The organism is Ktedonobacteraceae bacterium, from assembly GCA_035653615.1.
Taxonomy (GTDB): Bacteria; Chloroflexota; Ktedonobacteria; order Ktedonobacterales; family Ktedonobacteraceae; genus DASRBN01.
This window is the reverse complement of sequence record DASRBN010000037.1, coordinates 173,015-288,357: the sequence shown is the minus strand read 5'-3', so window position 1 is coordinate 288,357 and position 115,343 is coordinate 173,015. Positions and strand designations below refer to the sequence as shown.

General features: G+C 53.2%; 94 protein-coding genes and 1 riboswitch (2 of these 95 running past the window's edge). Of the genes, 46 read left to right on the top strand and 48 right to left on the bottom strand.

Annotated elements, in window-relative coordinates:
• From VFA09_22355 to VFA09_22310, 10 genes are all read right to left on the bottom strand, one after another.
• Positions 1-717, bottom strand: partial view of a response regulator transcription factor gene (locus tag VFA09_22355; GenBank protein ID HZU70030.1) — the 5' portion only. The gene continues 183 nt to the left of window position 1, outside the view; the window shows 717 of its 900 coding nt (coding positions 1-717); its start codon is at positions 715-717; its stop codon lies beyond the left edge, outside the window.
• A 100-nt stretch (positions 718-817) separates the two neighbouring features.
• Positions 818-3,547 (bottom strand): GAF domain-containing protein, encoded by a 2,730-nt coding sequence (locus VFA09_22350; protein ID HZU70029.1) that lies wholly within the window; start codon positions 3,545-3,547, stop codon positions 818-820.
• A 473-nt stretch (positions 3,548-4,020) separates the two neighbouring features.
• Positions 4,021-6,273: an alkaline phosphatase family protein gene (locus VFA09_22345; protein ID HZU70028.1), complete on the bottom strand. Its 2,253-nt coding sequence runs from the start codon at positions 6,271-6,273 to the stop codon at positions 4,021-4,023.
• Between the two features lie 322 nt (positions 6,274-6,595).
• Complete coding sequence (locus VFA09_22340) at positions 6,596-7,372, bottom strand: Mrp/NBP35 family ATP-binding protein (protein ID HZU70027.1); 777 nt, start codon at positions 7,370-7,372, stop codon at positions 6,596-6,598.
• Between the two features lie 41 nt (positions 7,373-7,413).
• Positions 7,414-8,487: a glycosyltransferase gene (locus VFA09_22335; protein ID HZU70026.1), complete on the bottom strand. Its 1,074-nt coding sequence runs from the start codon at positions 8,485-8,487 to the stop codon at positions 7,414-7,416.
• 100 nt (positions 8,488-8,587) lie between these two features.
• Positions 8,588-10,504 (bottom strand): flippase, encoded by a 1,917-nt coding sequence (locus tag VFA09_22330; GenBank protein ID HZU70025.1) that lies wholly within the window; start codon positions 10,502-10,504, stop codon positions 8,588-8,590.
• Between the two features lie 345 nt (positions 10,505-10,849).
• Positions 10,850-12,394, bottom strand: a complete 1,545-nt coding sequence (locus tag VFA09_22325) for an alkaline phosphatase family protein (protein HZU70024.1) — start codon at positions 12,392-12,394, stop codon at positions 10,850-10,852.
• A gap of 62 nt (positions 12,395-12,456) precedes the next feature.
• Positions 12,457-13,458: a glycosyltransferase gene (locus VFA09_22320; GenBank protein HZU70023.1), complete on the bottom strand. Its 1,002-nt coding sequence runs from the start codon at positions 13,456-13,458 to the stop codon at positions 12,457-12,459.
• A 72-nt stretch (positions 13,459-13,530) separates the two neighbouring features.
• Positions 13,531-14,724: a hypothetical protein gene (locus tag VFA09_22315; protein HZU70022.1), complete on the bottom strand. Its 1,194-nt coding sequence runs from the start codon at positions 14,722-14,724 to the stop codon at positions 13,531-13,533.
• A 206-nt stretch (positions 14,725-14,930) separates the two neighbouring features.
• The gene (locus VFA09_22310) at positions 14,931-15,719 is read right to left on the bottom strand and encodes a hypothetical protein (GenBank protein ID HZU70021.1); all 789 of its coding nucleotides are present in this window, start codon (positions 15,717-15,719) and stop codon (positions 14,931-14,933) included.
• A 598-nt stretch (positions 15,720-16,317) separates the two neighbouring features.
• On the opposite strand from VFA09_22310, the gene VFA09_22305 reads away from it, so the two are divergent.
• The 3 genes from VFA09_22305 to VFA09_22295 are packed head-to-tail and all read left to right on the top strand — an operon-like array spanning position 16,318 to position 20,032.
• Positions 16,318-17,223 (top strand): sulfotransferase domain-containing protein, encoded by a 906-nt coding sequence (locus VFA09_22305; protein HZU70020.1) that lies wholly within the window; start codon positions 16,318-16,320, stop codon positions 17,221-17,223.
• Positions 17,224-17,261: 38 nt separating this feature from the next.
• Complete coding sequence (locus tag VFA09_22300; protein HZU70019.1) at positions 17,262-18,533, top strand: glycosyltransferase family 4 protein; 1,272 nt, start codon at positions 17,262-17,264, stop codon at positions 18,531-18,533.
• Positions 18,533-20,032 carry a hypothetical protein gene (locus VFA09_22295; protein HZU70018.1) on the top strand — a complete coding sequence of 500 codons (1,500 nt, stop codon included), beginning with the start codon at positions 18,533-18,535 and terminating at the stop codon, positions 20,030-20,032. Before VFA09_22300 ends, VFA09_22295 begins: the two co-directional genes overlap by 1 nt.
• Here the strand turns inward: VFA09_22295 and VFA09_22290 are convergent.
• Positions 20,018-21,190: a glycosyltransferase family 1 protein gene (locus tag VFA09_22290; GenBank protein ID HZU70017.1), complete on the bottom strand. Its 1,173-nt coding sequence runs from the start codon at positions 21,188-21,190 to the stop codon at positions 20,018-20,020. The two genes, VFA09_22295 and VFA09_22290, sit on opposite strands and share 15 nt — an antisense overlap.
• A 271-nt stretch (positions 21,191-21,461) precedes the next feature.
• Between VFA09_22290 and VFA09_22285 the strand changes: the two genes are divergently transcribed.
• The 4 genes from VFA09_22285 (at position 21,462) to VFA09_22270 (ending at position 26,813) form a co-directional block, all read left to right on the top strand.
• On the top strand, positions 21,462-23,219 hold the full coding sequence (locus VFA09_22285; GenBank protein ID HZU70016.1) for a CpsD/CapB family tyrosine-protein kinase: 1,758 nt from the start codon (positions 21,462-21,464) through the stop codon (positions 23,217-23,219).
• 148 nt (positions 23,220-23,367) lie between these two features.
• Positions 23,368-24,894 carry an O-antigen ligase family protein gene (locus tag VFA09_22280; protein HZU70015.1) on the top strand — a complete coding sequence of 509 codons (1,527 nt, stop codon included), beginning with the start codon at positions 23,368-23,370 and terminating at the stop codon, positions 24,892-24,894.
• Positions 24,895-25,058: 164 nt separating this feature from the next.
• On the top strand, positions 25,059-25,922 hold the full coding sequence (locus VFA09_22275) for a sulfotransferase domain-containing protein (GenBank protein HZU70014.1): 864 nt from the start codon (positions 25,059-25,061) through the stop codon (positions 25,920-25,922).
• Positions 25,923-25,946: 24 nt separating this feature from the next.
• Positions 25,947-26,813, top strand: a complete 867-nt coding sequence (locus tag VFA09_22270) for a sulfotransferase domain-containing protein (GenBank protein ID HZU70013.1) — start codon at positions 25,947-25,949, stop codon at positions 26,811-26,813.
• 293 nt (positions 26,814-27,106) lie between these two features.
• Here the strand turns inward: VFA09_22270 and VFA09_22265 are convergent, their stop codons facing one another.
• The 3 genes from VFA09_22265 to VFA09_22255 form a co-directional block, all read right to left on the bottom strand.
• The gene (locus tag VFA09_22265; protein ID HZU70012.1) at positions 27,107-28,324 is read right to left on the bottom strand and encodes a nucleotidyltransferase family protein; all 1,218 of its coding nucleotides are present in this window, start codon (positions 28,322-28,324) and stop codon (positions 27,107-27,109) included.
• Positions 28,315-30,027 carry a Wzz/FepE/Etk N-terminal domain-containing protein gene (locus VFA09_22260; protein HZU70011.1) on the bottom strand — a complete coding sequence of 571 codons (1,713 nt, stop codon included), beginning with the start codon at positions 30,025-30,027 and terminating at the stop codon, positions 28,315-28,317. Before VFA09_22260 ends, VFA09_22265 begins: the two co-directional genes overlap by 10 nt.
• A 315-nt stretch (positions 30,028-30,342) precedes the next feature.
• Positions 30,343-31,602 (bottom strand): glycosyltransferase, encoded by a 1,260-nt coding sequence (locus VFA09_22255; protein HZU70010.1) that lies wholly within the window; start codon positions 31,600-31,602, stop codon positions 30,343-30,345.
• Positions 31,603-31,892: 290 nt separating this feature from the next.
• Here VFA09_22255 and VFA09_22250 point away from each other — a divergent pair, with 290 nt between their 5' ends.
• The 13 genes from VFA09_22250 to VFA09_22190 all read left to right on the top strand — a co-directional run bounded on the left by VFA09_22250 (position 31,893) and on the right by VFA09_22190 (position 47,118).
• A complete protein-coding gene (locus VFA09_22250) occupies positions 31,893-32,618 on the top strand; it encodes a sugar transferase (GenBank protein HZU70009.1) in 726 nt (241 codons plus the stop codon).
• Between the two features lie 25 nt (positions 32,619-32,643).
• Entirely contained in the window at positions 32,644-32,805 is a 162-nt protein-coding gene (locus VFA09_22245; GenBank protein ID HZU70008.1) for a hypothetical protein, read from the top strand.
• A 208-nt stretch (positions 32,806-33,013) separates the two neighbouring features.
• Entirely contained in the window at positions 33,014-33,610 is a 597-nt protein-coding gene (locus tag VFA09_22240) for a hypothetical protein (GenBank protein ID HZU70007.1), read from the top strand.
• Positions 33,594-33,875: a PqqD family protein gene (locus VFA09_22235; protein HZU70006.1), complete on the top strand. Its 282-nt coding sequence runs from the start codon at positions 33,594-33,596 to the stop codon at positions 33,873-33,875. The genes VFA09_22240 and VFA09_22235 overlap by 17 nt, the downstream gene beginning before the upstream one ends.
• A gap of 4 nt (positions 33,876-33,879) precedes the next feature.
• Complete coding sequence (locus VFA09_22230; protein HZU70005.1) at positions 33,880-34,983, top strand: hypothetical protein; 1,104 nt, start codon at positions 33,880-33,882, stop codon at positions 34,981-34,983.
• Positions 34,976-37,093 carry a peptidase domain-containing ABC transporter gene (locus VFA09_22225; protein ID HZU70004.1) on the top strand — a complete coding sequence of 706 codons (2,118 nt, stop codon included), beginning with the start codon at positions 34,976-34,978 and terminating at the stop codon, positions 37,091-37,093. Before VFA09_22230 ends, VFA09_22225 begins: the two co-directional genes overlap by 8 nt.
• 307 nt (positions 37,094-37,400) lie before the next feature.
• Complete coding sequence (locus VFA09_22220; protein HZU70003.1) at positions 37,401-38,024, top strand: LuxR C-terminal-related transcriptional regulator; 624 nt, start codon at positions 37,401-37,403, stop codon at positions 38,022-38,024.
• A gap of 193 nt (positions 38,025-38,217) precedes the next feature.
• On the top strand, positions 38,218-38,793 hold the full coding sequence (locus tag VFA09_22215; protein HZU70002.1) for a MauE/DoxX family redox-associated membrane protein: 576 nt from the start codon (positions 38,218-38,220) through the stop codon (positions 38,791-38,793).
• Between the two features lie 64 nt (positions 38,794-38,857).
• Positions 38,858-39,193, top strand: a complete 336-nt coding sequence (locus VFA09_22210) for a twin-arginine translocation signal domain-containing protein (protein HZU70001.1) — start codon at positions 38,858-38,860, stop codon at positions 39,191-39,193.
• A gap of 150 nt (positions 39,194-39,343) precedes the next feature.
• Positions 39,344-42,001, top strand: a complete 2,658-nt coding sequence (locus VFA09_22205) for an FtsX-like permease family protein (protein HZU70000.1) — start codon at positions 39,344-39,346, stop codon at positions 41,999-42,001.
• Between the two features lie 380 nt (positions 42,002-42,381).
• Positions 42,382-42,858, top strand: a complete 477-nt coding sequence (locus VFA09_22200) for a redoxin domain-containing protein (protein ID HZU69999.1) — start codon at positions 42,382-42,384, stop codon at positions 42,856-42,858.
• 634 nt (positions 42,859-43,492) lie between these two features.
• Positions 43,493-46,240, top strand: coding sequence for an ABC transporter permease (locus VFA09_22195; protein HZU69998.1), 2,748 nt, complete (start codon positions 43,493-43,495; stop codon positions 46,238-46,240).
• Positions 46,241-46,398: 158 nt separating this feature from the next.
• Positions 46,399-47,118: an ABC transporter ATP-binding protein gene (locus VFA09_22190; protein HZU69997.1), complete on the top strand. Its 720-nt coding sequence runs from the start codon at positions 46,399-46,401 to the stop codon at positions 47,116-47,118.
• Between the two features lie 129 nt (positions 47,119-47,247).
• Here VFA09_22190 and VFA09_22185 read toward each other — a convergent pair whose 3' ends face one another.
• A complete protein-coding gene (locus tag VFA09_22185; GenBank protein ID HZU69996.1) occupies positions 47,248-48,414 on the bottom strand; it encodes a hypothetical protein in 1,167 nt (388 codons plus the stop codon).
• A gap of 210 nt (positions 48,415-48,624) precedes the next feature.
• Here VFA09_22185 and VFA09_22180 point away from each other — a divergent pair, with 210 nt between their 5' ends.
• Positions 48,625-50,340 (top strand): phospholipase D family protein, encoded by a 1,716-nt coding sequence (locus VFA09_22180; protein ID HZU69995.1) that lies wholly within the window; start codon positions 48,625-48,627, stop codon positions 50,338-50,340.
• On the opposite strand, the gene VFA09_22175 is transcribed toward VFA09_22180, so the two are convergent.
• A complete protein-coding gene (locus VFA09_22175) occupies positions 50,322-51,707 on the bottom strand; it encodes a glutamine synthetase family protein (GenBank protein HZU69994.1) in 1,386 nt (461 codons plus the stop codon). The two genes, VFA09_22180 and VFA09_22175, sit on opposite strands and share 19 nt — an antisense overlap.
• Positions 51,708-51,840: 133 nt before the next feature.
• A complete protein-coding gene (locus VFA09_22170; GenBank protein HZU69993.1) occupies positions 51,841-52,662 on the bottom strand; it encodes a carbon-nitrogen hydrolase family protein in 822 nt (273 codons plus the stop codon).
• Positions 52,663-52,964: 302 nt separating this feature from the next.
• Between VFA09_22170 and VFA09_22165 the strand changes: the two genes are divergently transcribed.
• Entirely contained in the window at positions 52,965-53,459 is a 495-nt protein-coding gene (locus VFA09_22165) for a hypothetical protein (protein ID HZU69992.1), read from the top strand.
• Between the two features lie 154 nt (positions 53,460-53,613).
• On the top strand, positions 53,614-55,308 hold the full coding sequence (locus tag VFA09_22160; GenBank protein HZU69991.1) for a D-alanyl-D-alanine carboxypeptidase family protein: 1,695 nt from the start codon (positions 53,614-53,616) through the stop codon (positions 55,306-55,308).
• A 147-nt stretch (positions 55,309-55,455) separates the two neighbouring features.
• On the opposite strand, the gene VFA09_22155 is transcribed toward VFA09_22160, so the two are convergent.
• Positions 55,456-56,040 carry a LysM peptidoglycan-binding domain-containing protein gene (locus VFA09_22155; GenBank protein ID HZU69990.1) on the bottom strand — a complete coding sequence of 195 codons (585 nt, stop codon included), beginning with the start codon at positions 56,038-56,040 and terminating at the stop codon, positions 55,456-55,458.
• A gap of 374 nt (positions 56,041-56,414) precedes the next feature.
• Between VFA09_22155 and VFA09_22150 the strand changes: the two genes are divergently transcribed.
• The 3 genes from VFA09_22150 (at position 56,415) to VFA09_22140 (ending at position 59,854) form a co-directional block, all read left to right on the top strand.
• A complete protein-coding gene (locus VFA09_22150) occupies positions 56,415-57,923 on the top strand; it encodes a MurT ligase domain-containing protein (GenBank protein HZU69989.1) in 1,509 nt (502 codons plus the stop codon).
• Positions 57,924-58,220: 297 nt separating this feature from the next.
• On the top strand, positions 58,221-59,024 hold the full coding sequence (locus VFA09_22145) for a hypothetical protein (GenBank protein ID HZU69988.1): 804 nt from the start codon (positions 58,221-58,223) through the stop codon (positions 59,022-59,024).
• Positions 59,024-59,854, top strand: coding sequence for a phosphodiester glycosidase family protein (locus tag VFA09_22140; GenBank protein ID HZU69987.1), 831 nt, complete (start codon positions 59,024-59,026; stop codon positions 59,852-59,854). Before VFA09_22145 ends, VFA09_22140 begins: the two co-directional genes overlap by 1 nt.
• Here VFA09_22140 and VFA09_22135 read toward each other — a convergent pair.
• Both VFA09_22135 and VFA09_22130 read right to left on the bottom strand, forming a co-directional pair.
• Complete coding sequence (locus VFA09_22135; protein ID HZU69986.1) at positions 59,835-60,569, bottom strand: SDR family oxidoreductase; 735 nt, start codon at positions 60,567-60,569, stop codon at positions 59,835-59,837. The genes VFA09_22140 and VFA09_22135 overlap by 20 nt on opposite strands.
• A 1-nt stretch (position 60,570) precedes the next feature.
• Positions 60,571-61,926 (bottom strand): FAD-binding oxidoreductase, encoded by a 1,356-nt coding sequence (locus tag VFA09_22130; GenBank protein HZU69985.1) that lies wholly within the window; start codon positions 61,924-61,926, stop codon positions 60,571-60,573.
• A gap of 117 nt (positions 61,927-62,043) precedes the next feature.
• Here VFA09_22130 and VFA09_22125 point away from each other — a divergent pair, with 117 nt between their 5' ends.
• Positions 62,044-62,697 (top strand): thiamine diphosphokinase, encoded by a 654-nt coding sequence (locus VFA09_22125; GenBank protein ID HZU69984.1) that lies wholly within the window; start codon positions 62,044-62,046, stop codon positions 62,695-62,697.
• Positions 62,698-62,760: 63 nt separating this feature from the next.
• A complete protein-coding gene (locus tag VFA09_22120; protein HZU69983.1) occupies positions 62,761-63,033 on the top strand; it encodes a hypothetical protein in 273 nt (90 codons plus the stop codon).
• 9 nt (positions 63,034-63,042) lie between these two features.
• Here VFA09_22120 and VFA09_22115 read toward each other — a convergent pair whose 3' ends face one another.
• The 5 genes from VFA09_22115 to holB form a co-directional block, all read right to left on the bottom strand.
• Positions 63,043-64,872 carry an alanine--tRNA ligase gene (locus tag VFA09_22115; protein ID HZU69982.1) on the bottom strand — a complete coding sequence of 610 codons (1,830 nt, stop codon included), beginning with the start codon at positions 64,870-64,872 and terminating at the stop codon, positions 63,043-63,045.
• A gap of 667 nt (positions 64,873-65,539) precedes the next feature.
• Positions 65,540-66,448, bottom strand: a complete 909-nt coding sequence (locus VFA09_22110; GenBank protein ID HZU69981.1) for a hypothetical protein — start codon at positions 66,446-66,448, stop codon at positions 65,540-65,542.
• Between the two features lie 5 nt (positions 66,449-66,453).
• A complete protein-coding gene (locus VFA09_22105; protein HZU69980.1) occupies positions 66,454-67,251 on the bottom strand; it encodes an enoyl-CoA hydratase in 798 nt (265 codons plus the stop codon).
• A gap of 94 nt (positions 67,252-67,345) precedes the next feature.
• Positions 67,346-67,558, bottom strand: coding sequence for a type II toxin-antitoxin system HicB family antitoxin (locus tag VFA09_22100; protein HZU69979.1), 213 nt, complete (start codon positions 67,556-67,558; stop codon positions 67,346-67,348).
• A 21-nt stretch (positions 67,559-67,579) separates the two neighbouring features.
• Positions 67,580-68,695: a DNA polymerase III subunit delta' gene (gene holB, locus VFA09_22095; GenBank protein ID HZU69978.1), complete on the bottom strand. Its 1,116-nt coding sequence runs from the start codon at positions 68,693-68,695 to the stop codon at positions 67,580-67,582.
• A 56-nt stretch (positions 68,696-68,751) separates the two neighbouring features.
• On the opposite strand from holB, the gene VFA09_22090 reads away from it, so the two are divergent.
• From VFA09_22090 to VFA09_22080, 3 genes are all read left to right on the top strand, one after another.
• A complete protein-coding gene (locus VFA09_22090) occupies positions 68,752-69,945 on the top strand; it encodes a threonine synthase (GenBank protein HZU69977.1) in 1,194 nt (397 codons plus the stop codon).
• Between the two features lie 137 nt (positions 69,946-70,082).
• Complete coding sequence (locus VFA09_22085) at positions 70,083-70,913, top strand: RNA polymerase sigma factor (protein ID HZU69976.1); 831 nt, start codon at positions 70,083-70,085, stop codon at positions 70,911-70,913.
• Positions 70,910-72,745 (top strand): hypothetical protein, encoded by a 1,836-nt coding sequence (locus VFA09_22080; GenBank protein HZU69975.1) that lies wholly within the window; start codon positions 70,910-70,912, stop codon positions 72,743-72,745. Before VFA09_22085 ends, VFA09_22080 begins: the two co-directional genes overlap by 4 nt.
• Positions 72,746-72,777: 32 nt before the next feature.
• Here the strand turns inward: VFA09_22080 and VFA09_22075 are convergent, their stop codons facing one another.
• From VFA09_22075 to VFA09_21995, 17 genes are all read right to left on the bottom strand, one after another.
• Positions 72,778-73,380 carry a DUF1003 domain-containing protein gene (locus VFA09_22075; protein ID HZU69974.1) on the bottom strand — a complete coding sequence of 201 codons (603 nt, stop codon included), beginning with the start codon at positions 73,378-73,380 and terminating at the stop codon, positions 72,778-72,780.
• Between the two features lie 94 nt (positions 73,381-73,474).
• Complete coding sequence (locus VFA09_22070; protein ID HZU69973.1) at positions 73,475-74,623, bottom strand: acyl-CoA dehydrogenase; 1,149 nt, start codon at positions 74,621-74,623, stop codon at positions 73,475-73,477.
• A gap of 185 nt (positions 74,624-74,808) precedes the next feature.
• A complete protein-coding gene (map, locus tag VFA09_22065; protein ID HZU69972.1) occupies positions 74,809-75,555 on the bottom strand; it encodes a type I methionyl aminopeptidase in 747 nt (248 codons plus the stop codon).
• The gene (gene metK / locus VFA09_22060; GenBank protein ID HZU69971.1) at positions 75,545-76,831 is read right to left on the bottom strand and encodes a methionine adenosyltransferase; all 1,287 of its coding nucleotides are present in this window, start codon (positions 76,829-76,831) and stop codon (positions 75,545-75,547) included. The genes map and metK overlap by 11 nt, the downstream gene beginning before the upstream one ends.
• Positions 76,832-77,002: 171 nt before the next feature.
• Positions 77,003-77,111: riboswitch (SAM riboswitch) on the bottom strand.
• A 183-nt stretch (positions 77,112-77,294) separates the two neighbouring features.
• Positions 77,295-78,563 carry an adenosylhomocysteinase gene (ahcY, locus tag VFA09_22055; GenBank protein ID HZU69970.1) on the bottom strand — a complete coding sequence of 423 codons (1,269 nt, stop codon included), beginning with the start codon at positions 78,561-78,563 and terminating at the stop codon, positions 77,295-77,297.
• 208 nt (positions 78,564-78,771) lie between these two features.
• Positions 78,772-79,707, bottom strand: coding sequence for a PfkB family carbohydrate kinase (locus tag VFA09_22050; protein ID HZU69969.1), 936 nt, complete (start codon positions 79,705-79,707; stop codon positions 78,772-78,774).
• A 60-nt stretch (positions 79,708-79,767) separates the two neighbouring features.
• Positions 79,768-80,904, bottom strand: a complete 1,137-nt coding sequence (gene mtnA / locus VFA09_22045) for an S-methyl-5-thioribose-1-phosphate isomerase (GenBank protein HZU69968.1) — start codon at positions 80,902-80,904, stop codon at positions 79,768-79,770.
• A gap of 170 nt (positions 80,905-81,074) precedes the next feature.
• Complete coding sequence (locus tag VFA09_22040; protein HZU69967.1) at positions 81,075-82,388, bottom strand: hypothetical protein; 1,314 nt, start codon at positions 82,386-82,388, stop codon at positions 81,075-81,077.
• A gap of 89 nt (positions 82,389-82,477) precedes the next feature.
• Positions 82,478-83,263 (bottom strand): hypothetical protein, encoded by a 786-nt coding sequence (locus VFA09_22035; protein ID HZU69966.1) that lies wholly within the window; start codon positions 83,261-83,263, stop codon positions 82,478-82,480.
• A 201-nt stretch (positions 83,264-83,464) separates the two neighbouring features.
• Positions 83,465-83,905 carry a hypothetical protein gene (locus VFA09_22030; GenBank protein ID HZU69965.1) on the bottom strand — a complete coding sequence of 147 codons (441 nt, stop codon included), beginning with the start codon at positions 83,903-83,905 and terminating at the stop codon, positions 83,465-83,467.
• Between the two features lie 4 nt (positions 83,906-83,909).
• A complete protein-coding gene (locus tag VFA09_22025) occupies positions 83,910-84,272 on the bottom strand; it encodes a hypothetical protein (GenBank protein ID HZU69964.1) in 363 nt (120 codons plus the stop codon).
• Between the two features lie 56 nt (positions 84,273-84,328).
• Complete coding sequence (locus tag VFA09_22020) at positions 84,329-85,501, bottom strand: hypothetical protein (protein HZU69963.1); 1,173 nt, start codon at positions 85,499-85,501, stop codon at positions 84,329-84,331.
• Between the two features lie 265 nt (positions 85,502-85,766).
• Positions 85,767-86,360, bottom strand: coding sequence for a hypothetical protein (locus VFA09_22015; protein ID HZU69962.1), 594 nt, complete (start codon positions 86,358-86,360; stop codon positions 85,767-85,769).
• A gap of 23 nt (positions 86,361-86,383) precedes the next feature.
• A complete protein-coding gene (locus tag VFA09_22010) occupies positions 86,384-86,674 on the bottom strand; it encodes a hypothetical protein (GenBank protein HZU69961.1) in 291 nt (96 codons plus the stop codon).
• Positions 86,675-86,703: 29 nt separating this feature from the next.
• Positions 86,704-87,555 (bottom strand): hypothetical protein, encoded by an 852-nt coding sequence (locus VFA09_22005; protein ID HZU69960.1) that lies wholly within the window; start codon positions 87,553-87,555, stop codon positions 86,704-86,706.
• A gap of 314 nt (positions 87,556-87,869) precedes the next feature.
• Positions 87,870-89,975: a hypothetical protein gene (locus tag VFA09_22000; protein ID HZU69959.1), complete on the bottom strand. Its 2,106-nt coding sequence runs from the start codon at positions 89,973-89,975 to the stop codon at positions 87,870-87,872.
• Positions 89,972-90,499: a hypothetical protein gene (locus tag VFA09_21995; GenBank protein HZU69958.1), complete on the bottom strand. Its 528-nt coding sequence runs from the start codon at positions 90,497-90,499 to the stop codon at positions 89,972-89,974. Before VFA09_21995 ends, VFA09_22000 begins: the two co-directional genes overlap by 4 nt.
• Before the next feature lie 535 nt (positions 90,500-91,034).
• Here VFA09_21995 and VFA09_21990 point away from each other — a divergent pair.
• Positions 91,035-91,190: a hypothetical protein gene (locus VFA09_21990; GenBank protein HZU69957.1), complete on the top strand. Its 156-nt coding sequence runs from the start codon at positions 91,035-91,037 to the stop codon at positions 91,188-91,190.
• Here VFA09_21990 and VFA09_21985 read toward each other — a convergent pair.
• On the bottom strand, positions 91,171-92,310 hold the full coding sequence (locus tag VFA09_21985) for a hypothetical protein (GenBank protein HZU69956.1): 1,140 nt from the start codon (positions 92,308-92,310) through the stop codon (positions 91,171-91,173). The genes VFA09_21990 and VFA09_21985 overlap by 20 nt on opposite strands.
• A 397-nt stretch (positions 92,311-92,707) precedes the next feature.
• On the opposite strand from VFA09_21985, the gene VFA09_21980 reads away from it, so the two are divergent.
• The 3 genes from VFA09_21980 (at position 92,708) to VFA09_21970 (ending at position 97,904) form a co-directional block, all read left to right on the top strand.
• Complete coding sequence (locus VFA09_21980) at positions 92,708-96,097, top strand: helix-turn-helix domain-containing protein (GenBank protein HZU69955.1); 3,390 nt, start codon at positions 92,708-92,710, stop codon at positions 96,095-96,097.
• A gap of 140 nt (positions 96,098-96,237) precedes the next feature.
• Complete coding sequence (locus tag VFA09_21975; GenBank protein ID HZU69954.1) at positions 96,238-96,939, top strand: hypothetical protein; 702 nt, start codon at positions 96,238-96,240, stop codon at positions 96,937-96,939.
• A gap of 191 nt (positions 96,940-97,130) precedes the next feature.
• The gene (locus VFA09_21970; protein ID HZU69953.1) at positions 97,131-97,904 is read left to right on the top strand and encodes a CAP domain-containing protein; all 774 of its coding nucleotides are present in this window, start codon (positions 97,131-97,133) and stop codon (positions 97,902-97,904) included.
• A 10-nt stretch (positions 97,905-97,914) separates the two neighbouring features.
• Here the strand turns inward: VFA09_21970 and VFA09_21965 are convergent, their stop codons facing one another.
• The 3 genes from VFA09_21965 to VFA09_21955 all read right to left on the bottom strand — a co-directional run bounded on the left by VFA09_21965 (position 97,915) and on the right by VFA09_21955 (position 102,259).
• Positions 97,915-99,114 carry a Gmad2 immunoglobulin-like domain-containing protein gene (locus tag VFA09_21965; protein ID HZU69952.1) on the bottom strand — a complete coding sequence of 400 codons (1,200 nt, stop codon included), beginning with the start codon at positions 99,112-99,114 and terminating at the stop codon, positions 97,915-97,917.
• Positions 99,115-99,314: 200 nt separating this feature from the next.
• Entirely contained in the window at positions 99,315-101,453 is a 2,139-nt protein-coding gene (locus tag VFA09_21960; GenBank protein HZU69951.1) for an acetate--CoA ligase family protein, read from the bottom strand.
• Positions 101,454-101,587: 134 nt separating this feature from the next.
• Positions 101,588-102,259: a class II aldolase/adducin family protein gene (locus VFA09_21955; protein ID HZU69950.1), complete on the bottom strand. Its 672-nt coding sequence runs from the start codon at positions 102,257-102,259 to the stop codon at positions 101,588-101,590.
• 294 nt (positions 102,260-102,553) lie between these two features.
• Here VFA09_21955 and VFA09_21950 point away from each other — a divergent pair, with 294 nt between their 5' ends.
• From VFA09_21950 to VFA09_21925, 6 genes are all read left to right on the top strand, one after another.
• On the top strand, positions 102,554-103,654 hold the full coding sequence (locus VFA09_21950) for a serine protease (protein ID HZU69949.1): 1,101 nt from the start codon (positions 102,554-102,556) through the stop codon (positions 103,652-103,654).
• Between the two features lie 3 nt (positions 103,655-103,657).
• A complete protein-coding gene (locus VFA09_21945) occupies positions 103,658-104,458 on the top strand; it encodes a hypothetical protein (protein ID HZU69948.1) in 801 nt (266 codons plus the stop codon).
• Between the two features lie 75 nt (positions 104,459-104,533).
• Positions 104,534-104,740, top strand: coding sequence for a hypothetical protein (locus VFA09_21940; protein ID HZU69947.1), 207 nt, complete (start codon positions 104,534-104,536; stop codon positions 104,738-104,740).
• 2 nt (positions 104,741-104,742) lie between these two features.
• Positions 104,743-105,729 carry a hypothetical protein gene (locus VFA09_21935; protein ID HZU69946.1) on the top strand — a complete coding sequence of 329 codons (987 nt, stop codon included), beginning with the start codon at positions 104,743-104,745 and terminating at the stop codon, positions 105,727-105,729.
• Positions 105,730-105,854: 125 nt separating this feature from the next.
• On the top strand, positions 105,855-106,286 hold the full coding sequence (locus VFA09_21930; GenBank protein HZU69945.1) for a hypothetical protein: 432 nt from the start codon (positions 105,855-105,857) through the stop codon (positions 106,284-106,286).
• A gap of 74 nt (positions 106,287-106,360) precedes the next feature.
• Positions 106,361-106,939, top strand: a complete 579-nt coding sequence (locus VFA09_21925) for a hypothetical protein (protein ID HZU69944.1) — start codon at positions 106,361-106,363, stop codon at positions 106,937-106,939.
• 23 nt (positions 106,940-106,962) lie between these two features.
• Here VFA09_21925 and VFA09_21920 read toward each other — a convergent pair whose 3' ends face one another.
• Positions 106,963-107,919 carry an amidohydrolase family protein gene (locus tag VFA09_21920; GenBank protein HZU69943.1) on the bottom strand — a complete coding sequence of 319 codons (957 nt, stop codon included), beginning with the start codon at positions 107,917-107,919 and terminating at the stop codon, positions 106,963-106,965.
• 330 nt (positions 107,920-108,249) lie between these two features.
• Between VFA09_21920 and VFA09_21915 the strand changes: the two genes are divergently transcribed.
• Entirely contained in the window at positions 108,250-108,909 is a 660-nt protein-coding gene (locus tag VFA09_21915; GenBank protein ID HZU69942.1) for a DedA family protein, read from the top strand.
• A gap of 185 nt (positions 108,910-109,094) precedes the next feature.
• A complete protein-coding gene (locus tag VFA09_21910; GenBank protein ID HZU69941.1) occupies positions 109,095-109,955 on the top strand; it encodes a PrsW family glutamic-type intramembrane protease in 861 nt (286 codons plus the stop codon).
• 41 nt (positions 109,956-109,996) lie between these two features.
• On the opposite strand, the gene VFA09_21905 is transcribed toward VFA09_21910, so the two are convergent.
• On the bottom strand, positions 109,997-111,529 hold the full coding sequence (locus VFA09_21905; GenBank protein HZU69940.1) for a trehalose-6-phosphate synthase: 1,533 nt from the start codon (positions 111,527-111,529) through the stop codon (positions 109,997-109,999).
• Positions 111,530-111,794: 265 nt separating this feature from the next.
• Here VFA09_21905 and VFA09_21900 point away from each other — a divergent pair, with 265 nt between their 5' ends.
• From VFA09_21900 to nagA, 3 genes are all read left to right on the top strand, one after another.
• Positions 111,795-113,192, top strand: a complete 1,398-nt coding sequence (locus tag VFA09_21900; GenBank protein HZU69939.1) for a sugar porter family MFS transporter — start codon at positions 111,795-111,797, stop codon at positions 113,190-113,192.
• Positions 113,193-113,374: 182 nt separating this feature from the next.
• A complete protein-coding gene (locus VFA09_21895) occupies positions 113,375-114,370 on the top strand; it encodes an ROK family protein (GenBank protein ID HZU69938.1) in 996 nt (331 codons plus the stop codon).
• A gap of 50 nt (positions 114,371-114,420) precedes the next feature.
• Positions 114,421-115,343, top strand: partial view of an N-acetylglucosamine-6-phosphate deacetylase gene (nagA, locus tag VFA09_21890; protein HZU69937.1) — the 5' portion only. Its footprint extends 385 nt past the window's final position; the window shows 923 of its 1,308 coding nt (coding positions 1-923); it begins with the start codon at positions 114,421-114,423; its stop codon lies off the right edge, out of view.

The window sequence follows — 115,343 nt, the reverse complement described above, 5'->3', positions numbered from 1 at the left end:
TACCTGAGCTTGAAAGACATACCCAACTCCCGGCTCGGTAATGATATAGCGCGGGTCCGAGGGCGTTTCCTCGACCTTCACCCGTAGCTGTCGCACATAGACGCGCAGATAATCAGCTTCCTCACCGTACTCGGGCCCCCAGACGGAGCGCAGCAGCACACGATGGGTTAGAACCTTACCCGCGTGCAGCATGAGCTGTCGTAATAACTCGAACTCGGTCGGCGTCAGTTTGACCTCGTGACTGCCAACCAGTACCTGACGGCGTGCCGTATTCATACTTAAATAACCGTCTTCAGTCTGTAAAATATCGGGTTGTTGCTGGTTCCCTGGTTCCGCAGTTCCCGCGGCTCGCCTGAGGCAGGCGCGCACGCGCGCCTGTAGCTCATCATTGCTGAAAGGCTTGGTTAAATAATCATCAGCACCCAGGTCGAGAGCCTCTACTTTCTGCTTTTCCTCTTTGCGAGCAGACAGGATGATTATAGGCGTCTGCGTCCATTGACGAACTCGCCTGCATACACCCAGTCCATCTATTTCACCCGGCAACCAGAGGTCGAGTAGAATAAGGTCTGGTTGATGCATGCGCACAATTTCTACTGCTTCTTTGCCATCCTCTGCAATCAAGACATCATAACCGCTCATCATGAGATTTCGGCGCAAAATGCGCTGTATAGGCGGATCATCATCGACGACGAGTATGCATTTTCTCCTGGTTTTCATGCAGATAGTACTCCGTTACGTGTAGAGGCAACCACGTGCGGGATAAATCCGCACTCTACACTGGTAGTCAACCATGACGGGCAACCACAAGCTTGGGCCCCTACGATGAGATATTTGGCAGCACAAAGACGAAACATGAACCTCCACCTGGCATTTGCTCTACCCAGATGCTACCCTGGTGAGCTTCAATGATGCCACGACAGATAGCTAACCCAAGTCCACTATTCTTGGGATCGAAACTATAAAAAGGCTTGAAAATGCGCTCGCGCTCGCACTCCGGCACACCGCTTCCATGATCGATTACTTGAGCGCGTAAAAAGGCTCCGTCCCTGGAGGGCATGCTTCCCTGAGATAGCTTCGGATTCTTCGTTTCACTCAGAATGGCATGGCTGGGCATGTCATTCTGAGTGAAACGAAGAATCCCTAATGTGTTCCCTGCGCCTGATTCGTCGAGCGGAACAGCGGCATCTCGTAGATCATGATACGTAACCATGTCAAGTGAGATGACTATCTCTGAGCCGGGTGGACTATAGCGAGCCGCATTTTCGATCAGGTTACTGAAGACGCGCCCCAGTTGTACGTAGTCAGCTTGAATGAGCGGTAATTGCGGTTGGAAGAGCGTGCGCACGGCCCGGCCATCCAGTACATGCCGCATGCGAGAAAGTGTGACATGCACTATCTCCCGCACATCGCACCATTCTTTATCCAGGATCAGCGCTCCCATCCGGATGCGCGACATGTCTATCAGCGCGTTGACAAGCGTATCAAGCTGATCGGTCTGGGAATCAATTTCTTCAAGTATCTCATGCAGCATGGTTTCATCAAATTCGATACCTGGCTGCATAAGCCCGGTGACGGCCGCTTTGATGGTTGTAAGCGGGGTGCGCAACTCGTGTGAAACGGCGGAAAGTAGCGCCGAGCGATTTTTTTCGTCGCGTACCTGCTCGGTGATATCTTGCGCTTGCAGGGCATTCGCTATCAACCGGCCGTGTGCATTATAGAGCGGATAGCGCTTCAACCGGTAGTGACGATCCGAAGGAGCATCATTTTGCGCTGGCCTACCCGATGCTCGCTCCAGATCACCGGGTTCATCAAGCCAGGACAGATCATCCGCGGGCGCTGTTTGATCGTCAAGGGTTCCGAAATCAGCAGAAGTTGCTTGCCGGATTGGTTCCGCGGCGATGACGCAGCGTAATATATGCGACGCCCAGGCATCCGGCACAAGATGCCTGTTCTGGTGATTTCCCTCGCTTTGCATGCTTATCAGGTCATTATCGGCGCCGGGACCCTCAACCGCAAATGCCTGGAGATATTCTCGCACCTCACCGGCATTGCGTATACGGGGCAATAAGATGGTGAATGCCTCTTCTAAGGAGATGTAAGAGGCAGGACGCAACACTCCCGCCACGCTCTCTATTAATGGACTGGTAGGCGCCAACAATCGCCTGTGACAAAACGCTTCCGCAGTCGGTGTCACATACAGACAACGCCCGGTGAGATCAACGATGAAGAGGGGTTCAATTAGATAGCCTGTGGCCGGCCCGTTGAATTGAGAAAAAGATGGATCTTTCGCTGGCGATTGATTGAAATCGAGCGTATCGCCAGCATTGCCAGAGTCTGCGCTGCTATCCCCCAAAATTCCTATTCTGACAAGAGCGGCTTCGATCTCTGTAAGGATAGCCGCTCGCTCTAGCTGGAGTCGCCTGTCTTCATTACCCACATCCTGGTAATAGTATTGCAGGAGGATGTCATGATGGATGGCAATGCTGGCCTGACTTGCGAAGAGTGAGAGAATATCGGCTTTGAGAGGTGTGAATCCACCCGGTTCGGGCGAGCAGAGCAAGAGCACACCATAGACGGTCGAGCCAATCACAAGCGGATAGGCGAACATCGAGTGAACCTGGAGCTTCGATGCGAAACCAGAACTGAGCGGAAAGCGTTCATCCTCAGCGATATTCTGTGAGACGGTGGGCGAGCCCTTGAGTAGCGCATAACCAAGAATAGATTGCTCGCTAGAAGCTACTTCTTGTTCAATGACCGCTTCCAGGAGAGTTGTATTCAGCCCCGACTGGGCCTGGAGGCGCAAACGTCCGGTCTGCCGCTCATATATGATAATTGCTGAAGCACCATGCAAGGCTTTGGCGATACCGGCGACGATACGATTGAGGATGGCGGAAAGGTCCATATCGGAAGTAAGCGCGCTCGAAACGTCTTTAAGTTCCTGGCGCTGCCGGTCTTGAATCTCTACGCTGCCACCAACCTGGGCGCTTTCTATGGCTGCGGCCAGTACGCGGGCCACGGCGCTAATGAGACGGCGCAAGGTTTCATCGTCATACGCATTGATGCGGGTACTGCCGAGTTCAAACGTGCCGAGGATGCGATCTGCTACCACAAGAGGAGCGATGAGAGTTGCGCGCAGGTGAGGATTACCGCTCAAGGCATCACCACACTGTGCCGGCGAACCATCCAGGCCGGCCGGATACTGCTGGATAATCAGCCCGGCCACGCTCTTGCCTGCCTGGTCGAGGTCTGCTGGAGAAGAGGGCCGTTGCATGTTTAGAATACGCTCAACCATCGAATCCGCGAGTGGATGCTGGTGATAGTGAGCAACCCAGCTATTCCCCTTGCGCTGACAGACGGTGACGCGCACAGCCTGACGATCATGACGCAGCAGTGCGATCCCAAGGATATCAAAAGGGATAGCGGGCTCTAATTCTGAGGCCAGATGGGCATAATTTGCCTTCGCCCCGCGTACACTGGAGACGATGCGAGCAACACGCTCGACGATAGTAGATTGCTCCAATGTAGGCGATTGTATTTTCGCCTCCATCTATGCTCCCTAAACCTCTTTCAGCAATGAGGACAGACATCGGGCGCTGTCCCTACAAGGGCTACAATCAGACTGCTCTCTCAACGTCTGTAGCGCCGTAGAAGAATAAGCCGGACAACATAGTTATCTATTGTAGCACACTAAACGCCACAATACCAACTTTATGCGGCAAAATAGAAATATCACACCCCGCAGAGTATATCACATACAACCAGGCTTAAGTCAAACAATCAGCTGAGACGAGCGGCCACAATTGAGCTGAGACAGAGACGGGCTATCGGGTTCAGGTACCTGATAGTACTATATTGCAGCAAGCTTTGTCATGGCTCACCTGCGGATCGCATCCTGAACCATGTTATCTTGTATAAGATAATGGTCTGCCCAGGAAAGTCACTTTTGTCGCAGGAAACAGGTGAGGATGGTCGGCATGTCGAAGGATAATGCCGGCCATCCTCGCTTTGACTTACCCTTGCCTAACTATCATCCTCACCATCGCCTGTTGTTGGATCGGTGTTGATCTGCGTTCCAGGAGCAATGGCATGAGCATTTGGTCCTACGTCGGGGCCGGAATAGAGGTTCGTGATGGGATCGGCCCATTGACTCTGAGCGTCCGCAAAGTAGAAGAAGAAGGTGTGTTTCCCGTCCGAGAGGCCACTTACAGTCGCCTGGTAGATTGCGCCTGTGTTATATGAACCGGAGACATAGGTCATGGGATAGGCATGGGTTTTGTCTACGAACAGGATCGCCTGCGTTGGAGGTTCGTTCGACGTATCCAGGTAGGTTGTCTGGTAGGTAAAGACGGTTGAACCGGTACCGGAGGTCGGGCTGACCGAAGACTTTGACAACCAGATCGGAGTTATATCAGGGGTTGAGTTGCCCTCCTGAATGACAAGGTCGGAGCCATTGTTACTATCGTCGAACCGCACGCGATAGTAATGCTCACCGACGGAAAGACTCTTCGTGCTATAGGTGTATTTGACACCGGCTTTATAGTTGGTTGACCCATCAGAGGTCATCTGGTAGGGAATGCCATCAATGTCGATTTCCTCAAGGGTGGGCGGAGTATTCGTCGGTGAAACATATTTGGTGGTATAGGTGACTGTGGAACCAAATGTGGCGATATTCGTGGATATACTGGTGGTGAGATCGAACGTTTCCACGTATGGGCCTGTGAACTGGGTATTATTGTCAGGAATGGTGGCGGTCGTTTTGCCATCCGAAAAAGTAAAGCTAAATTGATGGGTACCGAGCGCTAACTTTGTGGCGTAATCGTAGAGCTCTCCCCCGTTGCTCGGCAGTTTTCCGAGGTCGTTCATCTGGTAGTTGACGCCGTCAATTGTGACGACCGATTCGGTGGGAGAAGAATTGGACGTGTAGGCAATATCAAAATGGTAGACGGTGTTGACATCGCCCTGCGTGGGAGTAATACAACCGGCGATATAGGGTAGATGTGTGTGACCTCCACCTGCTGTGGCAATCACGTGGATCATTCTGGAATAGGGAAGCATATTGAGGATCAGCGGAGGCTGTGGTGGGCTTTGGAAGTCAAAGTAATCCATCAGGTTGCTTATCTGCGGAAGTGAATCGCGCTGGCCCAGGCTGGGCAGGTTATAATCTGCCTCGATGAACTTATCGAAAGAGGAGAACTCTCCCAGTTGATGCGAGATATAGCCGGGCTTCGCATAGGGCGAGATGACGAGCAGCGGGGTGCGCGGGCCTAAACCCAGCCCATCTATCGTAGGCGGTACGACATGGTCATAAAAGCCGCCCCAATCATCCCAGGTGACGAAGATGGCGGTATTGGCCCAGTATTGGCTCTGCATGACAGTATTGACTACACTCGTCACATAATCCTGACCCGCCAACAACGAGTGGGGCGGATGATCGCTCTGGTCACTGGTGGGCGGGATAAGCCAGTTCACAGCGGCCATTTTTCCATGCTTCACATCGCTAAGAAACTGGTTTGAATTGCTCACCAGGTTCTTCGAGTATGCGACATCCTGGATGTAGCCGGGGCCATCCCAGGTGGGATTGCCATTATAATAGCGCCAGCTGATTCCTGCTGCGTCCAGTTCCTGCGGTATGCTGTTGATGTTGTAACAGCCATAGCCAAAATAGCCGGTATTGGTATCGGGATGCCGGGAGTATGCAATGTTGTTTTGCGTCGTCTTACATCCACCTTTGACGAAGGTGCCACCCTTGACGGTCACCGATGTATCAAGCCCCCCGCTCTGTGCGGCGACCATCGCTATGTGGTTTGGCGTACTGCTGGAGGCCACAGAAGTAAAGAAATTATCGCCAAGCCCATAATGCTGGGCATAACTCCAATAATTGGGGATATCCGCCTGGGTATATTGGACCTGGCCGCGCGCGGGGAATTCATCCATTTTGCCACCATCAATAGCGGCGAGTACAGGAGGCCCCTGGTGGTCAAAATCTCTGTAGACCGGGTCGGTGGCCTGAGGCAGGGTAACGCCATTGGCCCCGGGAAAGCGCCCAAACAGATTATCGAAGGTGCGGTTTTCCATCATCAGGACCACGATGTACTTGATCGGTGTTGTAGGTACTGGCGTTGCGGTCGCAGTCGGGGTCGCAGTTGGCGTTCCGGCCAGTGGGCCAGATGCACGCGCATTACGGAAAATAGTAGAGGGAAGCAGGTACCAGCTGCTTAACCCTAAAAGCGCAACGATAGATACGATGATACAAATTCGTTTTACTGTCCGCATTGATTACTTACTCCATCAATTTGATTCAGGATAATGGGAGGTCATTATGGGAACCACTCCCAATATCCACTTAGAGATTATTACCCCTAAGTCCCCTCGTTTCAAATTCCATCTTTCTGGAAGGATGGAAAACGGGCGAGAACGAAAATCCTCCTGATTTCCTATTCCAACCCGATTCGGAGGTTCATGCTGGCAGATTCTGCCCCGTTCGCTTCGCTCAGGGCTTCGACTCACTCGCTCAGAATGACATGCCCTGCCATGTCATTCTGAGCGAAGCGAAGAATCTCTGCCTCTATCAAGAAATTCTGGCGCCCTGTTCGAACTACTGCTCGATCTTGAGCGCCTTGAGCCAGTTTGCCGTTAAAGCTTCATAGGCCTGCGAATGATACTCTTCAATGTGGCCGGTGTCGGCGAGCACGCCCAGTTTGGGATCAAGGGGCAATTGCCCTAATAGAGAAGCGTTGGCTAATGAGACCAGTTCGGATGCATGGCCGGAGCCAAAGATCTCGCAATACTCTTCTCCTGGTGCCATAAAATAGGCCATGTTTTCTACGATGCCAAGCATCGGGACATGGAATTGATGAACCATATTGATCGTCTTCTTCGCCACAGTCGTGGCCAGCACCTGTGGAGATGAGACGATAACGACACCATCTAATGGAAGTGATCGCAAAATAGTCATGGGCACATCAGATGTGCCGGATTGCACATCGACCAGCAAGTAATCAAGCTCGCCCCAGGCTACTTCGCTATAGAATTGTTTAAAAGCGCTGGCAAGCATTGATCCCTGCCATACAGTCGGGTCTGCTTCATTCTCCAGGAACAGGCTCATGGACATAATTTTCAGCCCTTCCTCGCTTACTAGTGGTTCAATGCTACCATCACCGGTCACAGAAAGTTGGATTTCGGGACCAAACATGCTCACAATGCTCGGACCGGTGAGGTCGCCATCCAGAATGCCGACCTGTAGCCCCTGCCGTCTCAGCGCAATGGCCAGCAGAGCGGTAATCAGAGATTTCCCGACGCCCCCTTTGCCGCTCATGACAGCGATCACATGTTGTATTTTTGCATGCTCCTGGGGAATAATAGCTTCACTCATATGCTCTATCCTTCTCTTTTCTATTTTTCTAAACAGCGAGATCAAAAAAGAGTTTTTATTTCGTCAACGATGCTTGCGGCAGCCGCCGTTGCCCTGCGAGCAAATTCCTGCGTGACGGAGAGGTCACGCTCTCGTCCCAGGGCACTTATGACCTGCTGCGCGAGATCCCCGGTAGCAGTGGAGCCTATACGAATATTGGGGAAACGCAGAGCGTATTCTTCCATATTCCCTGCTCCGACCTGGTCATCGGCTTCGGCAGCGGGCACGCAAACCGCGGGTACACCGGAGGCCGCTATCTCATTGACAGTACTATAACCGGCCATGCACACGACCGCCGAGGCAATATTGAGATAATCGGTCAGAAATGGCTCAAAGCGGCTGGCATAGCAGACAAAATCATCCTCCGCAGGCAATTCGCCGCTAAAATATGGCCCTGTAATGACGATAAGTTTTGCTCGCGGATACTGCTCCAGGATAGCCGATCTTGCTGCCAGCGTATTGGCGAGCAATTCTCCCGTGAGATTGTATCCGCCACCTCCAAAGGTCAGCAAAATGGCCTGGTCTGCCTCCGCGAGGTGGAGCTTTTTGCGCAGGGCATCTCCGGCAAAGCGATCTTTCTGCCGCACCAGCGGGCCGGCGAACAAGGTTTTACCGGTAAATTGATCGATGAGCGCCTGATCTTCAGGCGCTACTTCCTGTCTTTGCTGCAAGACGATCAACAGGTCCAGTTCATTCATCCTGTCTAAGGAATGGGTAAGTTCATCACGTAATAGACCACCGACGTTGGCCATCAGGGCTTCCTTGACACCCGCATCGCGCACCGCTCGATGGATCGGCTCATGTAACACCGTTTCATGCATCATGACATCGGGTTGGAACACGTTGAGAATGTTGCGTGTAATCTGTTCGCAATTCTCATTTTCGCTGGCCTGATTATGGCCGGGTACCATAATCCACGGAAGGCCGGTAGGAGTAATGAAATTCTCACCGCCTTCGATGAGGAATAGCACCTGCAAATTCGGAATACCAGCTTTTAGCCATTGCGCCACCGCTATCGAGCGATTAAGATGACCAAGACCTGAATGATTGATAGCATGGAAAAGCATACGTTGCATACCGGGTTTCTTGGGCAGAAACCAGATGTTGTTCCTCACGGAGCTTGAACCTTTCTACGGGCGACCACCGGGGTACGCCTGCTCAAATTGGAGGGCGACCTCAAGGGAACGCCCTTACAAGTCCTTGTTTTCCGCCACGTCCGCCTTTTTTCTTACCTTTGCCGCGCCCAAAACGCTTGCGCAATCGATCCACGACGATTTTATCTTCAGGACTGATCTTAAACAGTCCGATCAACCGGAAATAACAGAGCAGGAATACTGGAATTAAGGCAAGTTGCACTGAAAGCGTATATTTGCCGACGTGCAGAGCAAAATGAGTGAGGCCGAGCAAGTAGAGCAATATACCTACGAGCGCGGCGCTGATTGCCCCCGCGGCTAAAGGTTTGAACATGCGCCAGCGATAGGGATGCATTTTGAGTAAGAAGCGCACCTCAACCAGGCGAATGATATTTACTACGGCAATAGCCAGCCCGGTGCTGATGGCAGTTCCCATCGCGCCATATCTCGACGTCAGGATGATACCCAGTACAACATTCAGAGCAACTACCGCGAGCGAGTTGAAGAGCGAGTATCTTTGATGACCGGTCATCAATAAGACATTGCCGACTGCCCCGGCTGCGGCGCTGACCATGTAGCCGGTGGATAACGCGATCAGCAATGGCCAGGCCGGCACAAAGCTGGGACCGGAAAGGCCGAGCAATGGGACAGAGAAGATGATGGCTATGATAAAGACCGGCAGGGAGAGCGTAATCGTCCAGTGCGTCACCACTTTGAACATGGCCGCCAGTTTTTTATTTTCACCCCTGGCATGCAGTTCGGCGATGGTTGGTGAGAACATCACGTTCAAGGAAACCATCGGCAAGAGGATAAAGCCACTAATCTTGATGGCCGCGGCATATTGTCCAATGGCAAGGGCCGGCACAAAGAAAGCGAGCAAGAGCGTGTCTACCGAATCCAGGACGGTATTGATGACCTGGGTCAGGAAATTGGGAATAGCAAAGCCCAGCCAGGTGCGTATTTCATAGTACCTGTGCTGCTCCTGGAGTGCTTTTTGCTTATCGGCACGATTGACGGCGCGAAAAAGGAAGTACAGATTGATGACCGCGCTGAGCATCACACTGATGAACGTGATAACGGCAACCCAGGTGATATTGGGGAAGAAGGCGGCAACGACGAGCATCAACAGGAATACGACGAGGGGCACTAAAAAGCGCTGCACAAAGACACGCCGCTTGAACTCTTTGAGGCCCTGCAACCCACCGATCCAGACGTTTTGCAAACAGGTAACGGGAACGATTGGCGCCATAATCAACAGGATAGGAGCTGTGGTGGGCTTATGAAAGAGAGCGCTTAACCAGGGTCCAAAAAACAGGACGAAGAATGCTCCTAGCATGCCCGTTATACTGACCATAACTGAGCAAAACAGGGACAGGTTGCGCATCAGATGCGACTGCTGTTTGCCTTTATAGATAGCGATGTAGCGGATCATGGCATTATCGAGGCCGAGGTCTACGATGGAGGCAACCAGTGTGACGATAGAGAGGCTGACCGAATAGAGGCCGAAATTGACGGCTCCCAGCGAACGCTGTATCAGCAGGTTGTTACCGTACTTGAAGATGAAGCCGACGACATTGCCCAGGCCGACAACGGCAGCATTGCTGGCCGCTCCCGAAATCTCCGATTGCATCTCAGGCGATGATTGCCCCTGCTTCTTCGCGATATCTTTCAGCACCATCATGGGAATGGTGCTGAGCTTCTCAAAATCAGGGTCATCGCTTATTTTGTCCGGCGACTTCACTTGCGCCGGGCGGCGAGGCGCTAATAGCTGCTCAGCCTCCCATTGTTCCAGACCCATGAGAGGGGTGGGCATCATGTCCACGTGCTGGTGCAATCCATTGAACGCAGGCATCTTCAACGTAACCTCATCATCAAGAAACTCTACAATCGGAAGCAGCCGCAGCCGGTGCAGTTGCTTCTGTGGCAGGGTTCCAGGTTTTTGTTCAAGCTGGTTACTCATGCGCAAATATTCCGCCTTATGCTTCTATCGCCTTCTCTAATTGCGTCAACCGGATTGTTTCAGCCCAACCAACACAATCGCCATTCCGCGCTTCAATTGTTGGCAATTCTTTCCACACGAGAGAATTGGAATGTTCTCCCCGACGAATTTACAGGTCTTCCATTCCTTACTGTATCATCCGCGCCGTAATTGGCTTACGGATTTGCTGTTGCACTCTGGTAATAATCGGCAGCTTCAGGTTAAGGTTTCATAACTGATGGGTAGTAGAGTGTAGAGCAAATTACTCCGGCACTCCCGAGTGGGAGTGCCGGAGTAATTTGCTCTACACTCTACTAGAAAAGCATTCTATGAGGATCGCGCCGCCAACTTCTTCAGCTTCTGCTTCACCAGTTCGCTGCCGCCAGTTCCTGCACCGGCGGTGAGTTGCTTCTCGAACGGTTCCTCCATGGGTTTGCCATCCAGATCTTCTGGAAGCGGTACGCCCATGGCGGTCAAGATGGTCGGAACGACCTGGTAGATATGGGTCGGAGCTATCGTCGTGCCCTTTTTGACGCCCGCGCCATACAGGTAGACGATGCCATCGGGATGGTGAATGCCGGTTGATACATCATGCCCATTACCACGCGTTTCCCAGAGGGATATGCGCCCCAATTGTGTGTAGATGGAGGTGTTCTCGCCGGATAGGATGACGAGGTGGCGCTGAGCGGGCGCAAAAGGACCGTTGCCAAAGGCGTCTTCACGATGCGCTTCTATCACCAGCGGTTGGTCATTCAGAGGGTCGCGCAGGTCTTTCAAGGCTTTCGTCAGTTCCTCAATCTCTTCCTCGGTGACAGAGTCGTGGAAGAAGATATCGGCATAGCCGGCAAGCTCACCCGATGTGGATTGAACCCAGGCGCGCGATTTTGCCCAGTCTATCTTGGGCAAGATGGCCGGATGATTCTCGTTTGCCAGGGCTTCGATCTGCTTATGACGCAGGCGGCGGTATATCTGGCGGGCAGGTTTTTGTATGTTCAAGGATCGTGCTATCGCTCTGACCATGCCGAAGAGCTGCGCGCGCGTGCGGTTGCTGCCCTGCATTTGCAGCCAGCCGTTACGATAGAGATATTCCTGCAGGTAAAACTTGCGGGAGGCTCCCTGGAAGCCATGATCTGAGACAACCATGAGCATGTCTTCAGGCCCTAATTCATCCAGCACCATGCCCAACCCCTCATCAACCATCTGGTAATACTCTACGGCCATGGGATGGAACGCCATAATCTCATCCCAGCGCAAGTGCTGGATGCGATCAGCGCCGGTATAGACGAAGAAAAAGAAATCCCATGGCTTCTTGAGCAGCAGGCGCAACATGGCATTGCGATGGCGTGTCATCTCCAATACGTCGACGAAGACATCGCCTCTCTGCCCGCAGGAGACGGCTGGGTTGATGTCGATATGGTACTTCGGCACTTCTGCCAGCAATTCTTCTTTCAAAGCGGTGGGATAGGTTACGTTGGCCTGCATCTCAGGGGCCATCAGGCCGCTCAGCATAATTCCATTGACTGGCTCAGGCGGATAGGTCATGGGGACATTCGCGATGACGACCCGCTTGCCCCAGTCGCTCAAGACATTCCAGATGGCTTTGCCACCTTTGCGATGCGTCATAACATGAGGGATGGGTCCATTTTCTGACTGCTCATATTCCCAGAAATCATAGATTCCATGTTTGGAGGGTGAGAGACCGGTAGCAATCGATGTCCACGCGGGAGGGGTGACGGGGGGCGTCGTTGATTTCAAGATGCCTTCAACCCCTTCGTCGCGCAGGCGTTGAAAATTGGGCAACAGGCCGCGCTCCATCATTGGATGCAGGACACGGTACGTGAGGCCATCAACACCAAATAAAAATACACGCATGTGTTTTACTCCCTTTCAAGAGAGCGATTTGTTCGTCTCAAATGTATACAATACTGTCGATGTTAAACGAGTGATTTATCTTCATCAGCTATCGATTCATGAGTATCTTCGCTTACGGGCCGGGTGCGCATCTGAATTTTGGGATCGGCGTTTTCGCGCATCTTCTGGCTCATCATCCACTTTAAACCTACCCCAAGGCCCACAGCTCGACCGACTATTTGAGCCGAGGCGCCCACCATGAACATCGCCGCCAGCGAACTCGCTTTTGCCAGGTTCTTGCCCGGCTCTACAACCAACTGGTCAACAAGCACCTGCGGCGTGAGGCCACATTGTTTAATGGCGAAGTAGACGCCGTTGCGACCGCTCGAGAATTGGGCGACCGGCTGGCGCATGAAGTAGCCCTGACTGCGCGCCGAGTAATGGGTTACCTCCATCTTCGGCTCATAGACCAGCCGCCAGCCAGCCTTTTTGACACGAATACACAGGTCAGTCTCTTCACGCAGACTGGTTATGGTATAGTTGGGGTCAAAGCCTCCTACCTGCTCCAGGGCATCACGGCGGAACGAGACATTACAGGAGATCAGGTGATCGACATCAACGCGCTCGGTGCTGACGAGATCTGCGCCTTCCCAGATAACGCGCCCTGATTTCGTGACAGTCATGCGTGGCGGACCGCTTTGCTGGTCGGCGTAGGGCCTGGGCGCACGCACGACACGACCGCCAGCCGCGCCGATGGTATCATCCTGATGTATTTCGAGTACTGTATCGAGCCAGGTTGGACAGACCATGGCATCGTCATCCAGGAAACAGATAAGGTCGCCAGAGGCATAGGTCATGCCGGTATTCTTTGCTGTGGGCCGGTTATCGTGCTGCCCGCGTATACGCACGCTGATTACTTCTGGATAGCGGGCAACGACACTCTCGCTTTCATCGTTGGATGAACTATCGACCACGATGATTTCCTTGCGCGGGTATGGCTGCGCAAGAACATGCTCGATACAGTGCCCTAAGAGAAAGGGACGATTGCAGGTAGGTATAATAATGGTGACGAAAGGGTCTTGCATGCTTGCTATGTTCCTCACTATCTATAATTACCTCTATAGGGACAGCGGCCTGTCCCTATAGAGGCCGTTGGTTTATCCCAGGTAGCCCAGGTCGCGCAGCCGGTCCACAATCATGCCCTCTTCCTCATCGGAAAGCAGATCATCATCACTATCCAGTTGCCGGATGGGAGTCTGTTCGCGATACGATGGGGTGAACATGGACGAAATGACGTTTCCATCAACATACGTGGGCACAGGACAATCTAACAGATAGAGCAGGCTGGGCACCAGGTCAACCAGTTTGCCGTTCGCTACGAAACCACGAGCCAGGCAAGGACCGCTACCGGTGAGGCGAGCGAAAGGAGCAGTTGAGGAAGCATCAAGGGTCTGGCCACCGGCGCGCACGCTTTGACCATCGAAATCCAGCGCTACTGCCTTTGGAGAGGCTGCATAGCCGGGACGGTAGACGACGACCAGGTCAGGCGCCTTAAAAAGGTAATCGCCGCTATAGGCCTCTTCTCTGCGCAGCACCTGCTCAACGACGAGTTCATTGGTCTCAGGATCGCGCCAGTTGGTACGCAGTTCATTGATCAAGGCATCACACACATCCTGGTACTCACGCCCAGACCCGACGATTCCCTGTGGCTCCCGACCGCGCAAATTGATCCAGACCTGGCCGGTTCCTAAGCCATATGCCAGGGTTTCCGACCACACGATGTGCGCCTGGTCGCGATCCGCACCTGCTTCCAGCAGCCCCACATCTGCTAGAAAATCATTGATGTTCACCAGTTTTGGGGCCGGTCTATCCCATGCATCCGCTAGTACCAGCAGGTGCGTTTGAGGAGCGAGTTGCCCGGCACAGCGGCGCAGCATAGCATCCAGCTCATCATCACCGGCACCGCCCATATCCAGCAAACGTACAATGGCACAATCAAAGGATTGATCGGCCAGCGTATGCAATATTTCTCTGTTCTTCGTCTCGAAGAACGTCACTTCCAGTTTCTTCGAGCGAAGAAGGTCGGGTAAGAGGCGCCCGTAGGCGCCATCGGGAACACCTGTATCCTCTTGTGCCTTATACCCCGCAGGATATACAGCATCGAATCGACCCAACTTGCCCGAGCCCGTGCCGGTAAGTGTTTGATAGTAACAAACACTTTTCTCACCGAGTGGTAATGGGGCCAGTTGAAGATCAACACCATTTTTAATCTGCTCCGTGAGGAAAGGAATCGCCGAAAGGCGCTCCGGCCTCACCCCTTCAAGCCACAAAAGGCACACCGAATTCTTCATAATCCTGGAAATTCTCCTTCTTAGGGCGACCATAAGGGTACGGCGGGCGATCACAAAGGTTCGCCCCTACTGCATGTTGCAGATAGGTACAGGCATTTCGATTTCTATGCTGATTGTATCGAAATGCATCACGAAGTCCCATGGCAATAAAGTCAAGATTTGGTTAATGATACTTGTGATGCGTTAAGGTTTCTCCATGATGCCGGTCACGATTGAATGGTTTCGTTGACCTGGATCGCGGTGCTTTCTCCATCCTGCAAGGTCACAGTGACGGTCAAGGGCCACACGCCCGGACTGGCATCCTTCGGAATATTCCAGGTCCAGTTTGCCAGACCCTGCGATCCTGTTCTTGCCTTTAAGGTCTTGCTGCTGGACCCTGGCCCGAAATTCAAGAGGAGGGAGCAATTTACATTGGGCGCGGTTTGAATCATTAGCTTTAACTGGCTCTTTGGAGCGCCGGTCAAAATTGACTGGCTACTGACGACACTGATAGGCGGTAATGTCACGGTAACATCTATCGTTTGCGTCGATTGCTGACCATTAGGCAGTGTCGCTGTGATCTTCAAAGGCCAGTTGCCGGTATGAGCTGCCGGGTCTACCTGCCATTTCCAGCTGGCCAGCCCATCAGCGTTAGCGGTGACGGGAACAATGCCATATGTTTTGCTCGGCGTACTCAGCCCATAATAGACAAGAAAATTACAGACGGCAAAAGGGGCAGTGGTAACGGTCATATTCATAAACCCACCAGGATAAGTGGAAAGGGTTGATTGATCCTGCACTACCACGATAGGTATACCGGAACTGGGAGTACCTGCATCCTCCGTAGCACTTCCTCCCTGGTCGCCCGGCGTACCCAACGCAAACGGATGATCGTTCGATTTAGCGGATCCACTACAACCAGATAAGAGAAAGAGGCAGATGATCAGGAACAAAGCCAATCCGCTCATCGCCACTTTGCCTGTATTGCGCTGCTTTCGCTTTGTACCTATTCTCATAAGAACCTCCATGAACTTAGCCATTGAATATGTAAACACCCGTATCTTCATTGGCAAGGATAGACTAACGTTTTCCTTCAGAGCAAGCATACCTGGACCGATTAGTACTTTCCGCTCATACTGAGAGGATGAGAAGGAAATCACATAATCTATAACAGATATCGGCCAAATTCTTAACTCCCAACAGATGAAAAGCACAATCAAATAGGAGGGACAGCGCCTGGTGCCTGTCCTCATTGCGATCCTACCAGGACGGGCACCAGGCGCTGTCCCTCCAGCATTTCGCTGAAAGACGACGACTACATCTAGACTTTTGTACTGACTCTGGTTATCTTTCCTTAACCGCAAGGCAATGATAACAACCAATCCGTTACCATTTGCTCATCCCTTCTTTACACATGCCGATTATGCTAAGCAGGGTATACGAGGGAAGCAAGACGAACCGGTGCTAGTAGTTGAGGCTATAGGGTGCAAGTCGGTGAAGGTAGCCCAATATCCCTACTTTTGGCTCGCATGTTACGCTCAATAGTTATACATGTTGGACAGAACTGAACCAGAAAAAAATACATCGTGGTAGACGTTAAGGAGTTTGGACCCAATGAAGATTTCTTCTAATGCGAGATCTGGTACCAGAAATTTCTTGCATTATTCCTCTCAAACATACAGGGTAATCACCGGCAATTTGCGGCTGCTGCCCGATTTTCTGATTATCGGTGGACAACGATGCGGCACGTCATCCCTTTATTTTTATCTCATAGATCATCCATTTATTGCGCCCGCGTATACTAAAGAACTGCACTTTTTTGACGCGAACTACCGCAAGGGTTTTCGTTGGTACCGCGCGCAATTTCCTACGACCCTGGAAAAGTACTACACCGAGCATGTACGCAAGCAGGGATTCATTACAGGTGAGGCAAGTCCATCCTATCTGTTTCACCCACTTGCCCCAAGAAGAATTGCGCAGTCGATGCCCAATGTGAAATTGATCGTCTTGCTGCGCAACCCTATCGACCGCGCCTACTCACAACACTGGCTCAATGTCAAGGCTAACGGCACCGAGCCGCTTTCTTTCAAAGAGGCTATCGAGGCCGAACCTGAAAGAATTGCCGGTGAACGCGAGAAAATGTTGGCCGATGAACATTACATTAGCCGCACCTACCGGCCTTACTCTTATCTCACACGCGGCATTTACGTGGACCAGTTGAAGTATTGGATGGAGTTTTACCCCAAGGAACAATTTTTGATTCTGCGGAGCGAAGACCTGTATAGCAAACCGGCGGAGACGGTGAAAACGACGCTGGAATTCCTCGGCGTGCCTTCGAGCATGATCGATACCAATAAAGAATATAAAAAATACAAAGTGCCCACAAAAACGGGGTATAAGGTCAAGGATAGCTATCCCAAGATGGATCCCGAGCTGCGTAAATACCTGGTCGAGTATTTCAGGCCACATAACGCACGCCTAAAAGAATTGCTCGGTAGGGATTTCGATTGGGACAAATAAGATGGCTTCCTGACCGCCCCGAAGAAAGCGAGTTCCTGATGAGTGACGAGATCAAGCGTCCAAGGATTGCTTTTGTGACGCCGATGGACCCACGAGATAAACGAGCCTGGTCCGGCACCCTGTTTTATACGGCCCAGGCCCTGCAAAAATATTGTGGAGAGGTAATCCACATCGGCGCTCCGGCTCAAGGCAATTCCTCGAGCAAGCAAGCCCTTTATAAAAAGCTGCGGTTCTTGCTCAAGAAATACGCTCCTTATAATCCCTTCTTTTCTATCGGTAGAAAATATTTTGTGTGTGAATATAGAATATTTACCGCCAAAAGATATGCGAAGTTCGCCAATGCTGCCCTGGCAAGCCAATCGTTCGATGTGCTTGTCGCTCCCGCGAGTACGACGGAAATTGCCTTCATCCATACACATCTTCCCATTGTTTTGATAGAAGACGCCACTTTTGCGTCACTGCATAACTATTATCCGCAATATTCGGGCTTGCCGGAGCGCTCTGTTCGCTCTATGAATGCCCTTTCGCAGAACGCCATTAAAAAGGCAAGCATGCTTATCTATGCTTCAGCGTGGGCCGCCCAATCAGCCATCGACGACTATCATGCTGACCCGAACAAGGTACATGTTATTCCGATTGGCGCCAATCTTGAACAGGCTCCCGCGGCGGCAATCATCGAGCAGAAGAAAAAATCCGACCGCTGCCGATTACTCTTTATTGGTTTTGACTGGCAGCGCAAAGGCGGCGATATCGCTTTTGAAACCTTGCTCGCGCTGGAGCAGCAAGGAATCGAAGCAGAGCTGATAGTATGCGGATGCGTTCCCCCCAGGAAATTTTCGCATAAACATATGAAAGTTATTCCTTATCTGGATAAAAATGACGCAAAACAATATAAAGAGCTGGAACAACTGTATCTGAGTTCAGATTTCCTGCTGCTTCCTACAAGAAATGAATGTTTTGGACTTGTTTTTTGCGAGGCAAACGCGTTTGGGCTTCCGGTTATCTCAACCTTCACCGGTGGTGTCCCCGAAGTGATCCGGGAAGGCGAAAACGGCTTTCTGCTACCGCTTCATGCGCGTGGCAACGACTACGCGCGCGTGATTGCCAGGCTTTATTCGGACGAGCAAAGCTATAATGACCTGGTTAGATCAAGCAGAAAGGCCTTTGATGACCGCCTCAATTGGGATGCGTGGGGGACGGCCGCCGGCACTTTTATCATTGAGATGCTGCAGGACAGGCCAGAACAGGCACCAGGCACTGTCCCTACAGGGGCGGCAGGACAGAAAGGACCAATGAAAGGGTTACAATAATGGAAATGAAAGCATATATGCAGGGTATACTGCGGGCATCCTGGCTTATCGTGTTCTTTATGATCATCGGCTTCTTTATCTGCAGGTATATAGGGCAAAATTTGTACCCTACCTTTACCGCAACATCGACGGTTCAGGTCAATGCTTCCCTGCTGGCCGATAATGCGGACCCAACCGGTATCCTGAAAGTAACTTTCCCCAAAACTCCGGAAGGGTTAGTAGATACACCGGCGGCGGAAAGCGTTATTAGCAAACATTATCCGCGCCTGTCGAAATTCGATTTGCAGAAAGATATCGTAGTCACCTCAGACGACCTGCACCAGACGATCTTTATCAGTATGACGGATATCACCCCGGAAAGCGCGTTGAATATTGATGGGTATCTGACGCAGACATTTGTAGACACGCAGAACGCAGCCATCTTGCAGCAGGTCGACTATTACATCAAGTACCTGAACCAGCAAATTTCGAAACTCACCACCGATGCGAATAATCTCAATGCGCAAATCAGCGCGAATACTCCGCCACCGGCACCTCAAAAGCAGGCCACACCACCAACCCCTGCGCAGCAACAGACCATCAGCGAGGATCAATACCAGCTTGATCTTGACAAGCGTGCTATATACCAGGATCAGCAATCGCTGACCAGCATTCATAACACACGTTCACTCTTTTCAAATGCCTTTTTCATTCTGCAACCGCCCACGGAGTCAGGCGCAGCGACAACCGCTCCGCTATCCCCTAATATCCTTGAGCTGCTCGGCCTGGTTTTAGGGTTGCTGGCAGGAATCATCGTAATCATCTTCGCCGAGTACTTCTCCCCGTTTGTAAGGCATCGGGGAGAGGTTGAGCGACTGACCGGGCTGCCCGTATTCGCGGAATTGCCTTTTGTCTTCAAGTCAGAACTACAACAGGCGTTACAAAGTCGCAGGCCTTTTTTCTCTAAACGTGTCACCCAGTTGCAAGTGATCTGTGCGGCGATTGGAACAATGGCTACGCGCGAGAAAGGCAATACCATCCTGCTGACCAGCCCGCGCAAGAAACGCGAACTGGCGGCAATACTCGGCAGTACGCTGGCACGCAATGGATACCGGACCTTGCTCATCGATCTAGATCATGAACAACCGGCACTGCAAAAGCAAATCCGCCGCACAGGACCGTGCGAGCTGATTACCAATAGTGGTATGCCGCTCAACTTTATCAACAGAACGGATGATGAGCACCTGTTCTTGCTACCGGCAAGGGCGATGATTGCGCAAAACATGCCTTTGACAAATGTGGCGCTGGTGCAATTGCTGCCAGAATTACAGGAAATGTTCGATCTTGTGATCATCGATGCGCCGCCACTGGATCATGGTGATGCGCACCTGTTCACAAAGTATGTGAAGCAGATATTCTTGCTGGTGAAGAAGCGTCGAGACAGCCTGACATCGTTGAAGCAGACGCAGGTCCTGACGCAAGAACTGAAACTGACGATGCAGGCGCTACTGGTGGCCTGATACGGAAGGAATATTTATTCCCGCCGCTATGAGATAGGCATTCCTGGTCATTTCAGCCGTCCTTTCCCAGGAGAAGCGCGATGACCAGGAGTGCCCTTTTGCGATCATGCTCGCTCTCAGTTGCTCGTCCTGCAACACCTTTTTCATGGTAGCGGCAATTTCCGAGGGATCAAGTGGATCGACAAGCAGGGCGGCATCGCCTGCTACTTCTGGCAATGAGGAGGTGGTTGAAGTAATCACCGGGCAACCGGCCATCATTGCTTCAACCACGGGCAGCCCAAAGCCTTCATATAAGGAGGGAAATACCAGGCAGGTAGCCATTTGATAGAGGGCAATCAGTTCTTCGTCCGATACATGGCCTGGGAAACGAACGGTCTCTTGCAGGTCGGACATATAACCAAGAATATCGTCACAATTCCATCCTTTGCGTCCAACAATAACCAGCGGCGGGCACGAAGAACCTAGCTCTTTTCTCAGCCTTGCATAGGCATCGAGCAATGTTACGAGGTTTTTACGCGGCTCAACGGTTGAGACCGTGAAGAAGTAGCGAGCAGGAAGTTCATAGCGTGTTCGAACCTCGTCCTTAAAGGAATCACTGCATGCTACAGCAAAGGCGGGCCGCGCCGCCTCGGGAATGACAGAAATCTTGGAGAGGTAACGTCCACCCAGGAAATGCGCGATCTCTACTTTTGCATGCTCAGAGACGGCAATCACGCGCGAGCAGGTGCGAGTACCGCGTGCCAGCAGCGTGCGGAAGTAGAGGCGCCCATGCAGTGTTAAAGCGTCAGCATAACGCCAGGGTCCGGCATCATGCAAGGTCATGACGGTGCGCGGCCCGAATGGTTGAATGTATGGAGGGGGAAACGAGGGATAATGGATCACATCCAGGCGCAGGCGCGGCAATACGCACGGGAACCAGAATTGCTTGATGACGAGTTCATTCGTCGTCGGGCAGATCACAGCATCAAACGAGTCTTGCAGGGGCACGAATTCTGGATGAATTTCGCGCGCAAAAAAGAGGACGTAGCGAATATGCGGCTCGCTTTCCGGCAGCAAGAGCAGGTGTTTGGCAACTTCTAATGCGTAACGAAATATTCCGGTAGGTCTGCGCCAGATTCCGGTAAGGTCAATGCCCACGCGTAGTGATGTTTCAGACATGGCTCGAGAACGCTCCTTTCAAGTTTGTCCCGTATTGTAGCAGGGCCTGATGTGCTTGAGAAGAGCAAAGGGGTTACGAACGAGTTGAGACCAGGTTGTAAAGATGGCTATACTCATCCCGGCAAGGCGCGAGAGAGGGGCATAAGTTGGTTAAGAAATCTTAAGAGCAGTCACAGAACATCAACCTATTCTCAACTGTCATGTTCTTCCGATACTTATTAGTAAACGAGTACCATAGGCCCTGGATGATTATGAAAAGCACAACTATTGTATGTATAAAGACAATATTTTTGTGAATGGAGAGACAAAGAAATTCCAGGTATCCGGCCTGGAAAAGGCTTTGACAGGTGAAACGATGAAGAACAACTTTGAAGTAAAGCAACCCGATTGGCGAGGCAGGATCAAGCGTTACACCCGGTTTCTGGCGCGGTGGGGCTGGTTCATCTTGCTTTCGATGATCTTGACAACAGCCTATACCTATTCCTTACCGGATGGTACTGCTCCAAGTACTCCATCCGGCCACAACACACCGACAAGCACGACGACCTCGAAGGCTCGTGGCACCGCATTATTCACGTCGAGTTTTGTTACGCCCGACTCGTATCAAGCGACGCTGCAACTTGAGGTGCAACTTCCTTCCACGATGGGCTTAATCGCGGACAACCTTTCTACTACCCTCTACTCCAAAGTCTTTCTTAATCCCGACACGCTCAACCTGGCGCTTCCCAAGCTCCAGACCTATCCACAGTTCAAGGACTTGCAGCTCTATGAACTACAAGGAATGGTTTCCACGACCGCGGTAACAGGTACGCGAGTGTTGCAATTAACGGCGACGGCGACCTCAGTAGATGATGCTAAGCTGGTTGTGACGACCGTGTACCAGGCCTTCGTAGCAAATTTTCACGCTGAGCGATTGAATTTAATCAATGGCCTGCTGAAAGCACTGACGAACGAGTACCAGACCATACAGCAAGACGCAAACACTTCAAAAGCAGAAGTTGACAGTCTGGCCGCTTCAGGACAGGCCAATACTTACCTGGCGCGTTCGGAAGCGAATCTGAACAAAGATCAACAACAGCTGCTGGCTACTATCAGTTCACAGATGCAAGCTCTGGAACAATTGAAAAACAATGGCAGCACAGAGATTCTTGTGCCATATGATATCCAGCCCCATATCACAACCATTCCTGGCTCAGAATCGACGCGAAACCTGCGCCTGGCGCTATCGCCCATCATAGGGCTGCTTATGGGATTGGGAGGCGCGTTGCTGGCCAGTCGTTTTTCGCGGAAGCTACCGCTGCGTGGAAAGAAACGAGACCAGATATTGCCGCATATCCTGGCGTTCATTCCTGTATTGCCAGGTGTAAATAATGATCGATTGCGCCCCCAGGCTCTACGAGAGACAGCATCTGAGACGCTACCACTGCTGCGCAGGCTTCGCTACCAGGCAGGCGAGTACGAGCATCGAATGCGAGTAATCACCGTCACAAGTCCAATAGGCCGCGAAGGAAAAAGTACTGTGGCGGCGAGCCTGGCTATCACAGCGGCTCAGAGTGGATTGCGGACCATCCTGGTCGATGCCAATCCAGAGCATCCTGTCCTGCATAGCTGGCTGCAAATGCCTAATTCGGCAGGCACATTGGATGCTATTCGCGCCTTATCTACAGGTGTGGTTGGCCCTTCTCCTATTCTGGCCACGAATATCGTGAAGCTTGGCTTTGTGCCAATCGGAACAACAGCTCAACAGAAAACAACCGGAACCGCGGGAGAGGCGATACGTATCGATGGGCTGGAACCTTTTACCGAGTTGCTCTCAAATCAGGCCGACCTGGTCATCTTTGACGCTCCATCGCTGCTGAGCAACACCAATACAGTCAACCTGGTCACACTTTCCGATATTGTCTTATTGATCGTTGATGCGAAAAGAAGTAACAGTACAAGAGTACTTGAGGCAGAGGAACTGCTTGCAAAATTGGGAGCGGCCTTTGCCACAGTATTAAACAGGGGCGACCGCGAAAATTTGGAATAGGGTTTCAATCAATCCCTAACAGGTTCAGGAAAAGGGCTGGCTCCGGCTGCTTTCCCCAGGCATGTAGGGGCGCACCCTGGCGGTCGCCCGCCAAACCAGAAGCGGTCAAGGGCAAATGCATTAGACAGTAAAAGTGAGGATTGTTGCAGTGATACAAAATAAATCTTCTTCTCAATCACCGGTTTCGGTGCAGCTGCCGCCTGTGGCATTAACAATTACGCTCGTTCTCTATCTCATCATGTCTGTAGCTATGGCTTACGTTATGCCCATATTGCCGGTGCTGGGGATAATAGGAGCCATCATCATCAATTTGATCGTCCTTTTCTTTATACGGTCTCGTTTCGCCCTGCCGCTGTATGTCGTGGCAGCCGGGCCTAGCACAGCGCTCGCGTTTTCCAGTAGTGGCATCCTTTCCCGGCTATACATCGGTGACCTGCTGTTTGTCTTCGTATTTTTGATCTGGATTCTGCAAGTGGTTCTCCCAGAGCGCAAATCGGGGCGTGTATTGCTGACGAAGACGCTGCTGGCGCCCCTGGTTGCTTTGATTCTGGTTGGGCTCATATCCATCATTTACTCACGTCTCTATCCTGACCCCAATGTGCCTTATACCTACCCGCACTCTAACGTTTCGATTACGATCACTAACCTCTCTGAAATGTCGCTGCTGATCGGTTTACCCATGTTCCTGCTGGTCGTACCCGGCCTTGCGCGTAAAGTAATGGATGCCAAACTGGTTACCTATGCCTATCTCGTTGCCGGAGCAATGTACACCATTGGGACGATTATTGCAGGGCCGCTGGGGCTTTTCTCCAACAAGCATATTCTTGGGTATGCTCGTCCGCTGGTCTTTGGCGAGTCCTCGAGCGGACTTGGCACGCTGATCGTTCTCTTTGCCAATATTGCCTTTAGTAAAGCGCTCTATACAAAGAACAGTACAGCTCGTATATTATGGCTTCTCCTGACGGTCTTCTATAGCATCGGCGTCATCATGGCTTTAGGGCGTGAGGCCTGGATCGGGCTATTCCTCTCATCATTTATCATGCTGGTCATTCGCACCAGGAATCCAACAGCACTTTTGTTCCTGCTGGTCCCTCTCGCGCTGTTGTTCATACCAGGGGCAACGAACTTCTTCGATCCAACGCAGGTGTATGGTTCTGATCGCCTGAAAATTGCGCTTGATGCCATCAATATCTGGCTGAAAAGCCCTATCTTCGGCGTAGGTGCCGGCAACTTCCAGTTCTTTGACCGCGTTTATGGTACCGACAAGGTAGGAGTTGCGCACAACCAGTTCCTCTCGGTGCTGGCGGAAATGGGGGTTCAAGGTCTAATCTGCCTGCTGTGGCTCATTGTGGCTGTAGGCTATGTCAGCGCCAAATACTTCTTGAAATCAAAGTCAGACCTGGCCAAGTCTGTCGCTCTTTCGTCTATAGGCTTCTACATCTCTATTGTCTTCGGTAGCCTTTTCACCGGTATCTTTATTCCGTCAGCCGCCGCTGGCGGTGGAACGGCAGCCTTCGTAGAGGCTTCATATCGCTGGCTACTGATCGGACTCGTGCTGAGTATACCTAACTGGGATAAGGAGGCGGTGCTGATCGAACAAAAAGCATCGGAGGCAGACATAAAAGCGGCGCAGCAGATTGAAGAGGGCGATCTCGCCAATGCGATATGGGCCTGAGTTTCAATCCCTATCGGGAGGTCGGGAAAGCGCCTGCAGCCTGCCGCTTCTGTTTAAGGGAAGTACACCACCGCAATCCGAAAAGCTCAAGCGCAAAGACATCAGGATGGGGCGACCATAAGATGCGCCCCTACAGATAAAAGGAGATCTTTACATTGAAAGCAATGAATACCATACAACCGATTAAAAACGCCGCAAAATCGGCAGAGCGATTCTACCGGGTCGCCACCAGTCCGATGCGGCTCATGCCTGATTTTATTATTATTGGCGTGGCAAGAGGAGGAACGACTTCCCTTTATGAGTACCTCATCGACCATCCTAATATTGTTGGCGCGTCGAGAAAAGAGATCCATTTCTTTGATAATCAGTACCAGAAAGGCCTGAAGTGGTATCGAGGACAGTTCCCGTACAGCATGCAAAAATACTATGCGGAACGTGTTCAGAAGAAGGATTTTGTGACGGGCGAGGCCAGCCCATATTACATTTTCCATCCCCACGCCGCGCAAAGGCTGAAGAAAGCGCTGCCCAATGTCAAGATGATTGTCCTGTTCCGCAATCCAATCGAAAGAGCTTTTTCGCATTACTGCTGGGAAGTAGGCTGGGGAGATGAAACATTATCGTTTGAGGAGGCCATCGAGCGCGAGCAGGAGAGAATAAATGTGCCCGAGCAGGAATTGGCACAACGCTACAGCTTTAATCACCAGCACTACTCCTACCTGGCGCGCGGCCTGTATGCTGACCAGCTCGAAAAGTGGTTCAGCCTGTTCCCGCGCGAACAGTTTTTACTACTCAAAAGCGAAGATATGTATAAAGACGCTCCCTCGATCTATAAGCAGACGCTGGAATTCCTGAACGTGCCTTATTCAGACTCGAAGGCCCTCAAGACGGAGTTCAAGCAATACAATAAGCCAAAATACACACCGCCCAAAAAGATGGACCCGGAGCTAAGGAAACGTCTCGTCGATTACTTCGAACCCCACAATCAACGCTTTTATAAACTGGTGGGCAGAGATTTTGGTTGGGATTGATAGACAGAAAAGGAGTTCATGGCCGTGAAGCTGTTTCATGACACCAGGGTATACGCGGATAATTTTTTTCGTGCCGCCACTAACCCTATACGTTTGATGCCGGATTTTATCATCATCGGCGCGCAGAAGTGTGGCACCACCTCACTCTATAATTACCTGATTAAGCATCCGAATATCCATTCGGCGGCGACAAAAGAGGTTCATTTCTTCGATCATAAATTCGGGAAGGGCTTCTGGTGGTACCGGGCGCACTTTCCTACGATGCTGGAGAAATATTACACTGAGCATATCGCAAAGCGCGATTACATCACCGGCGAGGCTAGCCCGAGCTATATTTTTCACCCGCTTGCGCCAAAAAGAGTGGCACAATTCCTTCCCAATGTGAAGCTGATCGTGCTGCTCAGAAACCCGGTCGACAGGCTCTACTCACAATACCGTCACAAGGTGGAACGAGGCAAGCACGAAAAGCTGCCGCTCGAGGAAGCCATCGCCCGCGAAGAGGAAAGAATCCAGGGAGAACGCGAAAAAATAGCGACGATAAAAAATTACGTCAGCTTCAACTACCAGCATTTTGCCTATAAAGCGCGCGGCAGGTATGCTGAACAGTTGGAAGCCTGGTTCGCCCTGTTTCCACGAGAGCAGTTCCTCATTTTGAAAAGTGAAGACCTCTACTCCAACCCGGGAGAGATCTACAAGCAGACGCTGGAATTTCTGAACGTGCCTGCCTTCGAGCCAGCAAGCCTGAAAAAAGGCTACAAACAGTACAATAAATCAAAGGAAACGCCTTCTAAGATGAACGAGGCCATCCGCAAGCAGTTGCTCGCATACTATGAGCCATATAACGCGCAACTGTACCAGCTGGTCGGTCGAGATTTTGGTTGGGACCATTGATCTTCTGGTGACTATCCAGAAAGTGAGTAGAGATTCTTCGCTTCACTCAGAATGACATGCCCCCGGACTTGTCTAGACTGTCCGGGGGCATGTCATTCTGAGTGAAGCGAAGAATCTCCCGTGCGAAATTGTGCAGCGGCCACGACTTCCGTCATCCAGCCCACTTATGGGTAATCACCGTTGATCTTTACTACACCAGCATTGGGGATGCACCCCCGAACACGCGATAGAGGCCACTTATGGGTAATCACCGTTGATCTTTACTACACCTGAATCGATATCATGCATTATGTTTATATATGTTGAGCTCTCTTTCTTCTCGGGCGATCTTTAAAATACGCTCGCAGCATGAAGAGAGGGTGCAGGGGATAATAGAGCCAGAAAAGGCGCACCGGCAAACGCGAATGCTCCATGTAGAGACGCCCGAGGTGCGTTGGGCTGGGGAAACAAACTCGGAGCATCACCTGGCATAAGGCTGGTTTATCATCCACCATCAAGCGCTGCACTATTTTGCGCTCGTGATGTAAACCTACGTGCAATAAAGCGCTGAAATCATTCCCTACAAAATGCGTGACCAGGTGGCGAATGAGCGCAGGAGGGGCAAATTGCGCAATTTGAACCTGTTCAGGCAGTGAAATATGAAATACCGCCTGGCACCACTGCACACAATAGTAGACGGTGGATAGCAACCCTTGTTTTTTCGCGATAGCATACGCTTTTTGCCAGTCGATGTCACCGGCATGGCGCAGGAGCAATACAGTGATATCGTACAGCCAGATCAAACGGCTGAACGAGTGAGAGCGAAAATGCCAGCACAGGTAGAGCAGCAGGTCCTCAAGTCCCATGCCATACACATTTACACCCTCAATTGTGATCGGCCGGGCGCGTTCCCAGAGTTCAGTGGCTTGAAATGAGACACCCATTTCATTTTGATGTGGCGAGGTATGAATCTCGAACACGATGTAGCCCGCCGCGACTTCCTTCACATACACGAAGGCAGCGCGCTGCCGGGAAACGCTTTCAAAGCGATACTCTTGATGGTAGCGATAGCCAAGGCCTTTCAGCAATTCAATGGTCGCGGCCAGGTTTTCTGGGCGTACCATCAGATCGACATCGGTATAATGGCGCAGTTCAGGATGCCGGTATAGCGTCGTCGCGATATCGGCACCCTTCAAAACCATTACCGGAATGTGCGCATCGGTGAGCGTCTCGAGGACGCGTTTCACTTCCCAGCTATACCACAGGTTCAGCAGGCTACTTTGATAATAGAGATCACGTAGCCGCTCATACTTTTTAGAGCCAACCCTCTGCAACAGAGCTTCAGATGATAGCTCCTTCATCAAAAGTGGCAAGCAGCCCTGCAAAATACTCGAGCCTGATTCCAGAGAAGCCGGAACCGGGATGTTATCCAGCCCTCCGTACATCGACTCGAGTACATCCCCTACCCGCGGCAAGCAATCCTCTTCACGTACCGCGTCCTTGGGGCTCGCGGAGGCGAAACTTATATCCATCGTCCCAGCTTATTGACGATGAGACCTGAAATTTTCACCCCCGTGCTCAATAGTTCGTCTTTCGTGGCTTCCACCTGTCGCATGCGATCACGAGTGGCATCGACTACCAGATACGTCTGATCGCTCAAGCCACCGAGGATATGCGCCTCAGCATAGGTAAGAGCCGGGCAATCAATGATCACGTAATCGATAGGACGAGATGCCCAGCGCAGGAAATGCTCCATCGCCGGCATGCTGAGCAGGCTGGCCGGGTTTGTGGAGGTCTTGCCCGCCGGCAAAGCATACAGATTCTGGATGCTGGTAGAGACAATATAGCTATCGAAAGGGAATTTATCGGAGATGTCAACGAATTTTTGCTCAGATGCGCCGTTCGAATTGGAACTGGAGCGCTGCTGGTGAATCTTCACCACAGGCGTCTGATTGGGCTGGACGCCGGCAACCCGGCGCGTTTCCATCATAGAAACCGCTGCCTGCTGGGTCATCTCGACAGGTTCCTGAGCGGATGCCGTGAGATTCATCTTCAGATTGCGCAATTCCTCCAGCATTCTAGCCAGACCTGCATCATTGGGAATGCCCAGGCGTTTGTGCTGTACCGGATTATGCAAATTGGCATCGATCAACAATACACGCCTTTTACTCTGAGCCAGCAAAGCCGCCAACTCCGAAGCCACGCAGCTGATGCCCGATTGAGGTCTCTGAGCGGTTATCGCGAGGATATGCGCGCCTTCATCTTCGGCGTGAAACAGAACATCCGCCATCATCACACGGCAATCTTCGCCGTATGGCCTCTTCGATTCGATGACCTTCAGTAAGGGAGCGCTTAGTGGACTGGGACTGGTCCAGCGCAGTGAACCTAACACAGGTAAAGAAGTCTCTTTCTGCAATCCATATGCGCTATTGACGCGTTTCACCATCTTCTCAAGGAAGAAAATGGACGCCAGACCGAGGAGGAACATCACCACCAGTGACACCGGCCCCAGTGGCAAGACTCCGGTGATGCCCGATGGTTTAGTTGGCACAGTGGCCGTCTGCACTACTGTAAGCGGTTGACCATACAGCGCCTGGTCCGTTACCAATTGATTGTATTGATTCTGATCGGTGTTCAGGCGGTTTATATACTGTTGTTGCTCATTCTGTAGTTGTTGTTGTTCTGCTACATTAGCCGGGGTAGGTTGCTGACCAGGAGGAGTTTGGCCTGCAACTGCAATAATCTGATTCTTCAGATTATTGATCTGATTCTGGTCGTTCTTGATACTCGCTTGCAGCAGACTGAGTTGCTGTTCGGTCTGTGCTTTGATGTAGGCATTCTGACTGGTTACGAGTATCTGCGCAAGCGCGTTTGCCAGGCCGGCCGCATCTTTGCCATCGGGGAGCGAAACCTGAATTGAAATACTGTTCGATTTAGTGTCAGGAGTCACGACCAGTTGTTTAGTTCCTATGGATGCAGGATTTATTTTAGGGAATTGTTTTAGCGCCTGGCCCAAAACGGAATCGCTTGATACCAGGTTGGCATAAGAGGCGACCGGCTGGATAATGATCCCACGAGAGCCGCCGTTCAACTGCACGAGAGAAGTTGCCTGATACTGTGGGGGAAGTATGGAAGTTAATACTTTCCCCAGCACATATCCTACGATTAAGAAAATTATCAGAACCCAGGACCAGCGCACCAGGGCTCTCACTATTACACTTAAATTAAGGTTCATTGATAGTTGTCCCTCCTAAGAAACATGTCTTGCCTTTCATTACATCCGTAGGATTAAGTTCACATCATTATAACGGTGCATCCTCGCGGAGTACTAAACAATAGCCACTTTGTCCGAACTGCTGGCAAGCATAGCAGGCTTTCGCTGAGTTCAATGGTAATAATCGGTTATGAATCGGTTACGAAACAGGATAACTGGTTAACATTTCATAATTGCTGGAACGGATTACAGGTCAAAGGATTGCTCTTCAGATTCCCACATGGTCATGTGGCAGGAGAGCAGAAGCTGTACCTGGTGAACCGAGAGCCATAGTACTTATGTATAAGCCGGCTGCGACAGATGCTCTCCTTGATCGCGAGTTGTGGAAATCATGCTATACAGGTTGCTGAGCATGTTGGAAGCCGCCACCCAGCTATGATATTGCTCTACGTAATAGCGACCGGCATTGCCCAGGTCTTGAGCCAGCTGTGGATCCTCAAGCAAGCGCAGCACCGCTTCCGCGTAGCTCTGCGGCTCATCCGCTATCAGCAGGTGTGTCTCGTGCTTGACCTGCAAAGAACGGCACGATCCAGGTGTAGCCACGACCGGCGCACCCATGGCCAATGCTTCCAGCACTTTGTTCTGCATACCCGCTGCCACACGCAATGGAGCGAGGGCGACCGAGGCCGACCCCAGGTAAGGACGGATATCCGGCACATAGCCCGTTACCGTAATCCGTTCGTCAGAACTGAGATCGCGTACTGCCTGCGGAGGGTTGTTGCCAGCAATGGTAAGCCGGACCTGGGGGCGTTTGGCCCATATCTGCGGAAGTATTTCACGGCAGAAATGCAGGATCGCCTGTGAATTTGGGTAATAGTCCAGTTTGGCACAGAACACCAGCGAATCCTTCTCGCGCGGGGCAACCGGCGGCGTGAAATACTCTATATCCACACCATTCGGTACCACTTTGACATGCGATGGTTCTTCTCCCAAAGCAATCAGGCAATCACGATCATGACTAGAAGTGATTATAACCTGATCGAATGCTGCCAGCGATTGGCGTTCATAACGGCGCATCTTTTGTAATTCGGAGTAAATAAATGCTCTTTTGAGTGGATTGCGCGCCGAGGCGTATTGCTGCTGGAGATACCACGAAATGCAGTCAACCGAATCATATAAGAGGGGAATATTTTCCTGCGCCAGCATAGCCCGCAGGGCCGGCGCAACCTTAATCAATTCGCCATGAACGACTTCGATATGGCGCTCGTGAATCACCTGCTTGATGCGCGCTATAAAGGCCGGAGATTGATAATAGGCGACGCGCAAGGGCGTGAGCGTGGGCAAAGCGAGCAAGCAGTTCTTGTAAGCCTGGGATTTAGACAATGGCACAAGATCGACCGAAGCGCAATAGTTTGCCACATCCTGTACCATCTCCCGCTCGTACTCGTCACAGAGCAAGGAGACGAGCGAAATTTCATGGACGGACGAGAGTGACTTAATCAGATTAAAGGGCCGCACGCGAATACGCGACGGCACGTAAGGGGTAACGAACAGGACACGCATCGCAAATCCTTTCAGGAAAGCAATCTTCATCATATCTATCTTCATCATATCTATCTAAAGAATCGGTCAGGAATAGCGTATCAAAGAGGAAGAGCAGGGATGGTTGGATGGAGGTTATAAAAGTATAAAGATTGGGGGAAACTGGTTAATTCTTCTTAACGTGGGGGGAAACGCGCGAAGCCGCTCAAGAACTTGAGAGAAACCTTAACCGGTTTGAAATATTCACAATCATATCTTAACTCTTTCACTACCGACAAGCTGTACTGCGTCTGCTAAACTGTAGCCGTCGAGGGGAAAAAGTCAAATTAAGGAGAGGCGTTTGAATGGAACAAATAACGGTAACCATACCTAAGCGTGCGGATGAAGGTCCAGCTTCTCAAGTATTAGGAAACCTGAAAACGGGGGCATTCAATACTGAACCCCTGACGACCATTATTCGCGAACCATCACTCGTCTATTTCATGCTGAAACGTGTGACCGATATAGTTCTGGCGCTGATAGGAATAGTGGTACTGCTGCCGGTATTTCTGACGATTGCCGTCTGTATTAAGCTCGATGATGGGGGAGAAATACTACATTTTCGCGAAATCATCGGGAAACAGGGGCGACGATTCCATGCCCTCAAGTTTCGGACAATGATTCATGATGCGGATGGCTACCTGGCAAGACACCCGGAATTGATGCGGAAATACCAGCAGAATATGAAGCTGGAACATGACCCACGGATCACGCGGGTGGGCAGATTTTTACGCAAGACCAGCCTTGACGAGTTACCACAGCTGTTCAATGTTCTAATTGGGCAGATGTCTCTGGTAGGGCCGCGTATTATTCACCCGAGCGAACTACCTCGCTATGGCAAGTATGCCCAGAAGCGGCTCCTGGTCCAACCCGGCATTACAGGCTTGTGGCAAATCAGTGGGCGGCAGCACATCTCTTACGATGAGCGCGTTCTGCTTGATATGCAATATATCGATACCCGTTCTTTTATTGTCGATCTTGCTATCCTGGTAAAGACGTTGAAGGTCTTCATCGTCCATACAGGAGCATAGCAGGAGCTAGTTGGAGGAGAAAAGTATGACTACTCATACCACTCGTGCTAAGTACCAGGCTCCAAAGCTCGAAGTAAAGCGTCTTCGCGACCTGCCTTCGGCACTTGCAACGTCTGGCTGTCGCATGACCCCGAGCAAGCAGCAACTCAGTTGCTCAACCTCAGGTACACAAGGCGGCGATAACTAAGCAATCGTGACCCATCAGCAATATGGGTAGTCAGGTGGATTCGGATATCCATCCACCTGAGTTTCTGTGAACATACGCAATCAAATGTCCTACGCTTTGATGGGACTGGAGGTTCGTATGTTCTCTTTTTAATTGCCATTCGTTTTATTTTCACGATACCCTGCCAGATGATTTTTCTTGATTGCACTATATTATGGAAAATGTAAAAATGTCTGGGAGCCAGACCCAAAAAAGAGAGGCCGAAACGCTTGCTTCCCTGTATATCGATGCATTACGACAGGGTGAGGCGCTCTGGTTCCGTGTGGCGAGTGGCAGCATGGATCCGCTATTACGCGTCGGCGATGAGGTGCGGATTGAACCGGTAGCTGCTGACAAGATCCGGATAGGACAAATCGCAGCTTTTGAGACGGATGAAGGACTCGTTATTCACCGCATCGTTCGATATCAACAAACCGGTTCCATGATCCGATTGTTAGAAATGAGCGACGTTCACCTGCATCCACGTTGGGTTGAAGGTCAATCGGTGGTTGGGCGCGCTATTCTGGTACGTCGTACCACACAATTGATTAATTTGCGACATCCTATAGCCCAAATGTGTGGCTTTATTACCGCTCAGTTGCGTTACCGGCTCTATCGTCTATATACTTTCAACAAGTTCAATGCAGGGCGGCTGTTTTTGCATGGATTGTCACGCATCGTTGTCTTTGCTTGTTACTGGTGCGTACGCAGTTGTAGTGCTTTTTGTGGTCATAAGTTAAACGTAGAGAGGCAAGCCGAGGAGATATTCAATGTTGGTCAGGAATGAAAAGGTACTATGGCGCGAGCTAGATGGCGAAGCAATTCTGCTCGATCCGCGCGAGGGTTGTTCTTATAATCTGAATGTAATCGGCACATTGATCTGGAAATTGCTCGACGGCAAACATACGGAGGCCGATATCGCCGCCGTCATCTGCGAATCCTACGAGGTAGATTTTGAGCAAGCCCTCCACGATGTGCAAAAGCTGCTCGATGATCTGCGCGCCAACCAGCTTCTGAGTGATGTTGCTGCTCCATCACATACCACTGCATAACAGTATGCCTGAAAAGATACAACCGGCAGTATTTGAAACGACGATACGCGAGATGTTGGATAGCAGCCGCCTATTGCGCAAGGCTTATTTCTTCCATGACATTCGCGTTATCTGTCAAACCAATCATCCCACGATTCTGGCCATACTTGACGAGATGCTGGGTATGTTTGCCCCACCGCGGCAGGTACGGGGCGAATTAAGCTATTACGTGCTTTGCTATGAGAGCGGCGGAATTTTTCCTGTCCGGTTACCGCATACAAGGAGAAGGGTGGATACCATTCGCCTGCTGACAAATACACAACTCAAGCACTACGCGAGCATGGATAATACGACCGAGTACCAGAGCTACAGGGAGCTACGTCCAATCAATGGCAATGCGCTCAGCGTAATGAGTCGCATGGAGCCTGTTGCGCTTACGCAGCTCGAGATGCCCGAGGCGTACCAGGGAACGTTCCTGCGCCGCTATGTATTTTTGCTGGCGTTGGGACAGGTACTGGGTCAATTCGGATTTGAGCCCTGTCACGCTGCCACCATCACTGCTCCCGGGAATTGCAGGCAAGGAGCTTTGATTATCGGTGCATCTGGCAGTGGCAAAACGACACTTAGCCTCAGCTGCGCTCTCCAAGGATATGGCCTGTTGGGAGATGACCTGGTAATGCTGTGCGAAAGTCGGGACGACGAAGAAATCGAAGCATACACAATCACACACGAGGTTTCAGTTCGCTCCCATACGCTTATGTTGCTCAAAAATCTCTCCTTCTTGCGCGACTACCCGGTCGATCAGCGTGATAAGCGTTTCTTAAGCATCGAACAGGTGCGAGCAGGAGCTGCACGTTTTCAAACGTCTGTTCGCCTGCTGCTGTTCCCCTCATTGACAGCGGAGAATACGAGCAGGGCCAGGCTGCTCAGCAAAGCAGACACGCTGCGTATGTTGATTGACATGTGCATGAGTACAGGAAATAACGCCTTCTATGCGCAGGAAAAACTATTTCACCTGCTCAGCCGGCTGGCCGAGCAAGCGTCCGGCTATCAGCTTGAAATCGCGCGTGACACCAACGATGGCCCGCGGTTGATACAGTCACTTTTTGCAGGTGAGAGCCATGATTGAAGAGCAGGCGCCCCAAACACCCACCAATACACCGCGCCCCGTCCGACTGATCGGACAGACGAATGACTCTCATATACCGGAGACGCCACCTCTTCTCCCCGGTCTTGATGATTTCGAAATCGAAGCGTATGACACGCTCGAGATGCCTGTCGTCGAACCGATAACCAATGGACATAGGCCACGAATAGCTCAAGACGGCTTTCAACTGGCCGATAGTAGTGGTATGGATAGAGAAATAAGCGCATACCCTACGGCGAAGATGCAGGTGGCAAAACCGGCAGAAGCTAAGCCCATCAGCATTGAGCAGGCCAGACGACCCATCTATGCCAGCACCGGCTATGCCAGGAGATTGGAAAGGCGTCAGAGGGCCAGAGAAAAGAAGCTTAGCTGGAAGGACCTGCGGCAGTTCGGGCAGTTCGTCGTTCCTTTTAAGTGGTACATTGTGCTTGCCTTTTTCCTGACGGTCGGTGTGGGCCTTACTGCCATCCCGCTGCCATTCATCTTTCGTACCATGCTCGACCAGGTGTTCCATTCGCACGATATCTCGCTGTTTATCTGGTCACTGGCTTTCCTGCTGGCCGTCTTCTTATTAGAGGAAGTACTGAGTTTCTTCAACCGCAACGTGCAGGGGTCGCTGAGCCGGGCAACCAACCTCAATATCACCCATAAGTTCTACAAGCACATGCTGCGCCTGCCGCTTTCATTCTACCAGAGCACCGCCACTACTGGACAGGCGTTGAGCCGTCTCAGTGAAGTCACATCCGCGCAGCAGACGGTCATCCAGGTATTGCTCGACACCGCGGTCAATATCGTGCTGGTTATCATCTATACGGTGGTGTTATTTTTGACAGACTGGCGGCTCACGCTGGTAGTTATAGCAGTTTCGCCTTTCTACATTGGAGTAAGCCTCTATTTTAACCGGCGTGTGCGCCAGCTGAGCCGCGAGGTGCTGGAGAGCTACGCGGTGATGAACGGGGCCATGTATGAGGGTTTAACGGGCCTCAAAACGGTCAAGGCGCTCGCGGCAGAACACCGTTTTGGCCGCATAATCAAAAAGCTGATCATGCATACCAATACGCTCTCCTTCAAACGCACGATTTTTCAATCCGAGGCGAACCTGATGATCGGAATCGTGCAGGCGCTGGCGGTGATCGTGATATTGAGCTTCGGGGGCTACCTGGTGCTGACGAATGGCCTGACTGCCGGCGCGTTGGCGGCATACATTCTGATCCTGCGCCAGCTTTCCTCGCCCGTCACGACGTTGAACGGCGTTAACCAGCAGCTACAGGCGGCGGCAGTGGCCATTGATCGCCTGTTTGAGGTGCTTAACTATCCCGAGGAGGCCGATGCCGAGAAAGGTATCCAGTTGCCCAATATACAGGGCCATATCACCTTCGAACACGTCCATTTTTCGTATGTCCCTGGCATCGAAGTATTGCACGATATCAATCTCGCGGTGCAGGCCGGTTCGACGATTGCGCTGGTTGGACGCAGCGGAGCCGGTAAGACGACGATTGCCAACCTGCTGATGCGCTTCTATGCTCCCGATAGTGGGCGCGTGACTATCGACGGATACGACCTGCGCGAGCTGAAGATCGAGAGCCTGCGCAGCCAGTTCGGCGTCATCCTGCAGGACGACTCGCTCTTCAGCGGCACCATCGAAGACAATTTGAAGTTTGGACTGCTACGCAAGGTTTCGCAGGAGGAGATGGAGGAGGCCGCGCGTAACGCCAACATCCTAGACTTCATTCAATCACAACCGCTCGGCTTTCAAACCGCGCTGCACGAACGCGGGCAGAGCCTGTCAGTTGGCCAGCGCCAGCGCATCGCCATAGCGCGCATGTTCCTGCACCAGCCCAAGATATTGATTATGGACGAGCCATCATCCGCGCTCGATAACGAGTCCGAGGCCTTAATTCAACAGGCGGTGAAACGCCTGACCGCCGGGCGCACGACGTTCATCATCGCGCACCGCCTCAGCACGATCCGCAACGCCGACCGCATTGTGACGATTGACGATGGGCGCATCGTGGAGCAGGGGACGCACGATGAATTGCTGGCCAGGAGAGGTGTGTACTGGCATTTGTATAATAGTTACGGGCGGATGTAAAGATTCTTGTTACTATTTTTAGGGCGATTGCCGTCTTATTTATTCCGCTACCTCTTTGTCGATTTCCTCTAAATTGTGTGTATTTCCTGCAATACATTTGGCATGATTGGCGTCTTTTAGAGGGAAGAGCAATTTCAGAAGTTTCCTCGTTCGTCTTTTCGATAAGATAAAGAGAACTCAAGTACTTGCGAATGTGCTTCATATTGGATATATTTTTTATAGCTGACTTCTATAAAACCATTGTACTTCCTTATAGTGGAACTTACGCCATTGTTGCCGTTGATGAAAAAGGCTGGAGCAATAGTATATGAGTCTGCGCATCTTACTTGTAGTGCCTCGTAATTGCACCGGTACACAGCTACAGAAACTGATCAAGACGTTTCCCATTGTTGAGGGTGTCGATATGGTAGCAACCGAAGATGAGATGAAAAACTATCTTGGAACCTGCTATGTCGATTTCGTGATCATCCATCAAGCACTCGTTCAGGATTTTACTCTTCTGCCGCATAATCATTATCTTGTAATAGCCGACAAAATAGACAAACAGATATTGCTCGCCGTTCGTGATCATGGTGGACGAGGGTATCTTCTGGAAAAGGGGGCACAAGAGATGATGCAAAGTATTATTACTATTGCAATAGGGAAGGAGGAAGCCATGTTTTTGCTTGGGCCCTATCTTTCGTTCGAAGTACTCAAGGCCCTCGACGACGACAAGTTCCTCGCTCCTTCCACGCCTGTTCATCTTAATAAGCTTACTCCCCAGCAAAAGCAGGTCTTCTATTTGTTGCATGAAGGTCACAGCAATCTCGAGATTGCAGAGCGACTCTGTATAAGCTGTGGCTCGGTAAGATCATATATCTCTCGCATTGTTCATAAGCTTGGGATTACACACGAACAGATTCAGCATCTCCAATTACCAGAGGATAAGTGATATGAAATTGATCCAAACGCAAAAATATTGTGCCTTCATCTCAAATTTCTTTTGCCGCTAGTAGAATATATTGCAACAAAATTGCAACGCTTAGGGGTAGAAATCGATAAAACCAGCAGCTATACTTATCTATGGCAATTTTAAAAGACCGGCGAGATCGTATTGAGAATCCGATTAGCGGGGAGTCAGGAGGATGTTTCTGGTGGATATCAATGCTATTCGCTTATTTATTCGCCTGTTACTAGGATTGATCCTCTTGAGTGTTGGCGTAAGCAAATTATTGCACCGATCTCGCTTTGAGAGAGGAATGAAGGAATACCAAATTCTGCCCGGTTTCCTGGAATCGAAGTTGGCTCTCTCTACCGTATTGTCATTCTCTATTCCACTAGCTGAACTGGTGGCTGCATTGGGTCTGATTAGCGGCCTGGTACTCCTGCCTGCCACTATTCTGGCCCTTGGCATGTTTCTTGTGTTCAGTGGGGCTATTATCATTAACCTGGTGCGTGGTCGTTCTGATCTTTCCTGCCACTGTGCAGGTGCGCTGGGCGATCACCATATTTCCTGGTGGTTAGTAGGACGCAATGGAGTGTTTGTGGCAGGCTTGCTTGTGTTATTGCTGACGCCTTCTGATTTGTTTACCGTAGAAACGTTCGTTCGTAGTCCGTCCTTGTTGAATGGAACTTTTTTGAGTGTAATAATTCCAGTCGTACTTATTGTAGGGGTTATTCTTCTTACCGTCGTGTTGATCGATTCTGTGCGCAGTCTATAGCGTTCTGAGTAGTGTGAAACGGTTAAACAGGCTAACATCAGGTCACGAAAAAAGGAGAAATTCGATGGCAGAAAATCACAATGAACTTGAACAAGTTCATGAGTCAACTTCCTCAAGACGTACATTCCTTAAGTGGATAGGCCAGGTTGCAGCTGGAGCATCAGTAGCAGGTATTGGTTTCCGTACAGTCACTCCTCTATATGCTCTTGCTAAAAACAAGCCTTTCAATTGCATTGACTGCAGCGGTTGTACTGTTATTAGTTGTTACCTGGATTCCAGCTGTGTTGGTAATCCCTATGGCCCCCTCGATATCTATTACAAACAATATGTGGGCTGTGCGCCAAATTGTATGACCCGTTACTACCATGCTTGTCAAGAGAACTGTGATTCTCCCTGTTAACAACGCTTCTTTGTCGATAAATAGGAACCGAAGATGTGATGCAGCGGGAGATGAAAACAACATAGGAAAAAGCCACGCCACTGACGAGAAGTATAGCACCGAGAAGCCTGGGAGCTTAAAGAGCACGGATGGACATAAGAGGAGTAATACATGTGGTTGTTAATGGTTCTCACGCTCAAGCGGCAGGCCGGTCGGAGTATGCTTGCCGGTAGTGGCTTTCTCCTGGCTGCGTGTTCTCTCATTCTCTTAAGTGCTTCTACCCAAACAACTGTCATACGTGCTAGCCAGATTATTAACCAGAACTGGCGACCAACATATGACCTTGTCGTTCTGCCGCCACAAGCGAAAGTTCCTGCCAACAAAATCATTCCGGCAGATCTGCTTGAGGGTTACGATGGCGGCATCAGTCTACAACAATATATGCAAATTAAAAACCTGCCAGGAGTTACAGTCGCTGCTCCCATTGCCTTTATCGGATACGCGAAGTTGCCAGTACCATTAATTCAATTTACTCCTACTCTGCCAACATCGGGCTATTATAGGATTGACTGGACGCTGCTGGCATTTAATGGCCAACGTCAAATTATTGAAGATCATAAAACGACCCTCGCTGACCTGGAGGCTAACTGTGCCTCTGTACCACCCGGAGATGTACAACAGGCGCTCATTCAAAATGGTATTGAATTCCAGTGCGGCACTGCTGCTTTCCTCTCACTTGATACCGGAACATTCCTCCTGGCTGCTATCGATCCGACAGAAGAAAATCAGCTGGTAAATCTCGATAAAGGCATCGTTAGCGGACGCATGCTTACAGAGAAGGACTCCTTACAGGTTGATCCGCGTTTACCATCAATTCGGCTTGGCGGAAAACCGGTACCAGTTTACGAGGTTCCGATGCTGCTTGACCAGCAAATGCCAGGCCAAATCACATTACATGCCATTTTCACCCACGTTGCATCAGACACACTATCACCTCAAACAGTGCTGGCAAAAGGGGGAAGCCGTTACCTTTCACATCTTCCCGCACAACAGGTACTTTATCAAGGAAATGTGCCACTTGTACAGAATGATCCACAGCGTTTCTCTTTCTCGACACTTGTCTGGGATGGGCACTCCTGGCAAAGTAGCGATCCGGCAAATTCTCCTGATGTAGCCTTGAATTTTTCTTCCAGTCCTTCAGGTCTGACATATCAACCTGCTACGCCGCCTGCAGGTAATGCCGGCGTGGCCTACGAGGCTATACCTCACGGGATACAAGGGCCTGAAGCAGCTTTCCGTACATTGAATCCTTTATCACTCGTTCAGGAACAGGGAGTCAAAGCTTTCTACAGTTTTGACCCTATTGGTAGCTTTTCCGGCAACAATATAGCTGCTCAGTTTAGCAATCCGCTCAATTGGCTACCCGAGAATACCTATACTTCCCCTCTAGTAACCCTGCGCTACGATGCACAGGGACATCCTGTCCCCCCTACATCACTGTTACCTACTACCAACCCTGCTGGTTTTGTGCTGCAACCTCCCCTGGCAATAACCACTCTAGCAGTAGCAAGAGAACTGAAAGGCGAAGATTGTATTAGCGCCATACGAGTACGGGTCTCGGGCATAAACACTGCCAATCCCGATAGCTGGAAACGTATCCAGCAAGTGGCTCAGCTCATTGAGCAGCGTACAGGCCTACATGTATTAGTAACGCTCGGTTCCACTCCGAAGCCTGTACTTGTTTATATTCCAGGTGTGCGTCAGGGGCAGTTCGGAGCTACACAAACTATTGCTCCGGTAGGTTGGATAGAGGAACGATGGATCGATATTGGAGCAGACATTGTTTATCTGCAACAATTGGATGAGACACACTTGCTCCTGCTGACTACAATTTTGCTTGTATGTCTTGCTTACCAGGTAATCACCCTCAGCGCTCTTTTTACATTCCAACGTCGTGAGCTTACTATCCTCACTGCACTGGGCTGGCCTCCCTGGCAACCCATTTTTCTTTTTCTGGCACAGGCTTTTACTCTAGCTGCTACTGGAGGTATCCTCGGCATGGGATTGGCATTGTTGATAGTAGTTCTGATCGGAGCCAGTCCTCCCTGGATTATTATTGCTTGGGCTTTACCAGTAGTACTTAGTCTGGCATTGATGGGTATACTCTATCCATTATGGCAACTCTGGCACATGCGACCTGCTGAGGTACTGCGTACCGGGACAAGTATTACGATACATGATACGAGGCTACTCACGGCCAGACTGATCTGGCTTTTCCCGACCATTATGGGCCTGGCGATGCGCAACCTGAGTCGCTCGCGTTTGCGCACGCTTATTGCCCTGCTCTGCCTTGGCTGCTCGGCAGCCCTGCTGATCGTGATGCTGGCAGGTCTGCTTGCGCTACGAGAGGCATTACAAGGTACGCTCTTAGGAGATTATGTGCTACTGCAAACAGCAGTACCCCAACTGACGAGTGCGCTGTTTGCCCTCGTGCTTACTTTCTTGAGTGTAGCAGACTTGCTGTTGTTACAGGTGCGAGAAAGACGACTAGAGATCGGTTTGCTACTGGCAATTGGTTGGCGTTCAGGGCTCGTGCAGCGTCTCTTTGTACAAGAAGGGATAATTCTGGCTCTACTAGGTGCTATACCGGGTGTGCTGATCTCCCTATGGGTGTTGGCAGTTCAGCACCAATCTCAGAAAACGGTGCCAACTCCATTATTTGCAGGCAGTGTTATTCTTGTCCTCATGTTGGTAGCCGCCCTGGCAACGCTTCCGGCCTTGCGAAGCGTCAAGCGCGTACCGGTGAGTGAGGCCTTGCGAGCAGCATAGCTCTATTCTTATACTCGACATATAGACCCTTGTCCACCAACTCTACAAGCGAGCCAAGAGACTAAAGAGGGGATACTTAAGAATATGTACAACCTACATATAGCTGAGAAATAAATAGAACTCCGATTTTCGCACATATGCCGCATAATAATTGCAACGAAATTGCAACGTGAAACAATAGCAATTGATGCGTCCAGTAGTTATACTTGTTTTAGGAGAATTTAGTAGATGGCCAAGAGCTAGAGCCAGGGAGGTGCGCTATTCCGACAATCTGGATGGTAAGTATCATTGCACTATGGGTACTGGTGATCTTTGAAACGGTGCTGCTGATCCTGTTATTACGTGCTATAGGCCAGATACGGCAACAAGGAGGTCTGGCAATGCCTGGTATCTCTCAGACATTTGCCCATCATGGCCTTCCTATTGGCACAATGGCACCAGATTTTATCGCGAGTGATCTTGACGGAGCTACCAGGCAATTGACGGACTTCCACAGTAGATGGCGAGTCCTGGCATTTATATCTCCTGGGTGCAGTGCTTGCCAACATGTAATCGGCACCCTCAATAGGTTTAAGGAGGAGCGGCCAGACATAGCTGTACTTATCATTGGGGCGCCTGATTGCCAGCTAAATCAGACATATGCTGCCGAACACCAGGCTGCCACACCTATACTGACGCCTCAAGAAAATCTGGCAAACGAGGTCTATCTTGTGAAGAGTGTCCCATTTGCCTACATTCTTGATGAGACCGGTGTGATTCGTACCAAAGGGGTAATGAACGAGCGAGAACATCTCAACCAATTGTTAGCTGAAGCTCATGTTCCTTTACTCGCATCACGATCAACCAAAATTCTGTAGCTGTCACCGTTTTGTCTTATCACAAAGAAAGAAGAGGTAACAACCTATGGCAAACCCATTACATCATATCGAATTGCCGCGTTCACGCCGCAGTCTACTAAAGTGGTTAGGCCAGATAGCGGCAGGCACCGCTGTAGCAGGTCTGGGCATACTAAATCCCGAATTGGCGAGGGCTGCAAAGCCCAACACAGGCTGCACAGGCTGTTCCCAAATATCATGTACATACGACCCTACTGATTGTCCTGATCCATATCACCAGGGCTATGTCTATCTGGTAACCTACAAGCAATACTATGGCGCACCACCATGTAAATACAGCATCATGTATGCTTGTACTACATATCAATGTAACTATTGCTGAGTATGATTGGAAGCTGCGCGATCCTCTAGAGCGAGTCCTGCCAGCGGATCAATGCGCTCATTAAGGGATCCTCTTGTATACTTTTTTTCCCAACAAACGAAACGTAGAACAGAGAAAAAGTACGATGGCTGGATAACACTATGCTACCCAGCCATCGTACTTTGTATCCAGTGGTAAATTGCACTCTCATAATCACTTTCTCTGTCACAGCCATATTGGGGTAGAATAATTGAGCTATAATTTTTTAGGAAGCATCCTTGAAAGGACCCACCTATGTGGCAGCACGTATTTTTTTCACTAAGTCGCAGGCGCAGCCAGAGCCTGCTGGCCAGCAGTGGATTCTTGCTGGCTGCTTGCGCCCTCATCCTGCTCAGCGCCACCACCCAGACCACGGCCCTGCATGCCAATCAGATCATTAACCAGAACTGGCAACCCACTTATGACCTGGTCGTATTACCCCCTACAGCCCACTCACCACAGGGATCCAGCATTCCTGCTGATACATTGGAAGGCTACGATGGCGGCATCAGTTTGCAACAATATGCCCAGGTTCAAGCCATTCCAGGCGTCGAGGTCGCGGCCCCCATTGCTTTCATCGGCTACGCGCAGCTTCCCCCGCCAAGACTCCAGTTCACATCCATTCCTCTGCCTCCTGGTTACTACCGCATTGATTGGACGCTGTCCGCCTTCAATGGGCAACGCCAGATCGTCGAACGGCAGGTCAGCTACATCTTTGATATGGCTTCTTCTTGTAACGTTGCGGGTGATCCTGCGCTGCCAGACCTGCTGCAACAACATGTGCTGCTGGGAGGATGCGGGCCAGATATTGGTAGTAAACCGAGTGCTTTCCAATTCCCATCCATTGATACGGGTACCTTTCTCATGGCCGCAATCGACCCGATGGCAGAGGATCAACTGGTGCATCTGGACCGCAACATTGTCAGTGGCCGCATGTTGCAACCACAAGAAGGACTTAAGCATGTCATTCTTCCTATTGCCGGTGCGGCAGACGAAATACCGCTGCTGTTTCATCAGAATCTGGCTACCGGGCAGATTACCTTACATGCAACCTTTAGCCAGGTGACCGCGCGCCAGCTTTCCCCTACACAGGTGCTGCAAGCGGGCGGATTTTCCTACCTTGCGCGGTTGCCCGGCCAACAAGCCCTCTTTAGCCAGAATGTTCCCATTGTGGAGAATGATCCACAACGCTTCTCTGATGCCAAACTCATCTGGAATGGCCGGTCCTGGCAGCCCATCAAGTATGGGAATGAGAGGGTAAGTGGCAGCGGCACCGCCGTAACGCTTCTTTATACGCCATCGGGGCTCACCTACCAGCAGGTCACCGGTCCCAATGGCAAACCGGCCTATGCACTGGTACCGAGCAGCACACAAAGTGCCAAAGCCGCTCTCAGCGCCTTGCCATTTGACCCAGGCTACCCGGGAAATCCTGATGATCAGCAGGGACCCGAGGTTTTTTTTCGTTCGCTCCAGCCCCTTGTGAATAGTCATCCCCAGCCCGGTGAACCGCCTGTATTGGGAGGACTGGCTAATCCAGTAGGCGAATTCAATGCTGATGCGATCAATTCCCAGTTCAGCAACCAGCTCAACTGGCTCCCAGAAACTACCTATACGTCCCCTCCAGTGGTGCTGCGCTATGACGCGCTGGGCCATCCTGTCACTCCTACCACACTGCTACCTACTACCAACCCGGCAGGCATGCTGATCCAGCCGCCGCTGACCCTTACGACTCTGCGCGCGGCTACCCAACTGACCGGCAACGATCACCTGATCAGTGTCATCCGGGTGCGCGTCTCCGGCGTAACGGCTCCCAATGATGCCAGTTGGAAGCGCGTCGAGCGAGTAGCGCAACTGATTGAGCAGCGTACCGGCTTGTGGGCGCTGGTCACGCTAGGATCGTCTCCAGCTCCCACCCTGGTCTATGTACCCGGTCTGCATCCAGGCCAGGATGGCTCCACGCGCACTATCGCTCCGCTCGGCTGGGTGGAGGAACGCTGGATTGCCCTGGGAGTCTCGCTCGTCTACCTGGGACAGATTGGCCAGATGCAGCTGGTGCTGCTGAGCGCCCTGCTGGTCGTCTGCCTGGGCTATCTCATCGTCACCCTGTCCTCGCTATTGACAACGCAGCGACGCGACCTGGCTATTCTCAGCGCGTTGGGCTGGCGTCCCTGGCAGCCCGCCCGGCTCTTTCTGACCCAGGCCTTGCTCCTGGCGATAGGTGGAGGGGTGGGGGGTATGGGCATAGCACTACTCATTATACATCTCATCGGCGCCGATCCACCCTGGCCAATTGTGGCCCTGACGCTACCAGTCGTGCTATGCCTGGCCCTGCTCAGCTCACTTGCTCCTCTCTGGCGCATCTGGCACATGCGGCCTGCTGAATTGCTACGGGCTGGCACGACTGCTGAAGGACGAACGGATGATGCTACAACACGGCGTTCGGCAGCTCTTGCCAGCCTGACAGCGATGGCATTGCTCAATCTGAAGCGCATGCGCGCTCGCTCGCTGGTAACATGGATCAGCCTTTTTCTTTCGGCAGCATTGCTTGTCGTGATGTTTGATAGCTTGCTGGCATTCCAGCAGTCATTACAGGGAACCTTGCTGGGCGGCTATATTTTGCTGCAAACGGCTGTCCCCCAACTGGCCGGCGCTCTGTTCGCGCTGGTGTTGACGTTTCTCAGCGTCTCTGACCTTTTGTTGCTGCACTTGCGTGAACGCTATCGCGAGATTGGCCTGTTGCTGGCGACCGGCTGGCGTATCATCCACGTACAGCGCCTGTTTGTACAGGAAGGACTGATGCTGGCGCTTCTAGGAACTATTCCTGGCACTATAGCAGGGGCGGCTCTGCTCCTATCGCAGCATGGTATACATAGTCTGGGCAGCTTGCTTCTGGTTGGCCTCGGCACGATCCTGTTGATGGCACTGATTGCGAGCCTGGCGGCTATTCCCGCGCTGCGGTTAATCACGCGCGTGCAATTGGTGGAAATCATGCGGGCGGAGTAGCTCTATGCTATTCTTTGCCCGCTTTCACGACAACAAGGCACAAATGCAGTGCAGATACAATTTTTGTGTATCATGAAGATCTCTCTGCAATACAATCACGATTTCTGCGTCGTTAATTAACGAGAATGTATTCTGTTATGTAGAGGAGATTTTCTTCAATGGAACAAGATATAGCACATGAGGAACAGGCAGAACAACCTGAACCGGTGCTGACGGTTGAAAAATTGACCAAATCCTATGCCTTGCCCAACGGCAAGCTCACGATATTGCGCGATGTGAATTTGCAGGTGCAGCGTGGCGAGTTCGTGGCTATTACCGGGCCGTCAGGTTCGGGCAAAACGACGCTGCTGGCACTGCTGGGTGCGCTGGATAGTCCTGACTCAGGGGAAATCTGGCTCGATGGTATTGCCGTCCACAAATTACAGGGGCCTGCCGCGTCCGATTTCCGGCGCCAGAAGATCGGCTTCGTCTTCCAGCTCTTTTATCTCTTGCCCAACCTGACCGCCCTGGAGAATGTGATGGCGCCCTTGCTGCCCTACCGGCGCAAACTGGACTTTGATCTGCGCCAGCGCGCCCGCGAATTGTTGGAGAGTGTGGGATTGGCCGACCGCACGGGCCATCCACCAGCCCGACTCTCGGGTGGTGAGCAACAGCGCGTTGCCATCGCCCGCGCCCTGATCAATCGTCCCACCGTGCTGCTGGCCGATGAACCAACCGGCAACCTGGACCCCAATACAGGCCTGGAAGTATTGGAGGTATTGCGAGAGCAGCAGCGGCTAGGCAACCAGACGTTGATTATGGTAACGCATGATCCACAGATCGCCGAAACTGCCAATCGTCGCATTCACCTGGAACAGTTGAGTCACGCGGATTCTTGAACATACCGGTGCGTGAGGTAAGGGCCAGATGATGCACTTGACCGCAATACGGTGGGAATGCACGCGGGCCGATCAATCGGCGGTGGGCGCGATCAATCGGCCCCTACGGGACTCACTCGCCGGTATGTATTACCGATTCACGATGTGTCTTTCTAATAAATCTCGCACCTGCCGCGCATTCTCATGCACATCTGGGCTGAGGAAGAGGCGATAGGCAGGAGCCTGGGCCGCTGTATCGCTGAAGATGTCGAACATAAAGTCTGCTTCGCCCTCTTTGGCCTGCTCGTGCGAAATGAATTCCTGCATGAGTACGCTTACGGCCTGCGCCGCCGAGAGCGGTTCGGCACGAAACTGCTCCTCTCTCTGCTTCTTATTGAGAAAGACGATCAAGCGTACAGGGCATGAACCTTTATATTGACCCTGAAAGAAACGCTGCACATCCACGAAGCGTTTCTGCCGTTCATCGTGAGAAATGGCCTGGATAAACTCGTAGTTTCCCAGCATTTCGATGGTACCCTTGCGGATGCCGATGTCTTCAGGAAAGGCATAGACTTTGACAATGCCATCGTCTTTGCCCAGAAAGAGGACATCATCGGCCAGCAGGTGCATACCAAGCTGCATACAACCGAGCACCAGTGTGCTTTTGCCACTGGCGGGCGATCCAACGATCAGGATGCCATCCTCGTCCAGGGCGACCGCGCCCGCGTGAACGACCTCGAAGCCATTATTGCCCAGCATAGCGCCAATTACCATGTAAAAGACGAAGCGCATGATAAACCAGGGAGCGCACTTGCTGACATCCTCGATAAAGATGGTCGCATACAGGTCGGTCTTATGCAGTACCGAACTGATGCGGGATGAAACGCCCGGCCACGGCTGGTATTCACGAAAGCGGAACAGGTCTTCTTTCCAGCGGGCGCGCAATGGGCCATCCACACCGGTAATCTCCTCCCATTGGACATCCTCCGGTTTTGGCTGCGCCGGCGGCGGCGGAAAAGGCTCATCCGGGCGTGTCTCGAACAGGTAGCAGGTCAATGCTACCGGGCGATGGAGGCGCTCGCCGGCCTGCCATAGCAGGTCTTCAGGTATATCTATAGGAAGGTCCGCCGGATTGTCGTAGGTAAATTCCGACAGAGGTTCCGCGTAATAGAGAAAGTGCCGCACCTGGTTGGCCAGTGCGGGATGATTTGTTACGATACGTACCATGCGATGATGTAAAAGGTACCATTGCTCATACAAAGGGCCACTCACCTGATTCAAGTAGGGTTGCGCTCTTTGACGTTCAGCCGTATACATGTCTACCTCGTTCTGAATAGATAGAAAAGGGAGTATCTATAGCAATATTCGTCAATGCTAGCATAAACTGAACCTGATTGCCAGGAGAGTAGGTATGTTGGGCTAATATGTTCTTGCCCAATGCTTGCCAGACACGGCGGGCAATGCTACAATCAAGTCGCCAACAACGTATTTTGACTTAAGTCGTGTATTTAGCAGGAGTGATGGTATATGCCAACCCCCGAAGAGCAATTGACGGCCAACTGGTGGGCGGAGAGTGACTTTCCGGTACGCACCGATTCACGCGTGACCTATATTGTTGATGGACGTGCAACGATGCTTACGATGTGCCTCCATTTCCTCAAGGCGCGCAACTATATTTATCTCGGTAACTGGGGCATGACGCCTCTGATGGAGCTTGTGCGAGGCAAAGATCACCGCGCCGGACCTGATGGCAGCCCGGAGCAGGAAGCATTGCTGGCCTGGCTGCGGGCAGAAGGGCTGCAAGAGGCCGATATCGCGTTCTGGCAGACTCACGACCTTTCCGTACAGGCAGTGCTTGGCTATGCGGTCAGCAAGGGTGTCGATGTGAGGGCGCTGCTGTGGGATTGTATCGAACTTCCTATCGTTTCCGCGCACTACGATCCAAAAACCGCTCATGAGCAACTCACACAGGTTGGCGTGACCTGTATCCTTGATAACAGTTCGCGCGGTCTGTTACACCATCCGGTCGAGTCGCTGCACCAGAAGGTGACGGTTGTGGATGGCGACATTGCATTCGTAGGTGGCATTGACCTTTTGATCGAGCTGGATGGAGATTATGACCGCTGGGATATGCCCATACATTCTTTTGCCTCTCCTTTGCGTCGCACACACGAGAATACCAGCCCACACCCATGGCACGACGTACATGCCATCATCGAAGGACCGGCCGCCGGGGATGTTGAGCGCAATATCCGCGAGCGCTGGAACGATGTAGTACAGCGCCGTCACTGGGACGACTCCTTGCTCATACCCGAACATCCACCTGCTGCTCCTTTGAAAAGCACGATCATTGTGCAGCTGGCGCGTACCATTCCTGAACATACCTATAATTTTGACCCCGATCCCGGCATTCAGGGAATTGCGCAGATGTACGCCAATGCGTTGAGCAACGCGCAGCACTTCATCTACCTGGAAAACCAGTATTTCTGGATACGCGCCTATACCGGCATCGATCTTCCTCTCCTGGGCACCGAAAGTCCTGAGATGGAGCGCATTATCGTGGAGATAGGCGCGGCATTGCGACGCGGCGCCAGCGTGGCTATCATTCTGCCAGATCATCCCAATCTCGGTCGCGCCTTCACGGATGCCGGTCTGGTGCGACTCAGGTCCGAGGCTCCCGAAGCCGCGGCTCAAGGGCGCCTGCAAGCCTTCTGCCTGGGGACATACGCACAGCGCGAGGACGGTATACATTACCGGCCTATCTATGTTCACGCCAAGGTTGCTATCATCGACGATATATGGACGACCGCCGGCTCTGCCAATCTGAATAATCGCGGCATGCGTGATGATACCGAGATGAATGTCGCAACACTCAACGCGGGCCTGGCGCTCGATTTGCGCTTGATGCTGATGGGCGAACACCTTGGGCTGGTCAGCGAGGATGATCTTTTTACTCTTTCGCGCCTGCTCACTCACCAGCAACATGCGCCGGAGGAAATCGAACAGGGGCAGCGCATCTGGAACTATTTGAACGAAACGCTGAACGACCCGGTAGTAGCACTGCGCATGATGACCGAGCGCGCGCAGGAAAACCTGCGCCGCTATAAAGCGAAACAGCCCCTGCAAGGGCAACTCCTTCCTTATTTAACAGCGGAAGAGGCTGTGCAGCAGGGACTGAATTTCCGCGAAGAGCATGGCTGGCTTGAGGAGCCTGACCACCAGGATCAGATCAATTCAAAGTAGCGACGGCGATCCCAGTTGGTGACGGCCTTTTCGTACTCTTTGACTTCCCAGCGGCGTGTTGCCACAAAATGCTCGACGAATTCCTCTCCCAGGGCCTCGCGGGCAAACGCGCTGTTCTCCAGCAGGTCTGTGGCCGCCGCGAGATTGCGGGCCAGCGGGCGAATATGGCCTCTCTCGATGGCCCTGGCAACGGTGGCTTCATCATAGGCATTGCCGTCGAGACGCTCCGGCAGTTCTAATTTGCGCTCAATGCCGTCGAGTCCACTGGCAAGCATGGCGGCGAAGACAAGGTAGAAGTTGGCATCCGCGCCCGGCACGCGATTCTCGATACGGATTGCGCGCGAGCCGTTATTGATGATACGAATCGAACAGGTGCGGTTGTCCATGCCCCAGGTCGTGTTCAAGGGCGCCCAGGTTCCCTCGACGTAGCGTTTATAGGAGTTGATGATAGGCGCGTAGAGGGCCATGAGTTCCGGTAGTTTTTCCAGCACCCCGGCCAGGAACTGCCGCATGGTCGCAGACATGTGTCCCTCGGCACTTTCATCCCAGAAGAGGTTGCGTTCCAGGTTGCGATCCCACAGGCTCATGTGCGAATGGCCGCTGCTGCCGTCTTCCTGGTCGTTCCACTTCGCCATGAATGTGGCGCTATAGCCCATCTGATAGCAGATTTCCTTGACACCGGTCTTGAAGAGCATCGTCCGGTCGCCGGCCATGAGCGCATTGGCATAGCGAATGTTCATCTCATACATACCGGGGCCATGCTCACGGTTGTAGCCTTCAATCTCAACGCCGTGCGCGTTCATCATGCGCGCAATACGCCCCAGCAGTTGATCGTCGGCGCTCGATTGACTGATCGAGTAGCAGTTGAAGCCCGGATTTAGCGGAGTCAGGTTGGGGCCGAAATCCTTCTCACGTAGCGACATCTGGTTTTCACGGAAGAAGCGAAACTCCAATTCAGAAGCCGCCATAGCTTCGTAGCCCATCGCACGCGCTCGCTCTAGCACAGTATTGAGGACATAACGGGGGGAAACGGTGACGGGCTCGCCATGCTCAGTCCATATATCACAAATACAGGAGGCCACATTCTCTTCCCACGGCACAAGAACAAGCGTAGAGAGATCAGGCTTCATGACAATATCGGCGAAGCCTCGCTCCCAGTTGCTTACTTTGAGGTTGGGCAGCACCGTTTCCGCGATATCCCAGCCAAAGATCACGTCGCACTGCGCGAACCCCTCCTCCAACGAGTTCAAGAAGTGCTTCACCGCGACACGCTTGCCACGAAAGACGCCCTCGATATCGGGCGTGCCAATTTTGACGTACTCGATCTTGTTGTCGTCAAGAAATTTTTTGGCCTCAGCAATGTCCATGAGCCTGTTCATCCTTTCTTTTACTCGGAGCAACACGGGTGTTACCTTTTTCGTTCGCAATCACCGGCAGCGGACAGGGACTTGTTCCTGTCCCTACTGGACGCAACACGGGTGTTGTTCCTTTCGCTTTCAATTACCAGGAATACGCTTCGGGTCTACGATTTTCGAGGCAAGGAATCTGCGCACGAGCATGGTCGATGCGCGTCAGATCGAGATCGGCCATGATGACTCCCGGCGTGTCCTGCGCCTGTGCCAGCACCAGGCCCCACGGGTCTACAATCATCGAACGTCCGAAACACTGCTTGTTGGGAGGATAAGTGCCAACCTGTGCCGGGGCAACTACATAGCAGAGATTTTCGATGGCACGGGCGCGCAACAAGACCTCCCAATGATCCCGACCGGTATGCAGGGTAAAACCGGCAGGCATCATCAGAATCTGCGCGCCACGCAGCGCCAGCAAGCGCGTGAGTTCGGGGAAACGCAGGTCGTAACAGATAGCCAGCCCAAAGGTGATGCCATCGATCTTCGCGGTGACGATTTCGTTCCCAGGCACGATGCGCTCGGATTCGTAATGCTTCTCGCCATTGGTCAGATTGACATCAAAAAGATGGATTTTGCGATAGCGAGCAATAATTTCGCCATCGCGGTCGATCAACACCGACGTGTTGTAAAACTTGCCGGCAATTTCGGGGTGACGCTCGACAATGCTGCCGCCATGCACAATCATCTTATGCCTGCGCGCCTTCTCCTGCAGGCGTTCGATAAAGGGGCCGGGGATGCTCTGCGCGACTCCATCAAAGCCAGAGTAGGGGCCGAGATAGGACCAGTATTCGGGGAGGCCGGCGAATTGAGCGCCCATGCCAGCAGCTTGATCGAGGAAACGCTCTACGTTGGCCAGGTTCTCAGCAGGATTATCCCGCGAGTTCAGTTGAATCACTGCCGTTCTTAGATGCATGATGCAAACTCCTTGCTCCCTGCAATCTTGAGGTTAACCGATGTTGGCAGAGTAGCACGCGAAACGATGATCGTCAAGGGCAAAAACGCTATAGAACACAACATCCCGTCGTAATAGTTGACCAACTCAATGAGGGGACCAAAAATTGCCCCCGATTTTCTTTCCGCTTTTAGCGCTGCAAGACGTATTTGAAATAATAGACGTTCCTCTGGCTAGCGGAGTTGTGTTATAATTCCCCCAGAGGTACGGCTTGTTAGACCAGAAAGGATGGGTCTATGCCGGCTCAAGAGGAAAGAATTTCCATGTTAGAGCAAACAGTTACAGTCTTAAACCGGGGCATCTGGGATATTTACCATCACGAAACAATATTGCTGGGGATGGCGATCAAGCAAGAGGAGGACTTACGGGAAGTCAAGTTGAAGCTTGCTGACCTTAGCGGCCACGTCCATGCCTTAGACGATCATGTTCTTACCTTAGACAACCATCTCCATACCTTCGAACAAGGGGTCAACAGGCGATTCGAGGCGCTTGAACAGAGGGTGAGTGGACTTGAGGGCAACATTGGCACCCTCGAACACAACGTCGAGGCACTCGACACGCGCATCGGTACCCTCGAACACAACGTCGAGGCGCTCGACGGCCGCATTGGGTCGCTTGAACTCAAGGTCGAGGCACTCGACGGCCGCATTGGGTCGCTTGAGCAGACTATGAATAGCAGGTTTGAGGAGCAAGATAAGAAGTTTGATCAGATCTTGCTCTTGCTCAACAGGCTTATCCCTACATCCAACCAGGATTAATCATCTTTCTCGCTAAGAATAAAATGCCTGGACCCGGTTTAATCCAGGCATTTTATTCGATGAGTCAGTATAACCTGCTCATCTGGGATTAGTGTTTGAATCAGGAGCAGATCTCTGACCGTAGTGAATATCTGGCTAGACGGAGATAATAGCCTTGCCATATAAACCACCTCCACAAGAACAGGATGACGAAGAACGTGAGCCTTTGGAAAACATGTATCCTGCTTCTCATCGCAGGCGCGTTGTCATCCCCAAACGACCGGCAATAGACTATTATGCCGATGAGCATCCCGAAATTCCCAGAATTAGACGGGCCACCCGCTACCTTGATCAGCAGCAGACTGATCAGCTTCATCAGACGACACAAGGGACGGCATCTCGTAAAAAGAGGCTCAGCGAAGATAGAGGCATCGCTGAGCCTTCAACAGAAAAACGTATGATAGCTCCCAGGCAGGTGCAGGTTCCTGATTCTGCATCCTCTCCTGGCCGGCAAGCGACATATTCACCGGCCAGGTATACGAAGATTCAAAGAGCAGCTCCACGCCGGTTTCGCTTTCAACACTCGTATCTTGACCAGGTCTACGCGCTACGTCATAATCCTGCCGCCATAATTATTGGAGTACTGGCTTTAATTGTACTCATTCTCACACCGGTACTTGTCAACGCCAGCCACTCTTCTACAGGCGTGAACCAGAATAACGCGCAGAATGGAAATGGCCAGTCTATTACGGGTGTATCGCAGGTACCATTGAACGCGCATGAACTCGTCATTATGCCGCAGGATACTGATCATCCTGCCCCGCCTGTCTTCGCGCAATCCGCGTATCTGCTTGACGCGGATACAGGCGTCACGCTGTACGCCTACAACCCTTTCACGCACCTGCCCATGCTGAGTACAACGAAATTGATGACAGCCTCCCTTGCCATCGAACACGGCAATCTTGATCAGAAAATCACTATCAACGCCGCTATGGAACGCGATATCAGCAAGTTGAGCGCCGATAGCGCCCTGTTCGGCGTGAAAAAAGGGGAAACGTATACACTACGCGACATACTTTATGGCCTGCTTTTCGTTTCTGGCAACGACGCCGCGATTGTGATAGCCGATGCGCTCGCGGGTAATGTGCAAAATTTTGTCGCCGAGATGAATCAGAAAGCGCACCAGCTCGGCATGAACGACACGCACTTTATGAATCCACACGGGCTATTGCAAGCGGGTCAGTATTCGTGCGCCCATGACCTGGCAATTCTAGGCAAATACAGCATGAGTTTGCCGGTCTTGCATAAGATGAGCGGTGAGACGGTGCATCAGATTCCACAGGGAGGAAATCATCCGGTGCGGCTACTGCTCAATGAAAACCAGTTCCTGTGGTGGTATCCAGGCACCGATGGCGGAAAAACGGGCTATGATGGGCAATCTGATTTCATTCAGGTGATGTCGGTTACCCGCAATCATCACCACCTGATTGGAGTCGTGATGCATACTGTTGATTGGTGGACGGATATGCGCGACTTGATGAACTGGGGCCTCGATTCATTCAAGTGGATTTCGCCTCACGACCTGGACTCACCGAGCAATCCCATTCCCTACGATAATCTGTGGAACTACTTCGCGCGTGACAAGCAGACGAATACCATACCAACCGCCGACCACGGCCGCTACTACATCTATACCGGCTACAGTATCTCCGGCCTGATTATGGACTATTTCGATAAACACGGCGGCCTGGGCAGCTTTGGTTATCCGGTAAGGCTCCCTACGCTCTCTAGCGGACCCAGTACCAGCCAGCAGTTCCAGCACGCTGTTATTCAGTGCGATCTGACATCTCATGTATGCCAGACCAGGTAGCCTTGAGCAGAGAGAAAGCCTGGAGTATTGAGTACTCCGGGCTTTCTCTCTGCCTTGTCAGGCTTGCAAACCTGACTTTTTGTTTTTTTACCCGGTAGGCACGCAAGTTGCAGATATACTACTTTCTCCCGCCAGCGCTCTACATGATCAAGGCTGGCATGTCCACTCGCGCCAGCTATAGCCATCGCGCGCAAATATTTCATATGCCGCGACGATGTTAGACCAGGCATCGTAAGGAGAACTGGCCGCTTCCGAAGTTCCGTCCCAGGTGCTCGGATAGAGTATCTGGAAGACTCCGGCCGCGTGGCTACCAGCGATGGATATCGGATTCGTGGCGCCGGGATTCAAACCGGACTCACACATTGCAACATTCATCGCAGCTGCTGCATACGGTCCAAAAACCTGGTCAATCATACTTGCAACGCTCCCACCCTGTGGTGCCTGTGGCTGTGAGCTATTTGAGGGGGTGGTCGATTGTGGCTGGCTTACACTTCCAGAACCACCTGCAGGAATACAGACCACCTGATTGACGAAGATCAGGTTGGGATCGGCGATACTGTTGTAGGATGCAAGGGTCGACCAGCTCGTACCATAGCGGCTGGCGATTTCACTGAGTGTATCCCCGCCGGCAACAGTATATGCCTGATCACTTCCCGAACAGGCAGTCCTGTCTTTGGCTTGCGCGCCCGGAACGTTCAGACCGAACACTGCGCACAGGCTTAGCAAAGCCATGAAAACTATCGTGAACTTACCTACAAAACGCTTTACGTGTAACTGTTGTACTGACGTACTTATGTACTGACGTACTTGCAATTTATGTCCTTTCGAATTGATAAGCAACTTGTATGCTTCTACCAGTATGTTCCTCAATGGCACAAGTAAGCAGAGGCATATATGTATGCCTCTGCACAGATGAATGGGAACATGCAGATCATATCAAATAATTTTTGAAATGTCCTGAAGCACGATGAAATATAGCCTGAAAGTACTAATTTTATTACAAGCGGGCGGAGATAGAGCCAGGAGTCAAGCGCAACACTTGCCGCATCTTTTCTGTTTTGCTATACTGCATGCGGCATTGAAATGAACTGAATTGGCGAGGTCTTATGGTAAAAGAACATGTAGATACCTCTGAGAACAAGCTTGATGAGGTAGTAGTTCAAGGTGAAATTCTATCCCAGAACATCTCTTCCGGGAGCAAAAAAGCTATTACACCTCTGGGTAGAGCGCGTCTTTCTCTAGCTATTTCGGCGGGAAAGCTGGCAGGGGCAACGGGACGACTGCTGCGTATTGGTGGCGGAACAAGCCTACCAGGAATGATCGCGCGGCGCATCGACCCGAATGTACTGAGATCTGTTATCGGCACAAGTACGGCGAAGAAAATTGTGATTACCGGCAGCAACGGTAAAACCACGACCGCTCGCATGACCGCGGCCATAGCAAAGCAAGATGGCAAGCGCATCTCGCATAATCGCACCGGCTCCAACTTGCTGCAAGGAGTAACCTCGGTCGCCGTCAATTTCGCCAACATTTTCGGACAACTGGATAGCGATGTCTTGCTGTTTGAGATCGACGAGGGCACGATGGCGCTGGCAGTACCCGAGATTTCGCCTGATGTGGTGGTCATTACCAATATCTTTCGCGATCAACTGGACCGTTATGGTGAAATCTACTCGGTGGCCAGGGCGCTGAATAAGGTGCTTGAAGACCTGCCGGAAACGGCTACGATCCTGTTGAACGGGAATGATCCACAGGTCGCCAATTTCGGGCAACATGCGAAGGCGAAGCGGCTCTTTTTTGGCCTGGAAACGACTGAAGTTGGAACTCCCGTGCCTGAACAATCGGCGGATGTCATTCGCTGCATCCATTGCCAGGAGGATTTGCTGTACGAGGTGGCCTACATGTCGCACCTGGGTATTTACCGCTGCCCCAATTGCGGCTACACGCTGCCCAAACTGGATATCGCAGCCACTTCGGTGAAGCTGGCCGCGGATGGTCAGGGACCGACACACGTAGAACTGCGCACTCCCCAGGGACCCATGACACTGGATATACCGCTGCCAGGGCTACATAATGTCTATAACGCGGCAGCTGCTATCGGAGCATCACTGGCCACCGGCCTGGACAAAGAGAAGATGCCGGCGGCGCTGGCGACCATCCGGCCCGCTTTTGGTCGCCTGGAAAAGATTCAGGCAGGAGACGCGACCATCTACCTATCCTTTGTGAAAAATCCGACTTCCTTCAACCTGATGCTGCGCCTGATAGCCCAGCATCCCGGTCAAAAACATCTCTTGCTTGCCGCAAGTCATACACTTGTGGATGGTGAAGACTTTTCCTGGCTATGGGATGTAGATATCGAAGAAATCGCGCCGTCTATTGTCGATGTGGTGTGCAGCGGCAACAAGCCGGAGGAACTGGCGATGCGACTGAAATACGCCGACGTGCCGGTAGAGAAGATACAAATGATTGTTGACCGCGAAGCTGCCCTGGACGCGGCCCTCAAGAACGCCGGCCCTGGTGGAACGCTCTATATCCTGTGCAGCTACACGCCCACGCACGAATTTCGCCGCATCATGCAGAAGCGGGGGTGGGTGAAGCATTTCTGGGAAGAGTAATGGGAGAAGAGCAGTTAACGCTGGTTTGGAGAGAGTGGGGGAAGTCATTCGTTAACTGCTCCTCTGGTTAATACGCATGGACTATCTATAAAGTTGTAAAATGACTGGTTGTTGAGTTTTCATTTCCTATGGACGTGGTCTGAAAAGCAAGATAGGCGATACTACCCCGGTCAGCAACTTCCGTGATGAAATGCCAGGCTATTTCGTTTTATACAAGCGTGATATGTCGAAACAGGCGAAATTTGGGGCACTTGCGAGGGATTTGATTCAGATTTTTCTGAGAGGGATGAATTTGTAATGAGCGAGCACATACAGGATACCGGCATGGTTTTGAAGATCGGCCACCTTTATCCAACGCTGATGAGTGTCGCTGCCGACCGCGGCAATCTTTTCTCAATCGAGAAACGTTGTCAATGGCGCGGCATCCGGACAGAGGTCGAGCCAATTTTCGTGAAACAAACGCCCGATTTTACTCAATATGACCTGATTCTGTTCCATGGAGGAGCCGACCGCGAGATGGAACTGGCCTCGCGCGATATTCAGGCCAAGGCTCCTTCTTTGCGTGAGGCCGCGGAATCAAATACTGTTTTTCTCAGTGTATGCGCGGGTTTTCAACTACTCGGGCATTATTACAAGCCATTTTCCGGGCCAGAACTCAAGGGAGTTGGCCTGCTCGACTTCTATACCGAAGCCGGCGATACGCGTTTTATGACGCATATGGCAATGGAATGCGAACTGGGGCATATAGGTAAGAAGGTGCTGGTAGGCTATGAAAACCACAGCGGGCGTACCTATCTTGGCTCCAACGTGAAGCCACTTGGGAAGGTGATTGTCGGTTGGGGCAACAACGGCAAGGACGGCTTCGAGGGGGCAGTCTATAAAAATGTGTTTGGCACCTACCTGCATGGGCCGGTGCTGCCCAAAAACCCCTGGTTCACCGATTTCCTGATCGAACTGGCCCTGGAACGGCGCTATGGGAAGGTCGAACTGGCTCCCCTGGACGATGAGGTAGAAAATGCCGCCCACGATGCCGCGTTGAAACTGGCGATGCAGTTCAAGGGCACAATGTCCGCGATTGAAGCCACTCCATGGAAAAGGTGATGCCGCTTAAACGCCCATATATCAAACTCTGTTTGCTTCTCGGTCTGCTTTTGCTACCCCTCATTGCGTGCGGCGTTCCATCCGTCACTGTTAATGGAACGCCGGTGACCTCATCCGCGCAGGCGACGGCTACGGCATTGAATGTGTGGAATAATGCCGGGCAGGGTGTGCAGGTGCGTTATGAAGACTGGAAGAGTCCGGGGGGCGATGATGATACCGTTACGATTGTGCGTTTTGATCCTCACGCTATTAGTTTGAGCGTCGGTTACTCGCCCAATCGACCGCTGCTGCTGAGCCAATGGATGCAGCAGGAAAAGGCAACAGCGATCATCAATGGGGGGTACTTCGATACGCAAGATCACGCGACAGCGCTGGTTGTTTCAAACGGGCATGTCTTTGGACAATCTTACGTGGGTTTCGGCGGTATGCTTTCCGTAAACGCGCAGGGAACCATCAGTCTGCGTTCGCTGCACCAGCAACCATATGATCCGGACAGCGAACAGTTGCAGCAGGCTACACAATCATCCCCTATGCTTGTCCTGGACGGCAAGCGCACGCAGTTTAATGCTGATGCAGCGATGACGCCGCGCAGCGTTGTCGCAACGGATAAACAGGGCCGATTGCTGTTCATTGTCAGTCCCGGCCAGGTGTTCTCACTGGACGAGCTTGCCGATCAACTCGTCGGCTCAGACCTCTCGATTTACAATGCACTCAATCTCGATGGCGGAGCCTCTACTGGATTGTATGTGAACGCGGGGAAGCAGCACGTAGCGATTGATTCGAGCGCGATGTTGCCCATTGTGATTATTGTCAGAATGAAAGTCTCTTAAATACCGGCTCAGGAATCACCTTCACAATTAGCATGATATAGCGCCAGAACCAGGGGAGATAGACTACCTCTCTCTTTTTCTGGATGGCTTGATAAATGCCCTCGCCTACTTTACGCGGGCTGGCGAAAAGCAGGCCCTTTCTCAAGGAGGCAGTCATGGGCGTATCGACCAATCCCGGTTTCACTGTGATCACGGTCACGCCGGAGTTGGAGAGACGACCGCGTAACCCGGAGAGAAAAGCAGTCACCGCTGCCTTGGTGGAGCCATAGACGTAATTGCTCTTGCGGCCACGATCACCGGCAACTGAGGAGACGACGGCGATACAACCACGTTTCTGCTGTTCAAAATAGTTGGCCAGCAGTGTCAACAGGGAGATGACGCTGGTGCAATTGGTGGTAAATTCCTTCAATGTTTCTGAGACGCTGTGTTCGCACTTCTGCTGATTTCCCAGCGTGCCGTGCGAAATCAATACCGCATCCAGGCCGTCGAGGGCAAGGACGGCGGAGTCAACGAGTTCTTCGTGGCGTTCGAGGTCGTTGACATCCAGCAGGAAAGTTTCTACACGTTTTGCGCCGCGCACTTTGAGGTCGTTACTTACATCTTGCAGCTTTTCGGCGTTGCGCGCGACTAGAAAAAACTCGGCGCCGTCCCTGGCAAAGCACTTTGCCGTCTCATGGGCAATCGCCGATGTTGCCCCTACAATCATGATTCTCATGCTATTTCACCATCGCCAATTTCTTCGAAGAACTCACCCGCCGCCAGAAGCTGGAGGAGAAGTGGGGATCAACATACTGTGAAAATTCTCCCCAACGTGGGAAAAAGGTCTGGAAGCTCTCGGCGCTCATACGCGCGTCTTTGGCCGGATAAACCGCTCCGCCGCTCTGGCGCACGATTGCGTCGAGATCATCGAGCAGTCGCAGCGTCTTCTGGCCGCCATAGGCAAAATCCAGGGCCAGCGTCAACCCTGGCCGGGGGAAGGAGAGCATGCCGGGAGATTCTATATCGCCGAATTTTTTGAGTACGGTCAGGAATGAGCCTTCGCCTGAATGCCGGATGCGAGCAAGGATTTCTCGCATCGCATCGTGCGCGACGGCAAACGGGACGACGAACTGGTATTGCAAGAAGCCGCGCTTGCCATACATGCGGTTCCACTCGTGAATCGAGTCGAGCGGGTAGAAAAACGGGTCATAGGGGATGGTTTTGTGGACCTTCTTACTTCGTTGGACATGATAATAGAGTTCATTGAACGATTTGACGGTGAGCGTGTTCAAGACGAAGGATGGGAAATTAAATGGTAGTGCCAGCGGCAAGCGCTTTTTTGGCGGCTTCGCGGCCAGTTCGCGAGATGCATTGTGGTTGCCGCGCATAAAGATGCCCCGGCACAGGTTATCACCACCGATCAGGATATCGACCCAGGACATGGTGTACTCGTAATCCTGGTCGGATTCAGCAGAGATGGCGAAAAATTCGTCCAGCGAGGTAAAACGGATATGGTCCATGTCGATGTATGGGTTGACGATGGGCTTTAACTGAATTTCGGCCCATAAGATGATGCCGGTGAGGCCGAGGCCGCCGATGGTAGCCTGGAAAAGCTCACGATTTTCGTCTGGAGAACAGATAAGGCGCTGGCCGTTGGAGCGCAGTAATTCAAAACGTGTGACATGGCAGCCGAAGGTGCCGGCACGATGATGGTTTTTGCCGTGAATGTCGTTGGCAATGGCCCCGCCGACGGAGACAAACTTGGTGCCAGGTGAGACGGGCAAAAACCAGCCGCGTGGAACCATGACATCGAGGACTTGCGCAAGCGATACCCCTGCTTCACAGCACAACAAGCCCTTGTCCTCGTCGAAAGAGATAAAACGCTGCAGGTGGCTGACATCGATAGAGACGCCGCCTTCATTGAGGCAGCTATCGCCGTAGCTGCGACCATAGGCATATGGCAACACAGGTTCGTGAAACTCCGCCAGGTCGGGCAGTTCGTTGCGCCAGTAAATGGTCTTGACTTCACTCGATTCAATCTTTGGATAGCGACCCCAGGATTGGGGCTGGTTCGTTTTATTCCGAGAAAGCATACTGTTGATATATTACCTCTAAGTTATTTCGTAGAGCATGAGCAGGCTTCTTGCCACTGCATACTATAACGTATTATTAGAAGATATAGGCACGAAAATAGCCGAAAGGATGCCAAAATGCATGCCGTGATCTTTGCGGGGGGAACGCTGCGAGCGGGAAAAGCGATAGAGGCGGCCATCGCCTCAGCAGATCTCGTGCTCGCCGCGGATAGTGGGGCCGCGACCGCGTTACACTATGGTATTCATCCCGCGATAGTCGTTGGTGATTTCGACTCGCTGGGAGCTTTACCCTTGCAGGAATTGCAAGAGCGAGGCAGTCAGATCATCCAGGCGCCCGTTGAAAAAGACGAGACCGATACAGAGCTAGCCATCGATACCGCGATAGAGCATGGAGCAACCAGTATTACCTTACTGGGAGCTCTGGGTGGCGCACGCTTTGATCATACGGTGGCAAATATGATGTTGTTAGCCGCGTATGAGAACGTTCCGATACGGATTGTGGATGGGCCGATGGTGTGCTGGTTACTGCGCGGGCCTGGAAGCTCTGCGATTGAGGGCAATAGTGGTGACCTTCTCTCACTAATCCCTCTAACGGGTGAGGCTCATGGCGTGCGAACCAATGGCCTTTATTATCCCTTGCATGGCGAGACGCTTCATTTTGGCAGGCCACGAGGCGTGAGCAATGTCTTGACGGCAGAGAAGGCCGAGGTATCTTTAGAGCAAGGGATGCTGCTCATCATTCATACAAACGTGCAGGAACTCGAGGACTGATTGCTCATCTGTGACGATTTATTTCCCGGTTCGTGATATACTCTTCCTGAAACTGGCACAATTTTGCCATTCTCCTTCAACCCGGATCTGGAACTGGTCGTCGATCCCTCCCTGCTCGAAAACGACGAAATCTACTTCAATGCAGCCCGCCTGGATCGCTCAATGGTGCTGAAGACGAGCGATTATGTTGCCATTGCGAAGCCACGCTTGAAACACATTATCGCGGGACGAGAAGCTATGCCGGAAGCAGCTTCCTCAGAAGTTGAGGAAATGAATCACCCGGTCAAATTGCAAGTACACATTCCTGGGCACTTGCAATTTGACCGGATACACTAAGTCCCTGCTTTACTCGAGGACGGCACGAATACGCTGCACACCTTGACCGATATTCTCGGCTTTGAGTACGCGGAAGTGCCCCATTGTGCCGGTATGCTGAACGTGCGGGCCTCCACAGACCTCCATGGAGTAATCGCCAATTTTATAGACCTTGACCAGGTCGCCGTAGCGCTCGCCGAAGAAAGCTAGCGCGCCTTGATCGAGCGCCTGTTGCAGCGGCATCACCTCCATAGTAACCGGCAAATCGCGTTGAATTTGCTGGTTGACACGATCTTCTACGCGCTTGATCTCGGCGGGAGTCAATTTTGTAGGATGCGAGAAATCGAAGCGCAGGCGTTGAGGCGTGATATTGCTGCCCATCTGATGCACATGCGTTCCCAGCACGTCGCGCAACGCTTGATGGAGCAGGTGCGTCGCGGTATGTAATTGCGTGGTGCGCTCGCTATGGTCGGCCAGCCCGCCCTTGAACTTTTCCGTATTGGCCTGGCGCGAACGCTCCTGGTGTCGCTTGAAAAGCGTGTCGAAGCCCTCAAGGTCGGCAGTTAGCCCACGCTCCTGAGCCAACTCTGCCGTCAAGGTCGGTGGGAAGCCGAAGGTATCAAAAAGGCGGAAGACAGCCTCTCCGGGTACAACCGTCTGGCCCTGCCTGTGCAATCCCTGCTCGATTTTCTCGAATTCACGCAGGCCGCGTGCCAGCGTCCTTCCAAAGCGCTCCTCCTCGCGTGTTAACTCGCCGGCGATGGTTGTCCGGTGTTGATCCAGTTCTGGATAGACCGCTCCATAGCGGTCGATTACTGCCTGCGCAACTTCAGCTATGAACGCGCCGGATATGCCGAGTTCGTGACCGCAACGCACCGCACGACGAATCAGGCGGCGGCAAATGTAGCCCTGTTCGACGTTGCTGGGCGTCACGCCATCGGCAATCAGAAATGTCGCCGCTCGCAGGTGATCGGCGATAATGCGTACCAGCCGCTGCTCTTGCTCAGGTGGCAGCGCTATCTTACTTCCCTGGCGAGTTCGCAGTTCATGGATGCGCTGCACAATGGTGCTGAAGAGATCGGTCGAGTAGACATCCTCGGTTCCAAGTACGACGCAAAGCGTGCGCTCCAATCCCAGACCTACATCGATGTTACGCTGCTTGAGCGGTTCAAAGGTACCCTGCGCCGTCTTGTTATATTGCAAGAAGACGTTGTTGCCGATCTCGATATATTTGCCGCAACTACAGCCGGGACGGCAGTCGGGGCCATGCTTTGGAAGGCCGGTATCATAGAAGAGCTCGGAATCGGGGCCGCAGGGGCCGGTCGTACCGGCAGGCCCCCACCAGTTGTCCTTTTTTGGCAGGTAGTAGATGCGCTCCTGCGGAATGCCGAGTTCCAGCCAGACGCGCGCCGCCTCATCATCGCGGGGAGCATCGTTATCACCCGCGAAGACCGTGACCGAGATGCGTTCTTGCTCCAGTCCCAGCACCTGGGTGAACCATTCAAGCGTCCAGCGCTGCGAGTCCTGCTTCCAGTAGTCGCCGAGAGACCAGAAGCCGAGCATCTCAAAGAAGGTGTTGTGGCTGATATCACCAACTTCTTCGATATCATCGGTGCGCAGGCACTTTTGTACATTTGCCAGCCGTTTCCCACCGGGATGGCTCTCACCCAGCAGATATGGGACGAGCGGCTGCATACCCGCGCTAATGAAGAGGGCGGTTGGATCGTTCTCAGGCACGAGGGGGGCCGAGGGAATGATGGTATGCCCGCGCTCGGCGAAGAAGCTCAAGAATGATTGACGCAGTTGTTCTCCGCTCATACTGCTTCTGCCTACTGTGTTGCTTACATTGTTGATTGCCATGTCTTTCCACTCCTTTTTGTCTGAGAGTCTTCTTCGTCGCTATGACGGCACGAGCGTTGCAGGCCTCATACAAACAAAAAGCCCGCCCCGAACTACTGTCGGGGCGGGCCTGATCTTTGCGTATATAGCCCGTGGTACCACCCTGTTTGGAAATGCGCCTTCAAGCGAATAAGCGCATGTTTCCCACTCTAACAGGCACGGAACATATGCATTCTGCCAGTTTGTTTTCTACAAGGCTTCCTGGCAAAAATGAGGCATGTTCGATGCCCTGCCCTGTGATAACGGAGGGCTTCCGGCAAGAATTACTGGCTACCTATTTTTCATTATTATGTCGAGTAGCGTTCGTTCCGCGCCGCGATCCGGTGGACTCTGTACACTGGATCAGAGGGTGGCTTTCCACGAGGTGCAAGCTGCCGGGCTTTCACCATCCCCGGTTCGCTGTCACTTTCACCAACGTGTATTCGTCCCTCGCAGCGACTGCTAGTATGCGATATGTCAAGTATATGTTGTGGAAAGAGAGTTGTCAAGGAAAAAGAACTGGCGATTGTAGAGGCTGGGCGCGAGATTCTTCGCTGCGCTCAGAATCTCGCGCCCACCTGAGAAAGTAGCCTCTCTTTGTCCTGGAATAGAAAATCACCAGAAAAGAAATATGGCGAAATAATTACAGTTACGAGTTTAAAACATATCCTACCACCTCATACCCGCGCCCCAACTTGCCCTTTTCCGGCAGGTCGCTCACCCATTGCCAATGCGCCTCTTGCAGCACCGAGAAGTTTTCGCACACCAGGTCTGGGAGAGCACGGGGAACGAGAGGGATGGTGCGACGATGCTCAATGTCGCGTTCAAATACGAAGCCGCGTATATCAGTGAGCAGGCAGGCAAGGCCACCGGTATCCAGCAATTCGCGCACCAGGTGCAGGTGCGCCTGGATGACTCGCACGCGAAAAGATTGGGCCACGTCCTGGTAGCGGCGGTGGCGCTCCTGTTCCTCCAGGATGGTTGGAGCAAGGCGTTGTATGTGGTCAAGCATATCGAGGAGCGGATAGCTGAAAAGTTGCGTCAGGATGAGCGAGCTGATTACTATGCCAAATTCGCCCGCACCCAGGCCGGTGATCTCCGGTGGATCGGGGATGGGGCACTGATCCAGGCATTGAGCAGCAACATCGAAAACGGCCTTCGCGCCTTGCGATACAAATTTCTCCCAGGGCTGCTGTTTGATCAAACGATCCAGGTTGTCGCTCACACCGCCGCTGATATCGCATTGCAGCAGGCGAACGCGCCTGTGTAATAGGGGGGATGATAGGTCATCCCTGGCTTGCTGCATGGACGCAAGATCGAGATCAGCGAGCACAACTTCATCGGAGTTACGGGCCAGATCGGCCAGGGGAACCTCTGTGCAGGCTCCGGCCCCCAGGACAAGCGTACTGGGAGAGGTGCCGGGTGGACGCAATTGAAGCGCGTGAAGCATGAGCGCGGCGGATTGTTCGAGATGTTGCGGACTGTGCTGCCGCAGCCAGTCTCGTCGCCGCGCTCCCTGAGTATGTATGTTATTGTAGGTCAGGGTGTCGATGCGCACCCGTCCTACCTCCCGGTATATTCTGGCTTGCGTTTTTGCAGGAAGGCTTGCACGGCATTGCGGTGATCCTGCGTTTCGAAGGCGATATCCTGTAGCTCACCTTCGAGCTTGAGCGATGTTTGCAGGTCAACTTCTGCCGACGTATAGATAAGTTTTTTAATCAAGCCGTAAGCAGTGGTTGGCCCATTTGCCAGGCGTTGAGCAAGCGCTTTGGTGGCCTCTTCGAACTCCGCCAGTGGGACGCATTTATTGACCAGGCCAATGCGCTCGGCCTCCGGGCCGCTCACCTCGTCGGCCAGCATTGACATCTCCATGGCCTTACCGGTTCCGACCAGGCGCGTCAGGAAAAATGCGCCGCCGCCATCAGGAACAAGGGCAATGCGAGCGAAAGCTTCGATAAAACGGGCGTTGTCGGCGGCGATACGCAGGTCGCAGGCAAGCGCGATATTGCAGGATATACCGGCGGCGACTCCCTGGACGGCGGCGATGACGGGCTTGGGCATACTGCGTATGGCGAGGACGACGCGATGATATTTTTGCAGGTGTTCGCTGACCTTCATCGATTCATCGCCGGAACGCCGTTCAGTGAGACTTCTCAGGTCTTGCCCCGAGCCGAATGCTCTACCCGCGCCGGTGAGAACGACGCAGCGCACGTTTTCGTCCTGTGCGGCAGCTTCGATAGCTTCGGTCAATTCGGCCAGCATGATTTCATCGAAGGCGTTGAGTACCTGCGGTCGATTCATGGTAATGGTGAGGACGCCGCCATCCTGCTGAATGAGCAGTTCCTGGAAATCGGTTCGCATCGAGAACTCCTTTGATCAAAGATCAACAGTTATAAATACTCTAAAAATTCTTCAACACTCTCGAATCGTCTCCCTACCTGAGATTACAGGTAATTTAGGCGGCATATGTCGCCTCGAAAGTCGTTATTAGTGGTCGACCAGTATCAGGCAATGATGCCTCTTGCAGGTAGAGTTCGGTAGCTTCCTTTAGATTAGCGACAGCCTCTTCAATAGAATATCCTTGACTAACAGTTCCCACTTCTGGACATTCTGCAACATATATGTCCCCCTCTTTGTGAATAACCGCTGTAAAGGTTCGTACAGCCATCTTGAGGTCTCCCTTCCGATTCTATCTGATAGTGGGTATATCCAGCATCAACACTTCGAGTGCGACACGGGCATTGACGTTTTGATCGAGCGCCTCGGCGGTACGCAGGATAGCGCGCACCATGCGTTGAGCCTCGGATGCGCCAATTTTCGCGGCCTGCTTCTGTAGCTGGTTACGCATATCTATGTTGACGACCAGGTCAAGGCTATTGTTCGCCGCTAATACCATATCACGCCACCACAGCAACCACAACTCAAGTATACCACGCAGCTTGTCGCTGTCGGCGCTGAGGCGCTGGGCCAGGTCAAAACGTTTCACCTTGCTTAAAGTAGGCAGTGTTGCCAGGGTATCCAGCTGCGTCTTACGTTCCGCCAGCATGTCTTCATCTTCTATCGCCTGTATCGCCCATCCCATGCGCCCGGCAGCGAGGGCTGCGATTAAAGTGGCTTCATCCGATTCGACCTGCCATTGTTGCTCTAAAGCGGTTTTGATCTGCGAGGTGGTCAGCAAATGCATGGGAACTTGCTGCACCCGCGAGAGGATGGTTGGGAGTAACAGGCCGGGATCTGGCGCGGTGAGCAACAGGACGACATCGGGTTCAGGCTCTTCGAGGGTTTTCAAGAGGCAGTTGGCGGCATCTAGATTCATTTCGTGCATGCCTTCAATGATAAAGATGTTGCGCCGTCCCTCTAATGTCCTGCGAGCCGAATCGCTTTGCAACGCGCGTACCTGCTCAATGAGGATGAATTGTCTGCCCGGCGGCCGCGAGATGTAGTGTACGTCGGGATGGTTGCCGTGCATGACCTTGCGACAGGAAAGGCAAGTGTTGCAGGGATTTTGCGGCGCAATAGTGGGATCAGGCCCGCCAGTGCATAAGAGCGTCTGGGCGAATCGACACGCGAGCAGTGTTTTGCCGATATGTTCGGGACCGGTAAACAGATAGGCATGACGCACCCGCTGCGCGGCCAACGTGCGGCGCAGGGTGTTGATGGAATGCTCGTGGCCGACGATATTCCAATCGGATGATGCTGGCGGCTGTGCTGCTTCATTCATAGCGTCATGGTAGCAGAAACAGGCTGTAATGGCAAGACTGGTGAAGCCGTTGATTACCCATAAGCAGCTTGAAGGTGACCACAAGGGTGCGCCCCTACAAGAGTTTTGAATGCCCCCTACAACGATGATATACTATCTATATGAACTCCCGTTTCAGCTATCTCACTCATTTAGAGTGCAGCCTGTGTCATCTTGAATACAATGCGGACCAGCTACATACTGTGAGTCCCTGTTGCGCGCGGCCACTGCTGGCACGCTATGACCTGGCGGCTGTCGAGCGTGACCTCTCGCCCGTCGAAATAGCATCACGCGATGCGACAATGTGGCGCTACCATGAGCTGTTGCCGGTGCGTGAAGAGCGGCATGTCTTAACATTGGGCGAGGGAATGACGCCGCTACTGAAGGCTCCTCGACTGGCGCCGGAAGGTATAGAGCGGGAAGCTCGCATCCTGATCAAGGATGAGGGACAGAATCCAACAGGGAGTTTTAAGGCACGGGGTATGTCTGCCGCTGTTTCACGTGCTCTTGAATTGGGAGTGAGCGGCGTGGTAACACCGACCGCTGGAAATGCTGGGGCCGCGATGGCCGCGTATGCAGCGCGTGGTGGTCTTCCGGCATATGTGACTGCACCAGAAGATGCTCCCGAATCGTGTATAGAGCAGGCAAGCCTGTATGGTGCCGAGGTACAGCTTATACCTGGTCTGATCAGTGACGCGGGTCGTCTTGCTGCCGAAGTTGCACGGCAACGCGGCTGGTTTAACGTCGCGACGCTGCGAGAGCCCTATCGTGCCGAGGGGAAGAAAACCATGGGGCTGGAACTGGCGGAGCAGCTTGGTTGGCGATTGCCCGAGGCAATCATCTACCCGGCGGGCGGTGGCACGGGTATCGTCGGCATGTGGAAAGCGTTTGCCGAATTGCGTACCCTGGGCTGGTTGAAAGAAGCGCGCATGCCGAAGATGATTATTGTGCAGGCAGAGGGGTGCGCTCCACTGGTGCGCGCTTTCCAGAATGGCCAGGATGAAGCCGGTGCATGGCCAGCAGATGAGGCGCAGACACAGGCGGCAGGTCTGCGCGTGCCTTCGGCTATCGGGGATCGCTTGATTCTTTCAGCGGTACGTGAAAGTGGTGGAACGGCAATCGCGGTCAGCGATGAATCTATGATGGAGATGGCGCGCTATGCCGCTCGACGCGAAGGTATATTAATCTCACTCGAGGCCGCCGCGACTATCGCGGCCTACCACAGACTGATTGCCGCGCACTTTTTAGAACCTGGGAATGAAACCGTCCTTTTCTTTACGGGGAGTGGTTTAACGGAAGTAGGTAAATACTCCTGACAAATGTCGGCTATACCACAGTATTTGCTGTACAAATATGTTATGCTACATAAGGAAATATTATTGAAAATATCCTTGTACGAGGAATGTTTATTCTTTGACTCATCTATGAAAAGCAGATAAGGTTGATGTAACCAATGGACACTTCTATCCGTCTCTACAACTCGAATAGCAGATTGCGTTCACTGCTGAATGATGAACCTCAGGCTCGTCCTACCGTCCCTTTGCAGGACGAGGAGAATGGGCCGGCGGAAGTGTCAGTTAGCGGGGATGAGCGAGCAACCGACTCGCTGGAGGCGCAGTCTGTAGCAGTACCGCAGGAACAGGCGCAGCGAGTAGATGTAGCAGACTTTGAGGCGATTTTCCTTCGTTTTCAAGGGCCTATCACAAATTTCATCTACCATCTGATCGGCAATCGCGAACAGGCGTATGATCTTGCACAGGACGTGTTTGTAAAGGCATATAAGGCACTGCTGGGAGGAACGGTGGTGCAGCCAGGGGCATTATCGGCCTGGCTGTATCGCATCGCGGCCAACACAACGACAGATACGTTGCGCCGGCGGCGTCTGATCTCCTGGTTACCACTCTCATTGTTCAACGAAGACCGTGGCATCGGCGCAGGCGTCCTCTCCGACTCTGGAGGCGTCGCGTCGGAGAGTTTCACCAGCAACAACGAGGATGGCGCGGGTGAGGCTCGCAGCAACTCCATCAGTTCATTCTATGAGCGTGGAGGCTACGATGGCGGGCGATTTGAGAATCGCGTCGCGGACCGCGAAATCGTCGAACGCATCTTTAAGCAATTGCCACCTAAATATGCCGTCTGCCTCTGGCTCTACGAACATGATGGATTGTCTTGTGCGGAGATCGCGGAGGTGCTGGGCATCAGCGCCTCAGCCGTAAAAATGCGCTTAATGCGGGCACGGGAACGCTTTATTACGTTACATCAACAAGAGGTGGGTGACGAGTGAACTGTATTCAGGCGCAGGCAATGCTTGCCGCGTATCGTGACTTAAAAAAAGAGGATGTAGATACTCTTGAATTGGATGTGCATCTGGAATACTGCGCATCCTGCCGCGAGGCGCTTGCTCGCTTCAGTTTCGTCGGCGAGCAAGTGCGTTCTTTGCCGGTGATAGAGACGCCGCCTGAGATGCATGGCAACATCATGCGCGCACTAGCAAAAGAGCAACTGCGGTATATGCAACGGTCCGCGCCTGGAACAATCCCCGCCCCTGAATTTCTGAGACCTTATCTTCAAGAACAATCCCGAGCTTCTCGCGTTCCAGAATCTATCAGCGCATTTTCGAGCGCAGAAACAGGCCCGCTGCCGATTATTCGCGCGAAAAGCAGGCCTCGTCATATGCGGGTGAACCAGTTCGCGGTCCTGGGCATTGCCGCCATGTTTCTGATGCTTTTCATGATGGGCGGTATAACCTCGCTGCTCCTGCTGGCCCATAGTAATTCTCAGGTAGCCACTACCGTCAATACCGTTGGCAGCAAGTCCAGCCAGAGTATCGTCCAGCAAAGTGAACTCACGACTCTTAGATACACGACCAGCACCGTTTATCAGAATGTCGTCAGCGCAACAGCTGTTGGCAACGACATCTACTACACGGCGTATAGTAATGATGCAACGAATGAGTGGATGCTGGAAAAGTTAGATCGCACGACGATGCAGAGTACGAATCTGCTCGCGAATGCGAGTACAAATCCGCTGATAGTGTTGGGGGCCAATAATGATTGGCTGGTCTGGCTGCAATATGATGATCTCAAATCGGCTTTCAAGGGGCATCTACCCAACGCGAGTCTTTCCCGCAATCTCCATGCCTGGAGCCTGCACTATCTTGCTCTTACTCCGCAGAACATTACGGCAAAAGTAAAATCCAGCGGGCCAGTTCCTTCATCCCAGGGGAGTACAGGCAATTCCGCCTCACCTGCGTCCTTGATAAAAGGTGTGTTCAATCGTAGTGCAGCTCCTCTACTGGCTTCCTCGCCGGTGCAGGGTGTGTGGTTCATTCAGAACAGTTTGCTCGTGGCAATGATCGATAACGCCGGTACATCCCATCTCCTGCGCTTCGAGTTGGACGCGAATGATGTCACGGCTTCCATGCAAGTAATTGCAACAGCGCCTGCCGGTGAAATACTTACCTCACCAACGGCGAATAGCGATGGCAGTCAAATTTTCTGGTCTGAGGAATGGCTTTCTGAGGACGGCAATCTGCATAGTAATATCTGGATACAGCAAGCGCTGGATACTCAACCGCGATCTCCGGGCAGAGTAGGGGAAAATACTGTGCCGACCGTAGGCCTCTACCGTTCAGATGGCCTATCTTTCAGTCCGCAAGTGGTAGATAACACCTTATTCCTGCTGAATACTGCCAGCGTGACGAATCCAGGGCAAGTCGCTCCCATAACAGCGACTCCTCTCAATCTTGCCGCGGTGCCAAAGATCGATACCAGTGTTTACGCTGAACCCCTGGATAGCTTTGTACAGGGTACAGTGTTGATGATTCCGCTGGATGGCGTTTCCGCAAACATACCGGTATCATTAGGTACGGCCGGGCAATCTTCTACATTGCAGGCGGGCAATAATTTCGTCTTATGGCAGGATAACGATGGCTATAAGATGTATGATGTGCAAACATCGTCCGATGTGATAGTCGGACAGGCGCTGAACGGGGCCAATTTCGTTGCGGTCAACGGCAATACAGCGACCTGGACGACCGGCAATGATACTGTAACACCTGCTACTAGCAGCCCCAATACTTCCACTACGCTGCTGGCCTTTAACTGGGAAAAGTAAGTTTTTAGGGCGCTAAGAAGCGCCCCTTTTTATTACCCTTCTTGCTCTTTTATAACCTGCTGCACCTCAGTTGCCAGGCGTTTCACCAGGGCCGGATCCAGGCGAGCCAGCTGCTCCCGCATCTCCATATGCTGCTCTTCCAGGCGTTTCACAATCTGGAGGATCAAATCATCCTGGTGATCCAGATGCTCCATGATATGACGGATTTCTTCTTCGCCTTTAGTATCACAAATGTAGTCGTTTTGGGCGGTCAGGCGATCTTTTTCAGCCTGGCGATTCTGAGACATCATCACAAACGGAGCTGCGTATGCGGCTTGAAACGATAGAGCCAGGTTCAAGAGTATGAAAGGATAGGGATCCCAACGATAGACTATTCCGGTGATGTTCAAAGCCAGCCAGATGGCCAGGATACAGCTTTGAATTATGATAAAGCGCCAGCTGCCAACGGTTGAGGCCACAGTGTCAGCGATCTTCTGCCCCGCCGTTAACTGTTCATCGACGACCTCATTCACATTGATGACAGCCGGATGGTGGTGTTTGAACGTGGGGAACTTGAGGTGCATCCCCTCAAGCAAGGGGGTACGCCTCTCACTGTGAACATGGCCTGGAACTGCCGATCCAGGAGTGATATCCATATTGTCTCTCCTCTCATGAATTTTGACGAACGGCCAGGGAAATCCTGCGACCCCAACGAGGATAGGCACCAGGCACTCTCCCTATAGAAGATTGTTAGATGCCCAGGTGTTTCGCGATCACCATACGCTGCACCTCGCTGGTGCCTTCACCAATTTCGTTGATTTTGACGCTGCGCCAGTAGCGCGAGACCGGAAATTCATCCATGAAGCCGTAGCCGCCATGAATTTGCACCGCCTGGTCCGCGGCGCGCTTGGCCGTTTCCGAGGCGAAGAGTTTGGCTATCGCTGCTTCTCGCCGGAAAGGTTTGCCCTGCATATGCAACCACGCGGCCTTATAGTACATTAAACGAGCGAGTTCTATTTCTGTATCCATATCGGCGAGTTTAAACTGGATAGCCTGGAATGAACTGATGGGTTTGCCAAACTGCTTGCGTACTTTAGCATAGCTCAGCGCTTCATCGAGGCAGGCCTGGGCGAGACCCACCGAGAGCGCGGCAATGGCGATACGCCCGGCATCGAGGATATGCATGAAGTGCTTGAAGCCTTCTCCACGCTGGCCCAGCATGTTTTCTTCAGGTACGACGCAATCTTCGAAGGTGAGTGGGCGTGTATCAGAGGCTTTCCAACCCATTTTTTTGTAGGGCTGGCCAATGATGTAGCCAGGCGTACCTTTGGGTATGATAAAGTTGGTGATCTCTTTGCGACCGTCGGGGCGCGTACCGGTGACGGCCGTGATGGTGACGCCGCCCGTCATATCTGTCCCGGCATTGGTGATAAAGGCTTTGGCACCATTGATATGCCAGTTCCCATCGCGCAGGACGGCCCGTGTCTGCGTGCCACCCGAATCGGAGCCTGCTTCTGGCTCGGTGAGACCGAAGGCCCAGAGCTTTTCGCCGCGGGCCAGTGGTACCAGGTACCGCTGCTTCTGTTCTTCGGTGCCGAACAGGTAAAAAGGGGTCGAACCCAGCGAGGTATGAGCCTCCATGGTAATGCCGACCGAAACATCCCCGCGCGAGATTTCCTCGATAGCGAGGCAGTAGGAGAGGAAATCAGCGCCCGCGCCACCATATTCTTCGGGGAACGGCAGTCCTAGCAGCCCTAACTGTCCCATCTGGCGAATAATGTCGTAGGGGAACGCGCCGGTGCGGTCCATTTCTTCCGCGCGCGGTTTGATCTCTTGTTGCGCGAACTCGCGACAGGTATCGCGAATTGCCAATTGCTCTTCATTGAGCGTGAAGTCCATGGCGTTATGCTCCTTCTATCTGGCACATGAGCTAGTTAGACGATTCGTATCTGCTGGCTTTATTATACGTGTTTATGACAAGATTTGCACCCTGGAGAGGTCAGAAGATACCTTTTGAGAAATGGAAAGCAAATAAAAAGAGACACAAGCGATTTCACCGGTGCTTGTGCCTCTTGTAATCCGCATTAGATAGCTGTAACCACGAGCGGCTTGCCTTTTGTGACTACGACAGTATGTTCATAGTTCGCGACGGGCGTGCCGTTGTTGGTCTTCAGCGTCCAGCCGTCCACCGAGTCCTGAATACGCGCGGCTTTGGCGGAGATGTGTGGCTCGATGGCGAGTACGAGGCCTTCGGTCAGGCGCTGCGAAAACTGTGGAGAGTAGTAGCTTGGAATGACGCGCGGCTCCTCGTGAATGGTTCTGCCGACGCCATGCCCGCAGAGTTCGCGTATGACGGAGAACTTGCGATGCTGGACTTCCAGTTCGACGGTGCGACCGATGGCGTTGATCGGCTTACCAGCCTGGGCCGCGAGAATGCCTTTATCAAGCGCGGCTTTCGCGCAGGCAACTAAACGGCTCTTGAGCGGTGATACCGGGGGAACTGCGACGGTGACCGCTGCATCGGCGTAATAGCCATCCAGTTCAGCAGTGACATCAATCTTTACGAGGTCGCCCGCTTCAACAACCCGATCACCCGGAATACCGTGGGCTGCTTCATCGTTCAGTGAGATGCAGGCGGTGCCCGGAAAGCCATAGACCATTGGTGGGGCGGAACGGGCACCGTGGCTTTTAAGGAAGGCCGCTCCAATCTGGTCAAGCTCGCCGGTGGTTATTCCCGGTCGAACGCTTTTTTGCATCTCCTGTAAGGTGAGGCCAACGATTTTTCCGATACGTAAAAGGGCCTGTAAATCCTGTTCTGATTCAATCGACATCCATCATTTCCCCTTCTGTCATCGCGGCCTGGTCACTGGTTTCTACGCTGGCGCCCACGCCTTTGCGCAGCATAGGAACCTTGTCGAGAGCTTCCCAGGGAAGATCGAGGTCTGTACGACCGAAGTGGCCGAATGCCGCGGTAGGCTGGTAAATGGGCCGGCGCAGGTTCAAGGATTGAATGATACCGGCGGGCCGTAGATCAAAGTGTTCATTGATGAGGCGCACGATTTCTTCGTCCGAAACCTTGCCGGTGCCGAATGTGTCGATAAAGAGCGAAAGCGGGCGAGCTACGCCGATGGCATAGGCGACCTGCAATTCCACGCGATCCGCAAGCCCGGCGGCGACGACATTTTTGGCGATGTGACGTACCGCGTAGGATGCTGACCGATCAACTTTGGTCGGGTCCTTGCCGCTAAAGGCGCCACCACCATGCCGCGCCATGCCGCCATAGGTATCAACGATGATTTTGCGCCCGGTTAATCCGGCATCGCCCATGGGACCACCGGTGACGAAACGGCCTGTGGGATTGACAAAAAATTTGGTGTTGCTATCAAGTAAGTGCGCGGGAATGGTCGGCTTGATAATATAGTCGATGACATCGGAGCGAATCTGGTCCTTATCGACGTAATCCGCGTGCTGAGTAGAGACGACGACAGTATCGACGCGAACGGGGCGACCATATTCGTACTGAATGGTGACCTGGCTTTTCCCGTCGGGCCGTAGATAGGCCATGGGGCCGGTGCCCTCCCACGATTTGCGACGCACGCGCGAGAGCTGGCGGGTGAGTTTGTGGGCCAGGCTGATAGGCATGGGCATGTACTCCGGGGTCTCGTTGCAGGCGAAACCGATCATCATGCCCTGGTCGCCCGCGCCGATGCTCTCCAATTCGCTATCGCTCAGGACAGCGATGCCCGTTTTGGCCTCCATTGAGCGGCTGACTCCCAGATCAATATCTGGCGACTGCTTGCCGATAGAGGTAACAACTCCACACGTGCGATAGTCAAAGCCATAATCGGCGCTGACATAGCCAACCTGCTCAATCGTTTTGCGCACGACGGCTGGCATGTCGATCCAGGCGGTGGTGGTGATTTCACCGGCGACAAGCACGAGACCTGTGGTGGTAGCAGTTTCGCAGGCGACACGGGCCATGGGGTCCTGGGCCAGAATTGCATCGAGGACGGCATCCGAAATCTGGTCGCAGAGCTTGTCGGGGTGCCCCTCAGTGACCGATTCGCTCGTGAAAAACGATTTCGGACTTTTCATAAAATTGCTCATTTGTTCTCCTTTGGCCGATCAATCGGCGGTGGGCACGATCAATCGGCCCCTACATTTCATTCAGCAGACTTCATTCATTATATTTTATGTCAACCAGGCTTATTTTGTGGAAACGATCAGAGTATGAAAAAAACCCCTGAAATGCAGGGGTTTTAGCTTTGTTGCATATGCCCCTCATCTCGCGGATTGCGTTCCGCCGGAATTGGCACCCTTCCTGCGACCAGGCAGGCGGGTTGCCGGGCTTCATCGGGCCGTTTCCCTCCACCTCTCTTGATGAGAGCTTCAAGGATACATTGAAGTGTATCCTCGATATTTCTTTGTTTACGTTCGCGGCATCCACGAAGGATTTCTTTACTTCTAAAGTATAACGAGGGAGGAAGCAGAATGTCAAGTTTTCACGCAGGGAAAGTGGCTGGTTCCTGCCCTGGGACCCGGATCAGGGCAGGGCCAGCCGCTGTCCCTACTAGGTGCCGGATTCCCACGAATTGAGGTAGGCATCCTGTTCGGGGGTGAGGGTATCGATGCGTACTCCCATGGCTTTGAGCTTGAGGCTGGCGATTTCTTCGTCGATCGTGGCAGGCAGGGTGTAGACACGCGACTGCATCTCTTTCGCGTGGAGCAGCATGTACTCGGCTCCCAGGGCTTGATTGGCAAAGCTCATGTCCATGACGCTGGCCGGATGGCCCTCGGCTGCCGAGAGGTTGACGAGGCGACCTTCTGCCAGCAGGTGTACCTGTCTCCCGTCGGCATAGGTGTACTCGTCGACGAAATCACGCACGCGGCGCTTTTTGACCGAGAGCGATTCCAATGCCGGGATGTTGATCTCATCGTTAAAATGGCCGGAGTTGGCGATAATGGCGCCGTTTTTCATGCGCTCCAGGTGGGGGCGGTCTATGACGTTGACATCGCCGGTCACGGTGATGAAGATGTCTCCAACCTCGGCGGCTTCGACGCCCGGCATGACGCGATATCCATCCATGACAGCTTCCAGGGCGCGAATAGGATTGACCTCGGTGACGATAACGTTCCCTCCCATGCCATGCGCGCGCGAGGCAACGCCGCGACCGCACCAGCCATAACCGAAGACGACGATGGTACGACCGGCGAGCAGGATATTGGTAGAGCGAACTATGGCATCAATCGAACTCTGACCGGTCCCATAGCGATTATCAAATAAATGCTTGGTATCCGATTCGTTGACCGCCAGGACGGGGAAGCGCAGCACGCCATCTCTTTCCATACTGCGCAGGCGAATGACGCCCGTGGTTGTTTCTTCCATACCACCGATGATGGCCGGGATGAGTTCGGTGCGCGTGGTGTGCAGCGTTGAAACGAGGTCGCAGCCATCGTCCATCGTCATATTAGGTTTGTGATCAAGCACGGAGTTGATGTGGCGATAGTAGGTCTGTTCATCCTCGCCCTTGATTGCAAATGTAGGGATGCCGTATTCGCTGATCAGCGCGGCAGCCACATCGTCCTGCGTAGAGAGCGGATTGGATGCGCACAGGTTGAGGTCGGCTCCGCCAGCTTTCAAGGTGATGGCGAGGTTAGCCGTCTCGGTGGTGATATGCAGGCAACCCGACATGCGCACGCCTTTCAGGGGCTGGTCCTTCGCAAATCGCTCGCGAATAAGGCGGAGAACGGGCATTTCCTTGGCAGCCCATTCAATCCGATCTTTGCCGCGTGGCGCAAGTGAGATGTCTTTGACATCACCTCTCATTGAAGTTGTCATGGAGTATGTTTTCCTTTCCTGATACACAGAAGGTTTTTTCTGTATTCCATTTTTACTGTTTGATATAGTATCACTTTTTTAGCGGGTGCCGCCTCATTTACATATGAGAGCGGGGGATTCTTCGCTTCGCTCAGAATGACATGCCCTGGCATGTCATTCTGAGCGAAGCGAAGAATCTCCGTCGAACTTCTGAAGAATCATCAGGGTCCTACGGCTTCCAATTGGGGTCGAAGTGCGAGCACATGACAAGCGCGCGGTAGCGTTCGGCAATGTCATCCATAGCCAGGGCGCGCAAGCGTTGCATGCTGAAATCTTCACAGACGTAGGAGCCGATGATGTTGCCGTGGACGACGGCGCGTTTTAAATCGGCGACGGCATAACTACCATCAGGCTGTGGCTCTACAAGCGAAAGATAGCCAAGGAAGCCACCGGCAAATGCATCGCCCGCGCCGGTCGGGTCGATGACCTCTTCCAGGGGATAGGTAGGGGCGCTGAAAAAGGTGCCATCAGCGCCAAAAAGCCGTGCTCCATAACTACCCTGCTTCACCACCACGTACTTCAGACCCATTTTCAGGAGTTGCCGCACGCCTGTAACAATGCTGGGACATTGCGTATACTGCCGTATTTCTTCCTCGCTCATCAAAAGGATATCCACCCGCTTGATGACTTCGCTAAGCTGCTGGTGCGCGGTCATGATCCATAGTTCCATAGTATCAAGCACCGTGAGGCGTGGTTGGAGAACCTGCTCCAGCACTTCCAGCTGCAATTCCGGCTGGATATTGGCCAGGAACAGCAGTTCGCTGCGGCGGTACTCTTCTGGAATAATGGGATGGAACCCTTCATAGACGCCTAGCTGCGTGTCGAGCGTATCGCGTGTATTCATATCCATATGATAGCGCGCGGTCCAGCGGAAGGTTCTTCCCTCTTTCACCTGGAGACCTGCCAGGCTCACCGGGCGCGTATGCCAGAAATCGATGTGTTCTTGCGGAAAATCACTCCCCACTATTGCCACCAGGTTGACCTGGTTATACAGCGAAGCTGCTGTGGTAAAATAGGATGCAGCTCCGCCAAGCGTTTCTTCGACCCTGGCAAATGGCGTTTCGACCGTATCCAGAGCGACCGAACCAACAACTAGAATGGACACTCCTCCGTCCTCCCTTTCGATACTTTGAAATGCGAGCCTGCAGGCTCGATCAGAAGCTATTTAAACTGGCGTGGCGTCACTACCAGGATTATCAATGTTATGATAGCCGGAACAGAGCTGGCGCAGCGATGCCTCATATGGCGGTCGCGCAATTCCAGCTTCGGTGATAATGGCCGTCACGTAGGTATGCGGTGTGACATCAAATGCGGGATTGGCCGCGTGTATGCCAGGCGGCGCGATCATAGTTCCCCGTATACTCGTGACTTCTTCGGGATTGCGCTGCTCGATGGGAATCTCTTCACCGGATGCAAGGCTCAGGTCGATGGTCGAACGCGGCGCCAGCACATAGAATGGGATGGAATGAGCTTTCGCCAGCACCGCGACGCTGTACGTGCCTATTTTGTTGGCGACATCGCCATTGGCGGCAATGCGGTCAGCCCCGACGAAGACCGCTTTGATTCCGGCGGTGCGCATGAAATGCCCGGCCATGTTATCGGTAATCAATGTCAGGGGAATGCCCTCCTGTTGCAATTCCCAGGCTGTGAGGCGCGCCCCCTGCAGCACAGGCCGCGTTTCATCAACGAAGACGTGTATTTTTTTACCGGAGTGATGCGCTACATACATGGGTGCCAGAGCAGTTCCCCACCCGGCAGTCGCGAGCGAACCGGCGTTACAGTGTGTCAACAGGGTATCGCCATCGGCTATGAGTTCCGCTCCATAATATCCCATTTTCATGCAGGCGTCGAAATCTTCATCGGCGATGGCCTGAGCTTCGTCGCGCAATAACTGCGCCAGTTCGCGAGGAGCAATACTCTCATTCATCGCACTATTTGCTCGACGCAGCATGCGGTCAATGGCCCAGGCAAGGTTGACGGCAGTGGGACGGGTGCGGCGCAGCATCTCACCGGCGCCTTGCAGGTGCGCCCTCACTTCAAATTGTGCCAGGTCTTCACCTTGCTCGCGCAGCAAGCGATAGAGGGAAAGGGCAATGCCAAAGGCGGCGGCTACACCGATTGCGGGGGCGCCACGCACCTTTAATGTCTTAATAGCCTCAGCAACCTGCTCTTCATGTGCCAGCCTGAGAATGACTGCCTGCTGCGGCAGCAGCGATTGATCGATCATACAAACTGCTTCGCCATCCGCGTCCTCTTCCCACCAGACGGTACGCAAATGCTGTGATTGACTCTCGCCAGGCATAGGAATACACATGCTCCTTTTAGTGATTGCAATGAGGGTTGCAGGACAGGCACAAGATACTGTCCCTACAACATGGTACCATACCTGACGCTTTGCGGCAATTGCGCCGGATTACAGGGCAGGCATTTGTCCCCACCAGCCTACCAACCCGGCGCGAACAGGCGCTATCCCTACTGACCTGGTTGCTGCCTCATGGCCTTGCCTTTATCGCTGTACTGCCGGATCATTTCTTGCAGGTAAGGGTCGTTGAGGTCGAGGACCTGATCGTCGATACGACCGGCCTGTTGCCTATTTGAGGCCGATGGGATAACGGACAGCGCGCCACTGGTCTGATGGTTGTCTATCGGTACCAGGCGTGTCGAGCGTTTGAGACGGACCGCTTTTTCCGGGCCGGTTGCACGCGATAGCGAGGGAAATTCACCGGTGACGGGCAAGGAACCCTGATCGATTACCGGCAAAAAGCTGCCACTGGAGGAAGCCTGGCTCACAGTCGCCGTAGGAGTTTCTGGATACACATGAGGCACTTTGCTGCCAGAGGAGAACTGCGGCGAGTTATAGCCAGGGTGGCCAGGGTAGCCAGGATAACCGGGGTAAGGATTCTCCGGCTGGGGAGCAGACCATCCCTGGGAAGTATGCGTAGCCGGCATTACTGGTGGATTCACAAGTCCCGTATACTGATGAGGGACGGTGGGGCCTTGAGTGGCTCCCTGGACGTTTTTCGCCTGTTCCCAGGGAGAAATTGGTCGTTCGCGACTCCAGGGAGGAGCGCCGCTGGGAGGCAACTTCGCGGGCGCCGGCGGCAGTAAGTGCTTGCGCAGTTGCCGCCAGCCAAGAAACAGCAGGAAGAGAAAGGCCACAGTACATACAATACCCGCAAATACATCAACGAGATGAGATGCAGGGTCCTGCGCACTTGAGGACACATCATTCTGGTTATCGCCGGTAGAAGTAGACGTGGTCGTTGAGATACTGGTTGGTGTCGAGTTTTGGCCGTTCCCCTGGCCGGCGTTCACCGTGGCAGTTGCCCTGGTTGTCGCGGTTGCTCCAGGTGTCGCGTGCGCAGTTGCAGTTGCCCTGGGGGTTGCCGTGGCAGTCGGAGAAGACGAGGGAGTGCCGGTCGGCGTCGGCGAGGGAGCCTTCGTTGGTGTTGGTGATGGAGTTTTGGTCGGCGTCGGAGTAGGAGATGGGGTATTCGTTGGCGTCGGTGAGGGGGTATCGGTCGGAGTGGGAGTGTCTGTCGCTGTTGGAGATGGGGTATTAGTTGAAGTTGGTGTTGGCGAGGGCGTGTCCGTAGATACTACTGTTCCAGTAGCATTGAGGAAAGGAGCGTACACGTTGTTTGATGATGACCCCGTTGAATAAGCGCCCATGGCATTGGCTTGCCGGGTTACCAGGACAACGCCGGCGATTGAAACAAGCAGCAACAGCAAAGAAAGCGCTACCATGGCAATTCTGGTACGCGAAGAAGAGGGGACTCCGTGCATAGCATTAGCACTCCTCGTATGGATTTGGTTCAGGCGCTCCGGGCGACCTCAAAGTGTTTTTTCTTAAGGGCGACCACAAGGGTACGCCCCTACAGATCTTCTTGTCTTCTGTGCTGCTTTGGTAGAGCAAACAAACCCACCTGGACCTGCCGCATGATGGCCTCTAATTCCGCATCCAACACAGGCATTGATGCCTGCTGTACAGCATTCTGCGTTGGGGTCGATGGAGTTACCGGTACTTGAGGAAGAGGGGTCACCGGAGCCTGGTCGGTGGACAACCTCACGCCTATAAGCTGATCAGAGGACGATCTCACGCCGGAAGTCTGCTCCTCGAGTGGGTTTAGGCCAGCGGATGACCGGTAGAGGGCCGATTGATCGCGCTCGTGGTCGCTCCTACGAATGTCCGGCATTTCCTGTACAGGTATTGTGGGAACGGCATTGTAGACCGGTATTGCTGGCATTGCAGGCACGGGTGTGTCAGGGAGGGACGGCGTTCTGAGCATTTCGGGAATAGGAGTCGTGGGGTTATAGCCGGCCGGTAGCTCCGCTTTTTTTGCCCACGGCCAGGATTCTTGCTGCGCGCTTCCCAGAGTATTTCCATAGTTTTGACCATAGGGTAGATGCGCGCCGGAAAAGGCAGCACTTCCCTGGTTGACGGGTTCTTCCCAGGATGCGCTCTGTTTACGCCTGACATAGACTATTCCGGCGCCAATGATCGCCAGGATAAGCAGCAGGGCTATTCCCACTACAAGCGGTGAAAAACTACCGGCATTCGTTCCAGAATCCGCCAGTATGCTGTGGTTATCAAATACACGGGCCAGGCCACTGTTTGCGAGAGTAGCGAAACCTGTTGTCAGACTCGACCAACTTTGCATGCGAATGTCCCTCATTCAGTACGATTGGCAAAAAAGATACGGAAGCGACACACCCGGTCGCCTTTTGAAATCCCCTTGCCTGAAGTGTAGGAGATGATGAGATTAGTGTCAAGCAAGGGGGTAAATGGTACCAGAGCAAGCGCAAGAGCGCGCCAGGTGGCCCCCAGAAGTCAGGACGAACCCTTGCAATCGCCCTGGTTTCTACGCCTCGACCAGCTCTATTGCTACCTCGTAGGAGAGCGCGGGCGCGCCGCCGGTGGAGAGGGAGACTTGCTGGATATGCAGATCGTAGACCTGTTCGGCGTAACTATCGAAGTGGGTTGCGATGGCAGTACTATTGAGGGGATCGGTGAATTGGAGAATGGTGCCGGTGGAGTTGAGATAGCTGGAACGCAGGGCATCACGATATTGCTGCCCAGAAATGCCGGTTGGGGTGCCGTCGTACTTGACCAGGTCGTTCAAGCAAAGGATGATCATGCTCCAGACGCGCTTGCCGGGTCCCAGATCGACGTAGGATTCGCCCCCGTCGGCGCGCACGGTGGCTTTACGCACGCGCGGCTGCTTCATCTTGTAGGTGCCGGGTTTGATGAAGTAGCCGGTGCCGTCGAGGATGATTTCACAGTCCTGACCAATGGTGGGCATGGTTTCAGGCCTCCATATCGGGATCATCGCCGCCAGAGGGAGGCTGGCTGCCGCGAATACGCGATGTCTGCGTCAGGTTGCCGGAGCGGTCATGGATGCTGACGAGGTCGCCATCAATGGTGATGTGCAGTCCGCGCCGCTTCAAGGCCGCGCGAATGGTCATGATAACATGGCTCAAGCGGGTGTTCTCTTTTTCCAGGGCGACGATGCGATCTTGCAGCGAACCGATTTCGCTCTGCAAGGCTTTGATAACACGGTCTTGAATCTCGTTGGCGGCGCGGTTGAAACCATGGCGGAACGCGACGATGCCACCCGCGGTCAGTCCAAAGGTGACGCAGAGGTTTAAGATGGAGATGAAATTCAGCATGGGTGCTCCTTTGTACGACTGGGGCGCGATCAACCTGGCCCCTACGGGACGAGCGATTAGAGGCGTTCATAACGGGCGGCAATATCTCCCCAGTGTACGCGACTGCTGACTGTGAAGTCGCGCTGGTTCTTGATCTCTTGCAGGCGAGCTTCGAATTGCTGCATTTTGGATTGAGCGGCGGTGAGCCAGGCCGTTGGAATCTGGGTATCATCGACACGGTCACGCAATGCGCCATCCTGGAAATCGAAGTTGTCGTTGGTGGGAACCTGGTAGGCTTCCATAGCATAGGCGGAGGCGCCGAGAACGATGATGTCGCGGTGGACTTCGGGGATGGTCGAGCCGCTGGCATCGAGCTGGTGTTTGGTGGCATAGAAGACGCGAATGACGGAAGTGGCATCCTGTGGGAGTTCAGCGGAGGAGAGCTTGAGGGTAAAGCTGGGGGCAATGGAACTCTCCGGGCTGCTGCCACTACCGATGTTGCCCTGCGCGCCGAGATTGCCGCCGGCAGCGAGCGCGGCGGTGCTGTCGAAGATGTTGGAGTATTCAGCAAAATCACGCTCGAATGGCGGCCAGAGCATAACGCCGCTGGTATTGACGGCAGGCGGCGAGGGTTTGTCTGCAAGAGCACTATCGGGCGCGGCATCGGTATAGGTGGTAGTGGTGTTATCGGGTAGTGTCGCGAGCAGGTAGAGGACGAGGCCGCCGGCGAGGGAGCGATAGAGGTTGCGGCCAATGACGATATTGGTGGCGACGCCGGGCGTGGAGGTGTTGGCAGGACCCAGAGGAATGGAGGCGAGATTGACCTGCTGATTGCCGCTAGTGGTGGTGACGCTGGCGAGCGGCGAGGGAGTGGTTTCGCCGCCCTGCGAAAGAAAGGTGACGGTGTAGGAGTAGCTGCCAATACCCAGCCCGCTACCGGCGACGGCGGAAGCGGTCATACCGGCAGGTGGGGGCGCGAAGTAGCTGCCATAGACCTGCAAGGGATACAGGATGCGCTCGATCCACCAGACGGGATACGAGGAGTTCCAGGACTGGGGATAGGGATAGGTGCGCTGAAAAGGCTGCGTATGCAAATCGGCGAAGGCAATATTGGGGTAGTACTGGCTGTAACGGTCGACGGCCTTATCGATGGCGCGGTCGATGTCGGAGTTCTGCCAGCGCTGGTTCGGGCCGCCTGCGGGGTCGAAGAGGTCCTGGCGAACGGCGGTTTCGATGTCGGAAAGCAGCATTGTGGTATGCTCCCTGGATGAAGTGTATTGATTTTTGACGAATGAGCAGGACTATGGGGCCGATGATGGATTTAACCAACCAAAACGGTCATCCGAGCCGCCCCGCTCGTGTCATGCTGAGCGAGAGAAGCCGAAGCCCTGAGCGGAGCGAACGGGGAAGAAGCTCCGGCGCGCTGGACACGGATTCTTCGTTTCACTCAGAATGACATGCCCTGAGGGGTGCTTACCGATTTTGCTGGTAAAAATTCATCATCGGCCAAACTGGTCACATCACATAACCATGCGTGTATAAGGTAACGGTGGCGGCTCCCTGGTTCGCGGTGATGTCGATCTGGCCGTTGGTATCGACCTGCAGCAGTCCGCCGCCATTGGCATATTGATTGGCTACCTGGATATTGCCAATCGCGGCATAGGCATTGTGATCGGATGCCCCGTGTGGCAGCAATTGAATGGATGCACCAACGGTGGGGCTGGTGAAGTAGGCTTTGTAGATGACACCGAGGGCGCCGGATGGGATGCCGCTGCTGCCGCCTGTCAGCGTAAAGGTCTGGGTTGTATTGGCGGCAATAACAGCGGCGTTGATCTGGCGGTAGCCAGGGACGAATACGACTCTGCCGGGCGACGGTGATGGCAGGCCAGAACCGCCATTAGGAAACGTGGCAATCACCACAGCGTCCTGCGGATTCTGTTCGTCGAAGAAGAGGACAGCGCATAGCGCACCGGCCAGCCCGGAGGTGCCATCGATGGCATTGGATATGGGAACGCCGGTGAGGAATGTGGAGGTCGCTTCGAACAGCAGTACCGAGGCGGTATAGGTACTGGCGGAGAACGCCTGGATGATGCCACGTTTGATGATCACGAGAAGCTCCTGTTCCCTATCGACTACGCGTCGTCGCTGGCCTGCCCGGGCGAAGTCTCATTATCGCCACCCGCGCAGGCATGGAAGCTGGCGGCGGTATAGCTGGTGCCAAGCACGCTGTTGACGGTGGTGGCGATATTGGCAAAGGTCTGCGTGCCGGATGGGTCAACACGGAAGAAGGTGCCATCAGCAGGCATGGTGCCATCGGATGCCTGCTGAAAAATGCAGAGCGTGCGAAGGTTGAGGTAGCTGCCCGCGGGGGCAATCTGCCCGGAGTTATAGCGGCCCCATGTAAGTTCCGCGAGGTCTAACATGTCTTTTTTCCTTTCTGTTGTCGCAAACGTTAATACTCAAAGTAGCGCAGGGCTACGATAGATGTGCCACTGCCGCCTGGCGCGCTCCAGACCGTGAGGCCATTAGCGGATCCCTTTGGCAGGTAGATCCCCGAGCCGGCGGGGATGAACTCAAATGGCGTGTTGTTCTGAATCTGCGCGTCGTCCAGGTAGGTGGTGGGCATCACGTGAACGGCAGTATCATAGGTGACACTGGCAACGCTGGTGGTGGCGCTGCCTGCTTTCAGATTGATCAATGTTGCCGCGTTGGGATAGGCCGGGTCTGAGGTTGTCAGTGCCAGGCGAAATTCTCCGGCGGCACCGTTCAACTCCACACGTATGCTGTAGATGACGATATCTTTACCGCTGGCGGCGGGGTTGAAGATCGACAGTGGATAGCCGCTGGTAGTCTGGGTTGCGACCGACAGGCGGCCATAGTTGGCGATAAAAGCCTTGTCCTGCACGGCGGCGTAGCGGGACTGGTCGGCGCTTGGATAAGGGGTTGCGACGCCCACGGCCTGCCCATTGATATAGTTCGCCGTCTGCAAGCGACCCGACGAGTCGAGCAAAATGGGCGTATCGCCGGGGTTGGTGACTTTGCCATACAGGCTGGCCTTGAGCAGATTATTCAAGGCCTCAAGCGGCAAAACCACGACGGAGGAACCATTATCGCCGCTCACCGGCAGGCCATTTGTGCGGCCCACCGGAGAACCATTGATCTGTGTGATGTTCGTCGGCCCGCTGGATACCGACGCATTGACGTTGAGCTTGCCCGTAGTATCAACGGATAGCCCCTGCACCTGGCCGGAGGGATTGAGTCCCCCGGCCAGTGCCGAGCCGTCGTTGCCTATGTAACCGGTCATATTCCACCTCTACTAGATGCCCCGGTAGAGGCCGCGGAAATCTACGACCGCCCCGCCATATTCGTGCCGCACTTTGTACACTGTTGTTACTCACTCTTGCGAGTGGGGTCCGTCATTTCTGCGGACCTCTCTACATTCCTGTAGAGGTCAGACTATGGCATCACCCTCTTGCGAGGGGCCGCTCGCTTAGTCGTTACACCCGGATAGCTCTTGATGAGCTGCCTTGGCCCGGCGTCACCCACTTATTTCAGTTGGGGCTTTCACCGAATTCAGAGCGGTTCTTCGACGGAGATTACTCTCCGAAGCTCCTGACGTTAAGAGATGACGTCCTGCGTGAAATTCAGCCCATAGAGGGGCATATCTTGCACGAAGAGCGCGGGGTTGACCTGGCCGCCCACAAAACCGATTTCGATGGTGTCGACTACACGGGGGTCGGCGGCGAAGAACCATTGCGAGGTGTTCGTAAGCTGCGGGCTGATGATAGGGGTGACATAGCCCATCATGGGGTTGATGTCGTTGTTGTTGCTGCCCGGAACGCCTGCCGATTTGGTGGCAACCATGGCCGTCCATTCCAGTTCGGGAGGGACGATCAGGAAACTGGGGCGCAATCCCAGGCGCTTGCCGGCGAAGTTCGTCTGCTCGCGCATGGCCGTGACGCCGGACTGCATGGCAGAGGTCGAAAGCGCTGAGGAACCCAGATTGTTATGGGGAGCGCCGGAGGTGAAAAGGGCGCTGCCATCATAGATGGTCGGGTTGGCCGAGAGGAAAGCATATACAAATTCTGCCAGCGTGTAGGCCGCCGCTACCGCCAGCTTCGTGGGAATCTGCTTGATGGCGAACAGGTCATCGTTGATAATGGCCTCGCGCGAGACCGTCACCAGGTTGCCACGTTTGGTGGGGACGTAGGTGGCGGCGGAGTCGGTCAGTGAGATGGTGGTATAGGGCGTATCTTCGGCAACGGTCGAAAGCGAACCGAAGGCACCCAGCCGCACGCGGGTCTGCTGCTTGAAGTCCTTGATCGGTGTAATAGTGACGAATCGCTGCCATTCGGCGGGCCAGGCCTGGTAATCTTTGAGCAGGCGCTTGTTCATGGAGGTGCCGAGCAGGTAGGAGAATGAGGCGGTGGTGGTGTCGGCTTCTGAGATGCGCATGATGGGGGCGCTCTCAGATATCTGAATCTGGCCGAGCTGCGAGCGGTCGCTGAAGCAGGCGATGCTGGCATCGCCGGTCACACGCGCATAGGCTTCGCGAATGCTGGCGAATGGGCGGATATTACCAAATTTCGGGTCGATATCCAGGTCAAACATGCGGTCAAAAGCGGCCTGAATCTTTTCGGCCTCGGTTATCTGGCTGCCAATTTCAGGCTTTTCGTAATTGTGGCCGCGAATCAGGCCTGATGCGGCAAGCTCGGCAATCATCTGGCGATTCAGCGACAGGTCGCGCTCCAATTCGGCCATCTCAAAGATGCGGCCCGCGTAGCGCGAGCGAATCTGCGCTTTGACCGGCTCGGGAAGGATGGATTCAAGAAGGCGCCTTTCCAGTGCCAGTTGCGCGCGCTCCAGGCGGAGTTCTTCGAGCAAGGAACGAGACTGTTGCTCCAGAACGTGTTCCGCGACACCGGAATCGACGGCTTGTGTGTGTTCGATGGAATTGGACGAGGAGGTATCCGGCTGCACGCCGGTTGAGGATGCGATAGAGCGGTCTGTATTCTGTGTGCCTATCGCGTTGTCTGGTGCTACAGTAGCAGTGATGTCCTGTAGTTCGTTCATGAGAATGGCTCCTTCAGAGGTAACAGGTTGTGAGGTAGACGGTGTAGTTATACTCTGTAATATGTGCTGGAAAGCCCCTCCAGCGCTGGGGCGGGTCACAATATCGCAGGAATTGAGAGACAGCACGCGCGTGACCTCTTTCAACGGCTGTGCTGCCAGCTTTGAGGAGGCAGAGATGCCTGCCTCCTGCTGGCCGTTACGAAACTGCCAGGTACCGTAGATGTCAATCGAGAGGCCGATAAGTTCGGGATGCCCCAACGAACAGGCCTCGCGTACCATGCTCCACAACCAGTCGGCGGACTCTAAAATGTGGAGCGTCGCATCGACGCGGCCATGCCGCGCAGAGCCATCGGGAGGGATGTAGACCGGGGAGGTGTAAAAACCGACCATGTCACGTACCGAACGCACCTGGCTATCAGTACCGGCACCGGCATGATCGACGTAGGCCTGGGCGTCTTCCACCAGATTGGCAATCGCGCGCAGGGCATCCTCATTGTAGTAATAGCCATTGATGCTGGCACCGCCTCGAATGATGGTCACGCGCACATCGCGACGCTTGTTCCCCTGGTCGAATTGCTGCCCTTCGCAGATGTGGCCTTCCACGCGAATAGCCTGTACAGAAGGTTCGGGAGAAACGGCCAGGCCATTCATAGCTGTTTCCTCTCTTCATCTTCCAGGCCCAGTTCCAACCTGCCCAGCCGCCTGAGTCGCGAGGTCATGTCCTGCGCACGCGTATAGAGCGATTCAGGAGTGAGGTCCGGCGGTAATTGCTGCATATCTGGACTATGTAGCAGGGTCGCGAGCGCCGGGCCGGCAAGCTCTCCCGGTCGTTCGTCCATGATCACCTCCGAACGTGGCGGCATGGCAGGCGGGTACGCGCCCGGCGCATGATGGCTGTCAACGTTGGGTAAAACGAGTCCACCGGGAATGGTGTCGAGGGCGCCTGGAATATCCGGCATGGTCAAATCGGGTGAGGCCGGGTCGGGTTCATCGACGGCGGGCCGATCAAGGTCTCGCGGGACCAGGGGCATGGTGAGGTCCGGCAGTGAAGGATCGGGGCGTCGTACGTCCGGCACACTGAAATCCGGCATGGCCAGATCGGTCATGCTGAGATCGGGCACGGAGAAGTTGGGAGCAGTGAAATCGGGTGGATTGAGATCGTTAAGATCTTTCATCGGGGGACTAACCTCCTGGGTGGGGAAATGGAGCGGACGGATAAAACATACGAAGGTCGACGGAGCGGAGTTTTTTGCTGTAGCAGGGGCAGCGCAATGAAGCAAGCGAGCTACGTAAATAAGTATAACCGCTCGCTTGTTAAAAGTCAAGGGTGATTCCCCATAAGTGGGTGAGAGATTCTTCGCTGCACTCAGTAAACCACGCCGAACCATCTACCGCGGCAACAATAGTGATCGGGTAGCTCAATGGTGTAGGGAGAATAAATTCCCGAATAATTCCATCGGTCATATGGCCAATTCTATTAGCTCCGTTCTCAGTAAACCAGAATGAGCCATCCGGTGCGGCTGTTATTCCCTGGTCATAAATCGTCCAGTTGGTAATAACGTATGGCGTAATCGTTCACAAGCTGGCACTATTTCCGTATTCATGTTTGGATTCCTTTTTCCACCTGGATGAGCTACAATTCGCCCGGTGCGTCGCCTCTTGTGGAGAAGTATTTGTATTATCTAACTCGTGCCGGTAGCGCATGCATTTATGGTGTTTGACAAAATAATCGGCAATGGACACGAGGCCGATGAATCGGCGCTGGGCGCGATCAATCGGCCCCTACGCGCCTGCGGCGCGGGGGCGATTGATCGACCGGTTGCCGGATTATCAGGAATGGATCGGTCTATAGCGGTTCTACGGTGACGGGGATCATCAACGCTGTAGCGTGGCCATTGGTGGGATGCCAATTGAGCGTGAGATGCAGGTCGGTAGAGTAGTCCGCGGCCAGCCGTTTCCTGTCCGCGACCAACTTCACGGAAGCGACCTGGCGTGGCTCGATGGTGCCAGAAAGCAGGTCCGGCACTAACCAGGCTGCATCAGAAACGATCTCCCAATCAATTCTTTTGTTATTGTCGTTGGGGATGGTCAGGGCGGATTGTCCATGATCCTGACCTGGCTCAATGGTAATGATGATGTTTGGCGGGACGAATGGTGGGGGTTTTGGGCCACCATCATCGTAATAGACGTAACTGACGTAGAAGTCGATGGGAACCTCTATAGATGTCGAAGCGCCATCAATACTCGAGGTCAGGGTCAGATCGGTCATATAGGAATAGCCCACAGCTAACTGCGCCGTATTGACCGTGACATCGATATACGTCGACTTATGCGGTGGAAGAAGGCCACTGCTTGCGCTAACCGTCACCCCGTGAGCCGCATTGATATCGAATGCCTCCTCAACACTGGACGCGCTGATCCTGTGTTCTATCTTCTTCCTCATGCCCAGTCCTGATTTACCTACCCCGATTTGAACATCCCATTTTACCTGGCGATCATCGGGGTTGTTAATCGCCAGCATCAAGGTTTTGGTGCTGTCCGGAGTCAAGCCACCGAAGTTGAGCCCCACTTGCAAGGGAAGTGGTGCCACTGTGGGAGAGGCCTGCGCTGCGTTTTCGTCTTTGGCGACTGAAACCTTGCCTGTCATGCTACTGCTCATGGAACTGTTGTCTCCTTCCGAAGAAAATGTGAGTGTAACGGTATGCCCTCCAGGGGTAAGGAAGCGGGCATTGGCGGTGATACGAATGGATTGCCGCTCTCCTGGTTGGAGGACGCCATGATCTGGCTCCAGTATCAACCACGCGGCACCGCTAGCCTCGGCCAGCCAGATCATGGGCTTTGTGGTGGTATTGGTAATTACTTGTTGGAGCGTCTTTGAACTTCCCTGGAGTAGAGAGCCAAAATCAAGCAGGCTCTCGCTCAAGGCTGGAGGCTGCGGAGAAGGTTCTACATAGGCAAAACGTTCCTCCTTGCTAAGGCTATCCATTGCTCTACGTTCTCCTGTTTCTTTTTATTTACTGGCCCTGAAGAGGACAGGCACCGGGCACTGGCCCTCCAGGCCGGGCGGTGCTTGTTTACAGGACATGGTTTGACATGTTCTTGACAAGTTCCGCGAAATCTTGTACTGTGCAGCTTGTATACTTCTTGATGCAAATACTTTTGATATGCTCAAGCATATCACATATAAAGCGTTGAAGGTACAAGCGATATTCATAAGTGAATGACCATACCTTCATCCGTAAGTCTGAACGCTGGTAGCGTGTGTTTTTCCCATATGGCTTTCAGATGGATTCGGTAGACCGCTCACCCGGCTTGTAGTGATGTGCCGGGGTCAAGGGACGGGTGCCCCTGTGGAATAGGGAAGGCAAGAAGGGGGAAATCCTATGGACTATCAAGAGCATGTACCGAATGAACGGCTGATACGCGCACGCCTGGAAAAAGGATGGACGCAGGCTCAACTGGCAGAGGAAGTGGGCACGACATTTGAGACGGTGAGCCGGTGGGAACGTGGGATTGTGATTCCCGGTCTGTACTATCGTCAGAAGCTTTGCCGCGTTTTCAATAAGACGGCGACCGAGCTGGGGTTCGATGATACGAGTGCATCTTCGCTGGCAGCAGGTGGAGCGCGGGTTGTCTTTCTTTCATCGGCTTACGCGGATGCTGAACGCAAATTTGTCGTCTCACTCAAGCAGGAACTGGCGATGCGCGACATCACGGTGTGGAGCAGCGGGCTGGTCAAACGGCAATCGGCGCATCATAAAAGTGGTATCCTGGAAGAGGCGATTCGCGCCGTTCAACTCGTGCTGGTCATTGTTTCGCCACATAGTAAGGGATCGACGCATGTCCGGCATTCGCGCAACCTGGCCAGGCATTTCAAACGCCCGGTATGCGAAGTATGGATCGAGGGTGAGTCACTTGAGGATTGCCTGCCTGAAAACTACGGGGAGCCGGGCATAGTTATCGATGCTCGCCAGGCACGAGAACCCTCGCTCTATAACCAGATTATCGCAACCATAGAGCGGGTCTGGCTGACTCCTGCCGATCCGGGAACCATCGAACTGTCCGAGCCAATGTGGAACGTACCCGAACCGGCCAGGTCGCTGGTCGGGCGGGACATCCCACTCGCGAAAGTAAGCGCGCTACTGCGGGGGCCGCGTACCAGGCTTATAACGCTTACAGGCCCTGGCGGTATCGGCAAAACGCACCTCGCGCTGCACGCCGCGATGGAGACGCGAGAACACTTTGTGGATGGCACCTGCTTTGTTGCGCTTACCGCCATTCATGACCCGCTGCTGGCCGTGCCGGCTATTGCCAGGGAACTCGGCATTCGCGAACACAGCGATACGCCTTTACTCGAGCGCATCAAAGCAGCATTAAAGCAGAAGCGGTTTCTCCTGCTCCTCGACAACTTCGAACAGGTACTGGAAGCATCAGACCAGCTTGTTGAACTCCTGGCGGCCTGTCCCTATCTTAAAATGATCGTCACCAGCCGCACGCGCCTGCCGGGACTTGCTCAACGCGACGATGAAGCGCGGTTTGTGCTGCTGGAACTGGATACGCTGGCACAGAATGCGGCAGTCGCACTTTTCGGACAACGAGCGCGGGCCGCGCGCAGCACATTTGAGATCACCGCTGCGAATCGACCCGCGATTATTGAAATTTGTGAGCGCCTGGATAAGTTGCCGCTGGCCATTGAATTGGCGGCAGCGCGCATCGGCTCACTATCACCCCAGGGACTCCTGGAGCGCCTGAAGCAGCATCCACGCACCACGATAGATCATATCCTGGTTGATGTGGAGAAGGATAGCAGCGATCGCCAGCATTCGTTACAAAACACGATTGGCTGGAGTTATCACTCCCTTAGCGCTAGCGAACAGCGTCTTTTCCGCCGCTTTTCTGTTTTCGCGGGCAGCTGCGCCCTGGAAGCGGTGGAAGCGGTGTGTGAGGCGTTGGATGGGGAATCATTAGATATCTGGAAGCACGTAGAATCCCTACTCAATAAGAGCCTCTTGCGGCCTACAGAGCAGAAAGGTGAGGGCCGCCTGTACCTGCTGGAGACAATTCGCGACTATGCCCTGGAACGGCTCAAAGAGAACGGTGAATATGAAGCGACACGCCGAGCCCATGCCGCATATTATTTGCGGTTAGTTGAAGAGGCCGAGCCGCATTTGAAAGACGAGCAACAGGCGAGCTGGCTGGAGAAATTAGAGCGGGAGGTGGAAAATCTGCGCGCGACCCTTGACTGGTTCATTACTAATAAAGAGGAAGGGCTGGCGCTGCGTTTCTGCGCCGCGTTGGGCCGCTTCTGGCGCCTGTATGGCTATTGGAGCGAGGGCCGGCGCTGGCTACAAACAGTCTTATCCCTAAGCCCCGCTTCAGATACCGGATTAAACCCTACGGCTCCGCCGCGTAGGGGCCGGTTCACCGCGCCCACCGCCGATTTATCGGCCACCGGCGGATCGTCTTATTCTCTCGTCAAACTCGATGACCCCATCAGTGATAGCGAACTCACTGCCGCCTCAACCTTGACAGCGCGAGCCCGCGCGCTTTATGCAGCAGGTGACCTGGCTTATTACCAGGATGATAATGATGAGGCACGCAACCTTTTAGAGCAGACGGCAAAGCTGAGCCGGACCATTGCTGACCACGGAACCCTGGCCCTGGCTCTGAGTACGTCAGGGCTGCTCATGCATGTACCAGGCACTCTCGCAATTGCCCATGCCCTACTTGAAGAAAGCGAGCAATTGTGCCGCAATCAGCACCTGCCGTGGGAACTGGCGTATGTGTTGCGCAGGGTAGCTCAGCATTATGTGCAGGATGGATACCTCAAGAAGGCCATCGATGCTGCCACCGAGGGACTGGCATTGGCGAAGAAGTTGGGAGACCGCTCCCTTGCCGCCTATATCTCAGGTACGCTGGGTGAAATTGCTGCCCGCCAATCGGACATCGTGCAGGCCATCGCCTATAACCGTGAAAGCCTCTCCTTCGCCAGGGAGCTCAATGATAAACATTTGATGGCGATCACGCTGAATAATCTCGATTACTTCTCCGCCTTGCAAGGAGAACCAACATTGGCCAGTAATGCTCTGGATGCTCTCAAACTTGCTCGCGAGTTGGGCGATCAATTGCTTATCAATAAGGTACTCAATACATTGGGATACACGGCCATTCGCCAGGGCAATTTCCCCCAGGCCTTAGTCTGGTATCGTGAAGCGCTCTCTCATGCTATAGAGTTGGACAGCAAGGAGCGCATTGGCTGGAACCTCTACGGCCTGGCCCTGGTTGCCGGAGCAGAGGGGCAACCCGCGCAAGTCGCGCGCCTGCTTGGAGCCGTAGAGAAATGGATGGATATTTCAACCGGAATGCTTCCCGCCGAACGAGATGAATATACTCGCCTGCTGGAGAACGCGCAACATCAACTGGGTAAAAGAGCCTTCGCTGCCGCCAGGAGCGAGGGGCGCCAGTTGACGCCCGCCCAGGTGCTGGTCGCTCCCCGCCTGCAGCCGGTCGTGGGCACGCCTCCACCGCCCAAATATCCCGATGGACTTACCCATCGCGAAGTTCAGATGCTCTGCATGATCGCCGAGGGGTTGACCTACCGCGAGATAGCCAGCAGGCTGCAAATCAGCCCGCGCACCGTCAACACCTATCTTACCCGCGCCTACAGCAAGATTTCGGTCAGCAGGACGCAGGTCTCCGCAGGTGGAGAAACAAGCACCATCGCTTCGCGCATTGCAGCCACTCGCTATGTGGAAGAACATGACCTCTGCTGATCCCCCGATTACGTACTCGATTACGTACAGACGTATCCAAAAATAGACGTATAAATACGATATATTCCTTGTTCGATGCCTGCTACACTTAGCGCAGGGTTAAAAGTGATTGCCACGGAGTCGAACGAGGAGAGACGAATATGTTTTCAGACGCACTACATGATATGGATACACGCACACTGATAGAAGGATGCATCAGGGAGCTACAAAGTTATAAGCGCGGAGAGCCATCCAACGGTGACTACAGCCTGGCCCTGTTCCATCGCGCACTGATGCAACGGGATAGCCTGGCATGGGAAGGTCTGCAGCAGTGCTTCGCACAGTTAATGTACCAGTGGCTGTATTGCCACCCTTTACGACGGGTCGCGTATCGTCTTGAAAGCGACGAAAACTATGTCGCGCAGGGCTTTGCGCGCTTCTGGCAAGCCACGACCGATAGGCAGCAAATCGCTTTTCCTGCTCTGGGCGCCGCGTTGAAGTACCTGCGCGTCAGCCTGCACGCGGTAATCGTGGATACGCTGCGCACCTACGCGCGATCAAGTATTGTTGGGTTACCTGATGGCGATGAACCGGGAACGCTTTCATGCGAAGACGAGTATGAAACCGGTGAGCTCTGGCAGACCATTCGCTACCTGCTCCCGGATGAGCGCCAGCGACGCGTGGCCTACCTGCTCTATCACTGTGGCCTCAAGCCCAGGGAGATCGTCCAGTTCTGCGGCCAGGAGTTCAACGATATCGAGGAAATTTATCGCCTGCGCCGCAATATCATCGACCGCCTGCGCCGCAATGCCGATCTGCTGTGCAAGCGTTCTGGCTTCGCCAGCCCTCCTGGGGCGGCATAAAAAACGGCTCAGGCCAGTAAGGGCGGGAGCGGAGACGCGGCAGCTCCGCTCCAATAAAAATCAACCGGATTCTCCCACAAAAGTACCAGATTCATGCTACTCAAACATTGTATCTTGTCAGAACATGCTACACTCTGTAAAGACAGTAAGTAACGGAGGAGTTTGTATCTGAACTGGAAAGGCGCCGTAGCGTGAAGAAAATCTGGTGGAGTCTATTATGCCTCGCGTTGATGGTATTGCTGGCGGCATGCGGATCTCAGGTCGTCTATCAATCCTCGTCGTCGAGCAATTTCACCAGTTATTCGATCAGCCAGACCGGTGTGCAGTCTTTGCCTACACCAACACCGCCCCAGTTCTCCATCCCCAGTCAGAAGACGGCTCCCACGCCGCATGTACAGCCCACTATAAATACTCCTCACCCTACTGTTACACCGGGCGGGCCTACTCCACCACCGCCATCGAACTGCATCACCTACAGCAACGATACCACGCACGTGCCGCCGGCGAATGGCTCACTGGACGCTCCCTACGGTCCCGCGCCTACCTCCAGTGAAGCGCAGCAACTCACCTGGCAGCTCTTCCAATTGATCAATAGTGATCGTGCCGCCTGTGGCCTGCCCCCGTTCGCCTGGAATAACACCCTGGCATCCGGCGCGTTGCTGCACAGCTGGAACATGTATCACTGCGGCTTCAGCCACACCTGTCCCGATGGTATGACGCAGTACCAGCGCATCGCCAATGAGGGCTTCGCCGGCCTGAATGACTGCGGCGAGAACATCGGCGAGGCCGGGCCATACCCGACTCCCTGGGCGGGAGTCTACTCCGTACAGGAAAGCATGGCCCACGAACCCCCGGATGGCTGGCACCGCATCCACCTCTTCAGCACGACGCTGCACCGCATCGGCATCGGTGTCTACGTGGACCCGAACGGTTGGATCTGGTTCACCGAAGACATGGTGAGCTAGTCAATGCTCTCTAGTCTACGCCCTTGATCAGCACTTTTTCCATTACCGCCGTCAACACGCCGTTCTTCGCGCTAAAGGTCGAGAGGACAAGCACTCCCTCTTGAACACCGGCAGGGAAGGTGGACTGGTAGGAGAGGTTGCTCGAAAAGGTCGTCGCCCCATTCCCTATCGCTCCCGTCGCTGTAGCCTGTCCGAGGGAATTGTAGAGGTGATCCAGTACCTTTATCTGGCCGATCTGTCCCTCGAAGGCATTGCCCGTACCTTTCACGACCGTTGGATTGCTAAGAACAGACAGCGGAGCCGGGCCGGTGATAGACAAACCATCGACTGCCGCCGAGGTTGCTTCCCAGATGCCCCCGTTTGTGTTCTCCTCCAGGCGCGAAAGCGTCACGGTGATGCTTTCGCCGCCAATGCTGTTCGTGACACGCACAACGGCGTCAACATCACGAGCGCCGCCTCCGCTGAGCAGAGTGGTTGAGGAGCTTGTGGGCCAGTTGAGCAGAGTGGTAGCCAGGGCGCTGGCAACCATCGTGGGACTGAGTTTCCAGGGTTGCTGGCCCTGATTGACCTGCTCCTGATCGTTCTCTGCCTGGTAGCGTGTCAGGTCGGGGAAGATGCCGGGGAAGGCAATCTGCACCAGCGTGCCCGCCGTGTCGGACCATTTGAATTCCCGGAAGAGGTCCGCCGTCATCTGGGAAACCGGTTTGCCTGTGTTCAGCGCGGAAAGCTCGTCCGCGGACGCGGTCAGCACGGTGTTATAACCGCTGATCTTCGCCTTGCCCTGGACGAGTCCCAGCAACTGAAAGACGCGCGTGGGACTGGAACTGCTGATATTATTAAACACGTAGACATCCAGCATAGAGCCATCGTTGCTATGCCGTACCGTTACCAGGGCCTGAAGCGTAGGAGTTCCCATCAGGTTAGCACAATTGACGCTTTCTACTTTGTACGTGCCACTCTGTGCCAGGATAAAGGGATTCCAGTAAGCAGGATTTTTGGTGGCGCCAGGACATGCCTGCACACCCAGGAGAACAGCGGGTGTTGGAGTGGAAGTCGTACTCCCGGTGCCATTAGTGGTACCCTTTGAGGCTGGCGTACTGCCCTTGCCAGCATTGCCACTACAAGCCGCGAGCGCAGGAATAAGGAAGAGCAATACAAGAAGGCCGATACCCAGGAATGAGCGTCGAAAAGATGATGGAGTTGTTTTCATTAAGAGTATTTCCTCTGTTTGATGTGATCAGACATAGTAAAAGGACTTAAGCATAAAGATTTTTTCAATGGTAATACCTATAAGGATACATCCAGTACTACTGTAGCAGAGATTCTTTGCAATTTTTGTGATATGTCTCACATTTTTCTTGTGAGGCCGGTTACAGTTTGAGCCTGCGATGTCTGCGATTATGAGCTTTTTTACTTCGCCTGCCACGTCAGCAGCACATCCACCGCCTCGATATTCTCCCCGTAAAGCAGCAGTGGATTGATCTCCAACGCTTCCAATTTTCCCTCTAATCTCTGTGCAATCTGCGTAATGCGGAAAATGATATCGACCAGCTTCTCGATGTTGACGGGTGGTTGTCCTCGTGTGCCTTGCAGCAAGGGCGCACCGCGCAGCTCGAATAGCATGCGCCGGATTTCGCTTTTTGAGACGGGCAGAACGCGCACGCTCGTATCCTTGAAAATCTCGGCCCAGATACCACCCAGGCCGGTAGCCAGCACCTGCCCCCATAGCGGATCATGCAGGATGCCAACGAGCAACTCTATTCCTGCCGGGCGCATGGGGCTAACGAGTATACCTTCGATTGCTTTGCTGTAGCGAGCAGCAGAGTTCATAATTGCCGCAAAGCCCTCGCGCACCTGCGTTTCGTTCGCAAGATTGAGCAGGACACCACCTAGATCGGTTTTGTGCTGGATATCAGGAGCCTGGATTTTCAATGCTACCGGAAATCCATAGCTTTGTGCAACCCGCACTGCTTCCTCAGCGTCGTTTGCCAGCGTACCAGGCACAACGGGAATGCCTTGCGCTTGCAAGAATTGACGGGCGGCGAACTCGGACCAGTTACCCGAGGGCACCGCAGGCAAAGGAAGAGGAGATAAGACATCTTGCTGTTCTTGAGGTTGTATAGATGCCTGCTGGCGTGTTTCGTACCACCACAGGGCTTTACCCAGCGCGGTCATGCCGTGTTCCATACCGCCGGCAAAATGGATGTCCGCGGTATCAGCGATGAAACGGCTAAATGGCGGCAGGTCGATACTGGTATTGCTCATCACGATGATGGGGATGCGCGACCGGCGGGTCAGCTCGCCCAGCGCTTTGTATTGTTCCAGGTACGATTCAAGCTGGGATGGTGGAGGTTCCACGCGCGGTGGCTCGGACAGGTAGACGATGAAGTCAAGGTGAGGATCTTCGATCACTACTTTGAGAGCCTGTTGCTGCAAGGTACGGTCAACAACGATATAGCCGGTAACGTCCAGGGGATTGTGGATGGTCGAGAACTCCGGCAAAACCTGGCGCAGCCGCTGCACCGTTGTAGGGGCGAAGTCCGGTAGTTGGATGCCCTCTTCTCCGGCACGGTCGGCCAGGATATCGCAGGCCCCACCCGATGGCGTCACCAGTCCCATGCGCCGGCCAGAGATTGGGCGGCTATATCCCAAAAGTCCGGCAGTGATAAGCAAATCCTCTAAGGAAGCTACACGAATGACGCCCAGTTGGCGGAATATCGCGTCATGAATGGCATCATTGCCAACAAGCGCGCCGGTGTGAGCTTTGGCGGCGCGGGCGCTGATCTCGCTCCGTCCGACCTTCAACGCCACTACCGGCTTGCCGCGCTCCAACGCTTTCTGGGCGATGCGCTTGAAGATGGCAGGATGGCGGATGGTTTCCAGGAAAACGGCGATGACTCGCGTCTCTTCATCCTCGACCAGGTAGTTCATGATATCCATGGCCGAAATCATGGTTTCGTTACCCATCGAAACGAGCAGGCTCAGGCCTATATGCCGCGCCTGGGCGAGCGTTATCACAGAACTTGCCAGCGCGCCGCTCTGCAAAACGACGCCGACAGGGCCTTTTACGAGCGGTGGTTGAACGGGCAGGCCATACGGCAGAATCTGGGCGGCGACATTGACGAATCCGTTCCCATTTGGCCCCAGCACGATCATATGCTGCTGGCGGGCGAAGTCCAGGATGCGCTGTTCTAACACCTGTCCCTGCGACCCCATCTCGCTGAACCCGGATGTCAGGATCACAACATTGGAAATACCGGCAGCGGCGGCTTCTTCAAGTACAGGATAAACCTGCCGCGTCGGCACCATGATGAAAGCGAGATCTACCGCCTCGCGTATATCGCCGAGTCGTTTCACCGCGGGTTCCCCGTGTACCACCTCGTAATTCGGATTGACGCAGTAGATAGAGCCGGTATAGCCGAAGGCCTTGAGATTCTGATAGGTATTGATAGACCAGCGCGACCTGTCCGTGGCGCCCACTAGCGCGATGCTGTGAGGATGGAAGAATGCCCGCAGCCGTTCGGTGGTAATGGATACAGGCGGGTTCATCGCTAGCTCCTTTATAGGATGGCTAATCCTTGGGGATCAGCGGTAATGAACTATGACAAATAATTGGACTACGGGGCCGATGAATCGGCCCCTACGAGCGCGCCATAGGCCACGATTGGCGCTGCGTGATTGCCCTACTGCGCCGACCCAAATTGCTGCATATGCTTGCGCTCGCGCTCAAGGGCATCGGCGGGCAGGGACTTTTCACCGCCGAGCGCGCGTGCCTCGAGCGTCAGTTGCGCCGCTTCCTCCATAATGATGATCAGCTGGGCGGCGGTGAGCGGATCGCGGCTGAAAGCCAGCAGTCCGTGATTGCCAAGCAGGACGGCGGGTACGGTGGGATGCCGCTCAAGCTGCTGCACGATGTTGGCGACCGATTCCTCTGAGCCGCGCGGCGCCCACTGTGCTACGGGGATATCCTCGGTAATGCCGAAGCGCAGGAAGGCTTCATATACGCATGGCAGTGCTTTATTGGCGAGCGCGAAGCTCGTCACGTGTGGCGAGTGTGTATGAATAACGGCGTTAACATTGCTGCGCAGGCGGTAGACGCACGAGTGCATACCGACGATCTCCCGCGCTACCGGGTCGATATCGCCCTCGACCGGGTCGCCATCAAAGGTGATCACGGTCAGTTGCTCAGGCGTCAGGTGCTCGATGTGGCCGGTTGCCGTCAGCAGCATCTGTCCCTCTTCGGGCAGGCGCACGCTCAAATTGCCATGCCCGCTGTGCGACATCACGCCTGCATGGAAGAGCATATTCGCGGCCTGAATAATTTGCGCTCGCTGTTCGCTGTAGCTCGAGTGCATAGTGCGTTCCTTTCTTTGAGAAGAAAAAATATCCGAAACACTGGATGTTTCAAAAAAGAGCGTATTAAATTGGGCCTGGCACTATTGTACATTACTCAGGACTCTCTTATTCGGAATTTGGAAAACGGTCGTCACGGTATACAGTTTTTGTATCAATGGAAGATACAAGTAATGAGAAAGGAAAGTAAAGTTCCTATTGACACAGCAAAAATAAAATCATATGATAGTAGTACTGGGGAGCAAGCCTTAATCGATTTTTGCTATGGGGGGTGGACGAGACATCAGGAGGAATAAATGGCCGGTATTCCAGGTACACTTCTCTTCTCCTTAAAAAGGGTTCTTGAGGATTGTGATGATGTCTTTCTCTATCCCGATGAACTACGAACTATTTTTCTAGATGAACGATTGAGGTTATGGCGCGCTGGTCTCCCTGAAGCCTCTTCTCTGGACAGGCGCGTCAGTCTCGTCATAGGATATCTTGCTGAGAAGTATCGAGCGAATGGCGAAAATGCGCTGGTTATTCTGTTAACGATCCTCACCGAGCGTTATCCCCCTGATGATGATCGCCACGAACGGTTAAGAACCCTGGCCGGCCAATTCGCATGGTTAAATCGACTCCGCTCGATAACCGCAGAAGCCACAAACCTTGAAGCTAACCCTATATCCGCTCAGATGCTTCCGGTAGCCGACGCGGAAAAAATGTTGGCCTGCGCTCGCTCAGTTGCTCGCATCGATCTACGACGGTCTCGTAAGGGCGTGTTAGAGGGCCGAACTACCGGTACCGGCTGGCTCATTACCCCCACGCTGGCCATAACCTGCTGGCATGTGATCGAGGCTGCTAAAGCTTCGCCATTGGAGTTAGACCCACCGCTCGAACTTTCCGATCTACAGGCTCAACTTGCCACAACCCTCTTCACCTTTGATTACACTACTGTTGCCAGGGGTATCCAATATGGAGTGGATCGTTTGCTGTATCCCAGCATCGATACAAAGAAACTCGATTTTGCTCTCATACGTTTACGAGATCGCGAGGATCACCCGCTAGCTTCACGCGGCTATTTGCGCCTGGATATACATGTTCCTCTTACGGTTCAAACCGCCCTTTACATTATTCAACATCCATTAGGACAGGAACAGCAGATGTCGGTCGATACCTTCGAGCGATTATCTCCACTACCGGGGCGCATTCTTTACAGGACACCGACCGAGCCGGGCACATCGGGCGCGCCCGTATTTAACCGCTTCAACTGGCGCGTGGTCGCCCTGCACAATGGGGAAAATAAGGCTGCTCATTTACGCGAAGGAACCCTGCTCGAGCCTATTCTGTCCGAATTGAGAGAACGCAAACCGGACCTCTATGATGAAATTATGGCTGCACAGAACGCAAAGGAGTAACGTATGCCAACAGGAGTCGGCTCCCTTCAATACCCAGAACAACCTCCCCCTCCATTTGCTTTAGACCCGGACAACAGCTATTTCCTCGTCAAGCTGCATGATGCTCAGGCGTTTTTTGATGCCGGCTGGTTAATCAAGCCTGGTGTTATCACCATCAGTTCATCGGTAGAAAGTTCTTTTCAGTCTAAATCACCGGCTGTGCGCAGTGTGTATCAGGTCACTACCTTGCAAAAGAATGTCCCCTGTCGCCTGGGGTTAAGTTTTAATTTGACCGATTGGTTGCCTGCCCGTACGACTGACTGGTTGCATGTCACGCTGGATTATACAGTTGTGCAAGATACGCCGATCAAAGACCTGCTAGACAAGATGAGCGCAGCAGGTCTCACTTCCAAGTTGTCGCTTATTTCCGCGGATTGGGCGGTAGCTGTCAAAGTGAGTGAGATTGTTGGGCGGCTGCTCAGTAATTTGCTAGGGGAGGGCAGTCAACATAGCCTTTTCTCATTGAAAATGGACCTGAACCTGGCTAATCTCAAGGCCGGTTACTATACCGTTATAGGCTCACAAAGCAATGAGGATTGGCCCAGTTCGCTTCGTATAGATGCGAATGGGAATTTGACAGATAAAGGCGGTCATTCACTCAAACGACTTTCTTACGCTGTAATTGAAGTGCAGGTGTGCAGCCGCAGGGGCAGTGAGAATGCTCGCGGCCAGACATGGTGGGAAATACTGCAAGCGGGCAAAGAAATTGCCCTGTTAGCCGATGCGAGCGATGCACGCGAGCGCAATATCGCGCTCAATAATTAGCGTTACATCCTTGGCAGGGTCAATCAATATGCCAATGAAGAACATGGCTACCTGCTGAAGGAAATACAGGATATTGTGCGTACCGCTCATCTTGAGGTGTATGATCATCTATTACCCCAGACAACTCAAGAATCTTTCGGCGACGAGGAGCTACCGAATACATGGAAAGAGCTACTGGGAGTGAACACCCAACAAGAACTCCTGGACTCGGTGCGTGACTATAAAGACGCGGTACAGCTTTCACAACAAATACTCAGATATTATGAGGCACCGGGAGGTTGATCGTGATAAGCTTGTCTACAACTCTTTTCGTACGCTGTAAAGAAGAATTTCTTAACTGTGATGTCTTCGATTCGCACGATGAGCTGGTTGGCGTCTTTGAGATTGAAGAACTGAAGGCTTTTCAATATTCTCTGCCTGAAGCCCATAGTAAGGAAGATCGGGTAATAAAAACTATCAGATTTCTGTTAGAGAAGGGAAGACATGGGAAGCAGGCCGTATTGGTAACTTTTATACAAGTATTAATAGCTGGCTTCATAGATAAGGAAGATGAGCGCCATTCGCGCTTGGAAGAACTGTTGAAAGAGGTTGAGGAAGCTATTAATTCCCTTGCCGCACAAGTTTCTACTACCCATGAGAAAGAGAAGCTTGCCGGGCAGCACACTCCTATTTCTATAGCCAGGCCGGTGTTAGGGCAGGTTCCCTCTCCTGTCGTCATAGGTCCTGCGATCAGTGATAAACCCAATATCCCTGAGACCAGGCAACACGGGGATATACTACTGATCAATAAATATTGCGCAGATCTTATGGACGAATTGCGAAAAGTGAAAGATGCCCGTAATTTGTTTGGCGATATGCAAAAAGTCATCTATCCAGATAAGTGCAAGCGTCTCATCAAGTCACTAAGTAACACGGCTACGCTTGTTCAAAAGTTCTCTCATGTAATAGATAGAACAGAGCATCTTCCACTCGTCTCTCATCCATCTCGCCTTCAGCTTGCGGAAGTGTTACATCACCTTGATGCATTGTTAAAAAAGGTGATGCGCGCGACCAGTACCTTTTGTCCCGATAGCCATACAACAACGAACAAAACAATCACGAAACGGCAAGATGTTTATCAAACTCTCAACGAATTGGCGCAGAATTTTGATAAAATGAGAAAGTTGATGAGATCCTTCAACAGTGCTGACTTCCCAGCTGAAAGCGATGCCCAACTTGCCGGAGCCAATGAACAAACAACTCAGGGGCATTCTCAGACTTCAATCATTTGAACCGTTATAAAAAATATGTATAATTACTAACTGGCAATAAATACATTGTATACATGTGCTTGGCCTATGCGGAGCGGTAGTTGTGAAAAATCATTGCTACCATGCTATATTGAGGGTAGAGTGTTGTGCCACCATCACGCCCTGGACGCAAAAATGTACCGGACCCTAAAAGCTCAGCAGAAGGCCAAAAACTGCTGGATTATAAGAAGATGCTCAAAAAAGTGCAGAAAGAACTACCTGAAGCTGACGCACGAAACGCCGAAGAGAAGGAGAGAAATCTAGAGACACTGAAAAATGACCTTGACGTAGTACTGAAAGGGGTCAAGGACCCTAGAAATAAGTCAAAGAGGGATCAGTTTCTCGATTCGCAAGATGCTGTAGTAGAAAAGGTAGATGAGGCAATTGGTGAGGTGGAGGTTATGTTGAGCTTGTTCGATGATCTTCGACAAGAAAGGATAGAGGTGAAGGATAAACCAGTAGCCGTTCGTGAATTACGTAAGAGCCGGAACAAATGTAGTGATGCGCTCGAAGAGGCATTAGGACAGTTTCTTATTTAAGAAACTTGACAAATGATGTTTTCATCGGGTACACTGGAACACGTGATCTATTTTTCAACGAAGAGGCGGGGAAAATGGCTAAACAAATGGGCACATTAGTAAAAGGGCGATGGCCTGAAACGCGAATGCTCGCGCTCATTGAGGTCCATGAACTAATACAGATGCACTGGTCAAAGCTTGCCGGTATGCAGAGTGCAATGGCAAATGCACGTGAGCTATTTACGCATAGGAAGAATATCTGGCCTGATCAATGTGAACGTTTGCTTGAAAAGCTAGATATCATAAGCAAACTGACCCAGGATTTCTACGGATTTTTGAATATGAGCGACCAGCTTCCTCTCGTTGTCTGCCCGCTGCGCTATCCGTTGGTGAAATCACTGCACCGGATTGATATATTTTTGCATGAGCTACATCTCCTTATTTTAGTCTTCACGTCTAGCAGACAAAACACCCCCAGACAAGCGCAGCAAAAGCAGATGGAAATCCAGCAAAAGCTGGATTATCTCCTTCAGGAATGGAGAGAAGCGCAGCATCACGTTGAAATACTGCTCGGTCAAATAGAAGGATCATTGCAAGATAAAGTATCTGAATCGCATTCTCACAAAAAGCCCCTGAAGTTCAAAGCTAAAAAAGACCCCTTGCCGGAAAGCTGAGTTCAACTTTAATCCCTTAGCTTCTATAGCACATGCTGGAGAGTTAGCAGGCGCAATACATTGCCGCTCATAATTGCTGCCTGCTGATCTTCCGTGAGGCCCGTCGCGGTCAGCGTATGCTCGACCTGCCGTCGTGGTGCGATGGGCATGATCGGCCAGTCGCTGCCATTGATGACATGCTCCACTCCCAGCAACTCCACGGCGAAGCGGATCGACGCGGAGTCATAGCCCATCGTATCTACATACAGGCGCTTGCGCGATTCACCTGGTGGCCCACCTTGCCAACCATCACTTGCATAATCCTGGTTAGCAATGCCCGCGAAGAGCAACGCGGCAGCGCCAATCATAGGAATTACTATCCGCAACTGGGGAAGCTCATCGAGGATGCCGCTACGCAAGAGAGCAAGTATGCTCGCGGCGGTCTCGGTCCCACGCGCGAGCAGGACGCCGGTATGACCCATGCGTGCCAGCCGCTCAGTCAGACCAACAGGGCTGACGGGGTGGACGAAGACCGGAATGCCGAGCGCTGCGGCAGTTTCCAGAGATGGGCGTGCTTCAGGCGCGTCAAGGTAGCGGTCGCCGCGCGCGCAATCCACGCAAATTCCGGGAATGCCCAACGTTTGTACGACTCGTTCCACCTCGCTGGCGGCGGCGTCACCATGAAACGCATCGATGGTGGCAAGGGCCAGCAGATGCTCAGGATCCGCGGCAACCAGTCCGGCAAAATGATCGTTGATACGCTGCATCAGGGAGATGGGTAACGGCTCGCCAGGAGCCAGCAGTACGCTACCAGGAGCAGTCAGCACCTTCGCATCAATGCCCGCCTCGTCCATAGCCTGTAGTTGCGCGTGTATATCGGTCAGCAATGGCCATGCACGCAGCAAATTGGCCGGCCCGCGCGGTGAAGCAGACGGATACCATGCGGCATCGTAGTAATGGCTATGAAAGTCGATCAGGCGAGGAGACGCGCTGAATGCCATGATCCATTCCTTTCTGCCCTTCCTGGCAGGCAATCCACAATGGCGAATTTGCTGTTTTTACTCTACCCGATTAAGAAGACCTGTGTCAATGCGAGGAAGTCGCGTTGCTAGCTGGTCGGTGAAAGAGTTCCGCCGCCTGTTTTACTCCATTTTGTTGTCAGAATGACACGACCCGCCATCATAAAAATCCAATCTGATTATGCTACGCTCGGGGGTAGTAATACGTATACCTTCATGTAGAGTAGAGAAAATGGAATCATAGGGTATCGCATGAAAGGCAGGGCGGGAGGGCGCACCCTTGTGGTCGCCCTCCCGCCCAATTATAGATAGATGTTTCATTTTATTACAAATAACCTTGGGAATTTCCTTGCGAGCTACGGCTACTGGGCCGTGCTGGTCTTCGTAGCAATCGAAAGTACAGGCATCCCTTTCCCTGGTGAAACGATGTTGATCTTTGCATCCATCTACGCCGGCACAACACATCGCCTCTCTATCATCTTTGTGATTGCGGCAGCGGCTGCCGGAGCCATTCTGGGCGATAACGCGGGCTTCTGGGTCGGGCGAGAGGGCGGTTATCGCTTGCTGCGCCGCTACGGGCGTTATATTCGGCTTGATGAACGCAAGCTCAAAGTGGGGCAATATCTCTTTCACAAGCATGGCGCCAAAGTCGTCTTTTTCGGACGCTTCGTCTCGATTCTGCGCGCCTGGGCCGCGTTTCTGGCAGGAGTCAATCGCATGCGCTGGCCACAATTTCTCCTTTTTAATGCCCTGGGAGGAATTGTGTGGGCAACCATCTATGGCGTCGGGAGCTACTACCTGGGGGATAACATACGCCGCTTCACCGGCCCTGTTGGCTATGCATTACTGGCGCTGGGTGCCATCTTCATTATCGTCTCTTTTTTCGTCGTGCGCCGCAACGAGGAGCGGTTGGAGAAGAAAGCGGAGGAGGAAATGCCGGAGCCGTTAGATTCTTCGCTGCGCTCAGAATGACAGGGCATCAGTTCAGAATGACAGGGCACCAGTTCAGAATGGAGGGGTCGTTAGCCCTGAAGGCATACCGTATTACAATGTTCCTCAAGTGCGTACCAGATACGTAGTATTGTAGAGCGGGTTCGAGGGCGCGAGGTATGATTGAAGCCCTGGGCCTGGTGAATAGATAGACGCTGAGGATGGTTATGCATCAAAATACGTGGACGCCACAGCCACAACCGCAGCCGGTGTATCGGGGTTGGAGATGGCTGCGCACGTTGGTAATTGGGGTGTTTCTTTTTATCGTCGCATCCGTGATCCTGTTGTGGAGCGGCGACCCTAACCTGTTTCCGACGGTGATCTTGATTGGAAATTTCCTGGTGCCGGTGGTCTTTGTAGCGTTCCTGTACGATCACCAGCATATCAGTTCACTTTCGATAGATACAATAGCGGCAAGTTTTGGCATCGGGGGAGTGCTGGGTATACTGGGGGCCACGGTTATCGAATCGCTGGTGGTACCGGCGCCGGCGAACCCGACGCAGGGCCTTTCCTTCGAGGGAGCATTGCTGGTTGGATTGATCGAGGAGGGATGTAAGATTCTGGCGGTGATCTTCCTGGCGCGCAAGATACCTCACACTTCGCAGATGGACGGGCTGTTGCTGGGAGGAGCGGTTGGTATGGGATTTGCGGCCCTGGAAAGTACCGGCTATGCCTTTACCGCGCTGCTTATCAGCCAGGGGCATATCAGCGCCTCGATCAGCTCGACGGTGCTGCGAGGTCTACTGGCGCCTTTTGGTCATGGAGTCTGGACAGGTATTCTGGGTGCGACAGTGTTTCACGAGAGCGGACCGCGTCACTTTCACATTACGTGGCGAGTGATCCTGGCCTACCTGTTCGTCTCCATCCTGCACGCGCTGTGGGACGGACTACCGGTGACGATCTACTTCACGATTCCACCCGGCTTTCCTATCCCGCTTACATCATTGATCCTGGGTGTGATTGGCCTGGTCGTCCTGGGCGTGTTATACCGGGGAGCTATTATACGGCAAAAGCAACTGGTAGCCTGATACCGTAAGGACTGTGGCTTGTCCCTGTCCTTGCAGAAAAATTAGCGTTGTCGAATGACCGCGTTGATATCGCGCACCTGCTGCTCAATCCAGCTATTCAGGTCGTCGCGTTCCACCTGCTGGCGTGCCAGTGTCGATAGACGCCGTCTCTCTTCTGATGGAAGCGTCAGCGCCTTGTAAAGGGCTTCCACCGTTTCTGGCGTATCGGCGGGTGAAACGGGAATAGAGGCATCTCCTAATTGTTGGAATGCGCCGCTGGTACGTGAAAGCACCAGCACACCGTCGCGCGAATTGACAACCGGCCCCTCTTTCGCGACCAGATTCATGCCGTCAATGATCGGATTCACCAGCAGCACATCATAAAATTGCAGGGCAGCAAGGGCCTGCGTGCGATCGTTCTCTACAAAGGCATGGATGGGCGTCCAATCTTTCCGGCCAAATTGCCGGTTAATATCGTCGACGAGCTTGAGAATTTCTGCTTTATAATCCTGATACACGCGCAGTGATTCACGCGAAGGCACCAGAAAGGCCAGGAAGTTAACTTTTCCCTGTAATTCACGATGCTGCTTGAGTAAGTGCTCGTAGGCCTGAAAGCCGACTATAATATTCTTGGTTGGCTCGATACGGTCCACGCGCATAATAGTCTGCTCGCCAAGCAAGGGTTGGATATGATGGGCAGCTCGTTTACCTGCCTGACTCTGCACAAGGCGTCGTTCCTCAGAAACAGAGATGGAGATAGGGTAGTCACGTACCACGCTGGTATGCCCTTGCCGGCTAATGGTGCCCTTATCGATGCTTATGTTCGCATCCTCAAACAATGCAACAGCGCCTTCCAAAAAATTCAGCGCGTCGCGCCTTGTCTGGAAACCAATGATATCATTGCCGAGTAAGCCGTTGAAAATAGCCGATGTGATGTCAGTGGGCAGGTGCGATTGCCAGTAACGAAGCTCAGGCCACGGAATGTGGATGAACTGCTGCATCACGACTGGTTGGCAGCTTCTCACGCGAGTGCGTATCATGGCGGGAACCAGGTAGAGATGGTAATCATGCAGCAACAGCGCCGTCGATGATGATTGCTCGCGTTCGATCTCAGCGCATATGGCGTCCGCAATGGCCTGATTTGCCCTGACGTACCCATGATTCCAGGTGGAAAGCAATCTTTCGACTGGCGGCAAGCCAGAAGTGGCATCTAAAAGGTAATGCTGGAGGAACCAGAGCAGCTGGTTGCTGATGACATCATAATGGTTATGATAGACACTCTTTGGCACGTTGACGTAGTGTAGTTCCAGATTCTTGCCGGGCAGCGGAGATTGAAATCGTTTATCCCCTGCCTGCTTCGCGACTTCGCGATCTCCCTCAGTTTTTGCCAGCGCAACCCAGACCGCATCCGTGGAGTGCAGCGCCTCTATCAAGGCCGTCACTACGCCGCCCGCTCCTCTTCTATACTTCAACGTCCTGTCCTTGTTCAAATAATATTCTACGGGGCCGCGATTAGTAGCAATGATGACATTCTTTGCGTGTATCTGATGCCTCGATGTTTGAGGGGATGCTGGACTGCTTACCTGGGCTGGCATAGCGAAATTCGTCCTTTCGATGGAACAGACAATACCTATACTGCTAATACGGATTGAGTACGTAAAGTGTATCGGATACTCCAGGGAAGACCGGCAAGCCTTCTCATATAGCGCAGTCCACTTGTTACCAAGCGATTACGTGTAACCTTTAACGGGAAGTTACACAAATGGTTGGGACAAACTGGAACTTCATTGAAGTAGAGCAGGTACTTTTTTGCGTTGGGATAGAAGAGTTTTCCACACCTATCACTAGAAGGAGTCCAAAATGTCGCTATTACACCCCCATTCCGCTACCACAAAGGCGATTACGGTAAATCCGAATCGCAATTTGCTGGTCGCTATAGCCGCGGCCATTATCGGCATTATCTACGGCTATGACCTGGGCAATATCTCCGGGGCGCTGCTGTTTATTCCGACGGAGTTTCACCTGAACAGCACTTTTCTAGTAGAGTCGATTACGACGGTCGTTGTACTGGGATCAATTGCCGGAGCCTTGCTCGGTGGGCCGCTTGCTAACGCTATTGGGCGTAAAGCGACGATGGTCATAGTCGCGACTGCCTATGCTATCTTTGCGCTGCTAAGCGCATTTGCTACCGGCCTGATCTGGCTGGATATTACGCGCTTTCTCCTGGGCATAACGATCGGACTCTCCGTCATAGCCGCGCCGATCTTTGTCGCGGAATCGGTTGCCGCGTCGGTGCGTGGGCGCCTGGTCGTGATGTACCAGCTGGCCACCGTTTTCGGCATTCTCATTGCCTACTTTATCGACTTTGGCCTTGCTGCCGGCGGTCACTGGCGCATCATGCTGGGGCTGGCCGCGTTGCCTTCGCTGATCGTACTTTTCCTGCTACTGCCTTTGCCCGATACACCGCGCTGGTATGTCATGAAAGGGCGTCGCCAGAAGGCGCTGGATACGCTGTCGAGGATCGAGCCTGTAGAGACGGCGAAAAGGGAGGTAGATGAGCTGGAGGATGATCTGAAACGCGAGCAGGGCGGGCGGCTGGTTGACATGTTCAAGCCTCCGTTCTCCAAGGCCACCCTGTTTGTGCTTGTCCTGGGCTTCCTGATTCAGATTACCGGCATCAATGCCGTCGTCTTCTATAGCCCGCTCATCTTCCAGGCCATGGGCTTTAAGGGCAATTTCTCGTTGCTCATCCTGCCAGGATTTGTGCAGATCGCCTCGCTTATCGCAACGATCATCGCGCTCTCCATTGTTGACCGGCTGGGGAGACGACCGACGCTGCTTACCGGTATCCTGGTCATGATCCTGTCCGATATTCTGCTCGCCGTCATTTTCGGATTCGGCAGGTTCACGGGCGCGCTTTCCATCCTGGGCTTTGTAGGCATTCTTTTCTTCACGGCGGCCTTCAATTTTGGCTTCGGGTCGATGGTGTGGGTTTATTCGTCGGAAAGCTTCCCGGCTCAATTGCGGACGCTGGGTGCTTCTATGATGCTGACCGCCGACCTGGTGGCGAATGCGATCATCGCCTTCTTCTTCCTGAGCGCGCTGACATCGCTTGGAGGGGTGGTCACCTTCCTTATCCTGCTGGCATTCGCGGTGATCGCGTGGTTTTTCGTCTTCTGGCTGGCGCCGGAAACCAAAGGAAGGCCACTGGAGGCTATCCGGGGCTATTGGGAAAATGGAGGAAAATGGTCGGATTGATGAGCCAGCCATGACAACACGCACGAACTATCGTATCATGGAAGCACCCTGGATGATTTTTAACCGTCAAAATCAATAATCTGAGCGACCCAGGCCGTGTCATTCTTCGCTGCGCTCAGAATGACACGGATCATCGATACGTAAGGCCCGGATGACTTGAAACAGGTATGGAGGGAAAAACGATGGCGACCACCGGTACGGATGAGCTTGTGATTGGCATTGATGTAGGAGGAACAGAATTCAAGGGCGCGGTGATTGATCGCCAGGGCCATATCTACAAAAAAGAGCGCCGCTCCGCGCAAAGGCGGCGAGGTTCAGAGGCGGTCGTTGCGGCGATATTGGACTTTGCCGCTGATCTTTCCCAGGTAGCCGGTGAAATGGAGGGAGATCAGCGAGTGGTTGGCGCAGGTGTAGCGGTGCCCGGGCTGGTAGATGAGAAGAGCGGTGTCGCCTTGCTCTCTGTCAACCTGGGATGGAAGGATGTGCCCCTGCGTCGCTTATTAGAGGAGCGTTTGCGGGTGAAGGCGGTCGTGGGGCATGATGTGCGCACGGCCAGCGTTGCCGAGAGATTGATAGGAGCCGCGCGAGGCAGCGATGATTACATGCTGGTGACGCTTGGTACAGGGATTGGAGCCGCCGTGGTCTTGCGCGGAGAGCCGTATCTGGGAGTGCATGGTTCCGCGGGCGAGTTTGGGCATATCGTTATTCAACCGGATGGTCCCGAATGTTCCTGTGGCAGACATGGCTGCCTGGAAACCCTGGCCTCGGCCTCGGCGGTAGTAGAGCGTTACCGTGACCGCACAGGTTGCTCTAACGACGTTACTACTCGCGATGTGGCGGAGCGTGTAAAGCAGGGAGATGAGGTAGCCGGGAAAGTCTGGAGTGAGGCGGTCGAGGCCCTGGGCCTGGGACTTGCCAACTACGTCACGCTCCTGGACCCGGAGCGCATTGTGATTGGTGGAGGGATGGCTGATGCCGGGGAGATGCTATTTGAACCGTTGAAGGCTGTGCTTGCCAGGGAGATCTGTTTCGAGCCGGTACCGCCGGTGCTTCCGGCAGCGCTGGGCAATGACGCGGGTTACCTTGGAGCGGCTCTCAGCGCCTGGTTAGCACTCGGCATATCGCGCAACGAACTCAACTGGAATAAAGATAAAGAGATGAAAGAGGGAATGCTGTAGAGACAGCGCCTTGTGCCTGTCCCTGTACCCAGCTTCAAGGGAAGATCATCATGTCAGATACCATACATAAAGAAGCCGGCTTGAATGCACCATCGCAAATACTGGTGGCGGGAAAGCTCTATACGCCTGAAGAGATAGCAGGGCCGGTGGCAGTCGTGCTTGAAGGGGCGAGCATTCGCGCTATCTGGCGAGGGACGGACGTAGCCGCCGCGAGGAAAAGCATTAGAGAGCAATGGCCAGATGCAAAGGTAGAAGTCGTTGATCTGAGTTCATACAGGCTGGCGCCGGGTTATATCGACCTGCACACGCATGGCTTTTATGGGCATGACATTACCACTGGCACCCAGGGCGACATGGAGGGAATGGCGCATAAACTTCCGCAAACGGGTGTAACGACGTTCTTTCCCACCATCGCAACGATTGACCGCGCCGGGACAATGCGGCGAGTACGCGAGCTGGCCGAAAGAATCGAACGCCGGCCAATTTCTATAGCTGCTGAGATCGCAGGCCTGCGTCTGGAGGGCCCATTCATCAGTCGAAAAAAGAAGGGCGCCCAATACGAGGCCGCGATTCGCAAGCCTGACCCTGCCGAGATGGAGGAACTGGTAGAAGCCGGACGCGGCAGCATTCGCATCGTCGATTTCGCGCCGGAGGAAGACGAGTCCGATGCATTCCTGGCAGCGCTGGTGCGCATGGGCATTATCGCAAGTATCGGACACACGATGGCGACCTACGATCAAACCATCCGCGCGATTGATGAAGGCGCTCGCCATTCTACGCATCTATACGACGCGATGCCGCCCATTGAACACCGGGCACCGGGCGCACCGGGCGCGCTGTTAACAGATAACCGGGCAACGACAGAAATCATCGCCGACGCCATCCACGTGCATCCCGCCATGCTCAAACTGGCGGTTCTCGCGCGCGGCGCGCGGGATGTCGCGCTTGTCACCGATGCCACAGCCCCTACCGG

What these genes read in the sequence shown, in the direction of transcription:
- VFA09_22350 (HZU70029.1), bottom strand. Translation starts at nt 3,547, where the DNA reads ATGGAGGCGAAAATACAATCGCCTACATTGGAGCAATCTACTATCGTC.
- VFA09_22345 (HZU70028.1), bottom strand. Translation starts at nt 6,273, where the DNA reads ATGCGGACAGTAAAACGAATTTGTATCATCGTATCTATCGTTGCGCTT.
- VFA09_22340 (HZU70027.1), bottom strand. Translation starts at nt 7,372, where the DNA reads ATGAGTGAAGCTATTATTCCCCAGGAGCATGCAAAAATACAACATGTG.
- VFA09_22335 (HZU70026.1), bottom strand. Translation starts at nt 8,487, where the DNA reads ATGCAACGTATGCTTTTCCATGCTATCAATCATTCAGGTCTTGGTCAT.
- VFA09_22330 (HZU70025.1), bottom strand. Translation starts at nt 10,504, where the DNA reads ATGAGTAACCAGCTTGAACAAAAACCTGGAACCCTGCCACAGAAGCAA.
- VFA09_22325 (HZU70024.1), bottom strand. Translation starts at nt 12,394, where the DNA reads ATGCGTGTATTTTTATTTGGTGTTGATGGCCTCACGTACCGTGTCCTG.
- VFA09_22320 (HZU70023.1), bottom strand. Translation starts at nt 13,458, where the DNA reads ATGCAAGACCCTTTCGTCACCATTATTATACCTACCTGCAATCGTCCC.
- VFA09_22315 (HZU70022.1), bottom strand. Translation starts at nt 14,724, where the DNA reads ATGAAGAATTCGGTGTGCCTTTTGTGGCTTGAAGGGGTGAGGCCGGAG.
- VFA09_22310 (HZU70021.1), bottom strand. Translation starts at nt 15,719, where the DNA reads ATGAGAATAGGTACAAAGCGAAAGCAGCGCAATACAGGCAAAGTGGCG.
- VFA09_22305 (HZU70020.1), top strand. Translation starts at nt 16,318, where the DNA reads ATGAAGATTTCTTCTAATGCGAGATCTGGTACCAGAAATTTCTTGCAT.
- VFA09_22300 (HZU70019.1), top strand. Translation starts at nt 17,262, where the DNA reads ATGAGTGACGAGATCAAGCGTCCAAGGATTGCTTTTGTGACGCCGATG.
- VFA09_22295 (HZU70018.1), top strand. Translation starts at nt 18,533, where the DNA reads ATGGAAATGAAAGCATATATGCAGGGTATACTGCGGGCATCCTGGCTT.
- VFA09_22290 (HZU70017.1), bottom strand. Translation starts at nt 21,190, where the DNA reads ATGTCTGAAACATCACTACGCGTGGGCATTGACCTTACCGGAATCTGG.
- VFA09_22285 (HZU70016.1), top strand. Translation starts at nt 21,462, where the DNA reads ATGTATAAAGACAATATTTTTGTGAATGGAGAGACAAAGAAATTCCAG.
- VFA09_22275 (HZU70014.1), top strand. Translation starts at nt 25,059, where the DNA reads ATGAATACCATACAACCGATTAAAAACGCCGCAAAATCGGCAGAGCGA.
- VFA09_22265 (HZU70012.1), bottom strand. Translation starts at nt 28,324, where the DNA reads ATGGATATAAGTTTCGCCTCCGCGAGCCCCAAGGACGCGGTACGTGAA.
- VFA09_22260 (HZU70011.1), bottom strand. Translation starts at nt 30,027, where the DNA reads ATGAACCTTAATTTAAGTGTAATAGTGAGAGCCCTGGTGCGCTGGTCC.
- VFA09_22255 (HZU70010.1), bottom strand. Translation starts at nt 31,602, where the DNA reads ATGATGAAGATTGCTTTCCTGAAAGGATTTGCGATGCGTGTCCTGTTC.
- VFA09_22250 (HZU70009.1), top strand. Translation starts at nt 31,893, where the DNA reads ATGGAACAAATAACGGTAACCATACCTAAGCGTGCGGATGAAGGTCCA.
- VFA09_22245 (HZU70008.1), top strand. Translation starts at nt 32,644, where the DNA reads ATGACTACTCATACCACTCGTGCTAAGTACCAGGCTCCAAAGCTCGAA.
- VFA09_22240 (HZU70007.1), top strand. Translation starts at nt 33,014, where the DNA reads ATGTCTGGGAGCCAGACCCAAAAAAGAGAGGCCGAAACGCTTGCTTCC.
- VFA09_22235 (HZU70006.1), top strand. Translation starts at nt 33,594, where the DNA reads ATGTTGGTCAGGAATGAAAAGGTACTATGGCGCGAGCTAGATGGCGAA.
- VFA09_22230 (HZU70005.1), top strand. Translation starts at nt 33,880, where the DNA reads ATGCCTGAAAAGATACAACCGGCAGTATTTGAAACGACGATACGCGAG.
- VFA09_22225 (HZU70004.1), top strand. Translation starts at nt 34,976, where the DNA reads ATGATTGAAGAGCAGGCGCCCCAAACACCCACCAATACACCGCGCCCC.
- VFA09_22220 (HZU70003.1), top strand. Translation starts at nt 37,401, where the DNA reads ATGAGTCTGCGCATCTTACTTGTAGTGCCTCGTAATTGCACCGGTACA.
- VFA09_22215 (HZU70002.1), top strand. Translation starts at nt 38,218, where the DNA reads ATGTTTCTGGTGGATATCAATGCTATTCGCTTATTTATTCGCCTGTTA.
- VFA09_22210 (HZU70001.1), top strand. Translation starts at nt 38,858, where the DNA reads ATGGCAGAAAATCACAATGAACTTGAACAAGTTCATGAGTCAACTTCC.
- VFA09_22205 (HZU70000.1), top strand. Translation starts at nt 39,344, where the DNA reads ATGTGGTTGTTAATGGTTCTCACGCTCAAGCGGCAGGCCGGTCGGAGT.
- VFA09_22200 (HZU69999.1), top strand. Translation starts at nt 42,382, where the DNA reads ATGCCTGGTATCTCTCAGACATTTGCCCATCATGGCCTTCCTATTGGC.
- VFA09_22195 (HZU69998.1), top strand. Translation starts at nt 43,493, where the DNA reads ATGTGGCAGCACGTATTTTTTTCACTAAGTCGCAGGCGCAGCCAGAGC.
- VFA09_22190 (HZU69997.1), top strand. Translation starts at nt 46,399, where the DNA reads ATGGAACAAGATATAGCACATGAGGAACAGGCAGAACAACCTGAACCG.
- VFA09_22185 (HZU69996.1), bottom strand. Translation starts at nt 48,414, where the DNA reads ATGTATACGGCTGAACGTCAAAGAGCGCAACCCTACTTGAATCAGGTG.
- VFA09_22180 (HZU69995.1), top strand. Translation starts at nt 48,625, where the DNA reads ATGCCAACCCCCGAAGAGCAATTGACGGCCAACTGGTGGGCGGAGAGT.
- VFA09_22175 (HZU69994.1), bottom strand. Translation starts at nt 51,707, where the DNA reads ATGGACATTGCTGAGGCCAAAAAATTTCTTGACGACAACAAGATCGAG.
- VFA09_22170 (HZU69993.1), bottom strand. Translation starts at nt 52,662, where the DNA reads ATGCATCTAAGAACGGCAGTGATTCAACTGAACTCGCGGGATAATCCT.
- VFA09_22165 (HZU69992.1), top strand. Translation starts at nt 52,965, where the DNA reads ATGTTAGAGCAAACAGTTACAGTCTTAAACCGGGGCATCTGGGATATT.
- VFA09_22155 (HZU69990.1), bottom strand. Translation starts at nt 56,040, where the DNA reads ATGGCTTTGCTAAGCCTGTGCGCAGTGTTCGGTCTGAACGTTCCGGGC.
- VFA09_22150 (HZU69989.1), top strand. Translation starts at nt 56,415, where the DNA reads ATGGTAAAAGAACATGTAGATACCTCTGAGAACAAGCTTGATGAGGTA.
- VFA09_22145 (HZU69988.1), top strand. Translation starts at nt 58,221, where the DNA reads ATGAGCGAGCACATACAGGATACCGGCATGGTTTTGAAGATCGGCCAC.
- VFA09_22140 (HZU69987.1), top strand. Translation starts at nt 59,024, where the DNA reads ATGCCGCTTAAACGCCCATATATCAAACTCTGTTTGCTTCTCGGTCTG.
- VFA09_22135 (HZU69986.1), bottom strand. Translation starts at nt 60,569, where the DNA reads ATGAGAATCATGATTGTAGGGGCAACATCGGCGATTGCCCATGAGACG.
- VFA09_22130 (HZU69985.1), bottom strand. Translation starts at nt 61,926, where the DNA reads ATGCTTTCTCGGAATAAAACGAACCAGCCCCAATCCTGGGGTCGCTAT.
- VFA09_22125 (HZU69984.1), top strand. Translation starts at nt 62,044, where the DNA reads ATGCATGCCGTGATCTTTGCGGGGGGAACGCTGCGAGCGGGAAAAGCG.
- VFA09_22115 (HZU69982.1), bottom strand. Translation starts at nt 64,872, where the DNA reads ATGGCAATCAACAATGTAAGCAACACAGTAGGCAGAAGCAGTATGAGC.
- VFA09_22105 (HZU69980.1), bottom strand. Translation starts at nt 67,251, where the DNA reads ATGCGAACCGATTTCCAGGAACTGCTCATTCAGCAGGATGGCGGCGTC.
- VFA09_22100 (HZU69979.1), bottom strand. Translation starts at nt 67,558, where the DNA reads ATGGCTGTACGAACCTTTACAGCGGTTATTCACAAAGAGGGGGACATA.
- VFA09_22090 (HZU69977.1), top strand. Translation starts at nt 68,752, where the DNA reads ATGAACTCCCGTTTCAGCTATCTCACTCATTTAGAGTGCAGCCTGTGT.
- VFA09_22085 (HZU69976.1), top strand. Translation starts at nt 70,083, where the DNA reads ATGGACACTTCTATCCGTCTCTACAACTCGAATAGCAGATTGCGTTCA.
- VFA09_22075 (HZU69974.1), bottom strand. Translation starts at nt 73,380, where the DNA reads ATGGATATCACTCCTGGATCGGCAGTTCCAGGCCATGTTCACAGTGAG.
- VFA09_22070 (HZU69973.1), bottom strand. Translation starts at nt 74,623, where the DNA reads ATGGACTTCACGCTCAATGAAGAGCAATTGGCAATTCGCGATACCTGT.
- map (HZU69972.1), bottom strand. Translation starts at nt 75,555, where the DNA reads ATGTCGATTGAATCAGAACAGGATTTACAGGCCCTTTTACGTATCGGA.
- metK (HZU69971.1), bottom strand. Translation starts at nt 76,831, where the DNA reads ATGAGCAATTTTATGAAAAGTCCGAAATCGTTTTTCACGAGCGAATCG.
- ahcY (HZU69970.1), bottom strand. Translation starts at nt 78,563, where the DNA reads ATGACAACTTCAATGAGAGGTGATGTCAAAGACATCTCACTTGCGCCA.
- mtnA (HZU69968.1), bottom strand. Translation starts at nt 80,904, where the DNA reads ATGCCTGGCGAGAGTCAATCACAGCATTTGCGTACCGTCTGGTGGGAA.
- VFA09_22040 (HZU69967.1), bottom strand. Translation starts at nt 82,388, where the DNA reads ATGCACGGAGTCCCCTCTTCTTCGCGTACCAGAATTGCCATGGTAGCG.
- VFA09_22035 (HZU69966.1), bottom strand. Translation starts at nt 83,263, where the DNA reads ATGCAAAGTTGGTCGAGTCTGACAACAGGTTTCGCTACTCTCGCAAAC.
- VFA09_22030 (HZU69965.1), bottom strand. Translation starts at nt 83,905, where the DNA reads ATGCCCACCATTGGTCAGGACTGTGAAATCATCCTCGACGGCACCGGC.
- VFA09_22025 (HZU69964.1), bottom strand. Translation starts at nt 84,272, where the DNA reads ATGCTGAATTTCATCTCCATCTTAAACCTCTGCGTCACCTTTGGACTG.
- VFA09_22020 (HZU69963.1), bottom strand. Translation starts at nt 85,501, where the DNA reads ATGCTGCTTTCCGACATCGAAACCGCCGTTCGCCAGGACCTCTTCGAC.
- VFA09_22010 (HZU69961.1), bottom strand. Translation starts at nt 86,674, where the DNA reads ATGTTAGACCTCGCGGAACTTACATGGGGCCGCTATAACTCCGGGCAG.
- VFA09_22005 (HZU69960.1), bottom strand. Translation starts at nt 87,555, where the DNA reads ATGACCGGTTACATAGGCAACGACGGCTCGGCACTGGCCGGGGGACTC.
- VFA09_22000 (HZU69959.1), bottom strand. Translation starts at nt 89,975, where the DNA reads ATGAATGGCCTGGCCGTTTCTCCCGAACCTTCTGTACAGGCTATTCGC.
- VFA09_21995 (HZU69958.1), bottom strand. Translation starts at nt 90,499, where the DNA reads ATGAAAGATCTTAACGATCTCAATCCACCCGATTTCACTGCTCCCAAC.
- VFA09_21990 (HZU69957.1), top strand. Translation starts at nt 91,035, where the DNA reads ATGGTGTTTGACAAAATAATCGGCAATGGACACGAGGCCGATGAATCG.
- VFA09_21985 (HZU69956.1), bottom strand. Translation starts at nt 92,310, where the DNA reads ATGGATAGCCTTAGCAAGGAGGAACGTTTTGCCTATGTAGAACCTTCT.
- VFA09_21980 (HZU69955.1), top strand. Translation starts at nt 92,708, where the DNA reads ATGGACTATCAAGAGCATGTACCGAATGAACGGCTGATACGCGCACGC.
- VFA09_21975 (HZU69954.1), top strand. Translation starts at nt 96,238, where the DNA reads ATGTTTTCAGACGCACTACATGATATGGATACACGCACACTGATAGAA.
- VFA09_21965 (HZU69952.1), bottom strand. Translation starts at nt 99,114, where the DNA reads ATGAAAACAACTCCATCATCTTTTCGACGCTCATTCCTGGGTATCGGC.
- VFA09_21960 (HZU69951.1), bottom strand. Translation starts at nt 101,453, where the DNA reads ATGAACCCGCCTGTATCCATTACCACCGAACGGCTGCGGGCATTCTTC.
- VFA09_21955 (HZU69950.1), bottom strand. Translation starts at nt 102,259, where the DNA reads ATGCACTCGAGCTACAGCGAACAGCGAGCGCAAATTATTCAGGCCGCG.
- VFA09_21950 (HZU69949.1), top strand. Translation starts at nt 102,554, where the DNA reads ATGGCCGGTATTCCAGGTACACTTCTCTTCTCCTTAAAAAGGGTTCTT.
- VFA09_21945 (HZU69948.1), top strand. Translation starts at nt 103,658, where the DNA reads ATGCCAACAGGAGTCGGCTCCCTTCAATACCCAGAACAACCTCCCCCT.
- VFA09_21925 (HZU69944.1), top strand. Translation starts at nt 106,361, where the DNA reads ATGGCTAAACAAATGGGCACATTAGTAAAAGGGCGATGGCCTGAAACG.
- VFA09_21920 (HZU69943.1), bottom strand. Translation starts at nt 107,919, where the DNA reads ATGGCATTCAGCGCGTCTCCTCGCCTGATCGACTTTCATAGCCATTAC.
- VFA09_21915 (HZU69942.1), top strand. Translation starts at nt 108,250, where the DNA reads ATGTTTCATTTTATTACAAATAACCTTGGGAATTTCCTTGCGAGCTAC.
- VFA09_21910 (HZU69941.1), top strand. Translation starts at nt 109,095, where the DNA reads ATGCATCAAAATACGTGGACGCCACAGCCACAACCGCAGCCGGTGTAT.
- VFA09_21905 (HZU69940.1), bottom strand. Translation starts at nt 111,529, where the DNA reads ATGCCAGCCCAGGTAAGCAGTCCAGCATCCCCTCAAACATCGAGGCAT.
- VFA09_21900 (HZU69939.1), top strand. Translation starts at nt 111,795, where the DNA reads ATGTCGCTATTACACCCCCATTCCGCTACCACAAAGGCGATTACGGTA.
- VFA09_21895 (HZU69938.1), top strand. Translation starts at nt 113,375, where the DNA reads ATGGCGACCACCGGTACGGATGAGCTTGTGATTGGCATTGATGTAGGA.